This is a genomic window from Streptomyces dangxiongensis, assembly GCF_003675325.1.
GTDB lineage: Bacteria > Actinomycetota > Actinomycetes > Streptomycetales > Streptomycetaceae > Streptomyces > Streptomyces dangxiongensis.
Genome location: NZ_CP033073.1, coordinates 2,237,137 through 2,352,479, shown reverse-complemented (window position 1 = coordinate 2,352,479; position 115,343 = coordinate 2,237,137). Strand labels below are relative to the sequence as shown.

The 115,343-nt window shown below is 72.0% G+C and carries 100 protein-coding genes, 5 tRNA genes and 7 pseudogenes (2 of these 112 only partly in view); 77 read left to right on the top strand and 35 right to left on the bottom strand.

The annotated features are described in order from the left end of the window. A protein-coding gene (locus D9753_RS10370) for a hypothetical protein (RefSeq protein ID WP_121786734.1) crosses the window boundary here: on the top strand, positions 1–754 show its 3' portion. It extends 635 nt beyond the left edge of the window; the window shows 754 of its 1,389 coding nt (coding positions 636–1,389); its start codon lies off the left edge, out of view; the stop codon is at positions 752–754. A 210-nt stretch (positions 755–964) separates the two neighbouring features. Here D9753_RS10370 and D9753_RS10360 read toward each other — a convergent pair whose 3' ends face one another. After that, positions 965–1,210, bottom strand: a complete 246-nt coding sequence (locus tag D9753_RS10360) for a DUF397 domain-containing protein (RefSeq protein ID WP_121786733.1) — start codon at positions 1,208–1,210, stop codon at positions 965–967. Then, positions 1,207–2,013 carry a helix-turn-helix domain-containing protein gene (locus D9753_RS10355; RefSeq protein ID WP_121786732.1) on the bottom strand — a complete coding sequence of 269 codons (807 nt, stop codon included), beginning with the start codon at positions 2,011–2,013 and terminating at the stop codon, positions 1,207–1,209. Before D9753_RS10355 ends, D9753_RS10360 begins: the two co-directional genes overlap by 4 nt. A 112-nt stretch (positions 2,014–2,125) precedes the next feature. Between D9753_RS10355 and D9753_RS10350 the strand changes: the two genes are divergently transcribed. The 5 genes from D9753_RS10350 (at position 2,126) to D9753_RS10330 (ending at position 7,489) form a co-directional block, all read left to right on the top strand. Further along, positions 2,126–2,536 (top strand): ATP-binding protein, encoded by a 411-nt coding sequence (locus tag D9753_RS10350; RefSeq protein WP_121786731.1) that lies wholly within the window; start codon positions 2,126–2,128, stop codon positions 2,534–2,536. A gap of 119 nt (positions 2,537–2,655) precedes the next feature. Continuing rightward, entirely contained in the window at positions 2,656–3,153 is a 498-nt protein-coding gene (locus tag D9753_RS10345) for a hypothetical protein (RefSeq protein ID WP_121786730.1), read from the top strand. 30 nt (positions 3,154–3,183) lie between these two features. After that, complete coding sequence (locus D9753_RS10340; RefSeq protein WP_121786729.1) at positions 3,184–5,490, top strand: polysaccharide lyase 8 family protein; 2,307 nt, start codon at positions 3,184–3,186, stop codon at positions 5,488–5,490. A gap of 154 nt (positions 5,491–5,644) precedes the next feature. Continuing rightward, positions 5,645–7,240 carry an acyl-CoA carboxylase subunit beta gene (locus D9753_RS10335; RefSeq protein ID WP_121786728.1) on the top strand — a complete coding sequence of 532 codons (1,596 nt, stop codon included), beginning with the start codon at positions 5,645–5,647 and terminating at the stop codon, positions 7,238–7,240. Between the two features lie 57 nt (positions 7,241–7,297). Then, positions 7,298–7,489, top strand: coding sequence for an acyl-CoA carboxylase subunit epsilon (locus D9753_RS10330; protein WP_121786727.1), 192 nt, complete (start codon positions 7,298–7,300; stop codon positions 7,487–7,489). A 140-nt stretch (positions 7,490–7,629) separates the two neighbouring features. Here the strand turns inward: D9753_RS10330 and D9753_RS10325 are convergent, their stop codons facing one another. The 8 genes from D9753_RS10325 to D9753_RS10290 form a co-directional block, all read right to left on the bottom strand. After that, positions 7,630–8,211 carry a GTP-binding protein gene (locus D9753_RS10325; RefSeq protein ID WP_029183992.1) on the bottom strand — a complete coding sequence of 194 codons (582 nt, stop codon included), beginning with the start codon at positions 8,209–8,211 and terminating at the stop codon, positions 7,630–7,632. Next, the gene (locus D9753_RS10320; RefSeq protein WP_121786726.1) at positions 8,192–8,755 is read right to left on the bottom strand and encodes a DUF742 domain-containing protein; all 564 of its coding nucleotides are present in this window, start codon (positions 8,753–8,755) and stop codon (positions 8,192–8,194) included. Before D9753_RS10320 ends, D9753_RS10325 begins: the two co-directional genes overlap by 20 nt. A 97-nt stretch (positions 8,756–8,852) precedes the next feature. After that, positions 8,853–9,266, bottom strand: a complete 414-nt coding sequence (locus D9753_RS10315) for a roadblock/LC7 domain-containing protein (RefSeq protein WP_030948713.1) — start codon at positions 9,264–9,266, stop codon at positions 8,853–8,855. 10 nt (positions 9,267–9,276) lie between these two features. Then, a complete protein-coding gene (locus D9753_RS10310) occupies positions 9,277–12,600 on the bottom strand; it encodes a sensor histidine kinase (protein ID WP_205614109.1) in 3,324 nt (1,107 codons plus the stop codon). Positions 12,601–12,988: 388 nt separating this feature from the next. Further along, positions 12,989–13,564 carry a GTP-binding protein gene (locus tag D9753_RS10305; protein WP_121786724.1) on the bottom strand — a complete coding sequence of 192 codons (576 nt, stop codon included), beginning with the start codon at positions 13,562–13,564 and terminating at the stop codon, positions 12,989–12,991. Next, positions 13,545–13,943 (bottom strand): DUF742 domain-containing protein, encoded by a 399-nt coding sequence (locus D9753_RS10300; RefSeq protein WP_009190816.1) that lies wholly within the window; start codon positions 13,941–13,943, stop codon positions 13,545–13,547. The genes D9753_RS10305 and D9753_RS10300 overlap by 20 nt, the downstream gene beginning before the upstream one ends. 111 nt (positions 13,944–14,054) lie before the next feature. Continuing rightward, a complete protein-coding gene (locus tag D9753_RS10295) occupies positions 14,055–14,468 on the bottom strand; it encodes a roadblock/LC7 domain-containing protein (protein WP_023546525.1) in 414 nt (137 codons plus the stop codon). A 9-nt stretch (positions 14,469–14,477) separates the two neighbouring features. After that, positions 14,478–18,302: a sensor histidine kinase gene (locus D9753_RS10290; RefSeq protein ID WP_205614108.1), complete on the bottom strand. Its 3,825-nt coding sequence runs from the start codon at positions 18,300–18,302 to the stop codon at positions 14,478–14,480. 558 nt (positions 18,303–18,860) lie between these two features. Between D9753_RS10290 and D9753_RS10285 the strand changes: the two genes are divergently transcribed. The 9 genes and pseudogenes from D9753_RS10285 (at position 18,861) to D9753_RS10250 (ending at position 22,230) form a co-directional block, all read left to right on the top strand. Beyond that, positions 18,861–19,055, top strand: a complete 195-nt coding sequence (locus D9753_RS10285; RefSeq protein ID WP_121791002.1) for a hypothetical protein — start codon at positions 18,861–18,863, stop codon at positions 19,053–19,055. 141 nt (positions 19,056–19,196) lie between these two features. Next, positions 19,197–19,982, top strand: a complete 786-nt coding sequence (locus D9753_RS10280; protein ID WP_121786723.1) for a fumarylacetoacetate hydrolase family protein — start codon at positions 19,197–19,199, stop codon at positions 19,980–19,982. Continuing rightward, the gene (gene gltX, locus D9753_RS10275) at positions 19,975–21,456 is read left to right on the top strand and encodes a glutamate--tRNA ligase (protein ID WP_121786722.1); all 1,482 of its coding nucleotides are present in this window, start codon (positions 19,975–19,977) and stop codon (positions 21,454–21,456) included. Before D9753_RS10280 ends, gltX begins: the two co-directional genes overlap by 8 nt. Before the next feature lie 96 nt (positions 21,457–21,552). Further along, positions 21,553–21,645: pseudogene (locus D9753_RS39320) on the top strand (HAD family hydrolase); the annotation flags it as partial. Between the two features lie 90 nt (positions 21,646–21,735). After that, a tRNA-Gln gene (locus D9753_RS10270) sits at positions 21,736–21,807 on the top strand. 21 nt (positions 21,808–21,828) lie between these two features. Next, positions 21,829–21,901: transfer RNA gene (locus tag D9753_RS10265), tRNA-Glu, on the top strand. Between the two features lie 61 nt (positions 21,902–21,962). Beyond that, positions 21,963–22,035: transfer RNA gene (locus D9753_RS10260), tRNA-Glu, on the top strand. A 21-nt stretch (positions 22,036–22,056) separates the two neighbouring features. After that, a tRNA-Gln gene (locus D9753_RS10255) sits at positions 22,057–22,128 on the top strand. 29 nt (positions 22,129–22,157) lie between these two features. Next, positions 22,158–22,230 (top strand) — tRNA-Glu (locus D9753_RS10250). A gap of 280 nt (positions 22,231–22,510) precedes the next feature. Here D9753_RS10250 and ndgR read toward each other — a convergent pair. Further along, positions 22,511–23,227: an IclR family transcriptional regulator NdgR gene (gene ndgR / locus D9753_RS10245; RefSeq protein ID WP_121786721.1), complete on the bottom strand. Its 717-nt coding sequence runs from the start codon at positions 23,225–23,227 to the stop codon at positions 22,511–22,513. Positions 23,228–23,433: 206 nt separating this feature from the next. Here ndgR and leuC point away from each other — a divergent pair, with 206 nt between their 5' ends. The 4 genes from leuC (at position 23,434) to D9753_RS10225 (ending at position 26,759) form a co-directional block, all read left to right on the top strand. After that, on the top strand, positions 23,434–24,861 hold the full coding sequence (gene leuC, locus D9753_RS10240; RefSeq protein WP_121786720.1) for a 3-isopropylmalate dehydratase large subunit: 1,428 nt from the start codon (positions 23,434–23,436) through the stop codon (positions 24,859–24,861). Between the two features lie 2 nt (positions 24,862–24,863). Continuing rightward, a complete protein-coding gene (gene leuD, locus D9753_RS10235) occupies positions 24,864–25,457 on the top strand; it encodes a 3-isopropylmalate dehydratase small subunit (protein WP_121786719.1) in 594 nt (197 codons plus the stop codon). Positions 25,458–25,729: 272 nt separating this feature from the next. Next, on the top strand, positions 25,730–25,960 hold the full coding sequence (locus D9753_RS10230) for an SCO5555 family protein (RefSeq protein ID WP_121786718.1): 231 nt from the start codon (positions 25,730–25,732) through the stop codon (positions 25,958–25,960). A gap of 136 nt (positions 25,961–26,096) precedes the next feature. Further along, positions 26,097–26,759, top strand: a complete 663-nt coding sequence (locus D9753_RS10225; protein ID WP_121786717.1) for an HU family DNA-binding protein — start codon at positions 26,097–26,099, stop codon at positions 26,757–26,759. A gap of 70 nt (positions 26,760–26,829) precedes the next feature. Here D9753_RS10225 and D9753_RS37090 read toward each other — a convergent pair whose 3' ends face one another. Together D9753_RS37090 and cofC are read right to left on the bottom strand one after the other, a co-directional pair. Next, the gene (locus tag D9753_RS37090) at positions 26,830–27,033 is read right to left on the bottom strand and encodes a hypothetical protein (protein ID WP_205614107.1); all 204 of its coding nucleotides are present in this window, start codon (positions 27,031–27,033) and stop codon (positions 26,830–26,832) included. A gap of 103 nt (positions 27,034–27,136) precedes the next feature. Beyond that, a complete protein-coding gene (gene cofC / locus D9753_RS10220) occupies positions 27,137–27,775 on the bottom strand; it encodes a 2-phospho-L-lactate guanylyltransferase (protein ID WP_205614106.1) in 639 nt (212 codons plus the stop codon). Between the two features lie 154 nt (positions 27,776–27,929). On the opposite strand from cofC, the gene D9753_RS10215 reads away from it, so the two are divergent. The 3 genes from D9753_RS10215 to D9753_RS10205 all read left to right on the top strand — a co-directional run bounded on the left by D9753_RS10215 (position 27,930) and on the right by D9753_RS10205 (position 31,063). After that, the gene (locus tag D9753_RS10215; protein WP_121786716.1) at positions 27,930–28,772 is read left to right on the top strand and encodes a lysophospholipid acyltransferase family protein; all 843 of its coding nucleotides are present in this window, start codon (positions 27,930–27,932) and stop codon (positions 28,770–28,772) included. Continuing rightward, the gene (locus tag D9753_RS10210; protein ID WP_121786715.1) at positions 28,769–29,779 is read left to right on the top strand and encodes an NAD(P)H-dependent glycerol-3-phosphate dehydrogenase; all 1,011 of its coding nucleotides are present in this window, start codon (positions 28,769–28,771) and stop codon (positions 29,777–29,779) included. The genes D9753_RS10215 and D9753_RS10210 overlap by 4 nt, the downstream gene beginning before the upstream one ends. A gap of 126 nt (positions 29,780–29,905) precedes the next feature. Next, entirely contained in the window at positions 29,906–31,063 is a 1,158-nt protein-coding gene (locus D9753_RS10205) for a D-alanine--D-alanine ligase family protein (RefSeq protein WP_121786714.1), read from the top strand. A gap of 13 nt (positions 31,064–31,076) precedes the next feature. Here D9753_RS10205 and D9753_RS10200 read toward each other — a convergent pair whose 3' ends face one another. Then, entirely contained in the window at positions 31,077–31,598 is a 522-nt protein-coding gene (locus tag D9753_RS10200) for a DUF3515 domain-containing protein (RefSeq protein WP_121786713.1), read from the bottom strand. Between the two features lie 20 nt (positions 31,599–31,618). After that, a complete protein-coding gene (locus tag D9753_RS10195; RefSeq protein WP_121786712.1) occupies positions 31,619–31,852 on the bottom strand; it encodes an Lrp/AsnC family transcriptional regulator in 234 nt (77 codons plus the stop codon). Positions 31,853–32,123: 271 nt separating this feature from the next. Between D9753_RS10195 and D9753_RS10190 the strand changes: the two genes are divergently transcribed. Both D9753_RS10190 and thiD read left to right on the top strand, forming a co-directional pair. Beyond that, positions 32,124–33,089: a thiamine-phosphate kinase gene (locus D9753_RS10190; RefSeq protein WP_121786711.1), complete on the top strand. Its 966-nt coding sequence runs from the start codon at positions 32,124–32,126 to the stop codon at positions 33,087–33,089. Continuing rightward, entirely contained in the window at positions 33,086–33,886 is an 801-nt protein-coding gene (gene thiD, locus D9753_RS10185; RefSeq protein WP_121786710.1) for a bifunctional hydroxymethylpyrimidine kinase/phosphomethylpyrimidine kinase, read from the top strand. Before D9753_RS10190 ends, thiD begins: the two co-directional genes overlap by 4 nt. Before the next feature lie 133 nt (positions 33,887–34,019). Here the strand turns inward: thiD and rpmB are convergent, their stop codons facing one another. After that, on the bottom strand, positions 34,020–34,205 hold the full coding sequence (rpmB, locus tag D9753_RS10180; RefSeq protein ID WP_004924906.1) for a 50S ribosomal protein L28: 186 nt from the start codon (positions 34,203–34,205) through the stop codon (positions 34,020–34,022). Positions 34,206–34,462: 257 nt separating this feature from the next. Between rpmB and D9753_RS10175 the strand changes: the two genes are divergently transcribed. Continuing rightward, positions 34,463–36,220 (top strand): DAK2 domain-containing protein, encoded by a 1,758-nt coding sequence (locus tag D9753_RS10175; protein ID WP_121786709.1) that lies wholly within the window; start codon positions 34,463–34,465, stop codon positions 36,218–36,220. Positions 36,221–36,295: 75 nt separating this feature from the next. Here the strand turns inward: D9753_RS10175 and D9753_RS10170 are convergent, their stop codons facing one another. Both D9753_RS10170 and D9753_RS10165 read right to left on the bottom strand, forming a co-directional pair. Further along, entirely contained in the window at positions 36,296–39,340 is a 3,045-nt protein-coding gene (locus D9753_RS10170; RefSeq protein ID WP_121786708.1) for a tetratricopeptide repeat protein, read from the bottom strand. Continuing rightward, the gene (locus D9753_RS10165; protein WP_121786707.1) at positions 39,337–41,175 is read right to left on the bottom strand and encodes an HSP90 family protein; all 1,839 of its coding nucleotides are present in this window, start codon (positions 41,173–41,175) and stop codon (positions 39,337–39,339) included. The genes D9753_RS10170 and D9753_RS10165 overlap by 4 nt, the downstream gene beginning before the upstream one ends. A gap of 199 nt (positions 41,176–41,374) precedes the next feature. Between D9753_RS10165 and recG the strand changes: the two genes are divergently transcribed. The 8 genes from recG to mutM all read left to right on the top strand — a co-directional run bounded on the left by recG (position 41,375) and on the right by mutM (position 48,769). Continuing rightward, a complete protein-coding gene (recG, locus tag D9753_RS10160) occupies positions 41,375–43,612 on the top strand; it encodes an ATP-dependent DNA helicase RecG (RefSeq protein ID WP_121786706.1) in 2,238 nt (745 codons plus the stop codon). Positions 43,613–43,740: 128 nt separating this feature from the next. Next, positions 43,741–44,328, top strand: a complete 588-nt coding sequence (gene rsmD / locus D9753_RS10155; protein ID WP_121786705.1) for a 16S rRNA (guanine(966)-N(2))-methyltransferase RsmD — start codon at positions 43,741–43,743, stop codon at positions 44,326–44,328. 26 nt (positions 44,329–44,354) lie between these two features. After that, on the top strand, positions 44,355–44,834 hold the full coding sequence (gene coaD, locus D9753_RS10150; RefSeq protein WP_240468443.1) for a pantetheine-phosphate adenylyltransferase: 480 nt from the start codon (positions 44,355–44,357) through the stop codon (positions 44,832–44,834). 57 nt (positions 44,835–44,891) lie between these two features. Beyond that, positions 44,892–45,995, top strand: coding sequence for an ATP synthase F0 subunit B (locus D9753_RS10145; protein WP_121786703.1), 1,104 nt, complete (start codon positions 44,892–44,894; stop codon positions 45,993–45,995). Between the two features lie 129 nt (positions 45,996–46,124). Beyond that, entirely contained in the window at positions 46,125–46,778 is a 654-nt protein-coding gene (locus D9753_RS10140; protein ID WP_121786702.1) for a YceD family protein, read from the top strand. 2 nt (positions 46,779–46,780) lie between these two features. Further along, positions 46,781–46,954, top strand: coding sequence for a 50S ribosomal protein L32 (gene rpmF, locus D9753_RS10135; protein WP_003951102.1), 174 nt, complete (start codon positions 46,781–46,783; stop codon positions 46,952–46,954). Positions 46,955–46,962: 8 nt separating this feature from the next. Next, on the top strand, positions 46,963–47,796 hold the full coding sequence (gene rnc / locus D9753_RS10130; protein ID WP_205614105.1) for a ribonuclease III: 834 nt from the start codon (positions 46,963–46,965) through the stop codon (positions 47,794–47,796). Between the two features lie 100 nt (positions 47,797–47,896). Further along, positions 47,897–48,769, top strand: coding sequence for a bifunctional DNA-formamidopyrimidine glycosylase/DNA-(apurinic or apyrimidinic site) lyase (mutM, locus tag D9753_RS10125; protein ID WP_121786700.1), 873 nt, complete (start codon positions 47,897–47,899; stop codon positions 48,767–48,769). A gap of 64 nt (positions 48,770–48,833) precedes the next feature. Here the strand turns inward: mutM and D9753_RS10120 are convergent, their stop codons facing one another. Next, positions 48,834–49,247 (bottom strand): winged helix-turn-helix transcriptional regulator, encoded by a 414-nt coding sequence (locus tag D9753_RS10120; RefSeq protein ID WP_163010665.1) that lies wholly within the window; start codon positions 49,245–49,247, stop codon positions 48,834–48,836. A gap of 76 nt (positions 49,248–49,323) precedes the next feature. Next, positions 49,324–50,556 carry a CAP domain-containing protein gene (locus D9753_RS10115; protein ID WP_121791001.1) on the bottom strand — a complete coding sequence of 411 codons (1,233 nt, stop codon included), beginning with the start codon at positions 50,554–50,556 and terminating at the stop codon, positions 49,324–49,326. A 211-nt stretch (positions 50,557–50,767) separates the two neighbouring features. On the opposite strand from D9753_RS10115, the gene D9753_RS10110 reads away from it, so the two are divergent. From D9753_RS10110 to D9753_RS10090, 4 genes are all read left to right on the top strand, one after another. Continuing rightward, a complete protein-coding gene (locus D9753_RS10110; RefSeq protein WP_121786698.1) occupies positions 50,768–51,049 on the top strand; it encodes an acylphosphatase in 282 nt (93 codons plus the stop codon). Between the two features lie 369 nt (positions 51,050–51,418). Further along, on the top strand, positions 51,419–51,622 hold the full coding sequence (locus D9753_RS10105) for a hypothetical protein (RefSeq protein ID WP_031167290.1): 204 nt from the start codon (positions 51,419–51,421) through the stop codon (positions 51,620–51,622). 243 nt (positions 51,623–51,865) lie between these two features. Then, the gene (locus D9753_RS10095) at positions 51,866–55,687 is read left to right on the top strand and encodes an AAA family ATPase (RefSeq protein ID WP_121786696.1); all 3,822 of its coding nucleotides are present in this window, start codon (positions 51,866–51,868) and stop codon (positions 55,685–55,687) included. Between the two features lie 228 nt (positions 55,688–55,915). Then, a complete protein-coding gene (locus D9753_RS10090; protein WP_121786695.1) occupies positions 55,916–57,334 on the top strand; it encodes a sugar porter family MFS transporter in 1,419 nt (472 codons plus the stop codon). 603 nt (positions 57,335–57,937) lie between these two features. Here the strand turns inward: D9753_RS10090 and D9753_RS10085 are convergent. Further along, positions 57,938–59,387 (bottom strand): annotated as a pseudogene (locus D9753_RS10085) (cytosine permease). Positions 59,388–59,557: 170 nt separating this feature from the next. On the opposite strand from D9753_RS10085, the gene ftsY reads away from it, so the two are divergent. Further along, complete coding sequence (gene ftsY, locus D9753_RS10080; protein WP_121786694.1) at positions 59,558–60,763, top strand: signal recognition particle-docking protein FtsY; 1,206 nt, start codon at positions 59,558–59,560, stop codon at positions 60,761–60,763. Between the two features lie 144 nt (positions 60,764–60,907). Here ftsY and D9753_RS10075 read toward each other — a convergent pair whose 3' ends face one another. Further along, positions 60,908–61,564, bottom strand: a complete 657-nt coding sequence (locus D9753_RS10075) for a bifunctional DNA primase/polymerase (RefSeq protein ID WP_121786693.1) — start codon at positions 61,562–61,564, stop codon at positions 60,908–60,910. A 457-nt stretch (positions 61,565–62,021) separates the two neighbouring features. Between D9753_RS10075 and nsdA the strand changes: the two genes are divergently transcribed. From nsdA to D9753_RS10045, 6 genes and pseudogenes are all read left to right on the top strand, one after another. Next, positions 62,022–63,500, top strand: coding sequence for a transcriptional repressor NsdA (nsdA, locus tag D9753_RS10070; protein WP_121786692.1), 1,479 nt, complete (start codon positions 62,022–62,024; stop codon positions 63,498–63,500). 330 nt (positions 63,501–63,830) lie between these two features. Continuing rightward, positions 63,831–65,168, top strand: a complete 1,338-nt coding sequence (locus D9753_RS10065) for an ammonium transporter (protein ID WP_121786691.1) — start codon at positions 63,831–63,833, stop codon at positions 65,166–65,168. Continuing rightward, positions 65,165–65,503, top strand: coding sequence for a P-II family nitrogen regulator (locus D9753_RS10060; protein ID WP_121786690.1), 339 nt, complete (start codon positions 65,165–65,167; stop codon positions 65,501–65,503). Before D9753_RS10065 ends, D9753_RS10060 begins: the two co-directional genes overlap by 4 nt. Before the next feature lie 35 nt (positions 65,504–65,538). After that, positions 65,539–68,041: pseudogene (locus D9753_RS10055) on the top strand ([protein-PII] uridylyltransferase). A gap of 85 nt (positions 68,042–68,126) precedes the next feature. After that, positions 68,127–69,680: a signal recognition particle protein gene (ffh, locus tag D9753_RS10050; RefSeq protein WP_121786689.1), complete on the top strand. Its 1,554-nt coding sequence runs from the start codon at positions 68,127–68,129 to the stop codon at positions 69,678–69,680. A gap of 277 nt (positions 69,681–69,957) precedes the next feature. Beyond that, positions 69,958–70,167, top strand: a pseudogene (locus D9753_RS10045) (hypothetical protein); the annotation flags it as partial. On the opposite strand, the gene D9753_RS10040 reads toward D9753_RS10045, so the two are convergent. Continuing rightward, positions 70,143–71,021, bottom strand: coding sequence for an MDR/zinc-dependent alcohol dehydrogenase-like family protein (locus D9753_RS10040; protein ID WP_121786687.1), 879 nt, complete (start codon positions 71,019–71,021; stop codon positions 70,143–70,145). The pseudogene D9753_RS10045 and the gene D9753_RS10040 sit on opposite strands and share 25 nt — an antisense overlap. A gap of 525 nt (positions 71,022–71,546) precedes the next feature. On the opposite strand from D9753_RS10040, the gene D9753_RS10035 reads away from it, so the two are divergent. The 17 genes and pseudogenes from D9753_RS10035 (at position 71,547) to D9753_RS09955 (ending at position 84,652) form a co-directional block, all read left to right on the top strand. Then, the gene (locus D9753_RS10035; RefSeq protein ID WP_121786686.1) at positions 71,547–72,143 is read left to right on the top strand and encodes a hypothetical protein; all 597 of its coding nucleotides are present in this window, start codon (positions 71,547–71,549) and stop codon (positions 72,141–72,143) included. A gap of 386 nt (positions 72,144–72,529) precedes the next feature. After that, a complete protein-coding gene (rpsP, locus tag D9753_RS10030; protein WP_121786685.1) occupies positions 72,530–72,952 on the top strand; it encodes a 30S ribosomal protein S16 in 423 nt (140 codons plus the stop codon). A gap of 5 nt (positions 72,953–72,957) precedes the next feature. Continuing rightward, positions 72,958–73,197, top strand: coding sequence for an RNA-binding protein (locus D9753_RS10025; RefSeq protein ID WP_005479813.1), 240 nt, complete (start codon positions 72,958–72,960; stop codon positions 73,195–73,197). Positions 73,198–73,291: 94 nt separating this feature from the next. Beyond that, positions 73,292–73,837: a ribosome maturation factor RimM gene (gene rimM / locus D9753_RS10020; RefSeq protein ID WP_121786684.1), complete on the top strand. Its 546-nt coding sequence runs from the start codon at positions 73,292–73,294 to the stop codon at positions 73,835–73,837. Next, a complete protein-coding gene (trmD, locus tag D9753_RS10015; RefSeq protein ID WP_121786683.1) occupies positions 73,834–74,667 on the top strand; it encodes a tRNA (guanosine(37)-N1)-methyltransferase TrmD in 834 nt (277 codons plus the stop codon). Before rimM ends, trmD begins: the two co-directional genes overlap by 4 nt. A gap of 133 nt (positions 74,668–74,800) precedes the next feature. Beyond that, positions 74,801–75,151: a 50S ribosomal protein L19 gene (gene rplS / locus D9753_RS10010; RefSeq protein ID WP_121786682.1), complete on the top strand. Its 351-nt coding sequence runs from the start codon at positions 74,801–74,803 to the stop codon at positions 75,149–75,151. A 45-nt stretch (positions 75,152–75,196) separates the two neighbouring features. Further along, positions 75,197–75,892 carry a signal peptidase I gene (gene lepB / locus D9753_RS10005; RefSeq protein ID WP_121786681.1) on the top strand — a complete coding sequence of 232 codons (696 nt, stop codon included), beginning with the start codon at positions 75,197–75,199 and terminating at the stop codon, positions 75,890–75,892. Continuing rightward, positions 75,885–77,015: a signal peptidase I gene (lepB, locus tag D9753_RS10000; protein ID WP_240468104.1), complete on the top strand. Its 1,131-nt coding sequence runs from the start codon at positions 75,885–75,887 to the stop codon at positions 77,013–77,015. Before lepB (D9753_RS10005) ends, lepB (D9753_RS10000) begins: the two co-directional genes overlap by 8 nt. Continuing rightward, complete coding sequence (lepB, locus tag D9753_RS09995; protein ID WP_240468103.1) at positions 76,963–77,880, top strand: signal peptidase I; 918 nt, start codon at positions 76,963–76,965, stop codon at positions 77,878–77,880. The genes lepB (D9753_RS10000) and lepB (D9753_RS09995) overlap by 53 nt, the downstream gene beginning before the upstream one ends. 58 nt (positions 77,881–77,938) lie before the next feature. Further along, positions 77,939–78,724, top strand: a complete 786-nt coding sequence (gene lepB, locus D9753_RS09990; RefSeq protein ID WP_121786679.1) for a signal peptidase I — start codon at positions 77,939–77,941, stop codon at positions 78,722–78,724. After that, the gene (locus D9753_RS09985) at positions 78,714–79,232 is read left to right on the top strand and encodes an NUDIX hydrolase (protein WP_121786678.1); all 519 of its coding nucleotides are present in this window, start codon (positions 78,714–78,716) and stop codon (positions 79,230–79,232) included. Before lepB (D9753_RS09990) ends, D9753_RS09985 begins: the two co-directional genes overlap by 11 nt. A 57-nt stretch (positions 79,233–79,289) precedes the next feature. Further along, on the top strand, positions 79,290–79,598 hold the full coding sequence (locus D9753_RS09980) for a DUF2469 domain-containing protein (protein WP_003993268.1): 309 nt from the start codon (positions 79,290–79,292) through the stop codon (positions 79,596–79,598). 96 nt (positions 79,599–79,694) lie between these two features. Then, on the top strand, positions 79,695–80,087 hold the full coding sequence (locus tag D9753_RS09975; protein ID WP_121786677.1) for a YraN family protein: 393 nt from the start codon (positions 79,695–79,697) through the stop codon (positions 80,085–80,087). Further along, positions 80,088–81,715 (top strand): annotated as a pseudogene (locus D9753_RS09970) (YifB family Mg chelatase-like AAA ATPase). Next, positions 81,712–82,873 (top strand): annotated as a pseudogene (gene dprA / locus D9753_RS09965) (DNA-processing protein DprA). Before D9753_RS09970 ends, dprA begins: the two co-directional pseudogenes overlap by 4 nt. Positions 82,874–83,186: 313 nt before the next feature. Continuing rightward, positions 83,187–84,029, top strand: a complete 843-nt coding sequence (whiG, locus tag D9753_RS09960; RefSeq protein WP_121786676.1) for an RNA polymerase sigma factor WhiG — start codon at positions 83,187–83,189, stop codon at positions 84,027–84,029. Between the two features lie 65 nt (positions 84,030–84,094). Further along, the gene (locus tag D9753_RS09955) at positions 84,095–84,652 is read left to right on the top strand and encodes a TetR/AcrR family transcriptional regulator (RefSeq protein WP_121786675.1); all 558 of its coding nucleotides are present in this window, start codon (positions 84,095–84,097) and stop codon (positions 84,650–84,652) included. Positions 84,653–84,921: 269 nt separating this feature from the next. On the opposite strand, the gene D9753_RS09945 is transcribed toward D9753_RS09955, so the two are convergent. Continuing rightward, positions 84,922–85,482 carry a peptidoglycan DD-metalloendopeptidase family protein gene (locus D9753_RS09945; protein WP_205614377.1) on the bottom strand — a complete coding sequence of 187 codons (561 nt, stop codon included), beginning with the start codon at positions 85,480–85,482 and terminating at the stop codon, positions 84,922–84,924. A 285-nt stretch (positions 85,483–85,767) separates the two neighbouring features. Between D9753_RS09945 and rpsB the strand changes: the two genes are divergently transcribed. The 10 genes from rpsB to D9753_RS09895 all read left to right on the top strand — a co-directional run bounded on the left by rpsB (position 85,768) and on the right by D9753_RS09895 (position 97,581). Next, positions 85,768–86,697 (top strand): 30S ribosomal protein S2, encoded by a 930-nt coding sequence (gene rpsB, locus D9753_RS09940; RefSeq protein WP_121786673.1) that lies wholly within the window; start codon positions 85,768–85,770, stop codon positions 86,695–86,697. Between the two features lie 190 nt (positions 86,698–86,887). Further along, positions 86,888–87,724 (top strand): translation elongation factor Ts, encoded by an 837-nt coding sequence (gene tsf / locus D9753_RS09935; RefSeq protein ID WP_121786672.1) that lies wholly within the window; start codon positions 86,888–86,890, stop codon positions 87,722–87,724. Between the two features lie 228 nt (positions 87,725–87,952). Next, positions 87,953–88,711: a UMP kinase gene (pyrH, locus tag D9753_RS09930; protein WP_121786671.1), complete on the top strand. Its 759-nt coding sequence runs from the start codon at positions 87,953–87,955 to the stop codon at positions 88,709–88,711. A 184-nt stretch (positions 88,712–88,895) separates the two neighbouring features. After that, entirely contained in the window at positions 88,896–89,453 is a 558-nt protein-coding gene (frr, locus tag D9753_RS09925) for a ribosome recycling factor (RefSeq protein WP_121791000.1), read from the top strand. After that, a complete protein-coding gene (locus tag D9753_RS09920; protein WP_121786670.1) occupies positions 89,453–90,688 on the top strand; it encodes a phosphatidate cytidylyltransferase in 1,236 nt (411 codons plus the stop codon). The genes frr and D9753_RS09920 overlap by 1 nt, the downstream gene beginning before the upstream one ends. Positions 90,689–90,913: 225 nt before the next feature. Next, a complete protein-coding gene (locus D9753_RS09915) occupies positions 90,914–92,152 on the top strand; it encodes a cytochrome P450 (RefSeq protein WP_121786669.1) in 1,239 nt (412 codons plus the stop codon). A gap of 333 nt (positions 92,153–92,485) precedes the next feature. Next, positions 92,486–93,592: a 23S rRNA (adenine(2503)-C(2))-methyltransferase RlmN gene (gene rlmN / locus D9753_RS09910; protein ID WP_121786668.1), complete on the top strand. Its 1,107-nt coding sequence runs from the start codon at positions 92,486–92,488 to the stop codon at positions 93,590–93,592. 211 nt (positions 93,593–93,803) lie between these two features. Next, positions 93,804–94,886 carry a thiamine ABC transporter substrate-binding protein gene (locus D9753_RS09905; RefSeq protein WP_121786667.1) on the top strand — a complete coding sequence of 361 codons (1,083 nt, stop codon included), beginning with the start codon at positions 93,804–93,806 and terminating at the stop codon, positions 94,884–94,886. A 38-nt stretch (positions 94,887–94,924) separates the two neighbouring features. After that, entirely contained in the window at positions 94,925–96,562 is a 1,638-nt protein-coding gene (locus D9753_RS09900) for an ABC transporter permease (protein WP_121786666.1), read from the top strand. Then, the gene (locus tag D9753_RS09895) at positions 96,562–97,581 is read left to right on the top strand and encodes an ABC transporter ATP-binding protein (protein WP_121786665.1); all 1,020 of its coding nucleotides are present in this window, start codon (positions 96,562–96,564) and stop codon (positions 97,579–97,581) included. Before D9753_RS09900 ends, D9753_RS09895 begins: the two co-directional genes overlap by 1 nt. 204 nt (positions 97,582–97,785) lie before the next feature. On the opposite strand, the gene D9753_RS09890 is transcribed toward D9753_RS09895, so the two are convergent. The 7 genes from D9753_RS09890 to D9753_RS09860 form a co-directional block, all read right to left on the bottom strand. Next, positions 97,786–98,511 (bottom strand): LAETG motif-containing sortase-dependent surface protein, encoded by a 726-nt coding sequence (locus tag D9753_RS09890; protein ID WP_240468102.1) that lies wholly within the window; start codon positions 98,509–98,511, stop codon positions 97,786–97,788. Between the two features lie 163 nt (positions 98,512–98,674). Then, complete coding sequence (locus tag D9753_RS09885; protein WP_121786663.1) at positions 98,675–99,799, bottom strand: LOG family protein; 1,125 nt, start codon at positions 99,797–99,799, stop codon at positions 98,675–98,677. Between the two features lie 37 nt (positions 99,800–99,836). Then, on the bottom strand, positions 99,837–100,244 hold the full coding sequence (locus D9753_RS09880) for a VOC family protein (RefSeq protein WP_121786662.1): 408 nt from the start codon (positions 100,242–100,244) through the stop codon (positions 99,837–99,839). A 108-nt stretch (positions 100,245–100,352) separates the two neighbouring features. After that, positions 100,353–101,759, bottom strand: a complete 1,407-nt coding sequence (locus tag D9753_RS09875; RefSeq protein WP_121786661.1) for a hypothetical protein — start codon at positions 101,757–101,759, stop codon at positions 100,353–100,355. Beyond that, positions 101,741–102,481 carry an ABC transporter ATP-binding protein gene (locus D9753_RS09870; protein ID WP_121786660.1) on the bottom strand — a complete coding sequence of 247 codons (741 nt, stop codon included), beginning with the start codon at positions 102,479–102,481 and terminating at the stop codon, positions 101,741–101,743. Before D9753_RS09870 ends, D9753_RS09875 begins: the two co-directional genes overlap by 19 nt. A gap of 195 nt (positions 102,482–102,676) precedes the next feature. Then, positions 102,677–104,041, bottom strand: coding sequence for an aspartate aminotransferase family protein (locus D9753_RS09865; protein ID WP_121786659.1), 1,365 nt, complete (start codon positions 104,039–104,041; stop codon positions 102,677–102,679). A gap of 19 nt (positions 104,042–104,060) precedes the next feature. Further along, a complete protein-coding gene (locus D9753_RS09860) occupies positions 104,061–104,579 on the bottom strand; it encodes an Lrp/AsnC family transcriptional regulator (protein ID WP_121786658.1) in 519 nt (172 codons plus the stop codon). A gap of 170 nt (positions 104,580–104,749) precedes the next feature. Between D9753_RS09860 and D9753_RS09855 the strand changes: the two are divergent. The 3 genes and pseudogenes from D9753_RS09855 to D9753_RS09845 all read left to right on the top strand — a co-directional run bounded on the left by D9753_RS09855 (position 104,750) and on the right by D9753_RS09845 (position 108,277). After that, a pseudogene (locus tag D9753_RS09855) lies at positions 104,750–106,188 on the top strand (gamma-aminobutyraldehyde dehydrogenase). Between the two features lie 286 nt (positions 106,189–106,474). After that, entirely contained in the window at positions 106,475–107,668 is a 1,194-nt protein-coding gene (locus D9753_RS09850) for a polyamine ABC transporter substrate-binding protein (RefSeq protein WP_121786657.1), read from the top strand. A 78-nt stretch (positions 107,669–107,746) separates the two neighbouring features. After that, positions 107,747–108,277: a hypothetical protein gene (locus tag D9753_RS09845; protein ID WP_121786656.1), complete on the top strand. Its 531-nt coding sequence runs from the start codon at positions 107,747–107,749 to the stop codon at positions 108,275–108,277. 15 nt (positions 108,278–108,292) lie between these two features. Here the strand turns inward: D9753_RS09845 and D9753_RS09840 are convergent, their stop codons facing one another. From D9753_RS09840 to D9753_RS09830, 3 genes are all read right to left on the bottom strand, one after another. Next, on the bottom strand, positions 108,293–109,429 hold the full coding sequence (locus tag D9753_RS09840) for a serine hydrolase domain-containing protein (RefSeq protein WP_121786655.1): 1,137 nt from the start codon (positions 109,427–109,429) through the stop codon (positions 108,293–108,295). Positions 109,430–109,613: 184 nt separating this feature from the next. After that, the gene (locus D9753_RS09835; protein ID WP_121786654.1) at positions 109,614–110,300 is read right to left on the bottom strand and encodes a glycerophosphodiester phosphodiesterase; all 687 of its coding nucleotides are present in this window, start codon (positions 110,298–110,300) and stop codon (positions 109,614–109,616) included. A 19-nt stretch (positions 110,301–110,319) separates the two neighbouring features. Further along, positions 110,320–111,453: an adenosine deaminase gene (locus D9753_RS09830; protein WP_394346804.1), complete on the bottom strand. Its 1,134-nt coding sequence runs from the start codon at positions 111,451–111,453 to the stop codon at positions 110,320–110,322. Between the two features lie 90 nt (positions 111,454–111,543). On the opposite strand from D9753_RS09830, the gene D9753_RS37810 reads away from it, so the two are divergent. Beyond that, positions 111,544–112,542, top strand: coding sequence for a DUF4190 domain-containing protein (locus tag D9753_RS37810; RefSeq protein ID WP_240468101.1), 999 nt, complete (start codon positions 111,544–111,546; stop codon positions 112,540–112,542). A gap of 262 nt (positions 112,543–112,804) precedes the next feature. On the opposite strand, the gene D9753_RS09820 is transcribed toward D9753_RS37810, so the two are convergent. Beyond that, positions 112,805–113,368, bottom strand: coding sequence for an NADAR family protein (locus D9753_RS09820; RefSeq protein ID WP_121786653.1), 564 nt, complete (start codon positions 113,366–113,368; stop codon positions 112,805–112,807). A gap of 209 nt (positions 113,369–113,577) precedes the next feature. On the opposite strand from D9753_RS09820, the gene D9753_RS09815 reads away from it, so the two are divergent. Next, a complete protein-coding gene (locus D9753_RS09815; protein ID WP_121786652.1) occupies positions 113,578–115,131 on the top strand; it encodes a gamma-aminobutyraldehyde dehydrogenase in 1,554 nt (517 codons plus the stop codon). A 51-nt stretch (positions 115,132–115,182) separates the two neighbouring features. Further along, on the top strand, positions 115,183–115,343 hold the 5' end (the start) of the coding sequence (locus D9753_RS09810; RefSeq protein ID WP_121786651.1) for a polyamine ABC transporter substrate-binding protein. 1,087 nt of this gene lie beyond the right edge of the window; the window shows 161 of its 1,248 coding nt (coding positions 1–161); the start codon lies at positions 115,183–115,185; the stop codon falls past the right edge of the window.

Below are 115,343 nucleotides of genomic sequence, written 5' to 3'. Positions count from 1 at the left end.
CCGGGTCGTCGTGGACGAGGACATCACCGCCTTCGGCGAGGAACTGGACCGCCTGGACTTCCAGCCCTCCGAACCGGGCGCCGACGACGCGATGCGCGCCGACTACGCGAGCGCCCTGGACGCCTACGAGAACGCGAAACAGCGCATGGCCGCGGCCCGGCGCCCGGAGGACGTCCGGACGGTGACCGAGGCCCTGGAGGACGGCCGCTTCTCCCTCGCCCGGCTGGCCGCCCGCCGCGAGGGCCGCCCGCTGCCGGAACGCCGGCCGCCGTGCTTCTTCGACCCCCGCCACGGCCCCTCGGTCACCGACGCCACCTGGACCCCGTCCGCGGGCGCCCCGCGCCAGGTCCCGGTGTGCGCGGCCGACGCCGCCCGGCTGGCCGACGGCCGCGACCCCGCCATCCGCGAGGTCGACACCGAGTACGGCCGCCGCCCCTACTGGGACGCGGGCCCGGCCTACGGCCCGTGGGCGGGCGGCTACTTCGGCGGCGGCCTGCTGCCCGGCCTCCTCGTCGGCACCGTGCTGGGCAGCATGATGGCCGGGCCCGCGTACGCCGCCGACTACGGCAGCGGGTACGGCGACTTCGGCGGCGGCGGCTTCGACGGCGGCTCCCAGGGCGGCGACGTCTCCGGCACGGACTTCGACCCCGGGGACTTCGGCGGCGGCTTCGGCGACGGTGGCGGCTTCGACGGCGGCGGAGGCGGGGACTTCGGTGGCGGCGGCGGGGGAGGGGACTTCGGCGGCGGCTTCTAGGGGAGGAAGAACCGAGGGCTTCGCCGCTGTGCTGACCGCAGACGAGATGGAGACGGGTCCGGTCGGCCATCCCCGTCCGTGACGCGCGCGTGGAGCTGTACCGGTCCGAGGCGGCCACCCTCGACGCCATGGTGCTGATCCATCCGAACCGCGGACGGAGAGCCCGCCGGGCTGCTGAAGGCCGGCCGGGCGCTCGTCCTGAACACCGTGTCAGCGGGCGATGCCGTCCAGGAACTCGCTCCAGGTGGCGGGGGAGAGGGTGAGGATCGGACCGGCAGTGGCCTTGGAATCGCGGATGTGGATGGCGGCGGGGTGGGCGGCCACCTCGACGCAGTCGCCGCCCTCGTTGCTGCTGTGGCTGGACTTGCGCCAGGCGTAGGAAAGTTCGACGCAGTTGCCGCCTTCGTTACTGCTGTAGCTCGACTTGAACCATGCGAGTGCTGCTGCGGTGTTCATGACTCTCCTAGCAGTCCGTTCAGCAGGCGCACGCTCTCGTCGGGTGAGAGGGCCTGTGACCGCAGCATTCCATACTTCAGGTGATAATCGCTGACCTCGTCGGGGTCCTCGACGAGGAAGCTGGCACGCTGTACCTCCAGGTACGCCAGACGCTCGTATTCAGGGGTTTCCAGCAGGGTCATGGGGCCCGCTAGCCCGGCGTGCGGCATACGGTCTATCGGCATGATCTGCACGCTCATGTGAATCGGAGCGGTGTACTCGAGGATCTGCCGGATCTGCGCGCGCATGACCTCCGGCCCCCCGACCTCCCGCCGCAAGAGGCTCTCCTCCAGCACGAAGTGACCCACGGGCGGCCGGTCCCGCTGCCAGATCAACTGCCGGTCCATGCGGGCGTTCACCCACTGCTCGGCGGTCTCGCTGCCGAGAGCGGGATAGCGAGAGTCGAAGGCGGCCAGACAGTACTCCCGGGTCTGGAGCAGCCCCGGCACCATCTGCGTCTGGTACGACAGGATGCTCACCGCCTCCTGCTCGTGATCCACCAGCCCCTGCGCGAACTGCACGATCCGGTCTCGGACGGGCAGCTTCTCCAGGAGGACCGTCAGCGCCCCGCCCGTCTCCAGCACCTCGTCGAACTGCTCGGCGCGGTACGGCTGGAGGGCCAGCCGTCCCTGCTCGATGGAGGCCACGGTGTCGACGTGGAGGTGTACGTACTCGGCTAACGCCTCCTGCGAGAGGTGCGCCTTCTTCCGGTAGTGCGCGACCAACGCGCCGACCGCCTGCCAGGTACTGACTTTCTTGGGCATGCGTGTGCCATTCCCCCGTGCCCTACGGACGTCCTCGTAGTGGAGCCGTACAACCCGTCTCTACGACCTCACCCAGTGGCCCACTGTAATCACGCACCGTGACCCTCGTCACATGAACCAGGAAACCCAACCCCTCGAAACACGCGTGGCGTTCTTCCGGAAGGACCGCAGGTCGGTCGGGTCGGCACGGCAGTTCACCCGGGCGGTGCTGACCGACTGGCGGTTGCGGCGGCGGACGGAGGACGTGCTGCTGTGCGTGAGCGAGCTGGCGACCAACGCGCTGCTGCACGGAGTGCCGCCCGGCCGGGGTTTCTCCGTCCGGTTCGACCTCGCGCGCGGTGAGGACCGGCTGCGGATGGAGGTGCACGACAGCGGCCCCGGTACCGTCCGGCTCCGCGAGACGGATCCGGAGGCGGAGGGCGGCCGGGGACTGCTGCTCGTGTCGGCGCTGGCGGACAAATGGGGGGTGGGGGAGCGCAACCCGGGCAAGGTCGTCTGGTGCGAGTTCGAGGCTCCGGGGTGAGGGAGCACCTCCGGACCGTCGGCCCTCTGGCGCCCGCCCTCGCACTCGGGCACCATCTGCCTGCACCACCTGCACAGCCGCCCCCCACGACACACGGCCCATCGCAGGAAGGCACCCCCATGAAGGTCCGCTCGGCCCTGACCGCGCTCGCCCTCGTCGTCGCCCCCGGAGTCGCCGTCATCGGCACCGCGGGCGACGCGTTCGCCGTCACGAAGATCAGCCACGCGACCGCCACCCAGCTGTTCCGCAACGCCGGCATCACCTGGTCGTCCTCCGGCAACTGCTCCGACCGCAACAACGCCACCTGTACGTCCTTCGACCAGCTCAACCTGGCCACCGCCCAGGGCGCCCAGACCCTCAAGGGGGCCAGCGGCTGCGCCCTGAACATCACCGGCGGCACCGAGACCGGCCACGCCTCCGGCACCTACTCGCACTGGAACGGCTACAAGCTCGACTACGGCAAGAACACGTGCGTCACGTCGTACGTCAAGAACACCTTCACCTACATCGGCCTGCGCGGCGACGGCGCTCCGCAGTACAAGTCCGGCTCCGGCAACATCTACGCCGACGAGGGCAGCCACTGGGACGTCCTGTACTACAACTGCGGCGGCTGCTGAGCCGGCGCAAGGGAGGGCGGTGACCGGCCCATGGGCCTGACCCGACGCGCACTGCTGCTGGCCGCCGCCCTCGCCGCCGCCCCCGCGCCCGGCGCCCGGGCGGCGGACGGCGACCCGTACGACGCCCTGCGCCGCCGCTGGCTCGGCATCGCGCTCGGCACGGGATACGACCCGGGCGCCGAGCCGTACGCCTCCCGGCTCGCGGAACTCGGCGGGCGGGCACGGGACTTCCGGGCCACCATGGCCCCCGCCCCGGACTCCCTGTGGCCCGGCCACCCCTTCGACCCGCCGTCCGGCATCACCTTCTCCTACGGCCGCCTGTGGACCATGGCCCAGGCCAACGCGCAGGAGGGCACCGGCTCCACCGGCGACCCCGGCCTCCTCGCCGACGTGCTCCGCGGCCTCGACCACCTCTCCGCCACCGTCTACCACCCCGGCACCACCCCCTACGGCAACTGGTGGGAGTGGCGGATCGGCAGCCCCCGCCTGCTGATGGACATCACGGCCGCCCTGTACGAGGGGCTCGGCCCGGACCGGATCGCGGCGGCCTGCGCGGCCGTCGACCACTTCGTCCCCGACGCGATGCTCACCGACTACTCCGGCACCTCCACCGGTGCCAACCGCGTCGACCTGTGCCGTTCGGTCGCCCTGCGAGGTGTCCTCGGCCGGGACGGCGGCCGGATCTCCCTCGCCCGGGACGCGCTCTCGCCGGTCTTCCCGTACGTCACCGGCGGCGACGGCCTCTATGCCGACGGCTCCTTCGTCCAGCACACCTCGGTCGCCTACACCGGCACCTACGGGCAGGTCCTGCTCGACGGCCTCGGCCGGCTGTTCGCGCTGCTCGCCGGCTCGGAGTGGGAGGTGACGGACCCCGCCCGGCGACACGTCCTGGACAGTGTCGAACACGCCTTCGCGCCCCTGCTCCACGACGGGCTGGTGATGGACTGCGTCAACGGCCGCGCCCTCAGCCGCGGCCGGTTGCGGGGCGACGACCTGGGGATCATGCGCAGCGACCACTACCACGGACACGCCCTGATCGCCGCCGTCGCCCTCCTCGCGGGCGGTGCCGGCGAGGCGGAGCGAGAGCGCTGGCACGGCCTCGTCCGGGGCTGGATCCAGCGGGACACCGTCACACCGGTGCTGACGTCACCCCAGTTCGGGGTGGCCGACCTCGCGCGGCTGCACGCCATCGCCCGGGCGCCCGGCCCCGCCACCCCCGAACCCCCCGGCCACCGCCTCTTCCCGGCCATGGACCGCGCCGTCCACCGCGCCCCCCGCTTCACCGCCGCCCTCGCCATGGCCAGCGACCGCATCGCCCACTACGAGTGCGGCAACGGCGAGAACCCGCGCGGCTGGCACACCGGCTCCGGCATGCTCTCCTGGTGGCCGAGGGGCGGCGGCGACCAGTACACGGACTGGTACTGGCCCACCGTCGACTGGTACCGGCTGCCCGGCACCACCGTGTCGACCCGGCGGCTCGCCGACCGCGCCGGCGGCGAGTGGGGTGCCCCCCGACCGGACGTCCGCTGGGTCGGCGGCACCACCGACGGCACGCACGCGGCGGTCGGACAGCACCTCAAGGGCCTCGGCTCCACCCTGGAGGCCCGCAACTCCTGGTTCTTCCTGCCCGACGGCGTCGTCTGCCTCGGCGCCGGGATCGGCTGCGCCGACGGCGTCCCGGTCGAGACGATCGTGGACAACCGCAATCTGGGCGAGAACGGCACCCAGAGCTTCGTGCGCGGCCGGAACTGGGCGCACCTGGAGGGCCACGGCGGCTGGGTCCTGCTCGACGGGCCGGACCTGCGCACCCTGCGCGAGGACCGCACCGGCGCCTGGTCCGACATCAACACCACCAGCGACGACGAGCGGCGCACCCGGCGCTGGCAGACCCTGTGGCTCGACCACGGCACCGACCCGGCCCGCGCCCGCCACGCCTACGTCGTCCTGCCCGGCGCCTCCCGCGCCGAGACCGCCGCCCGGGCCGCCGACCCGCGCCGGCTGTCCGTCCTCGCCAACGACACCGCCCGCCAGGCCGTCGCCGTACCCCGGCTGGGGCTGACCGCGGCCACCTTCTGGCGGGCCGGTACCGTGGGGGAGCTGACCGTCTCCGCCGGCGCGAGCGTCCTCGTCGTCCGCCGGGGCCGGACGGCCACCCTCCACGTCAGCGAGCCGCCCCGCACCGGCGTCCCGCTGGAACTGGTCTGGGACCGTCCGGTGCGTGCCGTCGTACGGGCCGGCGACGGTGTCGAGGTCCTTTCGGCCGACGGCCGTCTGAGGCTCCGTGTCACTCCGGGGATGGCATGTTCCACCCACGAATGTGAGGTGGCTCTCAGGTGACGTCTTTGTGGCACACCTACAACCGACCGGCCTCCTGAGCAGTCGGAACGGCTGCATGCGGGGATGGTTCTGTTCACTCGTACCAGGAAAACGGGCCGGAGACTGTACAGAGTCAACGGCTCGCTTTCCTCGGTCTCCTTCGTATGGTCACTACATGACCGTTTTGGAAGAGACGACGGGTGAGCCGACCGGCGAGCCGACGGACGCGCGCGGACGGGTCGCCGAGCTGCACGAGATTCGTGCCCAGGCCGTCGCCGGCCCCAGCGAGAAGGCGACCGAGGCGCAGCACGCCAAGGGCAAGCTGACGGCGCGGGAGCGGATCGAGCTGCTCCTGGACCCCGGGTCCTTCCAGGAGGTCGAGCAGCTACGCCGGCACCGGGCGACCGGCTTCGGCCTGGAGGCCAAGAAGCCGTACAGCGACGGTGTCATCACCGGCTGGGGCACGGTGGAGGGCCGTACGGTCTTCGTCTACGCCCACGACTTCCGGATCTTCGGCGGCGCGCTCGGCGAGGCCCACGCCACCAAGATCCACAAGATCATGGACATGGCCATCGCGGCCGGTGCCCCGCTGGTCTCCCTGAACGACGGCGCGGGCGCCCGCATCCAGGAGGGCGTCAGCGCGCTCGCCGGCTACGGCGGCATCTTCCAGCGCAACACCAAGGCGTCCGGTGTCATCCCGCAGATCTCCGTGATGCTCGGCCCGTGCGCCGGCGGCGCGGCCTACAGCCCCGCCCTGACGGACTTCGTCTTCATGGTCCGCGAGACCTCCCAGATGTTCATCACCGGCCCGGACGTGGTCAAGGCGGTGACGGGCGAGGAGATCACCCAGAACGGCCTGGGCGGTGCCGACGTCCACGCGGAGACCTCCGGCGTCTGCCACTTCGCGTACGACGACGAGGAGACCTGCATCGCCGAGGTGCGCTACCTCCTCACGCTCCTCCCGCAGAACAACCGCGAGAACCCGCCCCGGGTGGACTCCTCCGACCCGCTGGACCGCCGCGGCGACGTCCTGCTCGACCTGGTCCCGGCCGACGGCAACCGGCCGTACGACATGGCCAAGGTCATCGAGGAGATCGTCGACGACGGCGAGTACCTGGAGGTCCACGAGCGCTGGGCCCGCAACATCATCTGCGCCCTCGCCCGCCTCGGCGGCCAGGTCGTCGGCATCATCGCCAACCAGCCCCAGGTCCTGGCGGGTGTCCTGGACATCGAGGCGAGTGAAAAAGCTGCGCGCTTCGTCCAGATGTGTGACGCTTTCAATATCCCGATCGTCACGTTCCTGGACGTCCCCGGGTTCCTCCCCGGTGTCGACCAGGAGCACGGCGGAATCATCCGCCACGGCGCGAAGCTGCTGTACGCCTACTGCAACGCGACCGTGCCGAGGATCTCGCTCATCCTGCGCAAGGCGTACGGAGGTGCCTACATCGTCATGGACTCCCAGTCGATCGGCGCCGACCTCACCTACGCCTGGCCGACGAACGAGATCGCCGTGATGGGCGCGGAAGGCGCGGCCAACGTCATCTTCCGCCGGCAGATCGCCGAGGCCGAGGACCCCGAGGCCATGCGTCAGAAGATGGTCAAGGAGTACAAGGCCGAGCTGATGCACCCCTACTACGCGGCCGAGCGCGGCCTGGTCGACGACGTCATCGACCCCGCGGAGACCCGCGAGGTCCTGATCAGGTCCCTGGCGATGCTGCACACCAAGCACGCCGACCTGCCCTCGCGCAAGCACGGCAACCCCCCGCAGTAACCGAGCGGACCCGCCGCGGCAACCCCGCGGACCTCTCTCTGACGGAGACTGACATCCATGAGCACTCCTGACATCCGCGTCGAGAAGGGCCACGCCGAGCCCGAGGAGGTCGCCGCCATCACGGCCGTCCTCATGGCCCGCGCGGTCGCCCTCCCGGCGCCCTCGGCCACGCACCGGGCCCGCGCCAAGGCGGGCTGGCGCCGCCTGGAACGCGAACCCGGCTTCCACGCCCCGCATAGCTGGCACTGAGCCCGTACGTCCCTGAAGGGGGCCCACCCACCCGGGTGGGCCCCCTTCGGCGTGCGGGCACGACAGCGAAAAAAGGGGGGTGCTCTCTCCGATCCGGAGAGGGCACCCCCCTTTGTCTGTTCGTCTACCGCGCGGCAGCGCTACCGCAGGCGCGCCATGAGGGCGTGCTCGACGAGGGTGATCAGCGCCGACTTGGCGTCCGCGCGGTGGCGGGCGTCCGTCGTGATGATCGGGGTGTCGGGGCCGATCTGGAGGGCCTCGCGCACCTCGTCCGGCGAGTACGGCTGGTTGCCGTCGAAGCCGTTGAGGGCGATGACGAAGGGCAGGCCGCTGTTCTCGAAGTAGTCGACCGCGGGGAAGCAGTCGGCCAGACGCCGGGTGTCCACCAGGACGATCGCGCCGATCGCGCCGCGCACCAGGTCGTCCCACATGAACCAGAAGCGGTCCTGGCCGGGGGTGCCGAACAGGTACAGGATCAGGTCCTGGTCCAGGGTGATACGGCCGAAGTCCATGGCCACCGTGGTGGTGGTCTTGTCCCCGGTGTGGGTGAGGTCGTCGATGCCGGCCGAAGCGGACGTCATGACGGCCTCTGTGCGCAGCGGGTTGATCTCCGAGACGGCGCCGACGAACGTGGTCTTGCCCACGCCGAAGCCGCCCGCCACCACGATCTTCGCGGAGGTGGTGGAGCGGGAAGGACCGCCGCTAGAGCTTGCGAAGTCCACTGAGCACCCTTTCGAGCAGTGTCACGTCTGGCTGGCCACCGGCGTTCTCGTCGCCGCCGGGCTGATGGATGGCGACCAGGCCCGCCTCCGCCAAGTCGGCGACGAGAATCCTGGCCACGCCGAGGGGGATCGTCAGCAGGGCCGAGACCTCGGCCACCGACTTGATCTCCCGGCACAGGTTGCAGATCCGCTGATGCTCGGGCAACTGGCCCTGCATCTGGTGCGGAGCAGCGGTGGTGTGCACCAGTGCCTCGATGGCGAGCTGGTAGCGCGGGCGGGTCCGGCCGCCGGTCATGGCGTACGGACGCACCAGGGGGTTGTTCGCCGCCGGGGCCGGCTCGGGGCGGCGCTGCGGCTGCACCGGCTGGATGCGCGGGGCCGGGGGCTGGTCGTACGGGGACGGGCCCGGGCCCTGGGGGGTGTACGGCTGCCGGTGGCTGGGAGCGGAGGGGAAGTTGTACCGGTTCGCCGAGCCGTCGCCCTGACCCTGGGCAGGGCCGTACGACCAGTTGCCCGAAGACGAACTGCCTGGGGGTGTTGCCACTTTCTCCTCCTCCGAACTGCGCCGGGCGCCCGAAAATCTGTGGAGCCGCGTCCCGAAACCTTACGGCCCCGGGACACGCATACGCACCGTTCGATTACTAGTTGAGAAGGCTTCCCTGGAGCTCCGCGCGGAGATCCGGGGTCAGGACCGTGCCCGCGCGGTCCACCAGCAGGGCCATCTCGTACCCGATGAGGCCGATGTCCGCTTCCGGATGGGCCAGGACCGCGAGCGACGAACCGTCGGAGATGGACATGAGGAACAGGAATCCCCGCTCCATCTCCACAACCGTCTGGTTCACGCTGCCGCCCTCGAAGATGCGCGAGGCACCGGCGGTCAGCGAGGTCAGACCGGAGGCGACGGCGGCGAGCTGGTCGGCGCGGTCACGGGGGAAGCCTTCGGACATCGCCAGAAGGAGTCCGTCGGCGGAGACCACCACCGTGTGGGACACCCCCGGGGTGTTGTCCACGAAGTTGGTGATCAACCAGTTCAGGTTCTGTGCCGCCTGGCTCATCGGGCTCACACTAACGCTCCTGGTTGTAGGTGCTGTCAGGGCCACCGTGCTGATCGGTGGTTGCCTGGCCGTTCGTTTCACTGCCTGCGCTGCGTCCGCGCTGGACGCCCCGGCGCAGGTTGCTCAGCCGGCCCCGGACGTCCTCCGGAGCGCGGGAGACCTGCGGGCCTCCCTGGGGGGTGTTCTCGGCGGCGCCCTCGACCAGGTTGGCCTTGGGTACCCGCCGCGGCAGACCGGAGGCGGTGACCCCGCCTGCCTTGGGCTTGCGGAGCTGGGCGGCCTGCTGCCAGCGCTCGTCGTTCGCCGAGCGCCAGTCGCCGGCACCGCCCGCCGCCGGTGCACCCGGAGCGTCACCCTGTGCGGGAGCCGGCGTCTCCTGCCGTACCCGCGCCATGCCGTTCGCGGGGCCGGCACCCTGGGCACCGCCCGCGGGTGAACCGCCGCGGCGGGGCAGCCCGGCGTCGGTCAGCCGGGGTGCGGTGGCGGAAGCCGGGTCCGGACGGTCGAAGCCTACGCGGTTCCGCTCACTCGCGTCAGCGGCCTGCGGGGCTTCCGTTTCCGGAGCGTACTGGGCCGGATAGCCGTTCTGGTAGCCGTCCTGCTGGGGCCAGTCGTCCTGGTAGGACGGGGCCTGGGCCGGTTCCGCATAGGCGGACGCGGACTCCCCGTAGCCACCGTTCGCCGAGAAGCCGTCGTTCTGCTGCCGCTCGGCGTCCGGTGCGTAGTACTGCTCGTCGTACGGCTTCTCGTACGACCCCGAGTACGTCTCCTGGTACGGCTGTTCCGGGTACGACTGCTGGTCCTGGTACGGCTGCCGGTCCTGGTACGGCTGCTCCGGGTAGGAGGCCTGCTGCCGCTCCTCGTACGCGGACTCCTCGTACGGCGACTGCTGCGACTGCTCCTGGTAGGACTGCTGCTGCTGCCCCTCGAAACGCGGGTCCCCGTAACCGGCCGCGTCCTGCTGCGGTTCGGCGGGGTCGTCGTGGGACTGGGTCTCCAGGGCGGCGCGGCGCCCCTCCCGCATCAGGGAGCGGCCGACGGGGTCCAGGTCACGGAGGTCGTCGGGGACCTCGGTGTACCGGCTGTCGTCGAAGCCGAGTTCGGCGGCGGTCCGCAGCGGCGGCTGCTGTTGCTGCTGCTGGCCGAAACCCTCACCCTGGAACTGCTGCTCCGGGATGATCTGCGAGACGGTGAACTCCTCGCGGTCCAGCGGGACCTCGCCGCCACCGCCGTGCGTGATCGCGTCCGGCAGCATGACCAGGGAGGTCGTACCGGCCTGCTCGCCGGAGGGACGCAGTTGGACCCGGATGCCGTGCCGGTCGGACAGCCGGCCGACCACGAACAGGCCCATGCGCTGGGAGATCGCGGCATCCACGGTCGGCGGGTTGGCCAGCTTGTGGTTGATGTCCGCGAAGTCCTCGGCCGTCAGACCGATGCCCTTGTCGTGGATCTCGATCATGACGCGGCCGTCGGGCAGCCGGGTCGCCGTGACGCGGACCTTGGTCTGCGGGGAGGAGAACGTGGTGGCGTTCTCCAGCAGCTCGGCCAGCAGGTGCACGAGGTCGGTGACCGCGCGGCCGTGGATCTCGGCCTCCGGCACGCCCGACAGCTCGACGCGCTCGTACTGCTCCACCTCGGAGGAGGCGGCACGCAGCACGTCGACCAGCGGGACCGGCTGGTCCCAGCGGCGGCCGGGCTCCTCACCGGCGAGGACCAGGAGGTTCTCGCCGTTGCGGCGCATACGGGTCGCGAGGTGGTCCAGCCGGAAGAGGTTCTCTAGCTGGTCCGGGTCGGCCTCGTTGTTCTCCAGGTCGGTGATCAGGGTCAACTGGCCCTCGATCAGCGACTGGTTGCGGCGCGACAGGTTGGTGAAGATCGCGTTGATGTTGCCCCGCAGCAGCGCCTGCTCGGAGGCGAGCCGCACCGCCTCGCGGTGGACCTGGTCGAAGGCGCGGGCGACCTCGCCGATCTCGTCCTTGGTCGTGATGGGGATCGGCGCCACCCGGGTGTCGACCCGGCCGGGATCGGTGCGGGAAAGCTGGTCGACCAGCATCGGCAGACGCTGCTCGGCGATGCCGAAGGCGGCGTTGCGTAGCTGGCGCATGGCGCGGCTCATCTGGCGGGCCACCAGGCCGGCCAGGATGAACGCGGCCAGCAGGGCGATGACGACCACGCCACCCGTGATGAACGCCGAGGTCTTGGCGTCGTCGGCGATGCCCGACGCCTCGTTCACGGCCCGGTCGGCCATGGCGGACTCGATCTGGCGGTAGGCCTTGTACTTCAGCGTGTTCAGCGCCCACCAGTTCTCGGCGGTGATACCGCTCTGGGCGAGACCCTGGCGGGTGACCGCGCTGGTGTCCTTCATCGTGGCCAGCGCGCCGACGAACTTGGACGGGTCGGACGGCGGGGCGACGTACCGCGGGTTGCGCGCCTTGGCCTCCTCGGCCAGGGCGGCGCCGTCAGACTTGATCTTCGCCTCGGCGTCGGTCAGCCGCTGCGCGTCGGCCTCGGTGCCACCACCGATGTACTCCTCCCGGGCGATGCGCTCCAGGTAGGTGTACGAGGACAGGGAGACCCGCTGGGTCGCCAGGTTCGGCGCGTCGGGACCGGGGTTGACCAGCAGGTGCGTGCCGATCGACCGCTCCAGCGACAGGGCCGCCTTGGTCAGCGACATGGCGTAGACGGTGCGGCCGTAGGAGGTGATGTTTCCGGTGCCCAGACCGAGTTCGTTGGCGAACTCCATCAGGGGGTGCGCGAGGGTGACGTACCCCTCCTCCGTCTCCACACCGTGGGTCCTGGAGGTGTACGCGGCCTGGCGCAGCGTGACCAGCTTGGGCTCGGCCTCACCGAACAGCTTCAGCCGGCGCACCAGGCCCGGCGTGCGCGGCATGCTCTTGGTCGCCTCGGCGAACGTTCCGGCGGCCTGGTCCGTGGCCTTGCGGGCCGCTTCGACGGTCTGCTTGTCGGCGGCGTCCTTCTTGTTCCGGAGCAGGGGCGCCGCGGTGACGTCACGCTCGTTCTCGAGGGCGTCGGCGTAGCCGAGGGCGGCCCGCACCAGACGGGCGGTGCTCTCGGCGTCGCGGGCCTGCTGCCAGGTGTCGATGGAGTTCTTCACCTGGAAGCCGCCCATGACGAGGCCGACCATCACGGGTATGAGCAGAATGGCGTTCAGACGGGTGGGTACGCGCCAGTTGCGCGGGGAGAAACGGCCGCCGCTGGACACGGGAGTGGCCGCCGGCTCCGCTCCGGGCGCGATGGTGGGCGCCGCAGCGCGCGGCGGCGGGGTGAAGTTGCCCCGCGCCGACGGCTCGGGACCGTTCTTGCTTCGCCTCACTCGACCAACAACCTCTCGGCGGTCGGCACCTTCGTCGTGCCGCAGTCTCTCAGAGCCCGGTTCGTCATCGACCACTCAGTACGCACTCAGTACGTCTTTGACCATTGGGCAGTTCAGGCATTCCAGCACGTGGAGCAGTGCACATCCAAACAGTGCAAAGCCGGGGATGGTGCAGTTGTAAACGCCAGATAAAACGGTCATAAAGAGCGAGCCCCGCCAAAAGGCGGGGCGTTCATGAGCACAGCGGCACCACGCGACCGCATCGCGTGGTGAAACCGGAAGATTCCTCTGCCGAACTGTTATGAACGCCGGAGCCGACCGTGTCTAAGGCCACAGCCGGCTCCGGAACCTTCACGACAACTGCCCTGTCGCCCGTCGTGTACGAGTGCTATCGCAGGCGCGCCATGAGGGCGTGCTCGACGAGGGTGATCAGCGCCGACTTGGCGTCCGCGCGGTGGCGGGCGTCCGTCGTGATGATCGGGGTGTCGGGGCCGATCTGGAGGGCCTCGCGCACCTCGTCGGGGCTGTACGGCTGGCTGCCGTCGAAGCCGTTGAGGGCGATGACGAAGGGCAGGCCGCTGTTCTCGAAGTAGTCGACCGCGGGGAAGCAGTCGGCCAGACGCCGGGTGTCCACCAGGACGATCGCGCCGATCGCGCCGCGCACCAGGTCGTCCCACATGAACCAGAAGCGGTCCTGGCCGGGGGTGCCGAACAGGTACAGGATCAGGTCCTGGTCCAGGGTGATACGGCCGAAGTCCATGGCCACCGTGGTGGTGGTCTTGTCCCCGGTGTGGGTGAGGTCGTCGATGCCGGCCGAAGCGGACGTCATGACGGCCTCTGTGCGCAGCGGGTTGATCTCCGAGACGGCGCCCACGAACGTGGTCTTGCCCACGCCGAAGCCGCCCGCCACCACGATCTTCGCGGAGGTGGTGGCCCGACCCGTGTCAGAGCTTGCGAAGTCCACTGAGCACCCTTTCGAGCAGCGTCACGTCCGGAGCGCCGCCGTTGTTCTCGTCGCCACCCGGTTGGTGGATGGCGACCAGGCCGGCCTCGGCGAGGTCGGCGACCAGGATCCGGGCCACTCCGAGCGGCATGGCCAGCAGCGCGGAGACCTCCGCGACCGACTTGACCTCGCGGCACAGATGGCAGATGCGCTGGTGCTCAGGGAGCAGTCCCATGAGCGCTGCCGGATCGGCCGTGGTGCTGATCAGCGCCTCGATGGCGAGCTGATACCGCGGCCGGGTCCGGCCGCCGGTCATCGCGTACGGCCGTACCAGCGGCTGGTCGCCCTCGTCCCCGTACGGCTCCGCGTACGGATCATGATGAGCGGTGGGCGGGGTCATGAATCCTCCGGGCGGGACAGCAAGTCGGTCAGTCAAGCCGTCTGACGGGGCCGGTGGGGGGATTGTGGCGGCCGGACGGTGTTTTCGTGAGGTGGGTGGTGCCGGGGGCGGTCAGTGAAGCAGACTGCCCTGGAGTTCGGCGCGCAGGTCCGGGGTGAGGACCGCACCCGCGCGGTCGACGAGCAGTGCCATCTCGTAGCCGACGAGGCCGATGTCGCACTCGGGGTGGGCCAGAACCGCGAGGGACGACCCGTCCGAGACGGACATCAGGAAGAGGAACCCGCGTTCCATCTCGACGACCGTCTGTGCGACCGTGCCGCCCTCGAAGATCCGGGACGCCCCGGCCGTCAGCGAGGTCAGCCCGGACGCGACGGCGGCGAGCTGGTCGGCGCGGTCACGGGGGAAGCCTTCGGACATCGCCAGCAGAAGGCCGTCGGCGGAGACCACCACTGTGTGGGACACCCCAGGGGTGTTGTCCACGAAGTTGGTGATCAACCAGTTCAGGTTCTGTGCCGCCTGGCTCATCGGACTCAACTAACGCTCCTGCTGGTGAGTGGGGCTCGGGAAGCTGCCGGTCTGGCCGCTGCCGGCCTGACGGCCCTGAGCGATGCCCCGACGAAGATTGGTCAGCCGTCCGCGTACGTCGTCAGGCGCACGCGAGACCTGCGGACCGGCTTGGTGCTGTTGCTGCTGAGCGGTCCCCGGGACCAGGTTCGCCCGGGGCACGCGGCGCGGCAGGCCGGAGGTGGTGATCCCACCCGCGGCGGGCTGCCGTACGCGCTCGGCCTGCCGGACGAGTTCGTCGTTCGGCGAGGTGCGCCAGGAACCGGTGTTCGAGGCGGACTGCTGGGGAGCCGGGGCGGGTGCCTGCGGCTGCTGCGGCGCGGGTGCGTTCTCCTGCTGCTGCATGCCGTGGAACCAGTTGGTCTCCAGCGTGTCGTACAGCGGGGTACGGCCGTCACCCGGGCCGCTGGCCGGCGGCAGCGCCTCCGGCTCGGGCCGGACCGGACGCTGCTGCGGCTCCTGGCGGACCGGACGCTGCTGCGGGGCCGGCGGGCGCGGGGCGCCGACGTCTTCCCGGCCGGCCGGCTGCGGGCGCCCGAACTGCCCGGTCTGCGCGGGGTTCTGGCGACCCGGCAGGGCGTGCTGCCCGGTGGAGCCGCCGTCGAATCCCTGCGGTGCCTGGGGGGTCTGCGGCGCCTGGGGCGCCTGCGGGGCCGGGAACTGGCCCGTGTGCCGGTCGCCGTCGTCCTGCCGCGCGGGCGCCGCCGACGTGCCGAACACGTCGGAGCGGACGAACGGGTCGGTGCCCTGCTGGCTGCCGGGGCCGTCGAAGCGGCCCGGCTGCCGGCCGGCGTCGGGATGTGCGAACCGGCCCGGCTGCTGCCCGGCGTCCGGGCGGGCGAACTGGCCCGTGTGCGTGGCGGAACCGGGGACGTCGGGCAGCTCCGGACGCGGGTACTCGCCCGTGCCGGACGGACCCTGCGCGTCGGCCCGCGGCATCCCGGTGACCGAGCCCGGACCCTGCCGGTCGTCCACGCGCGGCATGGGCGCGGTCTGCGCCGGGTCCTGCTCGTCGTGACCGCGCGGGGTGTCCAGCGAGGCACGCGACAGCGGGGCCTGGGAGTTGCCCCAGTCGGACGTGCGGGGCTGCGGAGCACCGCCGGGCAGCTCGGCCCGCGGACCACCGCGCGGCGGCAACTGGGGCTGGCGGCCCTGGTCGGAGCCGGCGGACCGCTGCGTGTCACGGCCGCCGAAGGCACCCTGCTGCGGTCCGCCCGGGTTCGCGGCCTGGAGGCCCTGCGGGGCGCCCGGCGTCTGACCGCCGAAGGCACCCGCACCGGGACCGGCGGCGGGGGGCGGGCCCTGCTCGAACGCGGACGGGTTCCTGGGGGACTGCCGGCCCTGCTGCGGGGCACCGCCCTGCGGGCCGCGCGCTCCGCCCGGCGCGCCGGGACGGCCGCCCTGGCCCGTGCCGGGCAGCGCGGCCCGGGAACCGTGGGCGGAACCGACCTGGCCGCGCGGGCCGGGACCGGAACCGAGCAGACCGCCACCGCCCGGGGCGCCGCCGCCGTTGTTGCCGTTCGCACGCCGGGCCGCGGCCGCGCCGGCGGCTGCCTGCGCGGCGGCCGGACCACCGGACGACACGGGCGCGCCGGACTTGCCGCCGACGGGCTTCTTGCCGCCCTGGGCGACGTCCACGGGCAGCATGACCAGCGCGGTCGTACCACCGGAGTCGGAGGGGCGTAGCTGGATGCGGATGCCGTGGCGCTGCGACAGACGGCCGACCACGAACAGACCCATGCGGCGGGAGACGGAGACGTCCACGGTGGGCGGCGCGGCGAGACGCTCGTTGATCGCCGCGAGGTCCTCGGGGGAGAGGCCGATACCGGTGTCGTGGATCTCGATCAGCACCCGGCCGTCGGGCAGCGCGTGACCGGTGACCTTGACCTTGGTCTGCGGCGAGGAGAAGGACGTCGCGTTCTCCAGCAGCTCGGCGAGCAGGTGCACGAGGTCGTTGACCACGCGGCCGGCCACTTCGGTGGTCGGCACGGAGGCCAGCTCGATGCGCTCGTACTGCTCCACCTCGGACGCGGCGGCACGCAGCACGTCGACCAGCGGCACCGGACGCGTCCAGCGGCGGCCGGGCTCCTCACCCGCGAGGACGAGGAGGTTCTCACCGTTACGGCGCATACGGGTGGCGAGGTGGTCCAGCTTGAACAGCGAGGAAAGCTGGTCCGGATCGGCCTCGCGGGACTCCAGCTCGGAGATGAGCGAGAGCTGACGCTGGATCAGACCCTGGGAGCGGCGCGAGAGGTTGGTGAACATCGCGTTGACGTTGCCCCGCAGCAGGGCCTGCTCGGCGGCGAGGCGGACCGCCTCGCGGTGCACGTCGTCGAAGGCCGCGGCCACCTGGCCGATCTCGTCCCCGGAGTGCACACCGACCGACTCCACGGAGGTGTCGACGTCCTGCGGGTCCGACTCCGAAAGCTGCTTGACCAGCTCGGGCAGCCGGTCCTGGGCGACCCTCGTCGCGGTCTCCTGGAGCCGGCGCAGCGACCGGATCATGGAGCGGGCCACGACGAACGCGCCGACCAGCGACACGCCGAGCACGAGCAGGATCAGCGCACCGGAGATGATGGCGTCACGCTGGGTGGCGCTCTTCAGCTCGCGGGCCTTCTGCTCCATCTCCTCGAGCAGCGTGTGCTCGATCTTCTTCATCTGCTCGAGCTTGGTCGAGCTGGCGTCCACCCAGTCGCGGTAGGAACGCGCCGGTAGCTGCTGGAGGCCGTCGGGGGACTCGAAGGAGCGCTTGGCGTAGGTGTCGGCCGTCTTGATCGTCGCGTTGCCGTCGTCGATCGGCTGGAGGAGCAGCTCGGCGTCCTGGTTGGCGTAGATCTTCCGGAAGATCGCCAGCTCGGAGCCTTCGCTCTCGTACGCCGACTGGCCGTAGAGGCGGTCGTTCTCGGAGAGGTCGCCCTTGGTGGCGGTGGTCGCGGGCAGCGCGGCGGCGATCATGGCGCGCTGCACGGACGCGTACTCCTTGGCGGTGGAGAAGGCCGCCAGGGCGCGGGTGCGCGAGATCATCTCCGGGTTGCTGGACGCCTCGGCCATGTCCTGCGAGAGGCCGATCAACTGGGTGATGAGCCGGTGGTAGGACTCGACCGTCTGGGTCGCGTTGTCCTTGGACGTGTACGCCTTGTCGCGGATCTTGGCGAGGTCGTCAAGCTGGTTGGCGAGACCGACGAGCGCGTCACGCACGCCCTGGAGGTTGCCGTCCTTGCTGGCCGCGTCGATCTGCTCGGAGGCGTCCAGGAAGTTGTCGCGGGCCCGGTTGGTCTTCTGCTGGTAGGCCTTGACCTGGTAGTCGTTCGTCTTCAGGCCGCCGTGCGACAGGGGGCCGGCGGACTGGTCGCGCTCGTCCTGGAGCGCATGGGCCAGCTCGGTCGCCTGCTTGGTCATGTCCGTCAGCAGCTTCATGTTGTCGAGCTGCTGGATGTCGTTCATGTTCTGGTCGATGCGCAGCGCGCCCAGCGACGTCGCCGCGACCACGGGCAGCGCGAGCAGCGACACCAGGCGCGTGGAGATGCGCCAGTTGCGCAGGGCCAGGCGCGAACCGGCGGTCGGGAGCTGCGTGGCCTTCGCCGCCGGCGTGGGGCTGCCCGCGGACGCCGCCGTGGTGGGGCCCGACGAGGCCGGCGCGCCGGGGCGCCCGCCGCGCTCACCGCCGTCCCCGGACGGGCCCGGACCCTGGCTGTGGGCGTGCTGGGGCGAGGAGCTGCCCTTCTTGGGGCCAGTCCCGTCGTGCGACTCCGGCTCCGCCGAAGCGCTGCCATCCCTCTTGAAACGTCCCTGCACTAGCGTCGCAACCTCTGGACCAGGCGCCCCTCCGCTTGAACGGAGGGACACGGTGTCGGCGTCGTGGAGAGCGCCCTGAATACGCCCCCCGGGTGGTCTTGAGTGACCGGCGCTGGTTCCCCCCTTGTCCCACCGCCGCTCGGCGCTGTGTAGCGCCCCCTGCACCGGCTCGATCCCGCGGCGGTCCGTGGAATTCCAGCACAGTGCAGGATCTCCAACAAGGGCAGTGGGCCGAGCTGTGACCTACGTGACGGGTTGTGAGGGGTGGGTTACCAGCCGTGGGGTCGATCTCGGTGCAAACGGGGCGTACCGCTGCGAGTCGGCGCTGGGTGCGAGGTGTCCCAGTCGCCATGATCAGGAGCGGAATGGTGGGTTCAGGGGGTCAATGTCCGTTTCTCCGAGGCGGGTTGGCGGCCGGAATTGACCGGTTTGCCCGTGAGTTCGTGAGCAAACTCACAGGCATCTCGTGCGCGGTCGGCACCTTCGGCGGGGAATCGGATGTTTAGCCTGACGCTTTACAAGAGCGGCCACTCCGACCAGAGGCACAGGACGACAACGGTGAAGACGACGATGATGTTCCGCCCGATTGCCAACCCGCGGCGCACGACCCTGGCGCACCTCGAGGACAGCGGCGACCTGGCCACGCCCGAGCTGCCGGAGCACACGATCGACCTCCCCGCCCAGACGGCCAACCCCCGGCGCACGATCCTCATGGAGGTCCCGGCCGGCGCCGGAGCCCCGGCCGGCGCGTAGCCGACAGCACCGCCGGGCGCGGCCGGAGAGATCGCACGACGATCCCCCGGCCGCGCCCGTCCCTTTCCCGGCGGACCCCCTTCACACCGGTTAACCTGGGGCGTCAGTACGCCGGTTCTCAGTGAGGGGCGCAAGGATCCCGTGCGCATCGCCAGGTTCTCCATCGACGGGAACGTCGCCTTCGGCGCGGTCGAGGGCGACAAGCAGGACGAACTCGTCCTCGACATCATCAAGGGCATCCCGTTCGCGGACTACGAGCTGTCCGGGACGAAGGTGCCGCTCGCCAAGGTCAGACTGCTCCCGCCGGTCCTGCCCAACAAGGTCGTGGCGTTCGGCCGCAACTACGCCGACCACGCGCGTGAACTGGGCAACGAGGTGCCCGAGGCGCCGTTCGCCTTCTTCAAGCCCTCCACCTCGGTGATCGGCTCCGGCGACGACATCCAGTACCCGTCGTTCACCGAGGAGCTCCACCACGAGGCCGAGCTGGCCGTCGTCATCGGCCGCATGTGCCGCGAGGTGCCGCGCGACCGCGTCAAGGACGTGATCTTCGGCTACACCTGCGCCAACGACGTCACCGCCCGGGACGTCCAGCGCCGCGAGAAGCAGTGGGCCCGCGCCAAGGGCTTCGACACCTCCTGCCCGCTCGGCCCGTGGGTCGAGACGGACCTGGACCTGGAGCGCGCGAACGACCTGACGATCCAGCTCACGGTCGGCGGCGAACAGCGCCAGCTCGGCCGTACGAGCGAGATGCTCCACTCCATCGAGGACCTGGTCGTCAACATCTCCGAGGCGATGACGCTGCTCCCCGGCGACGTCATCCTCACCGGCACCCCGGCGGGGGTCGGCCCCCTCCACGTCGGCGACGAGGTCGCCGTCACCATCGAAGGCATCGGCACTCTCACCAACAAGGTTGTCAAGCGTGGCTAGCGCACCCGGCTCCCCCGTACGCGTCCGTTTCTGTCCCTCGCCCACCGGTAACCCCCACGTGGGCCTGATCCGGACCGCCCTGTTCAACTGGGCGTTCGCGCGGCACCACCAGGGCACCCTCGTCTTCCGCATCGAGGACACCGACGCGGCCCGCGACTCGGAGGAGTCCTACCAGCAGCTCCTCGACGCGATGCGCTGGCTCGGCTTCGACTGGGACGAGGGCCCCGAGATCGGCGGTCCCCACGCGCCCTACCGCCAGTCGCAGCGCATGGACATCTACCGGGACGTCGCCCGCAAGCTGCTGGACGCCGGCCACGCGTACCACTGCTACTGCTCCCAGGAGGAGCTGGACACCCGCCGCGAGGCCGCCCGCGCCGCCGGCAGGCCCTCCGGCTACGACGGCCACTGCCGCGACCTGAGCGCCGGGCAGGTCGAGGAGTACGAGGCCCAGGGCCGCACCCCGATCGTCCGCTTCCGGATGCCCGACGAGACGATCACCTTCACCGACCTGGTCCGCGGCGAGCTGACCTTCACCCCGGAGAACGTGCCGGACTACGGCATCGTCCGCGCGAACGGCGCCCCGCTGTACACGCTGGTCAACCCGGTCGACGACGCCCTGATGGAGATCACCCACGTCCTGCGCGGCGAGGACCTGCTCTCCTCCACCCCGCGCCAGATCGCCCTGTACAAGGCGCTGACCGAGCTGGGCATCGCCAAGCGGACCCCCGCCTTCGGCCACCTGCCGTACGTGATGGGCGAGGGCAACAAGAAGCTCTCCAAGCGCGACCCGCAGGCCTCCCTGAACCTTTACCGGGAGCAGGGCTTCCTGCCCGAGGGCCTGCTCAACTACCTGTCGCTGCTGGGCTGGTCGCTCTCCGCGGACCAGGACATCTTCACGATCGACGAGATGGTCGCCGCCTTCGACATCGCCGACGTGAACCCCAACCCGGCGCGCTTCGACCTGAAGAAGTGCGAGGCGATCAACGGCGACCACATCCGCATGCTGGAGGTGAAGGAGTTCACCGAGCGCTGCCGCCCGTGGCTGAGGGCGCCGTTCGCCCCGTGGGCGCCGGCGGACTTCGACGAGGCCAAGTGGCAGGCGATCGCCCCGCACGCCCAGAGCCGGCTGAAGGTCCTCTCCGAGATCACCGCCAACGTCGACTTCCTCTTCCTCCCGGAGCCGGTCTTCGACGAGGCGTCGTGGACCAAGGCGATGAAGGAGGGCTCGGACGCGCTCCTGCGTACGGCCCGCGAGAAGCTGGAGTCCGCCGACTGGACCTCCGCGGAGTCCCTCAAGGAGGCCGTCCTGGCCGCCGGTGAGGCCCACGGGCTCAAGCTCGGCAAGGCCCAGGCGCCGGTCCGTGTGGCCGTCACCGGTCGCACCGTCGGCCTGCCGCTCTTCGAGTCCCTTCAGATCCTGGGCAGGGAGCGGACGCTGGCCCGTATCGACGCGGCGCTGGCCGAGCTGGCGTAACCGGGCGGACCACGGCAGGGGCGGCATCCGGGGTTCCGGGTGCCGCCCCTTCGCCGTCGGCGGGGCCGTCCGGTGCCGGGCTGCGCAGCCCGTCGGCAAGGCCCCCGCGGACCGCGTCCCGGCCCCGTCGAACTCCCGGCGCTCCGCCGCGCGGATACCCGTTTTGGAGCCCCGTCCACCTTCGGGTAATGTTCTTCCTGCGCCGAGGGGAGCGGGCCGGAAGGCCGGAACCTCACGGAGCACGCTAGAACGAGAACCCCGCAGGGGCTTGAGTTCCAGTGGCCTATGGTGTAATTGGCAGCACGACTGATTCTGGTTCAGTTAGTCTTGGTTCGAGTCCAGGTAGGCCAGCTCGCAGAGCTTATCTGCAAAGCCCCCGTTGTGTAGCGGCCTAGCACGCTGCCCTCTCAAGGCAGTAGCGCCGGTTCGAATCCGGTCGGGGGTACAGATCCTTCCCGCGAGGACAGCCGGGTCGCACCCGCTGACCTCGACGCAGGATCGCTAGGGCCCCCGTTGTGTAGCGGCCTAGCACGCCGCCCTCTCAAGGCGGTAGCGCCGGTTCGAATCCGGTCGGGGGTACTGACTGGTCTAAACCATCATTGGTCTATGGTGTAATTGGCAGCACGGCTGATTCTGGTTCAGTTAGTCTTGGTTCGAGTCCAGGTAGACCAGCTCAGGATCTGCGGAAACGCAAGATCCAGGCCCCCGTTGTGTAGCGGCCTAGCACGCCGCCCTCTCAAGGCGGTAGCGCCGGTTCGAATCCGGTCGGGGGTACGTACAGGGAAGGCCCTCCACCTCGGTGGAGGGCCTTCGCCGTGTGTGCCGCCGCGGGCGGAAGCGCCGGATCACCGACCGGAGCGGGAAAACGCCCGCTGCGCGGGGGAGCGGTGTGCCCCGCCCGACGACGTACGGCAGACCTTGGACGATGCCCTGACGAAGGCGCGCGCACGGTCGGGCCGGCCGGGGCGGACCGCCGGTCCGTCCACTCCCGCCGGAGAAGGGCGGCCGCGGCGTCGGGGCCGCCCTTTCCGGGCGAGGAGGGGACCGGCGGCGCTCAGCCCGTGCGGCGCAGGGCCTCGGACAGGCGGCCGGCCGCGTCGATGACCGCCTGGGCGTGCATCCGGCCCGGGTGGCGCGTCAGGCGCTCGATGGGGCCGGAGACGGACACGGCCGCCACCACCCGGTTGGAGGGCCCGCGCACCGGCGCGGAGACGGACGCGACGCCCGGCTCGCGCTCGCCGATCGACTGGGCCCAGCCCCGCCGCCGTACGCCCGACAGGGCCGTCGCCGTGAAGCGGGCGCCCTGGAGGCCGCGGTGCAGGCGCTCCGGCTCCTCCCACGCCATCAGGATCTGCGCCGAGGAGCCCGCCTTCATCGTGAGCGTGGAGCCGACCGGGACGGTGTCCCGCAGGCCGGACAGCCGCTCCGCCGCGGCCACGCAGATCCGCATCTCGCCCTGGCGCCGGTAGAGCTGCGCGCTCTCGCCGGTGACGTCGCGTAGGTGGGTGAGCACGGGGCCCGCCGTCGCCAGCAGGCGGTCCTCGCCCGCCGCCGCCGCGAGTTCCGCGAGGCGCGGGCCGAGGATGAACCGGCCCTGCATGTCGCGTGCCACCATGCGGTGGTGTTCCAGGGCCACGGCCAGGCGGTGGGCCGTGGGTCGTGCCAGTCCGGTGGCCCCGACCAGACCCGCGAGGGTGGCCGGACCGGACTCCAGAGCGCTCAGGACGAGGGCCGCCTTGTCCAGAACGCCGACGCCGCTACTGTTGTCCATGCAACGATACTCACGTCTCACTCTGTGAAACGCAAGTTCAATTTTCCGTGGAACGCGCCACCCTGGAATCACACAGCGGCCCGCAGACCAACGGGCCCGGCGGTGCACGCCCGGAATCACGACTTCAGGGGCCCCGAGAAGGGCAGTCGCCGCTCCTCAAGATCTCTAGTTGGGCCGGTGGACGTTCGCCGGCCGGAGGGAAAGCGATGGGTAGGACACTCGCGGAGAAGGTCTGGGACGACCACGTCGTCCGGCGCGCCGAGGGCGAGCCCGACCTCCTCTACATCGATCTGCACCTGCTGCACGAGGTGACCAGCCCGCAGGCCTTCGACGGGCTCCGCAAGAGTGGCCGCCGGGTCCGCCGCCTCGACCTCACCATCGCGACCGAGGACCACAACACCCCGACCCTCGACATCGACAAGCCCATCGCCGACCCGGTCTCCCGGGCCCAGCTCGAGACGCTGCGCAAGAACTGCGCCGAGTTCGGGGTGCGCCTGCACCCGCTGGGCGACGTCGAGCAGGGCGTCGTCCACGTCGTCGGCCCGCAACTGGGCCTCACCCAGCCCGGCACCACCGTGGTCTGCGGCGACTCGCACACCTCCACGCACGGCGCCTTCGGCGCGCTGGCGTTCGGCATCGGCACCTCGCAGGTCGAGCACGTGCTGGCCACCCAGACGCTGCCGCTGGCCCGCCCGAAAACCATGGCCATCACGGTCGACGGCGAACTGCCCGACAGCGTCACCGCCAAGGACCTGATCCTGGCGATCATCGCGAGGATCGGCACCGGCGGCGGCCAGGGCTACATCCTGGAGTACCGCGGCTCCGCCATCGAGAAGCTCTCGATGGAGGCCCGGATGACCATCTGCAACATGTCGATCGAGGCCGGTGCCCGCGCGGGCATGATCGCCCCCGACGAGACGACGTTCGCCTACCTCCAGGGCCGCCCGCACGCCCCCGAGGGCGCCGACTGGGACGAGGCCGTCGCCTACTGGAAGACCCTCCGCACGGACGACGACGCGGTCTTCGACGCGGAGGTGGTCATCCGCGCCGACGAGCTGTCGCCGTTCGTCACCTGGGGCACCAACCCCGGCCAGGGCGCGCCGCTTTCGGCGGACGTCCCCGACCCGGCTTCGTACGAAGACGCTTCGGAGCGCCTCGCCGCCGAAAAGGCCCTGGAGTACATGGGGTTGGCGGCCGGACAGCCGCTGCGGAGCATCTCCGTGGACACCGTCTTCGTAGGCTCCTGCACCAACGGCCGCATCGAGGACCTGCGCGCCGCCGCGGACATCCTGCGGGACCGCAAAGTCGCCGACGGTGTACGGATGCTGGTCGTGCCGGGCTCCGCGCGCGTGGGTCTCCAGGCCGTCTCCGAGGGCCTGGACGTGGTCTTCAAGGAGGCCGGCGCCGAGTGGCGGCACGCGGGCTGCTCGATGTGCCTCGGCATGAACCCCGACCAGCTCGCCCCGGGCGAACGCTCCGCCTCCACCTCCAACCGCAACTTCGAGGGCCGGCAGGGCAAGGGCGGCCGTACCCACCTGGTGTCGCCGCAGGTCGCGGCGGCCACCGCCGTCCTGGGCCACCTCGCCTCCCCGGCCGACCTGACCGACGACCGTACGCCCGCTGGAGTCCGATAACCATGGAAGCCTTCACCACCCACACCGGCCGGGCCGTGCCGCTGCGCCGCAGCAACGTCGACACCGACCAGATCATCCCCGCTCACTGGCTCAAGAAGGTCACCCGGGACGGCTTCGAGGACGGGCTGTTCGAGGCCTGGCGCAAGGACCCGGAGTTCATCCTCAACCACCCAGAGCGGCGGGGCGCCACGGTCCTGGTCGCCGGCCCCGACTTCGGCACCGGCTCCTCCCGTGAGCACGCCGTCTGGGCGCTGCAGAACTACGGCTTCAAGGCCGTGATCTCCTCCCGCTTCGCGGACATCTTCCGGGGCAACTCGCTGAAGAACGGCCTGCTCACGGTGGTCCTGGACCAGAAGACCGTGGACGCGCTGTCGGAGCTGACCGAGGCCGACCCCACGGTCGAGGTCACGGTGGACCTCGAGGCCCGTGAGGTGCGCGCCCCCGGCATCACCGCCCCCTTCGAGCTGGACGAGAACTCCCGCTGGCGGCTGCTGAACGGCCTGGACGACATCTCGATCACGCTCCGGGACGAGAGCGACATCGCCACCTACGAGGCGGGGCGGCCCGCCCACAAGCCGCGGACGCTCCCGGTCTGATCCGGCGCGCCCGGACCCCGAGCGGGTCGGGTTTCGGCCACCCCAACACCCCTCCTGTACCCCCGATCGCCACGATTGGGGGTACAGCCATGTCCGCACCCGAACGGCCCCGCGCCTTCCCCCTGGTCCACCCAACCTCCCACGTTACAAAGGAAGTTGGCCGGGTAGGTGAGTGCCGTGTTCACGTCCTCCGCAAGTGCCTGGAAGGCCAATTGCGGCGGCAGTTGCCCCCTGCGCAGGCGACAACTCGCCCCAGATGGCACAATCTGTGCATGGAACACGACGGCCAACTCCAGCTCTATGCGGCGGTCGCGAACCAGCTCAAAGAAGCGCACACGAAGGTGCGCGCACTGCAAGTCCCGGAGGGCGTACGGATGGCGCTGACCCGGAAGCTGCTGGTCATTACGGCCGCGGCCAAGCACGATCTCGCCGACGCGGCAAGGCGGCTCGATCGGTTCACGGCGGACCTCGACGCGGGTCGGATCCCCGAAGAGGACCGCTGAACCGTCCGGGACGGCCGAGTCCGTTGCGGCACAAGGGTGATAAGCCCGTTTCGTGTTTGATTTGCGGTATATATCTGCCTAACGTGCGAAAAAGCTTGAACACTTTCGTTCTGGCGATGTCTCCGAAGGGGAAGACGTGAACAAGGCGCAGCTCGTAGAAGCGATTGCCGACAAGTTGGGCGGCCGCCAGCAGGCCGCCGACGCCGTCGATCATGTCCTGGACGCCATCGTCCGCGCGGTGGTCGCGGGCGAGCGGGTCTCGGTCACCGGCTTCGGCTCCTTCGAGAAGGTGGACCGCCCCGCCCGGTACGCCCGTAACCCGCAGACGGGCGAGCGGGTTCGGGTCAAGAAGACCTCCGTGCCGCGCTTCCGCGCCGGTCAGGGCTTCAAGGACCTGGTCAGCGGCTCGAAGAAGCTCCCCCGCGGCGGAGAGGTGGCCGTCAAGAAGGCGCCCAAGGGCAGCCTGTCCGGCCCGCCGCCCACCATCGCCAAGGCCGTCGGCAAGAAGGCCGCCGCCAAGAAGACCGCCGGTGCGAAGAAGACCGCGGGCGCCGCCAAGAAGACGACGGGTGCGGCGAAGAAGACCACGGCCACCGCCAAGAAGGCCCCGGCGAAGCAGGCGCCCGCCAAGAAGACCGCGGCGACCGCCAAGACCACCGCGTCGAAGACCACCGCCAAGAAGGCCACGGCGAAGAGCGCTCCGGCGAAGAAGGTCACCGCCAAGAAGGCCCCGGCCAAGAAGTCGACGGCCCGCAAGACCACCGCGAAGAAGGCCACCGCCCGCAAGGCGACGTCGTAAGGCCGCCGGGGCATCACGCGCCGGGCCGGGCTCCCCGCGGGAGCCCGGCCCGCGGCGTGTACGGGGGCAGTTACAGGGTGTGAAGGGTCACGAGGGTGATCCGCGCGGCGTCGCCCTCGCCCTCCGTCTCGACCCGCACCCGCTGTCCGGGCCGCAGCAGCCGCAGGCCGCCCCGGTCGAACGCCGCCGCGTCGAAGGGCACGGGCGTGCCGTCGTCGAGGAGCACCTGCCCGCTGCGGGTGCCGGGGTCGTACGTGTACGCGGTCGCCTGCATGACGGCCAGCGTAGTGCCTGCGGTGGCGCACCGCCGGGCCGAGGGGCCGCCCGCCGGCCCCTCGTGGCCGCTCACGCGGATTCCCGCGCCCCGACGGGATTTGTCAGCACTCCGGGATCAGCAGTCCCGCCGACACCGCCGCCGTATACGGGCCCACCCCCAGCGCCAGCGCCGCGCGCAGATCCGCGCCGGTGTCCACGTCCTGCCGTACCGAATCGACTCCCGTCAGCACGAGTTCCGTCGCACCCGAGGCCCGGTGCCGGGAACGGGAATCGACGCCGAACGCCGGCCGCAATTCCCGGCCCGGCGCCGCCGCCAGCAGGGTCGTACCGAGTGCCGCCGCATCCGCGAGAAAAGCGCGCGGGAATTCCGCGGCCGACTCCAGTACCCGGGACAGTTCCGGCGGGCGCAGCGTCGGCAGATCGGCGTTGAGGGCCGCCACGGCGGTGCCGGGGAGCCCTTCCCGGACGACGGCCGCGCCGTGCGCCAGAGCGGCGTTCAGGCCGCTGTCCGGCGCGTCCGGGACGATCCGCGCGCCCAGCGCCGCCAGCTCCCGGCCGGCCAGCGCGTCGTCCGTGACGACCGCCACATCCGCGACCGCCGGGCAGGCCAGCGCCGCGGCCACCGTGTCCTGCGCGAACGCCAGGGCCAGACCCGGACGGACGCCGTCGTCGGCGGTGTCCGCGAGCCTGCTCTTGGCCCGCGTGAGGGGCTTCAGGGGGATGACCAAGGTCCACTGCACCGGCGTACCGTCCCTCTCTTGTCGCGCTCATTGTCACCCGGGGGCCTCGGGAGGCCCGCGTACCGGGGCGTACGGTGTTCTCGACAGACCGGCGGCCCGGGGCCACACTTGTGCGGCCCCCGCCGGGATGGCAGCCCTAGAGGAAGGTGTCCTTGTGCCCCGCCGCAGAATCGGCTTCTGGTACCGCTTCGCCGCGGTGCTCTGCAAACCGCCGCTGGTGGTTCTGTTCAAGCGGGACTGGCGTGGATTGGAGCACATTCCGGCCGAGGGCGGATTTATCACCGTGGTGAACCACAATTCCCACGCGGACCCCTTCGCGTACGCGCACTATCAGTACAACACCGGGCGGGTTCCGCGATTCCTGGCGAAGAGCGGGCTTTTCAACAAGGGATTCGTCGGCGCCGCCATGCGCGGCACCGGGCAGATCCCCGTCTACCGCGAGAGCACGGACGCGCTCAGCGCCTTCCGGGCCGCGATCGCCGCCGTCGAACGCGGCGAGTGCGTGGCCTTCTACCCCGAGGGCACCCTCACCCGCGACCCGGACGGCTGGCCCATGACGGGCAAGACCGGAGCCGCCCGCGTGGCGCTGGAGACCAGGTGCCCGGTCATCCCGGTCGCCCAGTGGGGCGCCAACGAGCTGCTCCCGCCGTACGCCAGGAAGCCGAACCTCTTCCCGCGCAAGACCCACCGCGTGCTGGCGGGCCCGGCCGTCGACCTGTCCCGCTTCTACGACAGGGAGATGACTCCGGACGTGCTGAAGGAGGCCACCGAGGTCATCATGGCGGCCATCACCCGGCAGCTCGAGCAGATCCGCGGCGAGAAGGCGCCCGAGACGCCGTACGACCCGCGTCGTGAGCGGATCGAGCAGCGCCGCCGCACCCAGGCGCAGGCCCGGGCCCGGGCCCGGGCCCGGGCCCGGGCGGAGGCGCGGGCGCAGGCAGACGCGCAGACGCATACGCAGACGCAGGGCAAGCAAGCGGAAGGGCAGAGCACGTGAGCAAGCCTGTGCGGGCGGCCGTCATGGGCACCGGATCGTGGGGGACCGCCTTCGGCATGGTCCTCGCCGACGCCGGCTGCGAGGTGACCCTGTGGGCCCGCCGCCCGGAGCTGGCCGAGGCGGTCAACTCCACGCGGACCAACCCCGACTACCTGCCCGGCGTGGAACTGCCGGAGAACCTGCGCGCCACCTCCGACGCGGTCCGGGCCCTCGGGGACGCGGACTTCACCGTCCTCGCCGTCCCCTCCCAGACCCTGCGCGCCAACCTCGCCGAGTGGACCCCGCTGCTCGCGCCGGACACCGTCCTCGTCTCCCTGATGAAGGGCGTCGAACTCGGCTCCACCATGCGGATGAGCGAGGTCGTCGAGGACGTCGCCAAGGTCGGCGCCGACCGGATCGCGGTCGTCACCGGACCCAACCTGGCCCGCGAGATCGCCGCCCGGATGCCCGCCCTGGCCGTCGTGGCGTGCACCGACGAGCAGGTCGCCCAGCGGCTCCAGGCCGCCTGCCACACCCCGTACTTCCGGCCGTACACCAACACCGACGTGGTCGGCTGCGAACTCGCCGGCGCCGTCAAGAACGTCATCGGGCTCGCGGTCGGCATCGCCGACGGCATGGGACTCGGCGACAACGCCAAGGGTTCGCTCATCACGCGCGGCCTCGCCGAGACCACCCGGCTCGGCCTCGCCATGGGCGCCGACCCGCTGACCTTCTCCGGACTCGCGGGCCTGGGCGACCTGGTGGCCACCTGTTCCTCGCCGCTGTCCCGCAACCACACCTTCGGCACCAACCTCGGCAAGGGCATGACCCTTCAGGAGACCATCGCGGTCACCCGGCAGACCGCCGAGGGCGTCAAGTCCTGCGAGTCCGTGCTGGATCTGGCCCACCGGCACGACGTCGACATGCCCATCACCGAGACGGTCGTCAGCATCGTGCACGAGGGCAAGCCGCCGGTCGTCGCCCTCAAGGAGCTGATGGCCCGCAGCGCCAAGCCCGAACGGCGCTGAACCGCCCCCTAGCACGGCCCCCGGGGGCCTCCCGCGCGACGCTGCGCGACCGTCCGTGCGACGCTGAGCGACGGCCCGGAGGCGCGCGCTGACGTCGCCCCCGCCTCCGGGTACTCTCAACCCGATATGAGCACCGAGAACCTTCCCCAGAGCCCTGAGCAGCCGTCGCGCAAGCCGCGCGTGGCGGTCGTGTTCGGCGGGCGCAGTTCCGAACACGGAATCTCCGTGGTCACCGCCGGCGCCGTCCTCAAGGCCATCGACCGGACGAAGTACGACGTCCTGCCGATCGGCATCACCTCGGACGGCCGTTGGGCCCTGACGGCCGACGAGCCGGAGCGGATGGCCATCACCGACCGCCGCACCCCCACCGTGGACGAGCTGGCGGAGTCGCACGAGGGCGGCGTGGTGCTCCCCGTCGACCCGGCGAACCGCGAGGTCGTCTACAGCGAGCCGGGCTCCGTGCCCAAGGCGCTCGGCGAGGTCGACGTGGTCTTCCCGGTGCTCCACGGCCCCTACGGCGAGGACGGCACCCTTCAGGGACTGCTGGAGCTGTCCGGGGTGCCGTACGTGGGAGCGGGCGTGCTCGCCTCGGCCGTGGGCCAGGACAAGGAGTACATGAAGCGGGTGTTCACCTCCTTCGGGCTCGCGGTGGGCCCGTACGTGGTGATCCGGCCCCGCGAGTGGGCGCAGGACGAGTCCGCCGCCCGCAAGAAGATCGTCGACTTCGCCGGCGAGCACGGCTGGCCGTTGTTCGTGAAGCCCGCGCGCGCGGGTTCGTCCATCGGCATCACCAAGGTCGACGACCTCTCTGGCCTGGACGAGGCCATCGCCGAGGCGCAGGCGCACGACCCGAAGATCCTGGTCGAGGCCGCGCTGCGCGGGCGCGAGATCGAGTGCGGCGTCCTGGAGTTCGAGGACGGCCCGCGGGCCTCCGTCCCGGCCGAGATCCCGCCGCCGGACGCGCACGCGTACTACGACTTCGAGGCGAAGTACATCGACTCCACGCCCGGCATCGTCCCGGCCCCGCTCACCGAGGAGCAGACCGCCGAGGTGCGCCGGCTCGCGGTCGAGGCGTTCGAGGCGGCCTCCTGCGAGGGCCTGGTGCGCGCGGACTTCTTCCTCACCGAGGACGGCGAGTTCGTGATCAACGAGATCAACACCATGCCCGGCTTCACGCCGATCTCGATGTACCCGCAGATGTGGCAGGCCACCGGAGTCGGCTACCCGGAGCTGATCGACCGGCTGGTGCGGGCCGCGCTGCGCCGCCCGACCGGTCTGCGCTGACCCCCGGGCCGGCTCAGCCCCGCATGGAGGCGATCCCCTCCGGGATCGCCTTCTTCACCGCCGGCGCCAGATCCATGAGCACCTGTGCACTGTCGTCGGGCCCGGACCACTTCCTCGGCAGCGTCACCTGCACGTAGGCCCGGCGCTCGGACGTGGTGAACCGCCAGGTGCCGTCGCTCTCCTTCTCCATCAGCCAGTCGACGCCGTTGACCCCGCCGCCCATCGCGTCCGGGTCGTCGCCCAGCGCCACCTTCGGGTCGACCATCTTCGGCGGCCGGACGATGCCGCAGCGCAGTATGATCGCCGGGCTTCCCCAGCCCGCCGTGTAGACGGACCGGGGCTGGGGATCGGCGCGGGTCTGCCCGTTCACCTTTCGCGGCAGCACCCGGTCCAGGTCTCGGCACGCCGGCGCGGTCCTCGCGTCGGGGGTGGGAACCGCGACCGTGGCGCTGTCGTCCGCCGGGGAACAGCCCGCGGCCGCGATCAGCAGGGCGGGCGCGAGCAGAGCGACGGGCCGGTGACGGAAGATGTTCACCGGCCAAGCGTAGACGGGGGCTACAGATGCACGACCGGACAGGTCAGGGTGCGCGTGATGCCGTCCACCTGCTGGATCTTCGCGACCACCATGCGGCCGAGGTCGTCGACCGTCTCGGACCGGGCGCGCACGATGACGTCGTACGGTCCTGTCACGTCCTCGGCCTGGATCACTCCGGGGATCTTGCTGATCGTCTCGGCGACGGTCGACGCCTTGCCGACCTCCGTCTGGATCAGGATGTACGCCTGTACCACGGAACCTCCAGGGCGGCCACGAGGATCATGTGGGGAAAAGGAACGCCACGGTATCGCGTTGCCGCTCCCCGCGGGGAGACCCGCGGGAACCGGGCTTGCGCGCCAGGGTGCAGGCACGGCGGACGTTGACGGTCACCCGGACCGCGGACCGACGGTCACCACGGCCGTTCCGGGCGGCCGTGCCGACCGCGACGGCGGTCACCTCGACCGTATCGGGGACACTGATGACGCGCGACCGGGCACGGCAAGGGAGAGAAGGGGAGCAAGGGACATGAAGGGCACTGTTGGTGAGCTCGGGGAGTTCGGGCTCATCAGGGAGCTCACCTCCCGTCTCACCACCACTCCGGCGGTCCGGGTCGGCCCCGGCGACGACGCCGCGGTGGTCGCCGCACCCGACCGCCGGGTCGTGGCGAGCACCGACATCCTGCTGGAGGGGCGGCACTTCCGCCGCGACTGGTCCACGGCCTACGACGTCGGCCGCAAGGCCGCCGCGCAGAACCTCGCGGACATCGCCGCGATGGGCGCCGTACCGACCGCGCTGCTCCTCGGCCTGGTCGTCCCGGCCGAACTGCCGGTCGCCTGGCCCAGCGAGCTGATGGACGGCCTGCGCGACGAGTGCCAGGTCGCGGGTGCCGCCGTGGTCGGCGGGGACGTCGTACGCGGCGACACGATCACGGTGGCGATCACCGCGCTCGGTGATCTGCGCAACCACGAGCCGGTCACGCGCGCGGGTGCCCAGCCCGGCGACCTCGTGGCCGTCACGGGCTGGCTGGGCTGGTCCGCGGCCGGCTACGCGGTGCTCTCCCGCGGCTTCCGCTCGCCGCGCGCCTTCGTGGAGGCCCACCGGCGCCCGGAGCCGCCGTACCACGCGGGCCCGGCCGCCGCCGCGCTCGGCGCCACCGCGATGTGCGACGTCAGCGACGGCCTGATCGCCGACCTCGGGCACATCGCCGAGGCCAGCAAGGTCCGGATCGACATCCGGTCCGGCGCCATCGACATCCCGACGCAGATGAACGACATCGGGCAGGCCGTCGGTGTCGACCCGCTCCAGTGGGTGCTGAGCGGGGGAGAGGATCACGCGATCGTGGCGACCTTCCCGGCGGACACCAAGCTCCCGGCCCGCTGGAAGGTCATCGGCGAGGTCCTCAACCCGTCCGCGCTGCCCCAGGTGACCGTCGACGGGGCGCCCTGGACCAGCAAGGGCGGCTGGGACCACTTCGGGGACATCGAGTCATGATCCCCCGCGTTCTGACGGTGGCGGGGTCGGACTCCGGCGGCGGTGCGGGCATCCAGGCCGACCTGAAGACGATGCTGGCGCTCGGCGTGCACGGGATGAGCGTGCTCACCGCGGTGACCGCGCAGAACTCCCTGGGCGTGCAGGGCGCCTGGGAGCTGCCCGTGGCGGCGGTACGGGCCCAGTACCGCAGTGTCGTGGACGACATCGGCGTCCAGGCCGTCAAGACCGGCATGCTGTCCTCGGCGGAACTGGTCGAGGCGGTCGCCGAGTTGATCACCGGTACGGACGCGCCGGCCGTGGTGGACCCGGTCGGCGTCTCCAAGCACGGCGACCCGCTGCTGGCCGCGTCCGCGCTGGACGCCGTCCGGACGAAGCTGCTGCCGGCGGCGACCGTGGCCACCCCGAACCTGGACGAGGTGACGCAGCTCACCGGCGTGCGGGTCCGGTCGGAGGCCGACCTGCGGCGGGCGGCGGCGGCCGTACTGGAGTACGGCCCCCGGTGGGTGCTGATCAAGGGCGGCCATCTGACGGACGCGGACCAGGCGGTGGACCTGCTGACCGACGGCTGTGCCGAACACGTGCTGCGGGCACCGCGCCTCGACAACCGGCACACCCACGGCACCGGCTGCACCCTCGCCTCCGCGATCGCGTGCGGCCTGGCGAAGGGGCGGTCCGTGCCGGAGGCGGTCACGGCGGCCAAGGAGTACGTCACCGGGGCGATCGCCGCCGGGTTCGCCCTCGGCGCCGGGATCGGGCCCGTGGACCACGGGTGGGCCCTCGGGCGGGCAACTACCTGAGACCGGGCGGGCGGCACCGTCCCCCGCGGGCGGCGGCGCACCGGCCCGCGGAGACGGCAAAAAGCCGGCCCACCCGGAGGTGGACCGGCTCAGTGCACGAACCAGGCAGTGGCCGCGCGCTCAGGCTGTAGCGTCAGCGCGAGACCTTGCCGGCCTTGATGCACGAGGTGCAAGCGTTCACGCGCTTCGGCGTCCCGCCGACCACAGTACGCACGCGCTGGATGTTCGGGTTCCAGCGACGGGGCGTACGGCGGTGAGAATGCGAGATGTTGTTGCCGAAGCCCGGGCCCTTGCCGCAGACGTCGCAGTTGGCAGCCACGGGTCACTCCAAAGACTTCAGATGCACTTACGGTTGATCCCGGCATGCCGGGATCGAGATCGTACGACCTTAGATCTGAGTGGCGGTGCCAGGGGGAATGGCCCGATCGGATCGGGCAACCGGAGCAGCATACAACGACTGCGTCCGTACAGCGAAACTACCATGACAGCTCAGGGCCCCGCTCCCGGCCTCCCGCCGGAGGCCGCCGCCGCGGGGTCTACGCTGCCTCCACGTCCAGCCAGCTCAGGGAGGCGCAGGTGGCGCAGGTGCCGCAGACGTTCCTCGATGCTCCCGCGGTGCGCACCTGGTGCGGCCTGGCGCTGCGCGCGCTCGGGCGGGCCCGCGAGGAGATCGACGCGATCAACGTCTATCCGGTGGCCGACGGCGACACCGGGACCAACCTGTATCTGACGCTGGAGTCGGCGGCGACGGCCGTGGAGGCCGTGTTCGCCGGGTACGCGACCGGCTCCGGGAAGCCCTCGCTGGCCGACGCCGTCCGCGCGATGGCCCACGGGGCGCTCATCGGGGCCCGCGGCAACTCCGGGACGATCGTCGCGCAGCTACTGCGGGGCATGGCGCAGGTACTCGCCGGGAGCGGCGACGCGTCCCAGGGCGACGGCACGGGGCTGCGGCTCGCCCTGCGCCGGGCCGCCGACTCCGCCCGGCAGGCGGTGGCGCACCCCGTGGAGGGCACGGTGCTGACCGTCGCCTCGGCCGCCGCCGACGCCGCGGAGGGTGCCGAGGGCGACTGCGGGAGCGTCGCGCGCGCCGCCTACGAGGGCGCGCGGGCGGCCCTGGCGGCCACTCCGGGCCAGCTTGCCGTACTGGCACGGGCCGGCGTCGTCGACGCGGGCGGGCGGGGCCTCGTGGCGCTGCTGGGAGCGCTGGTGGAGGCGTGCACCGGGGAGCCGGTACGAGAGACCCCCAGGCGGCCCGAAGTCACCCCCCACGCGCGCGTGGAGGGCGGTTCCGGTTCCGGTACTGACCCGTGCCCGGGCCCGGAAGGCGGCGGAGCCGGTGCCCACGCGCGAGCGGACGGTGTCTCCGGGGCCGGGCTGTGCGCCGACGCGGTGGAGGGCGGCGGGCCGGGGGCCGGGCCCGCGTTCGAGGTGATCTACCTGCTGGAGGCCGGCGACGCGGCCGTGGCCCGGCTGCGCGCGCGGCTCGACGCCCTCGGGGACTCTCTGGTGGTGGTCGGCGGCGACGGGCTGTGGAACGTCCATGTGCACGTGGACGACGCGGGCGCCGCCGTGGAGGCGGGCGTGGAGGCCGGGCGGCCGTACCGGATCCGGATCACCCACTTCGGGGCCGGCGACGTGCACACCGGCGGCGGACGCCCGCCGCGTGAGCGCGCCCAGCGGGCCGTCGTCGCCGTCGTACCGGGCGAGGGACTGGCCGGGCTGTACGCCGAGGCCGGCGCGACCACCGTCCTCGCGCGCCCCGGGGAGCCGCCCGCCAGCGGCGAGCTGGTGCAGGCGGTGCGGCGGGCCCACGCGCGCGAGGTGGTGCTGCTGCCCAACGACGCCGAGCTGCGCCACACGGCAGCCGCGGCGGCCGAACAGGCCCGCACCGAGGGCATCCGGGTGGCCCTGATCCCGACCCGCTCGGCGGTCCAGGGCATCGCCGCGCTCGCGGTGCACGAGCCGGAGCGCCGCTTCGACGAGGACGTGGTCCAGATGACCTCCGCGGCGGGCGCCACCCGGTACGCCGAGGTCGTCGTCGCCGAACACCGGTCGTGGACGACGGCCGGCATCTGCCAGGCCGGCGACGTGCTGGGCCTGATAGACGGCGACGTGGCGGTGATCGGCGCGGACGTCACGGCCACCGCCGGGACCGTCCTGGACCGCATGCTCCAGGCCGGCGGCGAGCTGGTCACCCTGGTCGTCGGCGACGATGCGTCCGAGACCGTCGCCGCCCACCTGGAGGCCCGGGTACGGGACTCCTACCTGGCCGTGGACACGGTGGTGTACCGGGGCGGCCGGCAGGGCGCGCTGCTGCTCATCGGCGTGGAGTGACCCAGCCCGGCGGCCCGGCCGGTGTGTCCGTCTGCGTCTCGTCCGGTTCGTGTGGGGTGACTCGGTCGGGGTGACTCAGTCCCGCGGTCCGGCCGGTGCGTTCGTCCGCTCCTCGCCCCCCTCGTCCCGGGCCGCCTCCAGCATCTGAGCCGCCTCGGCCCGCCGTGCCCGGACGGTCTCGTCGGCGTCGTCGGCGCCCTCGTACGCCGCGAGCACGGCACGCGCGTGTGCCGCCGCCCGCGCCGGACGGTTGAGGTCCGCCTCCAGCCAGCCCGCGCCCAGTTCCGCGCCGGTACGGCTGTGCAGCCCGGCCGCGCCGAGCGCGCCGAACACCGCCGCGGCCCGGGTCATCTGCTCCAGCGCCGCCTCGAAGGCCGCCCGGATCGCCGGATCCTCGGCCTCCTCGGACGCCGAGCCGGCCAGCAGCTCCGCGAACTGCCGGTGCGTCCCGCCGAGTTCGTCGATCAGTTCCGCCCGTTCCGGCGGGCCCGCAGCCGCCAGCGCCCTCTCGCACTCCCGCACCGCCTGCGCCATCAGCGCGCGGGCGCCCCGCGCACCGGACTCGCCGCGCAGCGCCAGCCAGGCGCGGGCCCGCAGCGCGCGGACCAGGAACGGCGCGTTGCCGAGCGCCCGCCACAGGTCGCCCGCGCGCACGTAGGCCCGGTCCGCCTCGTCCGCCAGGCCGGCGTGGCCCAGCGACTCGGCGGCGAGGTGGGCGAGCGTGGCGTGGTCCTGCTGCTCGGGCCAGTGCCGGGCGATGTCGGCGGCCTTCAGCCGGTGTTCGGCCGCGGCCCGGTGCTCGCCCAGCTCACCCAGGCAGTCCCCGAGCCACCACCGGGTCTGGACGACCGCCCCGTCGCCGTGCGTCTCGGTGCTGAGATCGGCCAGCGCGGACTCCAGCACCTCGGCGGCCTCCGCGTACCGGGCCTCGCGCAGCAGGAAGCCGCCCAGTTGCTGCCGCGCCCAGGCGCCCAGCGTGCCGCTCTCGCCGGCCTCGTCGGCCCAGTGCGCGGCCTCCAGGGCGTGCTCGGCCGCCTCACCGGCCGCGTCCCGGCCGCCGAGCACCTCGGCGAGCTGGAGGTGAAGCTGGGCCCGTCCGACCGGCTCCACGTACGGCCCGCCGTGCTCCAGGGCCGCCCGCAGCGCACGTTCGGCCCCGGCCAGGTCACCGGCCTGGTGGGCCAGCGCGGCGACCTGCACCTCGTACTCCACCGCGAACCACGGGAGCCCGGCGGCCACGTACGCGCCGGCGGCCCGCCGGAACAGCTCCGCCGACCGCCCGGCGTCCCCGCGGAAGCCGGCCAGTTCGGCGAGCATCGCCCGCGCCTCGGCGGCCCGCGCGGCCGGCCGCACGTCGTCGCCGCCGTGCCCCTCGACGAGCGCCAGGACCTCCCCCGCCGCCGCCTCGGCGTCCGCGACGACGTCCTCGCCGGTGTCCGCGCCACCCCGGCCGGCGCTCTCGTGCACCCGCCGCATCAGGATCCGCGCCCGGCTCATCACCACGGACGCGGTCTGCCGTACGCCGGTGCCCTCGTCGGCGTACAGCGCGAGCACCTCGTCGTACAGGCCCGTGACCGTGGCCAGGGCCGCGTCCACCTCGCCCGCCAGCGCGCGGACGTACGCCCCCCGCGCGCGTGCCGCCAGCGCCTCGCCGGGGTCGCCCGCCTCGGCGTACAGCTCCGCCGCCTGCTCGAACAGGGCGGTCCCCTCGGCGCCGAGGCCCATCGCCTCGTGGTCGGCGATCTCCGCGCGGTCGCGCGGTCCCAGCGCGGCGCCGTCCCCCGCGGCCCGTGCCACCGCCGCCCACGCCTGGAGGGCGTGCGGCCGCAGGGTGTCCGACAGCCGCCGCGCCTCGGCGAGCAGCACGGGCAGCCCGGCTGCGGCGGTCTGCTCGTCGGTCTCTTCGGCGGTCTCCCCTGTGATCTCCTGCTCGGACTCCCGCGTGGTCTCCCGCGTGCTCTCTCCGGGAAGCGGGGGAGGGGCGGTCACCGGCGCCGTCGCGGTCCGCGCCGCACGTACCCCCAGCGGCAGCCGCTCCACCAGCGGACGCTGCGCCATCCGCGCGCGGATCCGGTCACCGACGGACGAGGTGCCGTTGCGCCGGTCGAACCGGCCGGCCAGCTCCGTCGCCTCCACGCGCGCGTGCCCCGCGAGTTCCCGCGCGGTCCACGTCCGCCCGGCCGGCCCCGGCACCTGCCGCTCGCCGAGCCCCAGCCCGGTCAGCCGGTCCATCAGCACCGTCACCACGGCCAGGAAGTCCAGCCGGCTGCGCGGATGCCCGGTGTCCGTGAAGTACGCCGGCCGCTCGGCCAGCAGCTCCAGACCGCGGGCCTCGTTGCCGGTCAGCGCGCAGAACTCCACGTGGTCGGCGTACGCAACGCGCATGCTCTCCATGGACCGCACCAGCCGGAAGCCGCGCAGATGGTGCGCGCGGGCCTCCTCGACGCGCCCGAGACGCAACAGCGGGGCCAGCGAGGCGGCGAGCACGGTGTGCGGTTCGTGCGCACAGGAGAACTCGCCGTCCAGCACCGGCCGCCACAGCTCCAGCGCCCGCGCGTCCCGGCCGCACCGCACCTGCCAGGCACCCTGCCCGTGCAGCTCGCAGGCGTGGCAGTCGGCCATCCCGTCCCGGTCGGCGGCCAGCCACGCGGCGTACGCCCGCTCCGCGCGCGCGAGGTCCCCGACGTGCGCGGCCACGCTGAACTCGGCGCTGCGCACGGCCCGCTCGGAGTGCCCGGCGAGCCGGTAGCGGTGCTCCATCTCGCCGAGCCACTTCTCGACCGAGGCGAGCGGGATGTGCGGCTGGTCCAGCATGCCCGCCGACATCCACTTGAAGAACCAGTGCAGCGAGTGCGTCTCGTCCTCGTCGAAGTCCCCGGGCCGCTCGTCCCACATGCGCAGCAGCCGCGCGAACGGGACGAACATCCGGTCCTTCTCGGAGCTGTAGTGGTAGACCCTCAACAGGTGCCCGAGCGCCTCGATCACGGCGAGCGGGACGTCCAGCCGCTCGGCCTCGGCGAGCAGCCGCTCCGCGCGCGCGTTGCGGGCCGGTCCCTCCGGCTGCCCGGAGTTCTCCGCCAGCGCCCGGCGCAGCGCGTCGAGATCCGTGACACCGCTCATCGTCCGTCACCCTCCCCATGGGTCGCCCACGCGAGCAGCCCGATGAACGCCCGGTTGAGCAGCGCCGAGTCCGCCGGCCGCAGCGGACGCTGCGCCATCAGCAGCGCCTGCCCGTACAGCGACTCGGTCGCGGTGCCGATCAGTTCCCGGTCCCCGAGCGCGGCGATCCGCCGGACCAGCGGGTTGAGATGGTTGAGCACCAGACGCGCGCGCGGGGCGCTGCCGCGCAGCGAGCCCAGGATGCCCGCCCACAGGTCGTCGGCCCGGTCCTCGGCCGCCGCGCGGGCCTGCTCGTGCCGGGCGTCCCGGTCGTCCAGGTGCAGCGCGGGCACGGACAGCGGATGGAACGACCTCAGTACGACGTCACAGCCCAGCGGGTCCAGCGTGGCCCGCGCGGCGGCCAGGAACCCGGACAGCGCCAGCTCCTCACCCGGGTCGACCGCGTCCAGGTGCGCGGTCACGGTCTCCGCGTCCAGTTCGGCGACCACCGCCCCCGGCAGCACCAGCGGCAACGCCCGCACCAGCTCACCGTCGTAGGTGTAGCCGCCGTTGACGACCCCGATGCCCTGCGCCGAGGCGATCGGCGCGACCTGCCGGAACTCCTCCACCGTCCGCGTGAGGTGCACCACCGGGTGCCGTCGCGCGAACTCCGCCAGGGAAAGCTGCCCGTCGGTCGTCTCGAACGGCAGCCACGGCAGCATCGTGCGCAGCATGTCCCGGTCGTGCCGGGCCAGGGACTTCACGCCCAGGTGGTGCACGGCCAGGAACGCCGCCAGCCGCTCCGGATCACCGGCGGCGAGCCCGGTCAGCCAGGACCGGATCCGCTCACCGAGCGCCTCGCGCACGGCGGCGAGGGTCTCGTCCTCGTACAGCGACTCGCGCGAGGCGGTGGGCCGCAGGCTGTCGGTGTCCAGCACACAGCGCACGAAGAACGCCCAGTCCGGCAGAAGCTGTTCGGCACGCTCGGTGAGCAGCATCCCCTTCAGGTGCACGCGGTGCGTCGCCCGCTGGGCCGGGCTGACCGCGGCCGGCAGCACGTACGCCACCCCGCGGATCCCGGCCAGCGGCACGTCCAGGTCGATCGAGTCCAGCGGGGTGAAACCGAACAGCTCGCGGCAGTGCCGGGCCAGCGCCGCCCTGCGGCCGGCGGGACTCCGGTAGCCGCGGTCCCAGGGTGCGGGCAGCTCCGTGACCGGCTCGTCGCCGACCCGGACGTCGTACGGCAGCAGCGCGCCGAAGTCCCGGGCCAGGGCGCGGACCCGCTCGGGCGCCAGCCACTCGGCCGCCCCGGCCCGCGCCGTCAGGTACACGGTCGTGCCCGGCTCGGGCCGCTCGGCCCCGGGCAGGGTGCGCACGGTGTACGAGCCGTCGTCGCTCGCCGTCCACTCCACCGGCGGCGCCTGCGGCGTGCGGGCGCTGCGGCTGACCACCCGGATCCGGTCGGCGACCAGGAAGCAGGCCAGCAGACCGATGCCGAACTGGCCGAGGAACTCCGACCGGACCTCCTGGAGGCCCTCGCCCCGTTTGGAGCTGCGGCCGATGGTCGCCAGCAGGCTGTGCACGTCCGACTCGGTGAGCCCCACGCCGCTGTCCTCCACCCGCAGCGCGCCGTCCGCCGCGTACAGCCGGACCCGCGCCGGGGCGTCCGGTTCCGCGGCCCGCCGGGCGGTGATGGCGTCCACGGCGTTCTGGAGCAGCTCGCGCAAGTAGACCTTCGGACCGGAGTACAGGTGATGGGAGAGCAGGTCCACCAGGCCACGCAGGTCGACCTGGAAGGTGTGAGGTGGGTGAGAAGACCGGGGTGCCTGGGAGGGCTGCGAGGTGTGGGAGTCCATCGTCACTGCGCCGGAGGGGGAGTGCGTGCGGCGCGGGGTCGGGCGGTCCCGGACGGGGCGGTGACCGCGAAGGATGGCCGGAGCGCGCCATCCTAGAGCCGAAACAGCCCACCTGACCAGGGGTTTCCCGGACGAGTCCGACGTGTCGGGAGGAATTCGCGGGGCAGCGTCTACGGCATTGTCAGTGCCGTGGTGTGCAATGGATCTCGTGCCCGCACTGGAAGAACCACTGAAGCAGCCCCTGAAGTCAGTGCTCGGCCCCGCCACCGCGAAGGTGATGGCCGAGCACCTCGGCCTGCACACCGTCGGCGACCTCCTCCACCACTACCCGCGCAGATACGAGGAGCGCGGTCAGCTCACGCACCTCGCCGACCTCCCCATGGACGAGCACGTCACGGTGGTCGCCCAGGTCGCCGACGCCCGCCTGCACTCGTTCGCCTCCGCCAGGGCGCCCCGCGGCAAGGGCCAGCGCCTGGAGGTCACGATCACCGACGGCAGCGGCCGGCTCCAGCTTGTCTTCTTCGGCAACGGCGTCCACAAGCCCCACAAGGAGCTGCTGCCGGGCACCCGCGCGCTGTTCGCCGGCAAGGTCTCCGTCTTCAACCACCGCCTCCAGCTCGCCCACCCCGCCTACGAGCTGCTCCGGGGCGACGGCGAGGAGGGCGAGGAGAAGGTCGAGACCTGGGCCGGCGCCCTCATCCCCCTGTATCCGGCCACCGCCAAACTGGAGTCCTGGAAGATCGGCAAGGCGGTGCAGACGGTCCTGCCCAGCGCCCAGGAGGCCCTCGACCCCCTCCCGGACACCCTGCGCGCCGGCCGCGGCCTGCTGCCCCTCCCCGAGGCCCTGCTCAAGATCCACCGCCCGCACACCCGGGCCGACATCGCCGACGCCCGCGCCCGCCTGAAATGGGACGAGGCCTTCGTCCTCCAGGTCGCCCTGGCCCGCCGCCGCCACGCCGACAGCCAGCTCGCCGCCGTGCCCCGCGTCCCCCGGCCGGCCGGCATCCTCGCCGCCTTCGACGACCGCCTCCCCTTCACCCTCACCGAGGGCCAGTCGAAGGTCTCCCAGGAGATCTTCGCCGACCTGGCCACCGACCACCCGATGCACCGGCTGCTGCAGGGCGAGGTCGGCAGCGGGAAGACGATGGTCGCCCTGCGCGCCATGCTCGCCGTGGTCGACGCCGGCGGCCAGGCGGCCCTGCTGGCGCCCACCGAGGTCCTCGCCCAGCAGCACCACCGCTCGATCACCGAGATGATGGGCGAGCTGGCCGAGGGCGGCATGCTGAGCGGCGCCGACCACGCCACCAAGGTGGTCGTGCTCACCGGCTCCATGAGCACGGCGGCCCGCCGCCGGGCCCTGCTCGACCTGGCCACCGGCGAGGCCGGCATCGTCATCGGCACGCACGCCCTCATCGAGGACCGGGTCCGGTTCCACGACCTCGGCCTGGTCGTGGTGGACGAACAGCACCGCTTCGGCGTGGAACAGCGTGACGCCCTGCGCGGCAAGGGCAAGCAGCCCCCGCACCTCCTCGTCATGACGGCCACACCCATCCCGCGCACGGTCGCCATGACCGTCTTCGGCGACCTGGAGACCTCGGTCCTCGACCAGCTCCCGGCCGGCCGTTCCCCGATCGCCACCCATGTCGTCCCCGCCGCCGACAAGCCCCACTTCCTGGCCCGCGCCTGGGAACGGGTCCGCGAGGAGGTGGCGGGCGGCCACCAGGCGTACGTCGTCTGCCCCCGCATCGGCGACGACGCCGAGGAGGCGGCCGGCTCCGGGAAGGGCGGCGGGAAGAAGTCCCCCGAGGACGAGGCCGACAAGCGCCCGCCGCTCGCCGTCCTGGACGTGGCCGGCGAGCTGGCCCGCGGCCCCCTCCAGGGCCTCACCGTGGAGGTCCTCCACGGCCGTATGCACCCGGACGACAAGGATGCCGTGATGCGCCGCTTCGCCGCCGGCGAGACGGACGTCCTGGTCGCCACCACCGTCATCGAGGTCGGTGTCAACGTCCCCAACGCCACGGCCATGGTCATCATGGACGCCGACCGCTTCGGCGTCTCCCAGCTCCACCAGTTGCGCGGCCGGGTCGGCCGCGGCTCCGCCCCCGGCCTGTGCCTCCTGGTCACCGAGATGCCCGAGGCCGCCGCCGCCCGCCAGCGCCTGAACGCGGTCGCCTCCACCCTCGACGGCTTCGAACTCTCCCGCATCGACCTCGAACAGCGCCGGGAGGGCGACGTCCTCGGCCAGGCCCAGTCCGGTGTCCGCTCCAGCCTCCGGGTCCTGGCGGTCATCGAGGACGAGGAGGTCATCGCCCAGGCGCGGCAGGAGGCCACGACGCTCGTGGCGGCCGATCCCGGCCTGGAGCGGCTGCCCGGCCTCCGCACGGCCCTGGACGCCCTCCTGGACGAGGAGCGGGAGCAGTACCTGGAAAAGGGCTAGGCGTATCGGCCCGCAGTGCTGCCGACGGTGCCGCGGTCCCACGGCGGTGCCGACGGTGGCGATCGGCGTTCGCACGCGGGGCCTGCGAGACTGATCCCGAAAGCCGCCGACGAAGAAGGACTCCCGACATGACCCGCGTGATCGCCGGTGCGGCCGGCGGCCGTCGCCTCTCGGTACCGCCCGGCACCGGAACCCGGCCGACCTCGGACCGCGCACGCGAGGGCCTCTTCTCCACCTGGCAGTCCCTCCTCGGCGGCCCCCTGGACGGCGAACGCGTCCTCGACCTCTACGCCGGCTCGGGCGCCGTGGGCCTGGAGGCCCTCTCCCGGGGCGCCGGTCACACCCTCCTGGTCGAGGCGGACGCCCGCGCCGTGAGAACGGTCCGCGAGAACGTGCGGAACCTGGGACTCCCCGGCGCCGAGGTGCGCGCGGGCAAAGCCGAACAGGTCGTCCGGACCGCGCCCCCCGCCGAGCCGTACGACCTGGTCTTCCTCGACCCCCCGTACGCCGTCACGGACGACGATCTTCGCGAGATCCTGCTCACACTCCGCTCGGAGGGCTGGCTCGCCGCCGAAGCCCTCGTCACCGTGGAGCGCAGCACCAGAGGCGGCGGATTCCACTGGCCGGACGGCTTCGAGGCGCTCCGGTCCCGTCGTTACGGCGAGGGAACGTTTTGGTACGGTCGCGCCGCCTCTACGTGCGAAGACGCACGATGACCGGACCGGAGAGCGAGGGATCACAAGTGCGCCGCGCCGTCTGTCCCGGGTCGTTCGACCCGATCACCAACGGACACCTCGACATCATCGCCCGAGCCTCCCGTCTCTACGACGAGGTCTACGTCGCGGTGATGATCAACAAGTCGAAGAAGGGCCTCTTCGAGATCGAGGAGCGGATCGAGCTGATCCGCGAGGTCACCTCCGAGTACGCCAACGTCCGCGTGGAGGCCTTCCACGGCCTCCTCGTCGACTTCTGCAAGCAGCGCGACATCCCCGCCATCGTCAAGGGCCTGCGCGCCGTCAGCGACTTCGACTACGAACTCCAGATGGCCCAGATGAACATCGGCCTCACCGGCGTAGAAACGCTGTTCGTGCCCACCAACCCCACGTACAGCTTCCTCTCCTCCTCCCTCGTCAAGGAGGTCGCGGCCTGGGGCGGCGACGTCTCCCACCTGGTGCCGGTCCCGGTCCTGGCGGCCCTGAACGAGCGCCTCGCCAAGGGCTGATGGGGCTACAGTCGTCCCGTCCGTCTCCAACCCGGCTGTAGAGAGTGGCGAGCACAGGTGGACGTGCAGAAGAAGCTCGACGAGATCGTCTCCACGGTCTCCGGCGCCCGGGGCATGCCCATGTCGGCGTCCTGCGTGGTCAACCGCGCCGAACTGCTCGCGCTGCTCGAAGAGGTGCGCCAGGCGCTGCCCGGTTCCCTCGCGCAGGCACGGGAACTGATCGGTGACCGCGAGCAGATGGTCGAGCAGGCCCGGCTGGAGGCCGAGCGGATCATCGGGGACGCGCACGCCGAGCGCGGCTCGCTGATCTCCGACACCGAGATCGCCCGCCGCTCCCAGGCCGAGGCCGACCGGATCCTCGCCGAGGCCCGCCAGGAGGCCGAGGAGATCCGCGCCGAGGCCGACGACTACGTCGACTCCAAGCTCGCCAACTTCGAGGTCGTCCTCACCAAGACCCTCGGCTCGGTCGGCCGGGGCCGCGAGAAGCTGCTCGGCACCGGGCCCGGCCTGGACGAGAACGGCTACGAGGACGAGGACGCCCCCGAGCGCAGCCAGGACCCGCAGACCCTGCGCCACAACGCCGACGCGTACGTCGACGCCAAGCTGGGCGCCTTCGAGGCGGTCCTCGCCAAGACGCTGGAGGCCGTCGGCCGCGGCCGGCAGAAGCTGCACGGCCGGATCGCCACCGATGACCTCGGTGCCCTCGCCGACGACACCACGACCTTCCAGCACTCCAGCGACGCGGACTACCTCGCCGACCTCGCTGCCCTTGCGGACAGCGACCGCGCGGCCCAGCGGCAGCGCGAGCCGTCGTACGAGCAGCAGCCCGCCTACCCCATGTCCCCCGGCTACGCGCCCGCGGCGGCGGCCCGGGCCGAGCAGGGGCAGGACCCGTACGCCGGGTTCGCGCAGCAGCCGGACTACGCGCCGCAGCCCGACCCCTACGGCTACCAGCAGGCCGACCCGTACGCCTACCAGGGCTCCTACGATCCCCAGCAGGCCGCCTACGACCCGCAACAGCCCCAGCAGACCCAGCAACCCCAGCAACCCCAGCAGCAAGAGCCCCAGCAGGGCTACGCGCTCGACGAGACCAGCCTCTTCGACACCGGCATGATCAGCGCCGAGCAGCTCAGGGCGTACGAGCAGCGCCGGGGCCTGTAGCCGGACCGGATTGGGTCCTCAGCGAAAGGTCCAGTATCCTGGCTCTTCGGTCGTGTGTATGTCCGCGATCAGCGCTGCCCGCCACACCTACGGGCGGCGTCCCTCCGAGTTCACAGATCGAAAGCAGGAATGGCTCCTAACGCCCGCCTCGACCACCGCAACCCCCTCGTGATCGACACGCACGAGCTGGGCCGGCGTCCTGGTGCGCTCAAGCGCCTCACCCGCCAGGTCGACGCCCCCAGGGATCTCGGTATCCAGGGGGTCATCGGAGTGCCGCAGGGCGCCCCGCTGGAACTCGAACTCCGGCTCGAGTCGGTCATGGAAGGTGTGCTTGTCACAGGCACCGCCCGTGCGACCGCCGAGGGGGAGTGCGTAAGGTGTCTGGAGCCGGTCGAGCTGGAGCTCGAAGCGGACTTCCAGGAGATGTTCTCGTACCCTGACGCCGACGACCGGGGCCGCGTGATCGCGGAACCGGGCGACGACGCCGAGGACGACGAGGACACGCTCTACATCGAGGACGGTCTTATCGACCTCGAATCCGTGCTGCGCGATGCGGTGGTGCTCGCACTGCCCATGCAGCCGGTGTGCCAGGACGACTGCCCGGGCCTGTGCTCCGAGTGCGGAGTGCGGCTCGCGGACGACCCGGACCACCACCATGACGCCGTCGACATCCGTTGGGCGGCTTTGCAGGGACTCGCCGGTTCGACCACGGACGGCGAGAAGGACGAGATGAGCGGCGACGCGACTCGATCAGCGCGCGTCGACGAGAAGCAGGAGAAGTAGCCGTGGCTGTTCCGAAGCGGAAGATGTCGCGCAGCAACACGCGCCACCGCCGGTCGCAGTGGAAGGCTGCGGTCCCCACCCTGGTTGCGTGCGAGCGCTGCCACGAGCCCAAGCAGCAGCACATCGCGTGCCCGTCTTGCGGCACCTACAACAAGCGCCAGGTCCTCGAAGTCTGAGCGGGCTGGTGAGAGGCACTGTGTCCAGTCCGAAGAAGGACGTCAAGGCGGACGGTTCCGCCAAGAAAAAAGTGGACAACCAGGCCTCGTCCCACGCGCTTCTGGAAGGGCGGCTCGGCTACCGGCTCGAGACCGCCCTTCTGGTGCGTGCGCTGACCCACCGTTCCTATGCGTACGAGAACGGCGGTCTGCCGACGAACGAGCGGCTGGAGTTCCTGGGGGACTCCGTGCTCGGCCTCGTCGTCACGGACACGCTGTACCGCATCCACCCCGACCTGCCCGAAGGCCAGTTGGCCAAGTTGCGGGCCGCGGTGGTCAACTCTCGTGCGCTGGCGGAGGTGGGGCGCGGCCTCGACCTGGGCGCCTTCATCCGGCTCGGCCGTGGTGAAGAGGGCACGGGCGGCCGGGACAAGGCGTCCATCCTCGCCGACACCCTGGAAGCGGTGATCGGCGCGGTCTATCTCGATCAGGGACTCGACGCGGCGTCCGAGCTGGTGCACCGGCTCTTCGACCCGCTGATCGAGAAGTCGTCCAATCTCGGCGCAGGCCTGGACTGGAAGACGTCCCTGCAGGAGCTGACCGCGATCGAGGGGCTCGGCGTGCCCGAGTACCTGGTCACGGAGACCGGCCCCGACCACGAGAAGATCTTCACTGCTGCTGCCCGCGTCGGAGGCGTCTCGTACGGCACCGGCACCGGCCGCAGCAAGAAGGAGGCGGAACAGCAGGCCGCCGAGTCCGCCTGGCGGTCCATCCGGGCCGCGGCGGACGAGCGCGCCAAGGCGGCCGAGGAGGCCGCCGGGAACGCTGTCAAGGACGGCGACACGTCGTCCGCCACCGCCTGACAGAGCACCACCCGAGCGCCCGTCCCGTCTGCACGGGGCGGGCGCTCGGTCCGTCCACGGCGTCACGCTGCCGCTGCCCGCAGATCTGACGAGGAACCCCGTGCCCGAGCTGCCCGAAGTAGAGGTCGTCCGGCGTGGCCTGGAACGCTGGGTCGCCCACCGCACCGTCGCCGAGACCGAGGTGCTGCACCCGCGTGCCGTCCGCCGGCACCTGGCCGGCCCCGATGATTTCGCGCACCGGCTGCGGGGCCACCACATCGGCGTCCCGCGCCGGCGCGGCAAGTACCTGTGGCTGCCGCTGGAGGAGACGCACCAGTCGGTCCTCGCACACCTGGGCATGAGCGGCCAACTGCTGGTCCAGCCGCACACCGCGCCCGACGAGAAGCACCTGCGCGTCCGCGTCCGCTTCGCCGACTCCCTCGGCACCGAACTCCGCTTCGTCGACCAGCGCACCTTCGGGGGGCTGTCGTTGCACGACAACACTCCCGACGGCCTGCCCGACGTCATCGCGCACATCGCCCGCGACCCCCTGGACCCGCTCTTCGACGACGAGGCCTTCCACCAGGCGCTGCGCCGCAAGCGGACCACCATCAAGCGGGCCCTGCTGGACCAGTCGCTGATCAGCGGCGTCGGCAACATCTACGCGGACGAGGCGCTGTGGCGTGCCCGCATCCACTACGAACGCCCGACGGCCCGCCTCACCCGCCCCGTCACCGCCGAACTGCTCGGCCACGTGCGGGACGTGATGAACGCGGCCCTGGCGGTCGGCGGCACCAGCTTCGACAGCCTGTACGTCAACGTCAACGGCGAGTCCGGCTACTTCGACCGCTCCCTGGACGCGTACGGCCGCGAGGGCGAGCCCTGCCGCCGCTGCGGCACCCCCATCCGCCGCCGCCCCTGGATGAACCGCTCCAGCTACTTCTGCCCGGCCTGCCAGCGGGCCCCCCGCACCGACGCGCCCGGCCGGAGCTGAGCGGCCCGGACAGGACGCGCGGCTTCGGCGGGGAGTGACTTCGACGGGGAGTGAGGTCGCCAGGCTACGCCGGCCGCCGGGCGTCGTACGCCGAGCGCGCCGCCAGTACGTCGTCCATGGCGCCCTCCACGCAGTGGATGAGCGCGAGCAGCCGCTCGGCGACCCGGCGGCCCAGAGGGGTCAGTTCGTAGTCCACGCGGGGCGGGTTGGTCGGCTGGGCCTCGCGGTGCACCAGGCCGTCGCGCTCCAGCGCGTGCAGCGTCTGGGACAGCATCTTCTCGCTCACCCCGTCGACGCGGCGGCGCAGCTCGTTGAAGCGCAGCGAGCCCTCGTACAGCGCGCCGAGCGTCAGTCCGCCCCAGCGGCCCGTGACGTGCTCCAGCGTCCCGCGCGACGGGCAGGCCCTGGCGAAGACGTCGAAGGCGAGGTCCTCGTGGTCCGCAGTGGCTTCCCCGGTGGTGGCGCTCGTACCGCTCATCCCACCAGCGTACGCCAGCACAGCGCTCACCAGCAGGTTGCGCTGACTGAAGGTTAGCGACTGTAGGGGCCGCGGCTCAGTAGCCGAAGTCCTGTGTCCACCACGGGCCGCCCGGGCCGAAGTGGACGCCGACGCCGAGGGTCTTGAAGTCGGGGTTCAGTATGTTGGCGCGGTGGCCGGGACTGTCCATCCACGCCCGCACCACGGCCGCCGCGTCCGTCTGGCCGCGGGCTATGTTCTCGCCGCCGAGGTCGGTGATGCCGGCCCGCGCGGCCCGGTCCCCCGGTGTGCGGCCGTCCGGGTCGGTGTGGTCGAAGAATCCGCGCGCGGCCATGTCGTCGCTGAACACCCCGGCCAGTGAGGTCAGCGAGGAGTTCGCCGACAGCGGGCTGCAACCGGCCTTCGCCCGCTCGTCGTTGACCAGCTTCAGCACCTGGGCCGCGGCGGCGGCCTCCGTCGACACCGTCACCGGCGGGGAGGCCGGCGTCGGGGCCTCGGTGACCTTGTGCGACGGGGTGCCGCTGGGCTCGGCCGACGTGGACGGCGTCGCCTTGGGCGTCGTGCGCGGGGCCGGCTTCCTGGCGGCCGTCTTCGAGGGGGCCGGCGTCTGGGAGGCCGCCGGCTCGGAGGGGGCCGGCGTGCGGGAGGCCGCCGGCTTCGACGGAGAGGCGGAGGCGGAGGCGGGTGTGGAGGCGGAGGCGGAGGGGATCGGCGACGGGGTGTGCCCGGTGCCCCGGTGAGCCGTGCCGCCGTCCCGGCTCTCGGCGGTGCCAGAGGTGCCGCCCTGCTCGCTGGCCGTGTTGCTGGGCGTGCCGACGGCCTGCACTTGTTCCCCGCCGGTGGTGTGGGTGCCGCCGCCGAGCTGGTAGTGCTCCAGACCCGGCATCACACCCGTGGCCACCGCGACCGTGCCGAGGGCGACGGCCGCGGACACCCCGAGCAGGCCCGCGCGCACCGGCCGCGCGGCCTTCTTGCCGCGCCGCCGGCCGTGGGAAGGCCCGCCGGGCGGCGTCGACCCGCCGAGGGGATGACCGGACGGGAACGCCGACGTGGACGGCGTGGGGTCGTACTCCGGCGCGGCCGGTGCGGAGCCGTCGTCGGTCGAGTACAGGTAGGCCTGGGCCCTCGCGGTGGCCTCGGCGTAGGCCTCCGGGTTCAGATAGGGAGCGATGCCCATGGGTACCGGACGCCGCCCCGCGGACGGGTGACGGTCGTCGCCGCTCCCGGTGCCGGACGGCTGCGTGCGGTCGTCCCCCGTGGCGCGGCCCGTGGCGGCGCGGCCGGCGGCTGAGCGTCGGTGGCGTCCCATGTCCTTGCCCTCTTCCTCGTGCTCGCGGTCGGACCGGTGCCCGCACGGCGCGTGCCTGTCCGGCCGCCGATCCGTGGCGAGTGACTCCCGCTGGCCCACCCGACTCACTCGATCGAGTGAGTTTCATATGCGATTCATTGGGTCGGGACGGTACCCCATGCCGCTGGGGGACGACGTGTCCCGCACGACCTCGGCCCGTTAGGTTGCAGCCATGAGTGAGGAAGTACGACTGGTCGCCTGGGTCCGTGGACACGTGCAGGGCGTGGGTTTCCGCTGGTTCACGCGTGCCAGGGCGCTGGAGATCGGCGGCCTGAGTGGTTTTGCTCTCAATCTGGCCGACGGCCGGGTCCAGGTGGTCGCCGAGGGGGCCCGGGAGCGCTGCGAGGGACTGCTGGACTGGCTCCAGGGAGCCGACACGCCCGGACGCGTGGACGGTGTCACCGAGATCTGGGACACACCGCGGGGTGGTTACGAGGGGTTCGCGATCCGCTGAGCCCGTTGCGCACGGACCCGCGGCCCGCCTCCGCGGGTGCCCACGGGAAGCGGAAACCGCCTGGTGGTTGCCAATATCGGCCCGGCATGGCAGGCTCCGCAGGTACTGCTGGTCGCCACGCCCTGAGGGCCCGGAGGAGTCGCAGCGCCGCCGGATCGCCGGTCGCGCGCCCCGGTTCGCCCGCCGATACAGGGCGTGATCGTGTTGACCGTCAAACTTTTTGGTGAGACGCTGAAAGCCCCGCGCACCTTAGCTGTTTGGCATGGAGCAACACCAGGGCAACACTCGGATGTGCCAAGCACCGCGGGTGCGAATCCCTCACGACCCACACCGCATCGGTCGGTCACTCATTGTGGAGGACCATCCATCATGGCAAAGGCGCTTCTCGGTTACGTCGGCGGCTCCGACCCTCGACTCCTCGCCGAGATGCGACGGTTGCAGCAGCGCGTCCAGGACCTGGAGTCCGAGCTGGTACGGATCCAGGCCGAGAACGAAGCGCTGTCGGCTGCCGCCTCTCAGGACAGGATCATGGAGAGCATCGACGCACACCAGGCGGAGCCTGCGCTCACCTGATAGCTGCATCGCTCCAGAACAGCGGTGACAGCGAACGAGCTGCCCGTATCAACCGCTCAGTTGGTCGGACGGCTGCGACCCAGCCGTCGGAACTGCAAGGGACGCCTCGGCGTCCCTTCTTTCTTTCCCCACGCATCGTTTCACCCTCTTAACGTCTGGTGTGCCCTGCCCGTTCAATGGCGAAACCGTGGGGTTGCGAGTGTCCGTGGAGTGAGATAGCGGCGGCGGGTAAAGTCCAGCGGCGTGCACCTCAAGGCCCTGACCCTCCGCGGGTTCAAGTCGTTCGCCTCCGCCACCACGCTCCGGTTCGAACCCGGGATCACGTGCGTCGTCGGTCCGAACGGCTCGGGCAAGTCCAACGTCGTGGACGCGCTGAGCTGGGTCATGGGCGAGCAGGGCGCGAAGTCGCTGCGCGGCGGCAAGATGGAGGACGTCATCTTCGCCGGCACCACCGGGCGCCCGCCGCTCGGCCGCGCCGAGGTGTCCCTGACCATCGACAACTCCGACGGCGCGCTGCCCATCGAGTACGCCGAGGTCACCATCACGCGGATCATGTTCCGCAACGGTGGCAGCGAGTACCAGCTCAACGGCGACACCTGCCGTCTCCTGGACATCCAGGAACTCCTTTCCGACTCCGGTATCGGCCGCGAGATGCACGTCATCGTCGGCCAGGGCCAGCTCGACTCCGTCCTGCACGCCGATCCGACGGGCCGCCGCGCCTTCATCGAGGAGGCGGCCGGCGTCCTCAAGCACCGCAAGCGCAAGGAGAAGGCGCTCCGCAAGCTCGACGCGATGCGGCCCAACCTCGCGCGCGTGCAGGACCTGACGGACGAGCTGCGCCGCCAGCTCAAGCCCCTGGGCCGCCAGGCGGCGGTCGCGCGCCGGGCCGCCGTCATCCAGGCCGACCTCCGGGACGCGCGCCTGCGCCTGCTCGCCGACGACCTCGTCCGACTTCGCGAGGCCCTTCGGGCCGAGATCGCCGACGAGGCGGCCCTGAAGGAACGCAAGGAGACCGCCGAGCAGGAGCTGAGCGAGGCCCTGCGCCGCGAGGCGCTGCTGGAGGACGAGGTACGGCGGCTCACCCCCCGCCTCAAGCGGGCCCAGCAGACCTGGTACGAGCTGTCCCAGCTTGCCGAACGTGTACGCGGCACCATCTCGCTGGCCGACGCCCGCGTGCACAGCGCCACCTCCGCGCCCCCCGAGGAACGGCGCGGCCGGGATCCCGAGGACCTGGAACGCGAGGCCGCCCGCATCCGCGAGCAGGAGGCCGAGCTGGAGGCGGCCCTGGAGGCGGCGCAGCGGGCCCTGGACGACACGGTCGCCCACCGTGCCGAACTGGAGCGCGAGCTTGCTGTGGAGGAGCGCCGGCTGAAGGACGTGGCCCGCGCCATCGCCGACCGCCGCGAGGGCCTGGCCCAACTGTCCGGGCAGGTCAACGCCGCCCGCTCCCGCGCCGCCTCCGCGCAGGCCGAGATCGACCGGCTGGCCACCGCCCGCGACGAGGCGCGGGAGCGCGCGGTCCGGGCGCAGGAGGAGTACGAGGCCCTGAAGGCCGAGGTCGACGGCCTCGACGCCGGCGACGCGGACCTCGCCGAGCAGCACGAGGCGGCCAGAGGGCGGCTCGCGGAGGCGGAGACCGCCCTCGCCGCTGCCCGCGAGGCTGTCACCACGGCCGAACGCCGGCGCGCCGCGACCCAGGCCCGCCACGAGGCGCTGGCGCTCGGCCTCAGGCGCAAGGACGGCACCGGCATACTGCTCGGGGCCCGGGACCTGCTGACCGGAGTGCTGGGTCCGGCTGCGGAACTGCTGACGGTGACCCCCGGCCACGAGGCCGCCCTCGCCGCAGCCTTCGGCGTGGCGGCGGACGCGATCGCCGTGACCTCCCCGGCGTCGGCGGCCGAGGCGCTCCGCCTGCTGCGCAAGCAGGACGGCGGCCGCGCGGCACTCCTGCTGGCCGGCCCCCCGGAGCAGCCACCCACCCCGCCGGCCGACCACACCCCCCGGGCCACCCCACCCACGTCCCACACCCCCGGTGCGGAGTCGATCGCCCCTGCCGTCCCCGGTGCCGAGTCCGCCGACCGTGCCACGCTAGGTGTCCAGCCCGCCGACCGTGCCGCCTCCGGCGACCGTGGCACCCCCCGCGTGGAGTCGGCCGGCCCTGCCGTCCCCGGTGCGGAGTCCGCTGACGGTGGCATCCCTCGCACCGAGTCCGCCGGCCCCGCTGTCCACAGGGTTCCCGTTCGGTCCGGTGGGCGGTCCGGTGCGTTGCTCCATGCCGCCGATCTCGTCCGTGGTCCCGGTGAACTCATGCCCGCCGTACGCCGGCTGCTGCGGGGGATCGTCGTCGTGGACGGCCTGGAGGACGCCGAGGCACTGGTGCACGCCTGCCCGGAGCTGACCGCCGTCACCGCCGAGGGCGATCTGCTCGGGGCCCACTTCGCGCACGGCGGTTCGGCCGGGGCGCCCAGTCTGCTGGAGGTGCAGGCCTCCGTGGACGAGGCCGCCGCCGAGCTGGCGGAACTGGCGGTGCGCTGCGCGGCGCTGGCCGAGGAGCAGCGGGTCGCGGCCGAGCGGCGTACGGCGGCGGCGGCCCTCGTCGAGGAGCTGGGGGAGCGGCGCCGGGCCGCCGACCGGGAGAAGTCCGGGGTCGCCCAGCAGTTGGGCCGGCTCGCCGGGCAGGCGCGCGGCGCCGCAGGGGAGGCGGAGCGGTCCGCCGCGGCGGCGGCACGCGCGCAGGAGGCGTCGGAGAGGGCCGTGCAGGAGGCCGAGGAGCTGGCCGAACGGCTGGCGGTGGCCGAGGAGATGCCGGTCGAGGAGGAGCCGGACACCGCCGTGCGGGACCGGCTCGCCGCCGACGGCGCCAACGCGCGGCAGACGGAGATGGAGGCCCGGCTCCAGGTCCGTACGCACGAGGAGCGGGTCAAGGGGCTCGCCGGGCGGGCCGACGCGCTGGACCGGGCGGCCCGGGCGGAACGCGAGGCACGCGCGCGTGCCGAGCAGCGCCGGGCCCGGTTGCGGCACGAGGCGGCCGTCGCGGGAGCGGTCGCCTCCGGGGCCCGCTGCCTGCTCGCGCACGTCGAGGTCTCCCTGTCCCGCGCCGAGCAGGAGCGCGCCGCGGCCGAGACCGCCAGGGCACGGCGTGAGGAGGAGCTGACCGCCGCCCGGACCGCGGGACGCGACCTGAAGGCCGAACTCGACAAGCTGACGGACTCGGTCCACCGCGGCGAGGTGCTCGGAGCCGAGAAGCGGCTGCGTATCGAGCAGTTGGAGAGCCGGGCGCTGGAGGAGCTGGGGGTGGAGCCGGAGGGGCTGGTGACGGAGTACGGGCCGCACCAGCTCGTGCCGCCCTCGCCCCCCGCCGACGGCGAGACGCTGCCGGACGACCCCGAGCATCCCCGGAACCAGCCGCGCCCCTTCGCGCGCGCCGAGCAGGAGAAGCGGCTGAAGGCGGCCGAGCGGGCGTACCAGCAGTTGGGCAAGGTCAACCCGCTGGCGCTGGAGGAGTTCGCGGCGCTGGAGGAGCGGCACAAGTTCCTCAGCGAGCAACTGGAGGACCTGAAGAAGACCCGCGCCGACCTGCTGCAGGTGGTCAAGGAGGTCGACGAGCGCGTCGAGCAGGTCTTCACCGAGGCCTACCGGGACACCGCCCGCGAGTTCGAGGGCGTCTTCGGCCGGCTGTTCCCCGGCGGTGAGGGCCGCCTGGTGCTGACCGACCCCGGCAACATGCTCAGCACGGGCGTGGACGTCGAGGCGCGTCCGCCGGGCAAGAAGGTCAAGCGGCTGTCCCTGCTGTCGGGCGGCGAACGGTCGCTGACGGCCGTCGCGCTGCTCGTGTCGATCTTCAAGGCCCGGCCGAGTCCGTTCTACGTCATGGACGAGGTCGAGGCCGCGCTGGACGACACCAACCTCCAGCGGCTGATCGGGATCATGCGGGAGCTGCAGGAGGCCTCGCAGCTCATCGTGATCACGCACCAGAAGCGCACGATGGAGGTCGCCGACGCGCTGTACGGCGTGTCCATGCAGGGCGACGGTGTGTCGAAGGTCATTTCCCAGCGCCTTCGGTAGCCCTCTTTCCAAGATCAACTGACTGAGAGTTCACTTCTTGAATACAGAGCGCCTACTTGTATCTCAAAGCTCACAGTCATCGGCCTATTGACTTCGGAACTTGAAGGCATAGTCTCTGCAACGTTGCTTTTACCTTCAGGTGTGAGTGGTGTGAACATGTGCCCCACTGGATACCTGGAAGGGATCTACCCCACCCCGGCAGCGTTGCCGCGGCCCGAGGAGTTTTCCGTGACCAGCACAGCGCAGGCACCTCAGTCAGGAGCCAGGACGGCTCATCCCGATCATCTCGGTCATGTCATCTTCATCGCGGCGGCGGCTGCCATGGGCGGTTTCCTGTTCGGTTACGACAGCTCCGTCATCAACGGTGCCGTCGAGGCCATCCGCAGCCGCTACGACGTCGGTTCGGCGGCCCTCGCCCAGGTCATCGCGATCGCCCTGATCGGCTGCGCCATCGGTGCCGCCACCGCCGGCCGCATAGCCGACCGGATCGGCCGCATCCGGTGCATGCAGATCGCCGCCGTCCTCTTCACCATCAGCGCCGTCGGCTCCGCGCTGCCCTTCGCGCTGTGGGACCTCGCCTTCTGGCGCGTCATCGGCGGTTTCGCCATCGGCATGGCCTCCGTCATCGGCCCCGCCTACATCGCCGAGGTCGCCCCGCCCGCCTACCGCGGCCGGCTCGGCTCCTTCCAGCAGGCCGCGATCGTCATCGGCATCGCCATCTCCCAGCTCGTCAACTGGGGCCTGCTGAACGCCGCCGGCGGCGACCAGCGCGGCAAGCTGATGGGCCTGGAGGCCTGGCAGGTCATGCTCGGCGTGATGGTCGTCCCGGCCGTCCTGTACGGCCTGCTCTCCTTCGCGATTCCCGAGTCCCCCCGCTTCCTGCTCTCCGTCGGCAAGCGTGAGCGCGCCCGCGCGATCCTCGCCGAGGTCGAGGGCAAGGACGTCGACCTGAACGCCCGCGTCGCCGAGATCGAGCACGCGATGAAGAGCGAGCACAAGTCCACGTTCAAGGACCTGCTCGGCGGCGGCTTCTTCTTCAAGCCGATCGTCTGGATCGGTATCGGCCTGTCGGTCTTCCAGCAGTTCGTCGGCATCAACGTCGCGTTCTACTACTCCTCGACGCTGTGGCAGTCGGTCGGCGTCGACCCGTCGGACTCGTTCCTCTACTCGTTCACGACGTCGATCATCAACATCGTCGGCACCGTGATCGCGATGATCTTCGTCGACCGCGTCGGCCGCAAGCCGCTCGCCCTCATCGGTTCGGTCGGCATGGTCGTGGGCCTCGCACTGGAGGCCTGGGCGTTCTCCTACGACCTCGTCGGCGGCAAGCTGCCCGCCACGCAGGGCTGGGTCGCCCTGATCGCCGCCCACGTGTTCGTCCTCTTCTTCGCCCTCTCCTGGGGCGTGGTGGTCTGGGTCTTCCTCGGTGAGATGTTCCCGAACCGGATCCGCGCCGCCGCCCTCGGTGTGGCCGCCGCCGCGCAGTGGATCGCCAACTGGGCCATCACCGCGAGCTTCCCGTCCCTGGCCGACTGGAACCTCTCGGGCACGTACGTGATCTACACGGTCTTCGCCGCGCTCTCCATCCCGTTCGTCCTCAAGTTCGTCAAGGAGACGAAGGGCAAGACCCTGGAGGAGATGGGCTGAGCCTCGCGACGAGGCACCCCCGAACTCGGGGAGAAGGGCCAAGTCCCCGCTGCCCCTCTCCCCGTACCGTCCGCCGCCCCCGGCCCGGCCACCGCCCGGACCGGGGGCGGCGGTGCGCTGTCCGGCCCACCGCAGCGGGAACCGGAGCCGGAACCGCACGGGCCGCGGGAACCGGAGCCGCCGAAGCTGTCGGAGCCGCCGGAGCCGCCGGAACCGGAGCCGCTGAAGCCGCCGAACCGAAAGCGGCAGGAGCCGGAGTCCCTGGTGTCGGTCTCCCGGGGGCGGCGCGGAGGCACGGTCCGTCGGTCGGCAGGGTCAGCCTGCCGGGCGAGGACGGCAGCCACTCCGCGGTCAACGGCGGACCCCGGCCACCACCCGTCCACCCCTCCCGCGCCGGTATCGGTCCGGGTGCCCGGCGCCGCCGTACCCGAGGGTGCGCGCTCGGCGGCAACGGCGGTCCGGGATCGGGGCGTACGACCGCGGGGCGTGCGACCGCGCCGACCACCGCGGCGGGCATGCGAAGTCCCCCTCCGGTACGGCTCGGTGGAGGGGGACGACGGGCAGTGCGGCGCCGGCCGGCCGGCCAGGGTCAGCCGGTCGGGGTCAGACGGTCAGGGTCTCGGGCTGCGGCGCGGGCGTGCTGTCCGCCGGGCGCTCGACCGCCGGCTTCGGCAGCACCAGGTACAGCACACCGGAGATCACGATCGTCGCCACCCAGCCGAGGCCGTACTCGCCGATCACGTTGTTCCTCGCGAGCGGGCCGGTGAACCAGTCGGACGTGGTGAACATCAGCCCCGACAGCAGACCGATCGCCCACGCCGCCACGGCCGCGGGGGGAGAAGCCGCCCCGGTACCAGTAGGCGCTGGTGCGCGTGGTGTCGGTCATGGCCCGGCCGTCGTACTCCGTGCGGCGCAGCATGTCCGCGCCGAAGACGCCGACCCAGGCGGAGAAGGCGACCGCGAGCAGGGACAGGAAGGCGATGAAGGAGCCCATGAAGCTCGTCGCCACCAGCATCAGCACGCCGCCGAAGATCAGCGAGATCACGGCGTTGACCGAGACGGCCCAGTGCCGCGGCACCTTGAAGCCGAGGGTCTGCGCGGTGAAGCCCGCCGAGTACATCGACATCGAGTTGATCAGCAGCATGCCGATCAGCGCGATGACCAGGTACGGCACCGCGATCCATGTCGGCAGGATCTCGCCGAGGAAGGACACGGGGTCGGTCGCCGAGGCCAGGTCGGGCGTGGACACCGCCATGACCGCGCCCATCAGGACCATGGGCAGGACGACGACACCGGCGCCGCCCACCGCCGTACCCACGATCGCCTTCGAGGACGCCGTGCGCGGCAGATAGCGGGTGAAGTCCGGCGCGGACGGGATCCAGCTCACGCCGCCCGCCGCGATCATGCCGACGCCGGTGATCACCGAGGCCGTGGAGCCGGCACCGTGGTGCATCACCCTCGACCAGTCGGTGTTCGCCACCAGGTAGCCGAGGACCAGGACGGAGAAGACACCGAAGAGGTAGGTCGCGTACTTGTTGCACTTCTGCACGGCGTTGATGCCGAGCCCGGAGATCACGAAGGTCGCGACGACGAACGCCAGCAGCATCACCATGTCGAGCACGCTGTTGGCCCTGATGCCGAACAGGATGTCCAGGATGGTCAGCATCGCGTAGGCGCCGGTCACCGCGTTGATCGTCTCCCAGCCCCAGCGCGCGACCCAGATCAGCGAACCGGGCAGCAGGTTGCCGCGCTGTCCGAAGACCGCGCGCGACAGTGCCATGCCGGGTGCGCCGCCGCGCTTGCCCGCGATGCCGATCAGCCCGACGAGGCCGTACGACACGACCGGCGCGGCCACGGCGACGACCAGCGCCTGCCAGATGTTCAGGTGGTAGGCCACGACCAGGCTGGCGCCCATGGTCAGCAGCAGCACGCTGATGTTCGCGCCGACCCAGGTGGGGAACAGCTCGCGGGTCCTCGCCGTGCGCTCGTGGTCGGGGACCTGCTCGATGCCGCGGGTCTCGAGAGCGCCTTCGGTCTCGACGGTTTTGCTCATGAAAGAGGTGCCAGACATGGGGGGACAGGGGGACGAGGGGACTCTACGCGCGTGGACAGCGCTCTCACCATCGTACTTTGCTCCGAGTCCTTGCGTTAAGTGGCGTTTGTCTCTCAGAGGAAGCCACAAACAGGGCCCCCGCGCTGCCCATGGCCGATACTGGTCGGGTTATGGAAACCGTCATCCTTGCTGTAGTCATCGCCGTGGTCGTGCTCGGCGCGCTCGGCGGGCTGATCGTGGGCAGCCGGCGCCACAAGCCGCTGCCTCCGCCGCCCCCGAAGACGCCCGACATCACCGCGCCACCGGCCGAGCCGCACGTCGGCGACGAGGCCGAGACGCCGCGCGACGAACCGCGCCGGACGATCGAGGAGGTGGATCTCCCGGGCGGCCCCGCACCGGTCGCCGTCGAGGAACCCCCCGTAGTCGAGGCTCCTGTCGGGATCGAGATCCCGGAGCCCACCGCAGGCCGGCTGATCCGGCTGCGCGCCCGCCTGTCCCGCTCGCAGAACGCCCTCGGCAAGGGTCTGCTCACGCTGCTCTCGCGCGAGCACCTCGACGAGGACACCTGGGAGGAGATCGAGGACACGCTGCTCACCGCCGACGTCGGTGTGCAGCCCACCCAGGAACTGGTCGAGCGGCTGCGCGAACGCGTGCGGGTGCTCGGCACCCGCACCCCCGTGGAGTTGCGCGGCCTGCTGCGCGAGGAGCTGCTCAACCTGGTCGGCACCGACGTCGACCGGGCGGTCAGGACCGAACCCGAGGGCCGCAGGCCGGGCATCGTGATGGTCGTCGGTGTCAACGGCACCGGAAAGACCACCACCACCGGCAAGCTCGCCCGGGTGCTGGTCGCCGACGGCCGCACCGTCGTACTGGGTGCCGCCGACACCTTCCGGGCCGCCGCCGCCGACCAGCTCCAGACCTGGGGCGAGCGCGTCGGCGCCCACACCGTGCGCGGCCCCGAGGCCGGCGACCCCGCCTCCGTGGCCTTCGACGCGGTCAAGGAGGGCAAGGAGATGGGGGTCGACGTCGTCCTCATCGACACCGCCGGCCGCCTGCACACCAAGACCGGCCTCATGGACGAGCTGGGCAAGGTCAAGCGCGTGGTGGAGAAGCACGCGCCGCTGGACGAGGTGCTGCTCGTCCTGGACGCCACCACCGGCCAGAACGGCCTGGTGCAGGCCCGCGTGTTCGCCGAGGTCGTCAACATCACCGGCATCGTGCTGACCAAGCTGGACGGCACGGCCAAGGGCGGCATCGTCGTCGCGGTCCAGCGCGAGCTGGGCGTGCCCGTGAAGCTGATCGGACTCGGCGAGGGCGCGGACGATCTCGCGCCGTTCGAGCCGGAGGCGTTCGTGGACGCGCTCATCGGCGACTAGGGCAGGACCGAGGCGGGGGATCGTCCTCCGCCGCGGAAGAAATGAGAAGCGCCCGCCCCCGAGGTGCAGTCGGGGACGGGCGCTTCGCCTTGTGCGCCCGCCGGTCGGGCCCGGAAGCGGTGCGTCGGGCCCGGGAGCGGTGCGTCAGGCCCGGGACCGGTGCGCCACGTACGCCAGCGCGCCCAGCAGCAGCCGCGCCGCCGGCGGGCGCGTCGCCGCGTCCAGCGCGGGCGGGCGCAGCCATCGCACCGGGCCCAGGCCGCCCCGGTCGGACGGCGGCGCGGTGATGTGCGCCCCCGGGCCGAGCCCGCGCAGGTCCAGCGCGGCGGGGTTGTCCCAGCCCATGCGGTACAGCAGCCGGGGGAGGTCCGCGGCGGAGCCGGGTGCCACGAAGAAGTGGGCGCGGCCGTCCGGGGTGGCGGTGACCGGACCGAGCGGGAGTCCCATGCGCTCCAGGCGGACCAGGGCGCGGCGGCCGGCCGCCTCGGAGACTTCCAGGACGTCGAACGCCCGGCCCACCGGCAGCATCACCGAGGCGCCCGGGTACTCGGCCCAGGCCTTGCCGACCTCGTCCAGCGTGGCCCCGGCCGGCACCGGCGGCGCGAAGCCCAGCGGGTGGGCGCCCGGCGCCGGGCAGTCGGGCCGTCCGCACGAACAGGCACCCGCCGCGGCCCGCGCCCCCGGCACCACGTCCCAGCCCCACAGTCCGGTGAACTCGGCGACGGCGGTGCACTCCGCGGAACGGCCGCGCCGGCGCCCGCCGGAACGGATCTCACGGATGCCGCCGATCGTGAAGCCCATGCCCCCTCCAACGGGTGGTGCGCGCCGATGGTCACGCCACGGAACGAGACGGAAGCGGAACGTAACGTTACGGCTCGCCCCTCCCCGACGCTCCGGGGGCAAGGCGGCGCTCGGAAGCGCACCGGGTGGCACATCGCGGAGAACGCGCCCCCGCGTGCATCACTTCGCCCGCTTCCCTTCGTCCTGTGTCAAGTCAATCGCGCCAAGGCGACCGTGAGTTCATGCGAAGGGGTGGCGAATGGTGGCGTTTCCGGGATTCCCGTGGCTGGGCGCGTGATCGGGGGATTACTGTGAGTGTGCGAGTCCTGAGGGCGCATGTACCCGTGGGTATGCCGGAGGCAAGTCGTCGGCTCGTTCGAAGGGTGAGAAGCGGCGGACGGGAGGTCGTCCTCACCGGCATTCTGATAGGGCTTGGCGCACTCGGCGACAAGTGGTCTCAGGGAGTGGGGGCGTTCCAGTGGGCGGCAACGGCGGTAGCGGGACGAACGCTGACAAGCGCCCCAACGAGCTGCTCGGCTCGTGGTTCGTGCGCAGCGGTTGGTCCAAGGGTGAGCTGGCCCGCCAAGTGAACCGCCGGGCGCGCCAGTTGGGTGCCAACCACATCTCCACCGACACCTCGCGCGTACGGCGCTGGCTGGACGGGGAGAACCCGCGCGAACCGATCCCGCGCATCCTCTCCGAGCTGTTCTCCGAGCGCTTCGGCTGCGTGGTCTCCATCGAGGACCTCGGCCTGCGCGCCGCCCGCCAGTCACCCGCCGCCTCCGGTGTCGACCTGCCCTGGACGGGCCCGCAGGCGGTCGCCCTGCTCAGCGAGTTCTCCCGCAGCGACCTGATGCTCGCCCGGCGTGGCTTCCTCGGCACCTCCCTCGCGCTGTCCGCGGGCCCCTCCCTCATCGAGCCCATGCAGCGCTGGCTCGTGCCGGTCCCGGGCGCCACGGGCCCGTCCGAACCGCGGTCCGCCCTCGACTCCCGCAGGCCGGGCCGGCTCTCCCGGCCCGAGCTGGACCTGCTGGAGTCCACCACGCGCATGTTCCGCCAGTGGGACGCCCAGTGCGGCGGCGGCCTGCGCCGCAAGGCGGTCGTCGGCCAGCTCCACGAGGTCACCGACCTGCTCCAGGAACCCCAGCCCGAGGCAACCACCCGCAAGCTGTTCCAGGTCGCCGCCGAACTGGCCGAACTGGCCGGCTGGATGTCGTACGACGTCGGCCTCCAGCCCACCGCGCAGAAGTACTTCGTCCTCGCGCTGCACGCCGCGAAGGAGGCCGGGGACAAGCAGCTCGGCTCGTACATCCTCTCCAGCATGAGCCGCCAGATGATCCATCTCGGCCGGCCCGAGGACGCCCTTGAGCTGATCCACCTCGCCCAGTACGGCAGCCGCGACTGCGCGAGCCCGCGCACCCAGTCCATGCTGTATGCGATGGAGGCCCGCGCCTACGCCAACATGGGCCAGCCCGGCAGGACCAAGCGCGCGGTCCGCATGGCCGAGGACACCTTCGCCGAGGCCGACGAGTGGGACGAGCCGGACCCCGACTGGATCCGCTTCTTCTCCGAGGCCGAGCTGTACGCCGAGAACTCCCACTCCTACCGCGACCTCGCCTATGTCGCCGGCCGCAGCCCCACCTACGCCTCCCTCGCCGAGCCGCTCATGCGGCGGGCGGTGGAGCTGTTCGCCGAGGACTCCGAGCACCAGCGGTCCTACGCGCTCAACCTCATCGGCGTGGCCACCGTGCACCTGCTCCAGCGAGAGCCCGAGGAGAGCACGCTCTACGCCGCACGGGCCATGGACATCGCCAAGAAGGTCCGCTCCGAGCGTGTGAACACTCGTATCCGAAAGACGGTCGACACGGCCGTGCGCGACTTCGGCGACCTGGGCGCCGTGGTCGACCTCGCCGGCAAGCTCGCCGTCGATCTTCCCGAGAGCGCCGAGGCGGGCTGACCCGGAGAGAACACATGCCCCGGCCGCGGCCGGTCCTCCCGAACTGCCCGACTCGGCTCCCCCATGCCAGGTCATCGAGAGGCCGGCCGCGGCCGGTTTCTTCTCCGCCCGGAGAAGGTCGCGCCACGATGACGATCCCGCGGCCGGGCATCCCGCACTTCACCGACGCGTAACACGCACGGCGTCTTCGTCACCCCGGCGAAACAACGAGGGGCTTCCACGGAAACCGCGCTGCGCCAGTCTCAGGGCGCATAACCGGCCACCCCTCAACCGACCGGACCGCTCAGGCACCGCCCGCACGGGGCCGTACCAACCGACGAGGAGACGCCGATGGCACCAGCCATCATGCTTGCGGCGGACGCACCCAGACTGTCGTCCGCCAACACCGGCTTCATGCTCATCTGTTCCGCCCTGGTGATGCTCATGACGCCGGGCCTGGCCTTCTTCTACGGAGGCATGGTCCGCGTCAAGAGCACCCTGAACATGCTGATGATGAGCTTCATCAGCCTCGGGATCGTCACCATTCTCTGGGTGCTCTACGGCTTCTCCCTCGCCTTCGGCACGGGCAACAAGCTGATCGGCTGGAACACCGACTGGTTCGGGCTCAGCAACATCGGGCTGACGGAACTCTGGGACGGCTACACCATCCCGGTCTACGTCTTCATGGTCTTCCAGCTAATGTTCGCGATCATCACGCCGGCCCTGATCAGCGGCGCCCTCGCCGACCGCGTCAAGTTCTCCGCCTGGGCGCTCTTCATCACCCTGTGGGTCACGGTCGTCTACGTGCCGGTCGCCCACTGGGTCTGGGGCGCCGACGGCTGGGCCTACAAGCTGGGCGTGATCGACTTCGCGGGCGGTACGGCGGTCCACATCAACGCCGGTGCGGCGGCCCTCGGTGTCATCCTCGTCATCGGCAGGCGCGTCGGCTTCAAGCGGGACCCGATGCGCCCGCACAGCCTCCCGCTGGTCATGCTCGGCGCCGGTCTCCTCTGGTTCGGCTGGTTCGGCTTCAACGCCGGCTCCTGGCTCGGCAACGACGACGGCGTCGGCGCGCTGATGTTCGTCAACACGCAGGTCGCCACCGCCGCCGCCATGCTGGCCTGGCTCGCCTACGAGAAGATCCGCCACGGCGCCTTCACCACGCTCGGCGCCGCCTCCGGCGCGGTCGCCGGTCTCGTCGCCATCACGCCCTCCGGCGGCGCTGTCTCCCCGCTTGGCGCGATCGCCGTCGGCGCCATCGCCGGTGTCGCCTGCGCCGCGGCCGTCGGCCTGAAGTTCCGGTTCGGCTTCGACGACTCCCTCGACGTCGTCGGCGTCCACATGGTCGGCGGCATCATCGGCTCGCTGCTCATCGGTTTCTTCGCCACCGGCAAGGGCCAGTCCGCCGCCACGGGCGTCTTCTACGGCGACCACACCTTCACCCAGCTCTGGAAGCAGTGCGCCGGCGTCTTCGCGGTCCTCGCCTACTCGCTGATCGTCTCCGCCGTCCTCGCCTTCCTCCTCGACCGGACCCTCGGCATGCGGGTCACCGAGGACGAGGAGGTCTCCGGCATCGACCAGGCGGAGCACGCCGAGACCGCATACGACTTCAGCGGCGCCGGTGGCGGGGTCACCGCGACCGCCGCCCCGGCCCAGGCCGCCGCGCAGACCAGGAAGGTGGACGCATGAAGCTCATCACGGCCGTCGTCAAGCCCCACCGGCTCGACGAGATCAAGGAGGCCCTACAGGCATTCGGCGTCCACGGACTGACGGTGACCGAGGCCAGCGGCTACGGTCGGCAGCGGGGCCACACCGAGGTCTACCGCGGCGCCGAGTACACCGTCGACCTCGTCCCCAAGATCCGCATCGAGGTCCTCGCCGAGGACGACGACGCCGAGGAGCTGATCGAGGTCGTCGTCAAGGCCGCCCGTACGGGCAAGATCGGTGACGGCAAGGTGTGGTCGCTGCCGGTCGAGACGGCCGTACGGGTCCGCACGGGCGAGCGCGGGCCGGACGCGCTCTGACACGGACGCACACGACGGAAGAACGGAGTCGCCGGGTGACGGGTACGGATGTGCGCGACGAAGCGGAAGACTCGGGACCCAGCGGTTACGCGGCGGCCCGGCTGCGCCTCCTCGGTGAGGGGGCGCGGTCCGGGCCGCCGCGCCGCAGCGCCCTCGCGGAACTGACCGACGACTGGCTCGCCGGGCTGTTCGGCGCGGCGGCCGGCGGCCTCGGCGGCGTCGCGCTCGTCGCCGTCGGCGGCTACGGCCGCGGGGAACTCTCCCCGCGCAGCGACCTCGACCTCCTGCTGCTGCACGACGGCTCCGACCCCGGCGCGGTCGCCGCCCTCGCCGACCGGCTCTGGTACCCGGTGTGGGACCTCGGCATCGCCCTGGACCACTCGGTGCGCACCCCGGCCGAGGCCCGCAGGACGGCCGGCGAGGACCTGAAGGTCCACCTCGGCCTCCTGGACGCCCGCCACCTCGCCGGCGACCTCGGCGTCACCTCCGGCCTGCGCACCGCCGTCCTCACCGAGTGGCGCAACCAGGCCCCCAAGCGCCTGCCCGAACTCCGGGAGCTGTGCGCCGAGCGCGCCGAACGGCAGGGCGAGCTGCGCTACCTGCTGGAACCCGACCTCAAGGAGGCCCGCGGCGGCCTCCGCGACGCCACCGCCCTGCGTGCCGTCGCCGCGTCCTGGCTGGCCGACGCCCCGCGCGAGGGTCTGGCCGACGCCCGCCGCCGCCTCCTCGACGTCCGCGACGCCCTGCACCTGTCCACCGGCCGCGCCACCGACCGGCTCGCCCTCCAGGAGCAGGACCAGGTGGCCGCCGCACTGGGGCTGCTCGACGCCGACGCCCTCCTGCGGCAGGTCTACGAGGCGGCCCGCGTGATCGCGTACGCCAGCGACGTCACCTGGCGCGAAGTGGGACGCGTGCTGCGCGCACGCGCCGTCCGGCCGCGCCTGCGGAAACTGGCGAAGGACCGCGGCGACTTCCTCCGCAGAGCGGTGACCGGGCGACGGCGGCAAGCCCGTCACCGAGCGCTCCCCGCTCGCCGAGGGCGTCGTCGAACAGGACGGCGAGGTGGTGCTCGCCCGCACCGCACGCCCCGAACGCGACCCCGTGCTCCCGCTGCGCGCCGCGGCCGCCGCCGCGCAGGCCGGCCTCCCGCTCTCCCCGCACGCCGTACGGCGCATGGCCGCCACCGCCCGCCCCCTGCCCGCGCCCTGGCCCGCCGAGGCCCGCGAGGCCCGCGAGCAACTGGTCACCCTCCTCGGCTCCGGCCGCCCCACGGTAGACGTCTGGGAAGCCCTGGAGGCCGACGGCCTGATCACCCTCCTGCTCCCCGACTGGGAACGGGTCCGCTGCCGCCCCCAGCGCAACGCCGTGCACGTCTGGACCGTCGACCGGCACCTGATCGAGACCGCCGTCCGCGCCGGCGAACTCACCCGCCGCGTCAGCCGCCCCGACCTGCTGCTCGTCGCCGCCCTGCTGCACGACATCGGCAAGGGCTGGCCCGGTGACCACTCGGTGGCCGGCGAGATCATCGCCAGGGACGTCGCCACGCGGATCGGCTTCGACCGCGCGGACGTGGCGGCCCTGTCCACGCTCGTCCGGCACCATCTCCTGCTGGTCGAGACGGCCACCCGCCGCGACCTGGACGATCCGGCCACGCTCCGTTCGGTCGCCGAGGCGGTCGGCAGCCAGAGCACCCTGGAGCTGCTGCACGCCCTCACCGAGGCGGACGCCCTCGCGACCGGCCCGGCCGCCTGGTCCTCCTGGCGCGGCTCCCTCGTCGCCGACCTGGTCCGCCGGGTCCGCGCCGTCCTCGCCGGGGACGCCCCCGAGGAGCCCGAGCCGGCCGCGCCCACCGCCGAGCAGGAACGCCTCGGCATGGAGGCATTCCGCACCGGCGGCCCGGTCCTCGCCCTGCGCGCCCAGACCGAACCCGTCCCCGAGGAGGAGCCGTCCGGCGATCCGGAACCCCTGGGCGTCGAACTCGTCATCGCCGTACCCGACCAGCCCGGCGTGCTGCCCGCGGTGGCCGGCGTCCTCGCCGTCCACCGCCTGACCGTCCGCACCGCCGAGTTGCGGGCCCTCCGCCTGCCCGACGACGTGGACGACCACGGCTCCGTCCTCCTCCTGAACTGGCGGGTCGCCGCCGAGTACGGCTCCCTGCCGCAGGCGACCCGCCTGCGCGCCGATCTCGTCCGCGCCCTGGACGGTACCCTGGACATCGCCGGCCGCCTCGCCGAACGCGACGCGGCCTACCCCCGCCGCCGCGGCTGGACCGCCCCGCCGCCCCGGGTGACCGTGGCCCCGGCCGCCTCCCACCACGCCACGGTGATCGAGGTCCGCGCCCAGGACGCGCCGGGCCTGCTGTACCGCATCGGCATGGCCCTGGAGAAGGCGGGCGTACGGGTGCGGAGCATGCACGTGAGCACGCTGGGCTCCAACGCGGTGGACGCGTTCTACGTCACCACGGGCACCGGCGCGCCCCTGCCCGCCGAGGACGCCACGTCGACGGCCGGGGCACTGGAGGAGACGCTGCGCGGATGAGCTTGCCCCGGTGCCCCCGGTGCCGGGATACCCTGGAGGGCGATTCCCTTCAAGACCGTCACCGACCCCGAGGACCGCGAGCGCCGTGTTCGACACTCTCTCCGATCGCCTGTCAGCGACTTTCAAGAACCTGCGCGGCAAGGGACGGCTCTCCGAGGCGGACATCGACGCCACGGCACGTGAGATCCGTATCGCGCTCCTCGAAGCGGACGTGGCGCTGCCCGTCGTGCGGTCGTTCATCAAGAACCTCAAGGAGCGCGCGCTCGGTGCCGAGGTCTCCCGGGCGCTGAACCCCGCCCAGCAGGTCCTCAAGATCGTCAACGAGGAACTGGTCACCATCCTCGGTGGCGAGACCCGCCGCCTGCGCTTCGCCAAGCAGCCGCCCACCGTGATCATGCTGGCCGGCCTCCAGGGTGCCGGTAAGACCACCCTCGCGGGCAAGCTCGGCCGGTGGCTGAAGGAGCAGGGCCATTCCCCGCTGCTGGTCGCCTGTGACCTCCAGCGCCCCAACGCCGTCAACCAGCTCAGCGTCGTCGCCGAGCGCGCCGGCGTCGCGGTGTACGCCCCCGAGCCGGGCAACGGCGTCGGTGACCCGGTGAAGGTCGCCAAGGACTCCATCGAGTTCGCGAAGTCCAAGGTCCACGACATCGTGATCGTCGACACCGCCGGCCGCCTCGGCATCGACGCCGACATGATGCAGCAGGCCGCGGACATCCGGGACGCGGTCTCCCCGGACGAGATCCTGTTCGTGGTCGACGCCATGATCGGTCAGGACGCCGTCAACACCGCCGAGGCCTTCCGCGACGGCGTCGGCTTCGACGGTGTGGTCCTCTCCAAGCTCGACGGCGACGCCCGCGGTGGCGCGGCCCTGTCGATCCGGCAGATCACCGGCAAGCCGATCATGTTCGCGTCGAACGGCGAGAAGCTCGACGAGTTCGACGCGTTCCACCCGGACCGGATGGCCTCCCGCATCCTCGACATGGGTGACCTGCTCACCCTGATCGAGCAGGCGGAGAAGACGTTCAGCCAGGAAGAGGCCGAGAAGATGGCCTCGAAGCTGGCGTCCAGGAAGGGCCAGGACTTCACCCTGGACGACTTCCTGTCCCAGATGGAGCAGGTCAGGAAGATGGGCAGCATCAGCAAGCTGCTCGGCATGCTCCCCGGCATGGGCCAGATCAAGGACCAGATCAACAACCTGGACGAGCGGGACGTCGACCGCACCGCCGCGATCATCAAGTCGATGACCCCGGCCGAGCGCCAGGAGCCGACCATCATCAACGGCTCCCGCCGCGCCCGTATCGCCAAGGGTTCGGGCGTCGAGGTCAGCGCGGTGAAGAACCTGGTCGAGCGGTTCTTCGAGGCCCGCAAGATGATGTCCCGCATGGCCCAGGGCGGCGGCATGCCGGGCATGCCGGGGATCCCGGGCATGGGCGGCGGCCCCGGCCGGCAGAAGAAGCAGCAGAAGAAGACCAAGGGCAAGCAGCGCTCCGGCAACCCGATGAAGCGCAAGCAGCAGGAGCTGGAGGCGGCCCAGCGCCGCGAGGCCGCCGCGCAGAACGGGGGCGCGCTCGGGCTGCCGGGCCAGGAGGCCCCCCAGGACTTCGAGCTGCCGGACGAGTTCAAGAAGTTCATGGGCTGACCGAGTCCATGGACCCGCCGGGTCCGTACGTCGCCGGGGGCGCCCCTCTCAGCCGGGGGCGCCCTCAGCGCATGCCGGTCAAGGGCCGGTGTCGTGCCGTCCCGATATGACCGACCCCGTCCCGCCGCGCGAGTTGCCGGACCAGCCCCGGCGCACCGAGGGCGTGTACCTGATCGCCGATCTGGTGCCGTCCTCCGGGCGAACCTGACCCGCCACGGGGTCACCGTCACGGCCGAGCCGGTCGTCCGGCACCGCAGCTTTCTCGCCAACCTGCTGAGACGTCATCGGCAGCGAGATGCGCCGGATCGTGGACGAGTGCTGTGAGGAGGCCCGCCGCCGGCTCCGCGAGCAGCGGGACCGGCTGGACGCCCTCGCGCAGTCCCCGCTGGAGAACGAGACGCTCGACGGGGCGGACGCCTGCCGGACCGCCGACATCACGCGTCTCACCGAGGACGGCCCCGGTCAGGGCACGCGGGCGACCAGGTAGCGGAAGACGTTCGGCATCCACACGGTGCCGTCCGGGCGGCGGTGCGGATCCAGGGCCTCCGTCAGCCCCTTGTCCACCCGCCTGGCGTCGGTGGCCGCGATCGCCGCGTCGAACAGGCCGGTCGAGAGCAGCCCGCGGACGGCGCTGTCGAGATCGGCGTACCCGAACGGGCAGGCGACCCGTCCCGAGCCGTCCGGCCGCAGCCCGGCCCGCTGGGCGACCTCCTCCAGGTCGTCCCGCCGGGCCGGCCGCCAGCGGCCGGGACCGCGCGGCGGACCGGCCGGCTCCGCGGCCACCCGCAGCACCGAGGAGGTGGCGCAGCGCTCCGGCGGACCCCAGCCGGCCAGCACCACGGCGGCCCCGTGCCCGGCCAGCGGCACCGCCGCGGCCAGGAGGTCGCCGAGCCCCTCGGCGTCGCCCGCGAGGCCGCCGGTCGGCTCCAGGACGGTGACCACGGTGTACCCGTCCGCCCCGGCGCCTGCCGCGTCCCGGGGCGGGCCGTCCAGGAGGCGCGCGGCCGTACGCGCGCGCGTCCCGGGCGGGCCGCTCCGTCTGCCGGGCGGGAGGGCCGGCAGCAGACGCTCACGTGCCAGGGCGAGCCGTTCGGGGGACGCGGAGTCGACGCCGGTGACGGCGGCCCCCCTGGAGGCCGCCATCAACAGGGCCAGTCCGGCCCCGCAGCGCAGGCCCAGCAGCCGGGTGGCGGGGCCCACGTCGAGTCGGTCGTACACGGTTTCGTACAGGGGTACGAGCATCCGTTCCTGGATCTCGGACCAGTCACGCGCGCGTGCGCTCCGGTCCACGCGCGGTGCGACCGCGTGAGACACGTGCTGCCGCACGAGCGTAGGTGTCATAGGTAAGCGCCCCAATCCGCCGACAGTCCGCCGCCGCGCCCGGTCGCATGGCCCCCGTGTGCCGTGCGCGCGCCCTTCCCACGTATGCCAGGTAACTCCCGGCTCGCGGTGCCGTCCAGGGGTCGAGGACCCCGGCTTGGTGCCGGGACGCAGGTGTGGCGAGAATTCACGTCCCGGCAACGCGGCCGGCCGTACGGTGTCCGTTCCCGGGCGGCGGGCCGGTGCCGGGGGGCCGGGCGGCTCGGGGTAACGTCACGAGCGCCGTGGACGCTGACCGAGGAGAGACCGAGCGTCGGAAGCGGCCGAAACACCTCTTGCGGATCCGCCGCCCATGGTTGTGTCAGGCCCTACGGGCGCGGGCGTAGCGCGGACTACGCACCAGCTTGGTAGGAGCTGCGTGGCTTATCCGCAGATCAGCGCACCCGCCCTCGTCTCCACGCATCAGCGGCAACTGACTGGTACGTGCAAATTATTTGGGATGCCCCGGAATAGGAACACAGCGGCACCCCCGCTCGTTGTCATTACGTGAGCACGACACAGACACCACCTGTTCTCGCCGCGGAACTGGCGCAGGCGTGGGCCGACATTCAGCGGTACCACCCCGAGCTGCCGGATCTCGCCGCGCCGGAATCCCTGATCGGAGAGTCGTCGTCCGCGTGCGGACACGCACTCTCCTTCGAACGACTGCTCCATGAGGCAGTCCACGGCATCGCCGCCGCCCGGGGGGTCCGCGACACATCCCGGGCCGGCCGCTACCACAACCGCCGTTTCCTCGCGATCGCCGAGGAACTGGGCCTGGACCACTCCGAGGAGCCGCACCCGAGCAGCGGTTTCTCGCTGGTCACGCTCAACCCCGAGGCGAAGCGGCGCTACCGCCCGACCATCGAGCGGCTCCAGCGCGCGCTGAAGGCCCACACGGCGGCCACCTCGGCCGACACCTCCCGGACCTTCCGCGGCCCGGCCGCCCGGCACGGCTCCTCCGGCGGCGGCGTCCGGGTCAAGGCGGTGTGCGACTGCGGCCGCAACGTCCGGGTCGTCCCCTCGGTCCTGGCCCAGGCCCCCATCGTCTGCGGCGGCTGCGGCAAGCCGTTCCGGATCCCGGAGGTCGTGGGGGCGGCGTAGTCACGAACCGCGGTCACCGGCATCTCGTGGGTGCCGGACGAGGGCTCGCGCCCCGCGGACACATCGTGCCTCCCCCCGGCTCCCCGAGCCGGGGGGACTCCCCGCGGCACGGGCGGGCGCGGACGCCGCCCGCACGCCGCCGGGCGGCGCACCCGCCGCAGGGTGTCCACGCCGGGTGCCACGCAGGCCTGCCCTGCCTGCCCCGGCTCACGCACCCTCCGCCGAGAGCGACCCGCCGGGTATGGCACAATGGCTAGCTGTACTCGACAGCCGCACAGGACCCCTCTCTCCTCCGGCTGACGCGTCCGTCGGGCACTCGGGTACCGCAACCCCACGCGGCGTCTTGCCGTGCCCAACTCACGTCAAATCCAGGAGAACCCACTCCCGTGGCAGTCAAGATCAAGCTGAAGCGTCTGGGCAAGATCCGTTCGCCTCACTACCGCATCGTCGTCGCCGACTCCCGTACCCGCCGTGACGGCCGGGCCATCGAGGAGATCGGCAAGTACCACCCGACCTACCACCCGTCGATCATCGAGGTGGACGCCGACCGCGTGGCGTACTGGCTCGGTGTCGGCGCCCAGCCGACCGAGCCCGTTCTCGCCATCCTGAAGAAGACCGGCGACTGGCAGAAGTTCAAGGGCGAGCCGGCTCCCGCGCCGCTCCTCGTGGCCGAGCCCAAGGCCGCGCGTCCGACGTTCGAGGCTCTCGGCGGCGACGACGAGGGCAAGGGTGAGGCCATCACCCAGAAGAAGAAGGCTGAGAAGAAGGACGAGGCCGCTGCCGAGTCCTCCGAGTCGACCGAGGCCTGAGCAGCATGCTCGAAGAGGCGCTTGAGCACCTCGTGAAGGGCATCGTCGACAACCCTGACGATGTGCAGGTCGCCTCGCGTGACCTGCGTCGCGGTCGTGTGCTCGAGGTCCGGGTCCACCCGGACGACCTCGGCAAGGTCATCGGCCGCAACGGCCGTACCGCCCGTGCCCTGCGCACCGTCGTGGGCGCCATCGGCGGTCGCGGTGTCCGCGTCGACCTCGTCGACGTGGACCACGTCCGCTGACGCATCATCGCATCCGGCTCGGGCCGGGGAGGGCCACTGGGCCGTCCCCGGCCCGCAGTCGTGTGAGGCAGAAGATGACAGGAGAATTGGACACGTGCAGTTGGTAGTCGGACGGATCGGCCGTGCCCACGGCATCAGGGGCGAGGTCACCGTCGAGGTACGTACCGACGAGCCCGAACTGCGGCTCGCCCCGGGCGCCGTCCTGGCCACCGACCCGGCCTCCGCCGGGCCGCTCACCATCGCCACCGGGCGCGTCCACAGCGGCCGTCTGCTCCTGCGCTTCGAGGGCGTCACCGACCGCGACGGCGCCGAGGCCCTGCGCAACACGCTGCTGATCGCCGAGATCGACCCCGAGGAACTCCCCGAGGGCGAGGACGAGTACTACGATCACCAGTTGATCGACCTCGACGTGGTCACCGAGGACGGCACCGAGGTCGGCCGGATCACCGAGGTCTCGCACCTGCCCTCCCAGGACCTGTTCATCGTGGAACGCCCGGACGGCAGCGAGGTGATGATCCCCTTCGTGGAGGAGATCGTCACCGAGATCGACCTGGAGGAGCAGAAGGCGGTCATCACGCCTCCGCCGGGCCTGATCGACGACCGCGCCGAGATCGCCTCCGCCAGGGAAGAAGAGGCATGAGGCTCGACGTCGTCACGATCTTCCCCGAGTACCTGGAACCGCTGAACGTCTCCCTGGTCGGCAAGGCACGCGCCCGCGGGCAGCTCGGCGTCCACGTGCACGACCTGCGCGCGTGGACGTACGACCGGCACAACACGGTCGACGACACCCCGTACGGTGGCGGCCCCGGCATGGTCATGAAGACCGACCCCTGGGGTGACGCCCTGGACACGGTCCTCGCCGACGGCTACGAGACGGGCGCCCGGTCGCCCGCGCTCATCGTGCCCACCCCCAGTGGCCGGCCCTTCACCCAGGAACTGGCCGTCGAGCTGTCCGAGCGGCCCTGGCTGGTCTTCACCCCGGCCCGCTACGAGGGCATCGACCGGCGGGTCATCGACGAGTACGCGACCCGCATGCCGGTCTTCGAGATCTCCATCGGCGACTACGTGCTCGCCGGCGGCGAGGCGGCCGTCCTCGTCATCACGGAGGCCGTGGCCCGGCTGCTGCCCGGCGTCCTGGGCAACGCCGAGTCCCACCGCGACGACTCCTTCGCGCCCGGCGCGATGGCGAACCTCCTCGAAGGCCCCGTCCACACCAAGCCGCCCGTCTGGCGCGGCCGGGACATCCCCGAGGTGCTGCTCAGCGGCCACCACGGCCGGATCGCCCGCTGGCGCCGCGACGAGGCTCTGCGGCGCACGACGGCGAACCGGCCGGACCTGATCGAGCGCTGCGCTCCCGAGGCCTTCGACAAGAAGGACCGCGAAATGCTCTCCGTCCTCGGCTGGGAACCGGACCCGGAGGGCGGCCCGTACGGCCGATTTTGGCGGCGGGCGAAGGACATGGAAGAATAGACCGCTGTTGTGCGTCCGTCCGGCGCGCGCCCCTGCCACAGGGGGACACGACGCCCGCCCGACCGCACGGCAGACCTCGTGTACACCTATCTCCCGTTGATGACCTGTGGCATCAGCGAAGAAAGCAGACGAAATGTCTCACCTGCTCGACACCGTCGACGGCGCGTCGCTGCGCACCGACATCCCGGCCTTCCGCCCGGGTGACACCGTCAACGTGCACGTCCGCGTCATCGAGGGCAACCGCTCCCGTGTGCAGCAGTTCAAGGGCGTGGTGATCCGTCGCCAGGGCTCCGGCGTCCGCGAGACCTTCACGGTCCGCAAGGTCTCGTTCTCCGTCGGCGTCGAGCGCACCTTCCCGGTGCACACCCCGATCGTCGAGAAGATCGAGCTGGTCACCCGTGGTGACGTGCGCCGCGCCAAGCTGTACTACCTCCGTGAGCTGCGCGGCAAGGCCGCGAAGATCAAGGAGAAGCGCGACAACTGAGCACTTCCCCGGCGTCACAGCGGGGCCGGATAGCATCTGGCCCCGATGGACACCGAAGCTCAGCCGACAGAACGCGACCGTCCCTCCCACCCGGAATCCCCGGGGACGGAGGGCCGGTCGCGTTTCGCGTCGGTGGCACGCATCGCCGACCGGGTGCCGGGCGGCCGGATCACCCTCGGCCTCTTCGTCTGCCTGGCCTTCCTGCTGCTCCTCAACGCCTTCGTGATGCAGCCCTTCCAGATCCCGAGCGGATCCATGGAGCAGGGGTTGAGGATCGGGGACCGCGTTCTCGTAAACAAGTTGGCGTACCGTTTCGGTGCCCAGCCGCGCCGCGGCGACGTGATCGTGTTCGACGGGACCGGGTATTTCGGGGACGCCGACTACGTCAAACGCGTGGTCGGGGTCGGCGGGGACCACGTGGTCTGCTGCGACCAGAAGGGAAGGCTCGAGGTGAACGGCCGGCCGGTCGACGAGACGGCGATCCTCTATCCCGGGGACGCCCCCTCCGACGTACCCTTCGACGTCGCCGTGCCCCCCGGACGCCTGTTCGTCCTCGGCGACCACCGCGGCGACTCCAGTGACTCCCGCGACCATCTCGGCTCCCCCGGCGGCGGCATGATCCCCGTGGACGACGTCATCGGCCGGGCCGACTGGATCGTGTGGCCCTACCGCCACTGGACGCATCTGACCCGGCCGTCCGCCTACGCGCGCGTGTCCGCCGCGGCAGGCGCCCATGGGTAACCGCGGCAAACCGCGCGGCGTGCCCGGCACGCCCGCCGACGACTTGCTGCCCACCGGCGCCCGCCGCACCTCCGCGTCCGGCGGCGGCGGCCGCACGCGCGCGGAGCGGCGCAAACTGCAGCGCAAGGTCAAGCGCAAGCGCAGGCGTTCGGCAGTCCGGGAGATCCCCCTGCTGGTCGGCGTCGCCGTCCTCATAGCGCTCGTCCTGAAGACGTTCCTGGTGCAGGCGTTCGTGATCCCCTCCGGGTCAATGGAGGAGACCATCCGGATCGGCGACCGGGTCCTGGTCGACAAGTTCACCCCGTGGTTCGGCTCCAGACCCGAGCGCGGCGACGTCGTCGTCTTCCACGACCCGGGCGGCTGGCTCCAGGACGAGCAGACCGCCAAGAAGAACGACCCGGTCGTCGTCAAGCAGCTCAAGGAAGGCCTCGCGTTCATCGGCCTGCTGCCCTCCGACAACGAGAAGGACCTGATCAAACGGGTCATCGGAGTCGGCGGCGACCACGTCAAGTGCTGCGACGCACAGGGCCGCGTCACCGTCAACGGCGTACCGCTCACCGAGGGCGGCTACGTGTACCCGGGGGACGCGCCCTCCGCCACGCCCTTCGACATCACCGTCCCCGAGGGCCGCCTGTGGGTGATGGGAGACCACCGGGGCAACTCCGCGGACTCCCGCTTCCACCAGAACACGCCGTACGGCGGCACGGTGTCCGAGGACTCGGTGGTCGGCCGGGCCATGGTCATCGGCTGGCCGCTCGGCCACTGGACGCGCCTGGAGGAACCTAAAACCTTTGCAAGTGTCACCGACTCCGCGTCGGGGACGGCCGCCGCTGACCGGCCGTCGCATAGGGTTGCCCAGGAAAATCCGAACGGAACGACCCGGCTCCCGACCCCTGCGGAACTCCCGCTCGTTATGGGAGTGGTGGGCCTGCGGCGTATGCGGGGCAGGCGGCGGCAGAGAGTGAGGAGTTGGCGTGGGGGATGTGGCGGTTGGCGCACGGTCGGGACACGACGGCGAGGAGAACCGCGGGCGTCCCGTGGCACCGGACGGCCTCGGCCGGGACGGCGCCATGACCTCCGGGGACGAGGCGACGACCGGCGGCGAGGGCACCCCGGAGGGTGAGCGGCCGGGTGGCGCCGGGGATGCGGGCACGGACGGGACGGGTCGCCGGCCGGCGAAGCCGCGCTCGTTCTGGAAGGAACTCCCGCTCCTGATCGGCATCGCGCTCGTCCTGGCGCTGCTGATCAAGACCTTCCTGGTGCAGGCGTTCTCGATCCCGTCGGACTCGATGCAGAACACCCTCCAGCAGGGTGACCGCGTCCTCGTCGACAAGCTCACCCCGTGGTTCGGCTCCGAACCCGAGCGCGGCGAGGTCGTCGTCTTCCACGACCCGGACAACTGGCTGGCGGGCGAGCCGACACCGAACCCGAACCCGGTGCAGAAGGTCCTGAGCTGGATCGGCCTGATGCCGTCGGCGGAGGAGAAGGACCTCATCAAGCGCGTGATCGGGGTCGGCGGCGACACCGTCGAGTGCAAGGGCAGCGGCCCGCTGAAGGTCAACGGCAAGGCGCTGATCGAGCCCTACGTCTACCCGGGCAACACCCCGTGCACCGTGGACGACCTGGGCGGCCAGTTCAAGGTGAAGGTCCCCGAGGGCCACATCTGGGTGATGGGCGACCACCGCCAGAACTCCCGCGACTCGCGCTACAACCAGTCCGACAAGAACCACGGCATGGTCCCCGTCGACAAGGCCGTCGGCCGCGCCATCGTCAAGGCCTGGCCGATCAACCGCTGGGGCACCCTGCCCGTCCCGGACACCTTCGACCAGCCCGGTCTGGACCGGCAGTCCTCCGCCGCCGCGTCCCTGACGGTGGCCCCGCAGGGCGCGGCCGTCGCCGCGGTGCTGCCGGTGGCCGTGTGGCGGCGCCGGCGCGCGAACCGGCCGGAGACCCTGACCACGCGGAAGGCCTCCTCCGGGCGGCGCTGACCCCGGCCGGGAAACAGGGGCTGCCCCCGTTCGGTACCGCCGGGTAGGGTGCGGGTCCATGGGTGGCGAGAGCATGACGCGTACGGCCCCGCAGCGCGGTGGCACCGGTACGGCACGGGCCGGCGGCGGCCGGGTCGGGCAGCGGTTGTCCGGGCTGGCCGTGGCGCTGGGCGTGGTGCTGTTCCTCGGCGGTTTCGCGTGGGGCGCGGTGGTCTACCGGCCCTACACCGTGCCCACCAGCTCCATGACCCCCACCATCGACGCCGGTGACCGGGTCATGGCCCAGCGCGTCGACGGGGACGAGGTGCGGCGCGGTGACGTCGTCGTCTTCGAGGACAAGAGCTGGGTCGACAACGCCAAGGTGGTCAAGCGCGTGGTCGCCGTCGGCGGCGACACCGTCTCCTGCTGCACCGACGGCAAGCTGACGGTCAACGGCAAGCAGATCGACGAGCCCTACCTGCCCAAGGGCAGTCTGGCCGAGAGCAAGGACGTTCCCGAGGTGACCGTGCCCCGGGGCCGGCTGTTCCTCCTCGGCGACGAACGCCAGGGCTCACTGGACTCCACCGCCCACCTCACGGACACGGCCCGGGGCACCGTCTCCCGTGACGCCGTGTCGGCCCGCGTGGACGCCGTCGTCTGGCCCTGGAAGGGCATGCTCGCCCGCCCCACCGGCTTCGAACCGCTCGGCCCGCTGTCCCGGCCCGGGCCGCTGCGCACGATCGCGCTGATGATCGTCGCCGGGGCCGTCCTGATCCTCGGGGGCGGCGCCTACGGCCCGGTAGCGGGCCGCCTGGGCCGCTCCCGCGCCCGTACGGCCCGCGCGGGGACGACCGGTGCCGGCTGAGAGCGTGGAGCCGGCCGAGGGTGAGCGCGGGGTGCGCAAGGTGGCCCGGGTGGTGCTGCTCGACCCGCGGGACCGCATCCTGCTCCTGCACGGCCACGAGCCGGACGATCCGGCCGACGACTGGTGGTTCACGCCCGGCGGCGGCCTGGAGGGGGCCGAGACACGCGAGGAGGCCGCGCTGCGGGAACTCGCCGAGGAGACCGGCATCACCGATGTCGACCTCGGCCCCGTGCTCTGGCGGCGCCGCTGCTCGTTCCCGTTCGCGGGCCGCCGCTGGGACCAGGACGAGTGGTACTACCTGGCCCGTACGGCACGGACGGCCGTCGCGGCGACGGGGCTGACGGAGCTGGAACGGCGCACTGTCGCCGGAGCGCGCTGGTGGACGTGCCAGGAACTGACCCGGGCACATGAGACGGTGTATCCGACCAGACTCGCCGAGCTGCTGCGCACGCTGCTCGTCGAAGGTCCCCCGGCCAGGCCCGTGACCCTCGACACGGAAATCGTCTGAGGGAATGCCGGACTGGCGCACAATGGGTGGGATCGCACGGCTGAAGGGGAACATGCCATGAGCGCCGAGGACCTCGAGAAGTACGAGACCGAGATGGAGCTGAAGCTCTACCGGGAGTACCGAGATGTCGTCGGTCTGTTCAAATACGTGATCGAGACCGAGCGGCGCTTCTATCTCACCAACGACTACGAGATGCAGGTGCACTCGGTCCAGGGTGAGGTGTTCTTCGAGGTGAGCATGGCCGATGCCTGGGTCTGGGACATGTACCGACCGGCACGCTTCGTCAAGCAGGTTCGCGTCCTGACGTTCAAGGACGTGAACATCGAAGAGCTGAACAAGAGCGACCTGGAACTCCCGAGCGGCTGATGACCTGGGGGTTCCCCGTCCGCCGCCCGTTCGGGTGAGGGAGTTCTCCACAACCGCCGATCCGTCCACCAAGATCAACACGGATCGGCGGAACGCGTGACGGTTGGCGCCGGAGGTGGTGCCGACATGAACGCACGAGAAGCGATCGGCAAGTACGGCGAGGACCTGGCCGCCCGGCGGCTCGCCGAGACCGGCATGACGATCCTGGAGCGCAACTGGCGCTGCGGACGGTCCGGCGAGATCGACATCGTGGCGCGGGACGGCGACGCGCTGGTGGTCTGCGAGGTGAAGACCCGCAGGGGCGGTGACTACGAGCATCCGATGGCCGCCGTCACCCCCGAGAAGGCCGCCAGGCTGCGCCGGCTCGCCGAACACTGGATCCAGGCCCACGGCGGGGCACCGCCGGGCGGGGTCCGCATCGACCTGATCGGCGTGCTGCTGCCCCGCCGCGGCGCCCCGTCCGTCGAGCACGCGCGGGGGGTGGCCTGAATGGCGTTCGCCCGTACGTGCTCGGTGGCCCTGGTCGGCGTCGAGGGCGTGGCCGTCGAGGTCCAGGCCGACCTCGAACCCGGCGTCGCCGCGTTCACCCTGGTGGGCCTCCCGGACAAGAGCCTGACGGAAAGCCGCGACCGGGTCCGGGCGGCGGTGGTGAACTCGGGGGGTGAGTGGCCGCAGAAGAAGCTGACCGTCGGACTCAGTCCGGCCTCGGTGCCCAAGGCCGGCTCCGGCTTCGACCTGGCCGTCGCATGCGCGGTGCTCGGTGCCGCCGAGCGCATCGATCCGCGGGTACTCGCCGACATCGTCATGATCGGAGAACTGGGCCTGGACGGCCGGGTCCGGCCGGTACGGGGCATCCTGCCCGCCGTGCTGGCCGCGGCCGACGCAGGGTACGAGCAGGTGGTCGTGCCCGAGTGCGCGGCTGCCGAGGCCTCGCTCGTCCCGGGTGTGTCCGTGCTCGGCGTGCGCAGTCTGCGGCAGCTCATCGCGGTTCTGACCGACGAACCCGTCCCCGACGAAGCTCCGGACGATCATGGTCGCCCCGACCCGCTCCTGGCGGGACTGCGGGTACCGGGCACGGGCGCCGCGACCGGCATGCACAGCAACGGCGCCGCACAGCACGACCAGGATCACGATCTGGCGGACGTCGTGGGGCAGATCTCCGCCCGTACCGCCGTGGAGGTGGCCGCCGCCGGAGGCCACCACCTGTTCCTCGAGGGGCCGCCCGGCGCGGGCAAGACCATGCTCGCCGAGCGCCTGCCCGCCGTCCTTCCCCGGCTCACCCGGGAGGAGTCGCTGGAGGTGACGGCGGTGCACTCGGTCGCGGGACTGCTGCCACCGGGCAAGCCGCTCATCGATGTCGCGCCCTACTGCGCACCGCATCACTCGGCCACGATGCAGTCACTCGTCGGCGGCGGACCGGGCTTCGCCCGCCCGGGAGCGGTGTCCCTGGCCCATCGGGGGATCTTGTTCCTGGACGAGGCGCCCGAGTTCCGCAGCCAGACCCTGGACGCGCTGCGCCAGCCACTGGAGTCGGGGCACGTCGTCATCGCGCGCAGCGCCGGCGTGGTCCGGTTCCCGGCGAGATTCCTCATGGTCCTGGCGGCCAACCCCTGTCCCTGCGGGCGGTTCTCGGTGCGCGACTCGCTGTGCGAGTGCCCCCCGTCGGTGATCCGCCGTTACCAGTCCCGGCTGTCCGGGCCGCTGCTCGACAGGGTGGACCTGCGCGTCGAGGTCGATCCGGTCACCCGGTCCCAGCTCACCGAGCCCGGCGCTCGGGGTGAAGCGACGGCGACCGTGGCGCACCGGGTGCGGCAGGCCCGGGAACGGGCGGCCGCCCGCTTCGCCGGCACCCCGTGGCACACCAACAGCGAGGTGCCCGGCCGGGAACTGCGCAGCCGGTACCAGGCCGTCACCGGGGCGATGGACGAGGCCGAACGCAACCTGGAGCGGGGCGTGCTCACCGCCCGTGGCATCGACCGGGTCCTGCGCGTCGCCTGGACGGTGGCAGACCTCGTCGGGCACGACCGGCCGGACGCGACCGACGTGGCCCTGGCCCTGCAACTGCGCACCGGCGTCCCCCGCGAGGGGTGCCGATGGCGATCGGAGCGCTGACATGACCGCGGCCGGGGATCCCGGCGACGAACGGCTCGGCCGGGTTCTCCTGGCGCGGGTGGTCGAGCCGGGGGACGAGGTCGGTGGGCGGTGGGTGCGGGAGTTCGGCGTGGGGGAGGTGGTGCGGCGGCTGCGGTGCGGCGGGGAGCCGCTGCCGGGGGTGGGCGGGACCCGGTGGGCGGGGCTCCTCGCCCGGGCCGGGCGGGCCGAGCCGGAGCGGGACCTCGACCTGGCGCGGGCCGCGGGAGGGCGGTTCCTGTGCCCGGGGGGACACCGAGTGGCCACGTCAGCTCGACGATCTCGGGGACGCCCGGCCGGTCGGCCTGTGGGTGCGGGGCCGGCCGAGCCTGCGGATGTGGGCGTTGCGGTCCGTCGCCGTGGTGGGGGCCCGCGCGTGCACCGAGTACGGCATCCACGTGGCGGCCACCCTCGCCTCGGACCTCGCCGAGCGCGGCTGGGTGGTGGTGTCGGGCGGCGCGTACGGCATCGACGGCGCCGCCCACCGCGGCGCACTCGCCGCCCGCGGTGCCACCGTCGCCGTCCTGGCCTGCGGGGTCGACCGGCCCTACCCGCGCGGCCACGCCGCGTTGCTCGACCGGATCGCGGAACAGGGTCTGCTGGTGGGCGAGTTGCCGCCCGGGGACCATCCGACCCAGAGCCGGTTCATCCTGCGCAACCGGGTGATCGCCGCCCTGACCCGGGGCACCGTCGTCGTGGAGGCCGCCCGCCGCAGCGGCTCACTGGCCACCGCGCGGGCCGCTGAGCGCCTCGGCCGGTTCACCATGGGCGTGCCCGGCCCGGTCACCAGCGCCCTCTCCGCCGGCGTGCACGAGCTGCTGCGCGACGAGGCGACCCTGGTCACCGACGCCGCGGACGTCGTGGAACTCGTGGGCGACATGGGTGACCTGGCGCCGGCCCGGCGCGGCCCTGTCCTCCCGCGCGACCTGCTGGAGCCGGCCGCCCGGACCGTCCTCGCCGCCCTGCCCGGCGACCGCGCCGCCCCCACCAGGGAGATCGCGCTCGGCGCCGGTACGACACAGGATGAGGCGATCGCGAGACTGTACGAACTCCGAGCACTTGGTTACGTCGAACGACACGGCGATGGCTGGAAGTTGACACGCCAGGCGATGATCTCGGTCCGGGGTGGTCACCGTCCGTGCTGACCGGGTGTGTTCGGCCGTCCGGGGGAATCGCCGACGGCCTTGGAGTTTCCCGGAGTTGGCCCCTGCCGTCGGTCACCCACAGCGAGCCGCGGACCGCGGTCCCCCGCCGGGCGGGAGCGCCCCGCGCACGGGTGGTGCCGCACTGTTCGCACACCGCGACTCCTCAGTCACGCTACGCTCACGAAGGTGGTGGTGCAGACCGCGCCAACCCGGCACCAGACCGACACCTCACCCAGTCAGCCCACTTCGGCCCACCCGCTCCCACCTCGCAGTAAGTCACGGCACTTCACGGCAGAACGGCACAAGGCGACGAATGCCCCAGCACACCTCCGGGTCCGACCGGGCGGCGATCCCCCCAGCCGCCCGCGACGGTGGCAACGTGCGGCCGCCCGCTCCCTCGACGCTCGACGAGCTGTGGCGGTCGTACAAGGCGACGGGGGACGACCGGCTGCGGGAGCAGTTGATCCTGCACTACTCGCCGCTCGTGAAATACGTCGCGGGCCGGGTCAGCGTCGGCCTGCCGCCCAACGTGGAGCAGGCGGACTTCGTCTCCTCCGGCGTCTTCGGGCTGATCGACGCGATCGAGAAGTTCGACATCGACCGGGAGATCAAGTTCGAGACGTACGCGATCACCAGGATCCGCGGCGCGATGATCGACGAGCTGCGGGCGCTCGACTGGATCCCCCGCTCGGTCCGGCAGAAGGCGCGCAACGTCGAGCGCGCCTACGCCACCCTGGAGGCGCGGCTGCGGCGGACGCCGTCGGAGAGCGAGGTCGCCGTCGAACTGGGTATGGAGGTCGAGGAACTCCACGCCGTTTTCAGCCAGTTGTCGCTGGCCAACGTCGTCGCCCTGGAGGAGCTGCTGCACGTCGGCGGCGAGGGCGGGGACCGGCTCAGCCTCATGGACACGCTGGAGGACACCGCCGCCGACAACCCGGTGGAGGTGGCCGAGGACCGGGAGCTGCGGCGGTTTCTCGCGCGGGCCATCAACACGCTGCCGGAGCGGGAGAAGACCGTGGTCACGCTGTACTACTACGAGGGGCTCACCCTCGCCGAGATCGGCAACGTGCTCGGCGTCACCGAGAGCCGGGTCAGTCAGATCCACACCAAGTCGGTGCTCCAGCTACGGGCGAAGCTGGCGAGCTTCGGGCGCTGAGTCGCTCCCGTTGGCCCGGGCGCGTCCGTAAAGTGGTCGACGTGCCAAGGATTCGAGCGGCCTCCGTGGCCGAGCACCGGTCGATGCAGCGAGCCGCCCTGCTGGACGCGGCCCGGTCCCTGCTGTCCGAGGGCGGGACGGAGGCGCTGACCTTTCCCGCGCTCGCCGAGCGGACGGGGCTCGCGCGGTCGTCGGTGTACGAGTACTTCCGGTCCCGGGCCGCCGTGGTCGAGGAGCTGTGCGAGGCCGACTTCCCGGTGTGGGCGGCGGAGGTCGCGGCGGCGATGGAGCGCGCCGAGTCACCCGAGGGCAAGGTCGAGGCCTATGTCCGGCAGCAGCTTGCCCTGGTCGGGGACCGGCGGCACCGGGCGGTCGTGGCCATCTCCGCCAGTGAGCTGGACGCCGGGGCGCGGGAGAAGATCCGGGCGGCCCACGGGGGACTGGTCGCGATGATCGTCGAGGCGCTGGGGGAGCTGGGGCACGGCCAGCCCCGGCTGGCGGCGATGCTGTTGCAGGGGGTCGTGGACGCGGCGGTCCGGCGGATCGAGCTGGGAGCGGCCGAGGACCCCTTCGTGGTGACGGACGCCGCGGTGACCATGGCCCTGCGCGGCATCCAAGGCTGACCCCACCGCCCCCACCGCCCCCGCCGCCCCGCCGTCCGGCCGCCCCGCCGCCCCGCCGCCCCGCCGTCCGGCCGTCCGGTTGTCCCGGCCGTCCGGGACAGCCCCGGTCGTCCGGCTGTCTCCGCCGCCACCGCCGCCACCGCCGCCACCGCCGCCACCGCCGTCCCCGCGGTCCCGCCGCCCCCCGCTTCCGTGGGTCCGGACGGTCGCCGGTTTCGCGCGGGTGGGTGTCGGCTGTGCCCCGTCTCCCGGGCCTGCCCGATCGCTGGTCACGGCAGCGGTACGCCCAGTACCGGCAGGAGTCTCGACGGGCCTCGCCGCAGCAGCCACGGGGGCAGCAGGGACAGGGGGTCCACGTACGTCCCGCCTCTCAGCGCGCCCCAGTGCACGCACGCCGTCCTCGCGCAGTGCGAGCCCGTCGGCTCCACCACCCCCACCACCCCGCCCGCCTCCACCTCGGCGCCCTCGCTCACGGAAGGGCTCACCGGCTCGTAGGTGGTCCGGAGATCCGTTCCCGTCAGCTCCACCGACACCACGCCCCGCCCGGCCACCCGGCCCGCGAAGGACACCCGACCGGGGGCCACCGCGCGTACCGGGGCGCCGGCCGGCGTGGCCAGATCCACCCCCCGGTGCCCGGCGCCGTACACCGTGGCCGGCGGTTTCCAGCCTCGCACCACCGTCGGCCGGACACCCACCGGCCAGACGCGGCCCACCGCCGGGACCGGAGCCCCGGGCACCTGAGGCGGCGGGTCGTCCGCCCAGGCCGGCACGGACAGCGCGGCCGTCACCGCCCCGCACAGCACAACCGCCCACAACGCTACGTATCGCATCACTCGTCGCATGCGAGAACGCTCCCGCATCCGCCGCGGTCCCCGCCGGACCCTGTGGACCACTCCCCGGTTGTGGACAGCGGCGTCACCCGGTACCCCGCCGGTCCCGTACACTTCTCATGGCGATCCGGGTCACCGGGTCGACTTCGCACGCCCCGGTACGGCACCCGTCAAGGGTTCGTACCAAGCGCCCCTCGGTCCTTCGCGGCACGGCGCATCGCGGGCGTCAGGCGCGACCGCCGTCCGGCGGACGCGGCACAACCGAGAACACCAAGGAGAACGGCCATGGCCGTCGTCACGATGCGGGAGCTGCTGGAGAGCGGCGTCCACTTCGGTCACCAGACCCGTCGCTGGAACCCGAAGATGAAGCGCTTCATCTTCACCGAGCGCAACGGCATCTACATCATCGACCTGCTCCAGTCGCTGTCGTACATCGACCGCGCCTACGAGTTCGTCAAGGAGACCGTCGCCCATGGCGGCACGGTCATGTTCGTCGGCACGAAGAAGCAGGCGCAGGAGGCCATCGCCGAGCAGGCGACCCGCGTCGGCATGCCCTACGTCAACCAGCGCTGGCTGGGCGGCATGCTCACCAACTTCTCGACCGTCTACAAGCGTCTTCAGCGCCTGAAGGAACTCGAGCAGATCGACTTCGAGGACGTCGCGGCCTCCGGTCTGACCAAGAAGGAGCTGCTGGTCCTCTCGCGCGAGAAGGCCAAGCTGGAGAAGACCCTCGGCGGTATCCGCGAGATGTCCAAGGTGCCCAGCGCCGTCTGGATCGTGGACACCAAGAAGGAGCACATCGCCGTCGGTGAGGCCCGGAAGCTGAACATTCCGGTCGTCGCGATCCTCGACACCAACTGCGACCCCGACGAGGTCGACTACAAGATCCCGGGCAACGACGACGCGATCCGCTCCGTCACCCTGCTCACCCGCGTCATCGCCGACGCCGTCGCCGAGGGCCTCATCTCCCGTTCCGGCGTCGCCACCGGCGACAAGGGTGAGAAGGCCGCGGGCGAGCCGCTCGCCGAGTGGGAGCGCGACCTGCTCGAGGGTGAGAAGAAGGACGAGGCTCCGGCCGCAGAGTCCGCGGAGGCCGCCCCGGCCGCCGAGGCCGAGGCCGAGGCTCCGGCCGCAGAGTCCGCCGAGGCCGCTCCGGCTGCCGAGGCCGAGGCTCCGGCCGAGGGCGAGCAGGCCGCCGAGGGCGAGCAGGCCTGACGCCGGTCCGTCAGCGTTCGGCAGCGGGGGCGGTACGGCATCACACAGCGCCTTCGGCGCGATGAAGTCCGCCCCCGCTGTTCACCCGTAGGTCGGCACGATGTACGCGGCCCGCGTTCACCTGTGGATGTGGACCGCAGACCGTGCGGATCTGAAGATCTTCCAGACTTCGAGAAAGACTCACAGACTCATGGCGAACTACACCGCCGCCGACGTCAAGAAGCTCCGTGAGCTCACCGGCGCCGGCATGATGGACTGCAAGAAGGCGCTGGACGAGGCCGAGGGCAGCGTCGACAAGGCCGTCGAGGCGCTGCGCATCAAGGGCCAGAAGGGCGTCGCCAAGCGCGAGGGCCGCTCCGCCGAGAACGGCGCCGTGGTCTCCATCATCGCCGGCGACAACTCCTCCGGTGTCCTGGTCGAGCTGAAGTGCGAGACGGACTTCGTCGCCAAGGGCGAGAAGTTCCAGGCCGTGGCCAACGCCATCGCCGAGCATGTCGCCAAGACGAACCCGGCCGACCTCGAGGCCCTGCTCTCCTCCGAGATCGAAGCCGGCAAGACCGTCCAGGCGTTCGTGGACGAGGCCAACGCCAACCTCGGCGAGAAGATCGTCCTGGACCGCTTCGCGCAGTTCACCGACGGCTACGTCACCGCCTACATGCACCGCACCATGCCCGACCTGCCCCCGCAGATCGGTGTCCTGGTCGAGCTGGACAAGCCGAACGCCGAGGTCGCCAAGGGCGTCGCCCAGCACATCGCCGCCTTCGCGCCGAAGTACCTCTCCAAGGACGAGATCCCGGCCGAGGTCGTCGAGTCCGAGCGTCGCATCGCCGAGGAGACCACCCGCGCCGAGGGCAAGCCCGAGGCCGCGATCGCCAAGATCGTCGAAGGTCGTCTGAACGGCTTCTTCAAGGACGCCACGCTGCTCGGCCAGCCGTACGCGCTCGACAACAAGAAGTCGGTCCAGAAGGTACTGGACGAGGCCGGTGTCACCCTGAAGCGCTTCTCGCGCATCAAGGTCGGCATCTGAGTCCGGACCACGAGCGACACCCGGCCCGCGGGGAAAACCCCGGGGAAATTCCCGGAGAGATCCCGATAGGGTCGACCGCAGTCGTCCGCGCACACCGCCACACCCGGGCGTGAGGCGGACGGCAGCAGATCTGACGAGGAGGCCATTGCCGCGTATGGGAGCGAAAAGCACCCCCATCGGCAATGGCCTTCTTCGTATGTGCACCACGTGAAAGAGGCGGGATCCCCCATGACCACCAAGGCCCAGAAGAGCGACGACGGCAAAGTACACGGCCGGTTTCTGCTGAAGCTGTCCGGAGAGGCCTTCTCCGGTGGCGGGGGCCTGGGCGTCGACCCCGACGTGGTGCACAAGATCGCCCGCGAGATCGCCGCCGTCGTGCGCGACGGAGCGCAGGTCGCGGTCGTCATCGGCGGTGGCAACTTCTTCCGCGGCGCCGAACTCCAGCAGCGCGGCATGGACCGTGCCCGGTCCGACTACATGGGCATGCTCGGCACCGTGATGAACTGCCTCGCCCTCCAGGACTTCCTGGAGAAGGAAGGCATCCAGTCCCGCGTGCAGACCGCCATCACGATGGGCCAGGTCGCCGAGCCGTACATCCCGCTGCGTGCCGTGCGCCATCTGGAGAAGGGCCGCGTGGTCATCTTCGGCGCCGGCATGGGCATGCCGTACTTCTCCACCGACACCACCGCCGCCCAGCGCGCCCTGGAGATCGACGCCGAGGCGCTGCTCATGGGCAAGAACGGCGTGGACGGGGTGTACGACTCCGACCCCAAGACCAACCCCGACGCCGTCAAGTTCGACGCCCTCGGCTACGGCGAGGTCATCACCCGGGACCTCAAGGTCGCCGACGCCACCGCCGTCACCCTGTGCCGCGACAACAAGCTGCCGATCCTCGTCTTCGAGCTTCTCGCCGAGGGCAATATCGCTCGCGCCGTCAAGGGTGAGAAGATCGGCACGCTGGTGGGCGAGCAGGGCAACCGGGACTGACCGGCACACCCCCGCCGCCCGGGGCGTGCCACCTGTCCGGGGGACGGACGGGACGCACCCCGGCCGGGGGATGGACAATGTCCTGCCGGTCGGGAACCGTGCAGGAAGAAGACGCGACGCAGCCGGCCGCCGCCTCGACGAGGAACCGCAGCCGGGCCTTACTCAAGACACGCAGGAGCAAGTGGTGATCGAAGAGACCCTCCTCGAGGCCGAGGAAAAGATGGAGAAGGCCGTCGTGGTCGCCAAGGAGGACTTCGCCGCGATCCGCACCGGCCGAGCGCACCCGGCGATGTTCAACAAGATCGTGGCCGACTACTACGGGGCCCTGACGCCGATCAACCAGTTGGCCTCGTTCTCCGTGCCGGAGCCGCGCATGGCGGTCGTGACGCCGTTCGACAAGAGCGCGCTGCGCAACATCGAGCAGGCCATCCGCGACTCGGACCTGGGCGTCAACCCCAGCAACGACGGCAACATCATCCGGGTGGTGTTCCCGGAGCTGACCGAGGAGCGCCGCCGCGACTACATCAAGGTCGCCCGCAGCAAGGCCGAGGATTCGAAGATCTCGATCCGCTCCGTGCGCCGCAAGGCCAAGGAGGCCCTCGACAAGCTCGTCAAGGACGGCGAGGTCGGCGAGGACGAGGGCCGCCGCGCGGAGAAGGAGCTCGACGACACCACGCACAAGTACGTCGCCCAGGTGGACGAGCTCCTCAAGCACAAGGAAGCGGAGCTGCTCGAAGTCTGATGAACGACTCTTCCTGGGGGGCGCCGCCGTCGGCGGGGCAGGCCGGGTACTGGGGGCCCGCGGAGGGCGCACCCGCCCAGCCTGCCCCGGGGGCCGTCCCGGCGGGTCCCGCGTACGATGCGCCTGAGGCGCAGCAGACTCGCCCCATGCCCATCGTGCCCGACGTACCCGCGTACGGCCGGGACCAGGACGACGACCGGGGGGCCGCTGGGCTGAGCGGCCCCTTGTTCCCGAGCGAGCCGTTCCAGAGCGAGCCGTTCCCGAGCGAGGGCCGCCACAACGGCACGTTCCGGAACGACACCTTCCAGAGCGAGACGTTCCAGACCGGGACGTCCCCGACCGGGGGACTCCCGGCCGAGACCCAGAACCCGGAGCCCATGCCCGACGCCCCGCAGCCCCCGCCGCCGGCGCCGCAGAAGAAGAGCGCGGGCCGTGACCTGAGCGCGGCCATAGGGGTCGGGGTCGGGCTCGGTGTGGTGATCATCGCCTCGCTGTTCATCGTCAAGGCCGTGTTCATCGGCGTCATAGCGGTCGCCGTCGTCGTCGGTCTGTGGGAACTGACGAGCAGGCTCCAGGAGCGCAAGGGCATCAAGGCGCCGCTCGTGCCGCTGGCGGTCGGCGGCGCGGCCATGGTCGTCGCCGGGTACGTGCGCGGCGCCGAGGGCGCGTGGGTCGCCATGGCCCTGACCGCCCTGGCCGTACTGGTCTGGCGCATGACGGAACCACCGGAGGGCTACCTCAGGGACGTCACGGCCGGCGTCTTCGCGGCATTCTACGTGCCCTTCCTGGCCACGTTCGTCGCGATGATGCTCACCGCCGGCGACGGACCCTGGCGTGTCCTCACCTTCCTGCTGCTGACGGTCGTCAGCGACACCGGCGCGTACGCGGTCGGCTGGCGCTTCGGCAAGAACCGGCTCGCCCCGCGCATCAGCCCCGGCAAGACCCGCGAGGGCCTGCTGGGCGCGGTGCTGTTCGCGATGGTCGCGGGCGCGCTGTGCATGCACTTCCTGATCGACGACGGCGCCTGGTGGCAGGGCCTGCTGCTGGGCCTCGCGGTCGCGGCCAGCGCCACGCTGGGGGACCTCGGCGAGTCGATGATCAAGCGGGACCTGGGCATCAAGGACATGGGCACCCTGCTCCCCGGGCACGGCGGCATCATGGACCGGCTGGACTCCCTGCTGCCCACGGCTCCCGTGGTCTGGCTGCTGATGGTGATCTTCGTCGGCGGCGGCTGAGCCGACCGAGCCGGGCATCGTACGACTTCCGGGCCCCCGTCCGAACACAGGACGGGGGCCCGTCGTCATGCCTCGCAGCGGACCGGTGTCCCGGAGGTGACCGGTCCGGAGGAGTGCCGCACCCGGATGCCGCAGTACGAGTCGGCGGCCGGGCTCCGTGCGCGGCAGACTCCTCACAGGACGGCGTTCCCCCGCCGCCCGGCCGCGCAGCAGGGAGTGTGTCCGATGCCCCTCGACCCAGCCCCCGTCCCGCCCTCCGCCCCGTCTCCGCCGCAGGTGAGGTTCTGGCCCGTCGACGACCTGCCCGCACTCGACCCGGACCCGTTCCTGGACGAGGTGCTGCGCGAGGAGCCGGTGACCCGGATCAAGCTGCCGTACGGGGAGGGCCACGCCTGGCTGGTCACCCGGTACGAGGACATCCGCTTCGTCGTCTCCGACCCGCGCTTCTCCCGGGAACAGGTCGTCGGCCGCGACGTCACCAGCATGCGCCCGGCGCCGGTGGCCTCGCAGACGGCGGGCCTGCAGTACATCGACCCGCCCCGGCACAACCGGCTGCGCCGGGTCGTCGCCCGCGCGTTCACCGGTGGAAGCATGCGGCGGCTGCGCCCGCTGGCCGAGCGCCGGGCCGCCGAACTGCTCGACGGGATGGAACGCGCCGGCGCGCCGGCCGACCTCATGGAACACCTGCACGGCCCCTTCCCGATCGCCGTGATCCGCGATTTCCTCGGCGTGGACGAGAAGGACTGGCACCGCTGGGCGGAGACGGGCGAGGCCCTGCTGTCCGCGGGCGCCGAGTCCGAGAAGCGCGCCGCACAGGTGGCCCGGGCCAACCGCGCCCGCATCGCCGAACTGCTCCAGCGCCGCCGCGAGGAGCCCCGCGACGACCTGGCCGGGGTACTGGCCCAGGCCGTCGGGACGGGCGAGATCACCGACGACGAGGCGATCTCCCTCGCCACCGCGGTCCAGGTCAGCGGTGGCCACGCCGTCCGCAACAACAGCGGCTCGATGATGTACGCGCTGCTCACCCACCCCGGGCACATGGACCGGCTGCGCCGCGAGCCCGAGCTGCTGCCCCGGGCCGTGGACGAGCTGTTCCGCTACGTCCCGCACCGCAACGGCGTCGGCATCCCCCGGGTCGCCGTCGAGGACGTCACCGTCGGCGGCCGGCTGATCCGGGCCGGTGAGGTCGTCTACAACGCGTACGTCGCCGCCAACCGCGATCCCGAGGTCTTCCCCGACCCGGACGCCCTGGACTTCGACCGCGAGAACCGGGCCCACCTGGCCTTCGGGCACGGCCCGCACCACTGCCTGGCCGCCATCATGGCCCGCATGGAGGCCGAGGTGGTGATCGGCACGGTCCTCACCCGCTTCCCCGGCATCCGGCTGGCCGTGCCCCCGGAGGAGGTCGAATTCCAGCGCCAGGGCCTGATCCGCGGCCCGAGGACCCTGCCCGTGACCTGGTGAAACCTGTACGCCGCGACCACGGACGACCCAGTCGGGCCGGGGGGGGCACCAGAGTCTCGTGACCGCGTGTGAGTGCGCTTACGGGACTCGTCATCGACCGCATCCGGGAGCCATGAAACACCAGGTCGGGAAAGCCCCGGCTACGAGGTGACGGCCGGGGCCGCGCCTGTTGCCGGTGAAGCGATCCGGAATCATCCGGGGGTTGCCCGCACCTGCGTTCATTCGGTCCAGGTAGTGGTAGAACCAGAGGCCGACATTGCGGTAATCGACGGCCCAGTCGTCCGGAGCGACAGCCCCAGGTCACCCGATTGGATCTGCGACACTGGTAGGGCCATGCCTAAGCCCGGAGAACTCACCTTTGTCGCGCCGCGCGGAGCCAAGAAGCCGCCGCGGCATCTCGCCGACCTCACGCCCGCCGAGCGCAAGGACGCGGTGGCCGAGATCGGTGAGAAGCCGTTCCGTGCCAAGCAGCTCGCGCAGCACTACTTCGCGCGGTACGCGCACGACCCCGAGCAGTGGACCGACATCCCCGCCGGGTCGCGCGGCAGGCTGCGCGAAGCGCTGTTGCCGGAGCTGATGACGGTCGTCCGGCATCTGTCGACCGACCAGGGGACCACGCGCAAGACGCTGTGGCGGCTGTTCGACGGCACGCTGGTCGAGTCCGTGCTGATGCGGTACCCGGACCGGGTCACCATGTGCATCAGCTCGCAGGCCGGATGCGGGATGAACTGCCCGTTCTGCGCCACCGGGCAGGCCGGCCTGGACCGGAACCTGTCCACCGCCGAGATCGTGCACCAGATCGTGGACGGGATGCGGGCGCTGCGGGACGGGGAGGTGCCGGGCGGACCGGCACGGCTGTCCAACATCGTCTTCATGGGCATGGGCGAGCCCCTCGCCAACTACAAGCGGGTCGTCGGCGCCGTCCGGGCGCTCACCGACCCGGCCCCGGACGGACTGGGCCTGTCCCAGCGCGGGATCACCGTCTCGACCGTCGGGCTGGTGCCGGCCATCCACCGGTTCGCCGACGAGGGTTTCAAGTGCCGGCTCGCGATCTCCCTGCACGCCCCCGACGACGAGCTGCGCGACACCCTCGTCCCCGTGAACACGCGGTGGAAGGTGCGCGAGGTGCTGGACGCCGGCTTCGAGTACACCGAGAGGTCGGGCCGCCGGCTGTCGATCGAGTACGCGCTGATCCGGGACATCAACGACCAGGCCTGGCGCGGTGACCGGCTGGGCCGGCTGCTCCGGGGCAGGCCCGTGCACGTCAACCTCATCCCGCTCAACCCGACCCCGGGCTCGAAGTGGACGGCCTCCCGGCCGGAGGACGAGAAGGCGTTCGTGGAAGCCATCGCCGCGCACGGCGTGCCGGTGACCGTCCGGGACACCCGCGGGCAGGAGATCGACGGGGCCTGCGGTCAGCTCGCGGCCACCGAGCGGTAACCTGACCACGTCCACATATCTTCATATTCCGACAGGGGAGCGCCACAGCGCTGAGAGTGCGGCAACCGGGCCGCAGACCCTCTGAACCTCGCCCAGGTCATTCTGGGTAGGAAGTTCGGTCACCACTCAAGCTGTTGCGCCCTGCCCGGCCTTCCTCGCGGAGGCCCGGGCAGGGCCGCGTCTCTTCCTGGCCCACCCAGGAGGACATCCAGTGCACAACAAGACCCTCGTGGCCGTGGCGGCGGGGCTCGGTCTCCTCGCCCTGCCCGCACTGACCGGGTGCGGGTCGTCGGACACCGGGAAGTCCACGGACTCCAGGACCGTCACCCTCGTCAGCCACAACTCCTGGAACGTCTCGAAGAGCGTCCTGAAGGACTTCGAGAAGCGGTCCGGGTACCAGGTCAAGGTCCTGGAGGACGGCGATGCCGGCCAGGCCGTCAACAAGGCGATCCTCACCAAGGACAACCCGCAGGGTGACGTCCTCTTCGGCGTCGACAACACCCTGCTCTCCCGGGCCCTGGACAACGGGCTGTTCCAGCCGTACCGGCCCAAGGGATCCGACACCGTCCTGCCGCGGTACCGGGTCGACGGGGCCCGGCACCGCGTCACGCCCGTCGACACCGGCGACATCTGCGTCAACTACGACAAGGCCTACTTCGACGCGCACCGGCTGACCCCGCCGCGGACCTTCGCCGACCTGGCCGAACCCCGGTACAAGAACCTGCTCGTCACCGAGAACGCGGCCACCTCCTCGCCGGGCCTCGGCTTCCTCCTCGGCAGTGCCGCACAGTTCGGCGACGGGGGCTGGCAGGGCTACTGGAAGAAGCTCCGGGCCAACGGCGTCAAGGTCGTCGACGGCTGGGACCAGGCGTACGACCAGGAGTTCTCCGGCTCCACCCAGGGCAGGAAGGCCGGCGGCGACCGCCCGCTCGTGGTGTCGTACGCCTCCTCCCCGCCCGCCGAGGTGATCTACGCCAAGAAGCGGCCCGCCACCGCCCCGACCGGGGTGGCGAGCGGCACCTGCTTCCGGCAGACCGAGTACGCGGGGCTGCTGAGCAACGCCCGCAACCCCAAGGGCGGCAAGGCGTTCCTCGACTTCCTGCTCAGCAAGGAGTTCCAGGAGGACATGCCGCTGAGCATGTTCGTCTACCCGGTGCGCGAGGCCGCCCAGGTGCCGCCGGACTTCCTGAAGTACGGTCCCCAGGCCGCGGATCCCCGGACCATGGCCCCCGACCGGATCGCCGCCAACCGCGACCAGTGGGTCAAGACGTGGACGTCACTCGTACTGAGGTAGCCAGGGCCCGGCGGGGGAACGCGGCGCGGTTCGGGCTGATGGCCCTGCCCGTCGCGTTCTTCGCGCTGTTCTTCGCCTGGCCCGTGGCCGCGATCGTCGAGCGCGGTCTGAAGGCGGACGGCGGCTGGCGGCTCGGACGGATCGCGGACGTCGTCACCCAGCCCGACATCCGGCACGTGCTGTGGTTCACCACCTGGCAGGCGCTGGCCTCCACCGCGCTCACCCTGCTGCTCGCGCTGCCCGCCGCCTACGTCTTCGCCCGCCTGCGCTTCCCGGGCAAGCAGGTGCTGCGGGCCGTCGTCACCGTCCCGTTCGTGCTCCCGACCGTCGTCGCCGGCAGCGCCTTCCTGGCCCTGCTCGGGCACAACGGGCTGCTCGACCAGCTATGGGGCGTACGGCTGGACACCACGGTGTGGGCGATCCTGCTGGCCCATGTGTTCTTCAACTACGCGGTCGTCGTCCGCACCGTCGGCGGCCTCTGGGCCCAGCTCGACCCACGCCAGGAGGAGGCCGCCCGGATGCTCGGCGCCTCCCCGGCGAAGGCCTGGCGGCAGGTCACCCTGCCCGCGCTCGCGCCCGCCGTGGCCGCCGCCGCGCTGATGGTGTTCCTGTTCACCTTCACCTCCTTCGGCGTGGTGCAGATCCTCGGCGGCCCCACCTTCTCCACCCTGGAGGTGGAGATCTACCGGCAGACCTCCGAGATCTTCGACCTGTCCACGGCCGCCGTCCTCACCCTCGTCCAGTTCGTCGCCGTCGGCGCGATCCTCGTCGTGCACGCCCGGACCGTACGGCGGCGGGAGACGGCCCTGCGCCTGGTCGATCCGAAGGTGACCGCCCGTCGGCCGCGCGGCGGCGGACAGTGGGCGCTGCTCGCCGGGGTCCTCCTGACGATCGCCCTGCTCCTGGTGCTGCCGCTCGCCGTGCTCGTCCGGCGCTCCCTCGACGCACCGGGGTTCGGCTACTACCGGGCGCTGACCGAATCCGACGGCGGTACGTTCCTGGTGGCGCCCGTGCACGCCGTGTGGACCTCGCTGGAGTACGCCGTCGCCGCCACCGCCATCGCCGTCCTGGTCGGCGGTCTCGCCGCTGCAGCGCTGGCCCGGCGGGACGCGGGACACCTGGTACGGGGCTTCGACGCGCTGCTGATGCTGCCGCTCGGCGTCTCCGCCGTGACCGTCGGTTTCGGTTTCCTGATCGCGCTGGACAGGCCGCCGCTGGACCTGCGCCAGTCGTGGCTCCTCGTGCCGCTCGCGCAGGCGCTGGTGGGTGCCCCCTTCGTCGTACGGACCATGCTGCCCGTGCTGCGCGCGGTGGACGGACGTCTGCGGGAGGCGGCGGCCGTGCTCGGGGCCTCGCCGTGGCGGGTGTGGCGGGAGGTGGACCTGCCGCTGGTGCGGCGGGCGCTGCTGGTCGCGGCCGGGTTCGCGTTCGCCGTGTCGCTGGGGGAGTTCGGGGCGACCGTGTTCATCGCCCGCCCCGACAATCCCACGCTTCCGGTCGCCGTGGCCCGCCTGCTGAGCCGTCCCGGCGACCTCAACTACGGCCAGGCCATGGCCCTTTCGACCATTCTCATGGTGGTGTGCGCGGCCGCGTTGCTCATCCTGGAGCGGCTGCTCCCCCAGTCTCGAACAGACTCGACCGGGGGGACCCCCATCGACCGGACAGGGGAGTTCTGATGCTGCTGAGCCTCGACGCCGCGACCGTGCGCCTCGGCGGACGGGCCGTGCTCGACGCCGTCGGCCTCGACGTCGCCGAGCACGAGGTGGTGTGCGTGCTCGGGCCCAGCGGCAGCGGCAAGTCGACCCTGCTCAGGGCGGTGGCGGGACTGCAACCCCTGGACTCCGGGAGGGTCTTGCTCGACGGCCGCGAGCAGACGCACGTCCCCGCGCACAAGCGGGGGATGGGGCTCATGTTCCAGGACCACCAGCTCTTCCCGCAGCGGGACGTCGGCGCGAACGTCGCGTTCGGGCTGCGGATGCACGGCGTCGCCAAGGACGAACGGGACGCCGAGGTCGGGCAGTTGCTGGAGCTGGTCGGGCTGCCCGGTGCCGCCCGGCGGGCCGTGGCCTCCCTGTCCGGCGGCGAACAGCAGCGGGTCGCACTGGCCCGCGCCCTCGCGCCCCGGCCCCAACTGCTCATGCTGGACGAGCCGCTCGGTCAGCTCGACCGCTCGCTGCGGGAACGGCTGGTGGTGGAACTGCGGGAGCTGTTCGGGCGGTTGGGCACCACCGTGCTCGCGGTGACCCACGACCAGGGGGAGGCGTTCGCGCTGGCCGACCGGGTGGTGGTGATGCGCGACGGGCGGATCGCGCAGTCGGGCACGCCGCTGGAGGTCTGGCAGCGGCCCGCCGACGCGTTCGTGGCCCGTTTCCTCGGTTTCGACAACGTGGTCGGGGCGACCGTCACCGGAGCGGTCGCCGACAGCCCCTGGGGCAAGCTGCCGGTGCCCGACGGCTCGGCGCAGGGTGCCCGCACGGTCCTCGTCCGGCCCGCCGGGATCCGGCTGGTGGCCGCCGACCAGGGGCTGCCCTGCACGGTCACCGCCCGTACCTTCCGGGGCACCCACGTGGCCGTCCGTCTCCAGCCGGAGCGGGCCCCGTGGCTGGAGGCGGCGTGCGCGCTGCGGGACGCGCCGGAGCTGGGTGGCGTGGTCGGGGTGGAGTTCGACGTGTCCGAAACCGTCGTGCTCGACTGAGCGACTCCCGCGTGGCCGCCACCGCGACGAGACCGCCGGTCAGGTGGACCGACGGCAGGTGGGCCGGCCAAATGAGCCGGTCGCGGCCGGCGGTGGCCCGTCGTTCGGCCTGTGCTCACCGGCCGTCGCGGTCCGGCCCGTGCTCACCGGCCCGTCCTCCCCCGGTGGGGAGGGCGGGCCGGGTCGGGGTGTGGCGGGGTGGTGTCAGCCGCTGTGCTTCGCCCCGCGGCGGCGCGTACCGACGTAGACCGCGCCGCCACCGACGACCACCAGGGCCGCCGCGAGGCCGGCGATCAGGCCGGTGTGGGAGTCGGCACCGGTCTCGGCGAGGTTGGAGTCACCGACCGCCGGGGACGGCGCGTTGCCCGGCGTGCCGGCCGCGGCGGAGCTGGACCCGGAGGCCGCCGGTGAGGGGGTCGCCGATCCGGCCGGGGTCGACGCGGGCGGGGACGCGGACGCCGAGACCGACGCCGACGCCGACGCCGAGGAGGACGGTGAGGGTGTCGTGGAGGCCGTCGGCTTCGGGGGCCGGCTCTCGGCCTTGCAGGCGGTGGACGGGGTCACCAGGTCGGGCTTGACGTCACGGTCGACATCGGGGGCCTTGACGTGGATCCGGTAGGTGGCGCTCGGCTTCCACTGTTCGGGGAACGTTATCCGGGCGCCCTCCTTCGACCCCTTGACCGGCTGTTCGCCGACCTTCGTCTCGACGCCGCCGTCGCCCTCGAGGAAGACACTGACGGTGGCGTCGGCGGCGGAGGCGTCCGTGTCGGTGACGACGATGACGCCCTCGGCGCCGTCGCACCTGGCTTCGGCGGAGAAGTCTTTGATGTCGCAGGCGAGCGCGGAGCCGGCCAGGCCCAGCATCAGCGCCGCCGACCCGGAGGCGACACCCAGAACGTGCACGGAACGGCGTACGCTACGGCGAGTCATGGACAACGTTTGTCCTTTACAGAGTGCAATCGCGGGGGGTGGACGGGGAGTTGGGGCGGATACGAGGCGAGGCCCCAGCACCCCGGGAGCTCACAGGTTTATAAGCGCTCCGTAAGCAGTGTCAACGCGAGGACTGTCAACGAGCGTTGACTTTGCCCTCTTATTAACCGCCCAGACGTTTGATGGCGTCCGGCGCCTGCTCGATCCGGTCAACGAGGGCGATACGGGACTCCATCGCCCGGCCCCGCGCCAGCGACTGCAGCAACGGCCAGGCCGGCAGGTCCCGGGTCCAGTGCGCGCTGTCCACGAGCACCATCGGGGTCGGTTCCCCACGTGACCCGTAGTAGTTGGGCGTCGCGTTGTCGAAGATCTCCTGTACGGTCCCGGCCGCGCCCGGCAGGAACACCACCCCGGCGGTGGAACGGGCCAGCAGGCCGTCCTCGCGGGTGGCGTTGGCGAAGTACTTGGCGAGGTGCGCGGCGAAGGCGTTCGGCGGTTCGTGGCCGTAGAACCAGGTGGGGATGCCCACCGATGTCCCGCCCCCCGGCCAGCGCTCGCGCACCTCGAAGGCGGCCCGCGCCCAGTCCGTGACCGACGGCCGGAACGAGGGCGCCTTGGCCAGCAGCCGGAGCGCGTCCTCCAGCATGTCGTCGCCGAAGGGCGCGGCGTACGCGCCGAGGTTGGCGGCCTCCATCGCGCCCGGCCCGCCGCCGGTGGCGACCGTGTACCCGGCGCGGGTCAGGGCGCGTCCCAGCCGGGCGGCACCCGCGTAGGCGGTCGTGCCGCGGGCCATCGCGTGGCCGCCCATGACCCCCACCACCCGGGCACCGACGAGGAGTTCGTCCAGGGCGTCGGAGACGGCGTCGTCGTGGATCGCCCGCAGCATCGAGGAGAAGATGTCACCGTCGGCCTTCGTCCGCTGGAACCAGGCGTACGCGCGCGCGTCCGGTGTCGCCTCGTACCCCTGGGCCAGTGCGTCGAACAGCTCGTCCGGCGTGTAGACGAAGCCCCGGTACGGGTCGAAGGGGAGCCCGGGGACCGGCGGGAAGACCAGGGCGCCGGCCGACCGGATGCGGGCGGCGGCCTCGGGATCCATCGGGCAGCCGAGGAAGACGGCGCCGGTGCTGTCGAGACGGAGCAGGGCGTCCGTACGACCGGTCAGGTCCACGGCCTGGACGCGGAACCCGGCGAGTGTGCCGTGCTCGGCGACCACCTCGTCGAACTCGGCGAGGGACTCGATCTCGTGGTCGTGGGCGGGACGGGGCGGCTGGGCGGGTATCGGATGCACCCGCCCATGCTGGCACGGGCGTTCGGCCGGGAGGCGGTCAGCCCTGGATCACGGCCGGATCCATCCACATGACCTCCCAGATGTGGCCGTCGAGGTCCTCGAAGGCGCGGCCGTACATGGAACCGTGGTCCTGGCTCTCGCCGCTCGCCGTGCCGCCGGCCGAGATCGCCCGGTCGACCAGCTCGTCCACCTGCTCACGGCTCTCGGCGCTCAGACAGAGCATCACCTCGCTGGTGGTCGTCGCGTCGGCGATCTCCTTCTTGGTGAAGGTCGCGTAGAACGGCCTCGTCAGCAGCATCGCCACGATGGTGTCGCTGATCACCACGGCAGCGGCCTTCTCGTCGCTGAACTGCGGGTTGATCGTGTAGCCGAGTTCCGTGAAGAACCTCTTCGAGGCGTCGAGGTCGGTCACGGGCAGGTTCACGAAGATCATCTGCTGGTACATGGGGCCTCTTCCGTGGGTGCGGCGCGGTGTGTCGCGTTCCGGTGGGGTGGACCGGCGGCAGGCACAGGACTCATCGCCGGACGGGAATCTTTTTTCGTGCCCGAGCGCTCAGCGGGCCACCGGCAGCGCCGACAGGACGGCGACCGCCAGGGTGAGCGGGGCGAACAGCGCCAGCAACGCGGCGGCCCGCAGGGCGGCGGCAGCGCGCAGCAGCATGGCGGGCGCGCCGAGGCGGAGCAGCGCGGCGACGGTGTCGGCGCGGCACTGGCGGGCCTCCACGGCCGCGGTGAACAGCGTGGCGACCGTGCAGCCCGCGACGACCAGGCCACCGAGGGTGGTGAGCGGGCCGGAGAAGGGGACGGAGTCACCGCCGTACAGGGCGGTCACGGCGCAACCGGCGGACCCCACCGCGCAGACCACGCCCAGCGGACGGCCGACCCGGGCGGCCTCCGCCATGAGGACCCGGCCGGCGAGCAGCCGGAGCACTCCCGGCCGGACGGACTGGAGGAGCCGGCCGCACAGGTGGGTCAGGCCGGGGGAGGCCAGGACGAGACCGCTCGCGGTGAGCACCCAGCCGGGGAGCACCGTGAGGGAGAGGCCGGGCGTGACACGGCCGGCGTAGGCGTGGGCGGCGAGTCCGGCGGCGAGGAGAGCCACGCCCCAGGGGAGACCGGCGGGGGTGGCGGGCGCACCGCCGAGGGACGCGGGCTCCGGCTCGCCTCGTTCGGTGTCCGGCGCGGGCGGTGCCGGGTCGGCCGTCGTGTCCGGTGCCGCCTCGCCGTGCTCCGCACCCGCGGCTGCCGCCACGGCGGCTCGGCCGGCCCCGGCGGCTCGGCCGGCCGCGGTGTCGCGGTCGGGGCGCCCGCCGTTCTCGGTGCCGGCCGCGGGCCGTCGGCCGAACCGCGCCCCGAACCTCCCGTACGCCCCGAAGGTCTCCCGTGCCGCCGCGTCGCCGTACGCCCCGAAGCGGCCGTACCCGCGGGCGGCCGGTGCCGTCGGGCGGGGGTCCCGCGGGCGCAGGGCCAGGGCCACCGCCGCGGCGGCGACGGCGGGGACCAGGGCGAGCAGCGTCAGCGCCGCCGGTAGCGGCAGGGGCTGGTCGGCGGCCAGGAAGTCGGCCGCCGCACCGCCGAACGGCATGCCCGTCAGGTCGCCCCGCAGGCGGAGGAAGAACAGCAGGGCCAGCGCGGAGCCCAGGGCGCAGGCCAGGGCCGTCGACAGGGCGGAGACGGCCATGAGGCGGGCCGGCCCGAGGCCCACGGCGGACAGGCCGGGGCGCGGCCGGGTCGCCGGGTCGGTGCGGGCGACCGCGACCGCGAAGTACACCGTGGCGGCGAGCGGCACCGCGCACCAGGCCAGGCGCATCGCGGCGGGGCCCGCGGCGTCGGGGTGGCCGAGGGCGTAACCGAGGCAGGCGAGCAGCAGGAAAGCGGTGCCCGCCGCGGCCGCGGCCACCAGCAGGCGGCGTAGCTGCACGGCGGGCCGGGCGGCGCGGGTCAGGCGGAGAGCGAGCACGCGGCCCGGCCTTCCGCGTCGGGGGCGTCCGGCAGGTGCACGGTGTGCACGCGCCGCCCGTCCAGCAGGTTCACCGTGCGGTCGGCGAGGGCGGCGGTGTCGGCGTCGTGCGTGGCGAGGACGACCGTGATGCCGTGCGAGCGGGCGGCCGTGGTCAGGGTGCGCAGGACGTGGGTGCGGTCGGCGCGGTGCAGGGTGGCCGTGGGTTCGTCGGCGAAGAGGACCGTCGGGGCGGGGGCGAGCGCGCGGGCGATGGCGACGCGCTGGCGTTCGGCCTGCCGCAGTTCCCGCGGGCGGCTGCGGGCCCTGTCGCCGACGTCGAGCCGCTCCAGCCACTCCAGCGCGGCGGCCTTGGCGCGACGGCGCCCGGTGCCGCGCAGCATCAGCGGGAGGGCCGCGTTCTCCCAGACGTTCAGCTCGGGGATCAGCACCGGTTCGGGGTCGATCCAGCCGAAGCGGTCCCGGCGCAGCCGCTCGCGGGCCACCGGGCCGAGGGTGTGCACGGGGGCGCTGTTGAACCAGACCTCGCCGGTGCCCACCGGTACCTGGCCGGACAGACAGCGCAGCAGGGTCGTCTTGCCGCTGCCGCGTGGGCCGCTGACGGCGAGGATCTCGCCCTCCCGTACGCCGAGCGACACCCCGGCGAGGCCGGGGGAGCCGTCGCGGTGCCTGAAGTGCAGGGAGCGTGCCCAGAGCACGTCGTTGTCCGGCGGGGACTCCATGCGCGTCACCTCGGTTCTGATCCGTATTCCCGTGCCTGATCCCCCATGTGGGCGAACGAAGCCTGGGCCGATCGGTCACTGCACGCTAGGCAGCTCACCGGGGCGGGGGCGGACGGCACACGGCCCCGGGCCGCCGTTCTCACTCGAACGGGCGGCACCGGGGCCGGTGTGATCAACTGAGCGGACGCGTGCGGCTCAGAGCTTGGTCCACGCCTCGCTCAGCGTCGCGCGCAGGATCTGCTCGATCTCGTCGAAGGTCCCCTGGTCGGAGATCAGCGGCGGGGCGAGCTGGACGACCGGGTCGCCGCGGTCGTCGGCACGGCAGTACAGGCCGTTGTCGAACAGCGCCTTGGAGAGGTAGCCGTACAGGACGCGCTCGGTCTCCTCGTCGTTGAAGGACTCCTTGGTGTTCTTGTCCTTCACCAGCTCGATGCCGTAGAAGAAGCCGTTGCCGCGGACGTCGCCGACGATCGGCAGGTCGTGCAGCTTCTGGAGGGTCGACAGGAACGCGCCCTCGTTGTCCAGCACGTGCTGGGTGAGGTTCTCCCGCTCGAACAGGTCGAGGTTGGCCAGACCCACCGCGGCCGACACCGGGTGGCCGCCGAAGGTGTAGCCGTGCAGGAAGGTGTTGTCACCCTTGTAGAACGGCTCGGCGATCCGGTCGGAGACGATGCAGGCGCCGATCGGGGAGTAGCCCGAGGTCATGCCCTTGGCGCAGGTGATCATGTCCGGGACGTAGTCGAACTTGTCGCAGGCGAACATCGTGCCCAGGCGGCCGAAGGCGCAGATGACCTCGTCGGAGACGAGCAGGACGTCGTACTGGTCGCAGATCTCGCGCACGCGCTGGAAGTACCCGGGCGGCGGCGGGAAGCAGCCGCCGGCGTTCTGCACCGGCTCCAGGAAGACGGCCGCGACGGTCTCGGGGCCCTCGAAGAGGATCTCCTGCTCGATCTGGTCGGCGGCCCAGCGGCCGAAGGCCTCGGGGTCGTCACCGAAGATCGGGGCGCGGTAGATGTTGGTGTTCGGGACCTTGTGGGCGCCCGGGACCAGCGGCTCGAAGGGGGCCTTCAGGGCCGGCAGGCCGGTGATGGACAGGGCGCCCTGCGGGGTGCCGTGGTAGGCGACCGCACGCGAGATGACCTTGTACTTGGTCGGCTTGCCCTGGAGCTTGAAGTACTGCTTGGCGAGCTTCCAGGCGGTCTCGACGGCCTCGCCGCCACCGGTGGTGAAGAAGACCTTGTTCAGGTCGCCCGGGGCGTAGTCGGCCAGGCGCTCGGCCAGCTCGACGGCCTTGGGGTGGGCGTAGGACCACACCGGGAAGAAGGCCAGCTCCTGGGCCTGCTTGAACGCGGCCTCGGCGAGTTCCGTACGGCCGTGACCGGCCTGGACCACGAACAGACCCGCGAGACCGTCGAGGTAGCGCTTGCCCTTGTCGTCGTAGATGTAGGTGCCCTCACCCCGGACGATGGTGGGGACGGGGGAGTTCTCGTACGAGGACATGCGGGTGAAGTGCATCCACAGGTGGTCGTACGCGGTGCGGCTGAGGTCCTTGGAGCTCACGGTTATCGGGTCCTCACGGTTATCGGGTTCCCCACATGTAGGTCTGCTTCTTGAGCTTCAGGTAGACGAAGCTCTCGGTGGAGCGCACGCCGGGCAGGGCACGGATGCGTTTGTTGATGACGCCCAGCAGGTGGTCGTCGTCCTCGCAGACGATCTCCGCGAGGATGTCGAACGAGCCCGCGGTCATCACCACGTACTCGACCTCCGACATGTCGGTCAGCGCGTCCGCGATCGACTCGACATCGCCCTCGACGTTGATGCCGACCATCGCCTGCCGGCGGAAGCCCACGGTGAGCGGGTCCGTGACGGCGACGATCTGCATCACGCCCTGGTCCAGCAGCTTCTGCACGCGCTGGCGCACGGCCGCCTCCGACAGGCCCACGGCCTTGCCGATCGCGGCGTACGGCCGGCGGCCGTCCTCCTGGAGCTGCTGGATGATGGCGAGGGAGACGGCATCCAACTGGGGGGTGCCGTTCCTGGACTCGCGGGACGAGTCCCTCTGGTCTGCGCTTCGACTGGCCACGACCTCACTCTGCACGACGTCTCGACAGTTTCGCAAGGTGCGAGCGATGAAATTCGTTGTTTACGAGACCGGACCTTGCGGATTTCGCAGAAGCGGCGGCGGTGGGGGTGTTGAAAACGTGGGTATGGCGACTAGGGTGTGTGTCTCAGCGTTTGGACAGCCAGAACCAGATCAGGAGGCCGGCAGTGAGCACCGAGCTGCGTCGTCTGCGCAACTACATCGGCGGTGAGTTCCGGGACGCCGCCGACGGACGGACCACCGAGGTGGTCAACCCCGCGACGGGCGAGGCCTACGCGACCGCGCCGCTGTCGGGGCAGGCGGACGTGGACGCCGCCATGGAGGCCGCCGCCCGCGCCTTCCCCGCCTGGCGCGACACCACGCCCGCCGAGCGGCAGAAGGCCCTCCTGAAGATCGCGGACGCGTTCGAGGAGCGCGCCGAGGAGCTGATCGCGGCCGAGGTCGAGAACACCGGCAAGCCGGTGGGGCTCACCCGCTCCGAGGAGATCCCGCCGATGGTCGACCAGATCCGCTTCTTCGCGGGCGCGGCGCGGATGCTGGAGGGCCGCTCGGCGGGCGAGTACATGGACGGGATGACCTCGATCGTCCGCCGCGAGCCGGTCGGCGTCTGCGCGCAGGTCGCGCCGTGGAACTACCCGATGATGATGGCCGTGTGGAAGTTCGCCCCGGCCGTCGCGGCCGGCAACACGGTCGTCCTGAAGCCGTCGGACACCACCCCGGCCTCCACCGTCCTGATCGCCGACATCATCGGCTCGATCCTGCCCGAGGGCGTCTTCAACGTCATCTGCGGCGACCGCGACACCGGCCGCCTGATGGTCGAGCACGAGACCCCGGCGATGGCCTCCATCACCGGCTCCGTACGCGCCGGCATGTCCGTCGCCGAGTCCGCGTCCAAGGACCTCAAGCGGGTCCACCTGGAGCTGGGCGGCAAGGCCCCGGTCGTCGTCTTCGAGGACACCGACATCGCCAAGGCCGTCGAGGACATCTCCGTCGCGGGCTTCTTCAACGCCGGCCAGGACTGTACGGCCGCGACCCGCGTGCTCGTCCAGGAGTCCATCCACGACGAGTTCGTGGCGGCTCTCGCCAAGGCCGCGTCCGAGACGAAGACCGGGCAGCCCGACGACGAGGACGTCCTCTTCGGCCCGCTGAACAACCCCAACCAGCTCAAGCAGGTCGCCGGCTTCATCGACCGCCTCCCGGCGCACGCCAAGGTCGAGGCGGGCGGCGAGCGGGTCGGCGACAAGGGCTACTTCTTCGCCCCGACCGTCGTCTCCGGCCTGAAGCAGGATGACGAGATCGTGCAGAACGAGGTCTTCGGCCCGGTCATCACCGTCCAGTCCTTCACGGACGAGGAGCAGGCCCTCGCGTACGCCAACGGCGTCGAGTACGCCCTCGCGTCCTCGGTGTGGACCAAGGACCACGGCCGCGCGATGCGCATGTCCAAGAAGCTGGACTTCGGCTGCGTGTGGATCAACACCCCCACATCCCGCTGGTCGCGGAGATGCCGCACGGCGGCTTCAAGAAGTCCGGCTACGGCAAGGACCTGTCGGGGTACGGGTTCGAGGACTACACCCGGATCAAGCACGTGATGACGTCGCTGGACTGACGGCGGATCAAGCACGTGACGTCGCTGGACCGGCGGCGGATCAAGCACGTCACGGTGTCGCTGAACTGACGGTGTCGCCGGAACAGGGCATCGGCGGCGCCCCGCAGCGCGGCCCGTGGACGGATCACCTCTCCGTCCGCGGGCCGCGCTGTGTCGTGCCGCCGGGTGGCCGACCGGCGGTGGACGCACGCACCGCGCGCTTGATCGACAAGGTGTCGGCCCGGCGCCGTCCCGCTCGACGCAGCGTCGATTGTCCGGCCGCGCGCCGGGACGGCATGCTTCCGGGGTGCCCCAGATTTCTACCCGTACGTCCGCGCCGTCCCGCCGCTCCCTCCTCGCCGCCCTCGGCGGCACCGCCGCGCTCGGTGCCCTGGCCGGCTGCGGGGTACCCGCCGCCTACGTCCGGCCCGGCGACCGGTCCGCGACCGACCGGTCGGCGGCCGACCGGAAGCTGACCTGGGCGAACTGGCCCCTCTACATCGACACCGACGACGACGACCCGAGCCGCCGGCCCACGCTGGAGGCGTTCGGGAGGCGTACCGGGATCTCCGTCGACTACGTGGAGGAGATCAACGACAACGACGAGTTCTTCGGCAAGATCAGCCCGGCGCTGATGAACCACCAGGCCACCGGCCGGGACCTGATCGTCATCAGCGACTGGATGTGCGCCCGCTACGTCCGCCTGGGCTGGGTCCAGGAGATGGACCGCGCCCGCCAGCCGAACGTGGCGAAGAACCTGGACCCGCTGCTCCGCTCACCCGCCTTCGACCCGGGCCGCCGGTTCACCGTGCCCTGGCAGTCGGGCATCACCGGCATCGCCTACGACCACCGCAGGCTCGGCCGCGAGATCCGCCGCGTCTCCGACCTGTGGGCGAAGGACCTCAAGGGCCGGGTCACGCTCCTGTCCGGCCTGGACGAGGCGTTCGCGCTGCTCATGCAGGGCAACGGCGTGGACATCACGCGGTGGACCGCCGACGACTTCCACCGGATGTGCGACCAGGTGGAGCGGGAGGTCCGGCGGGGCCAGATCCGCCGCTTCACCGGCAACGACTACACCAAGGACCTGGTCAGCGGCGATGTGCTGGCCTGCCAGGCGTACTCCGGCGACGTCATCCAGCTCCAGGCCGACAACCCCGACATCCGCTTCGTCGTCCCCGAGGAGGGCGCCGAGCTGTGGTCCGACTCCCTGATGATCCCCGACCGGGCCCGCCACAAGGCCAACGCCGAGCGCCTGATCGACTACTACTACGCCCCCGGGCCCGCCGCGCGGCTCACCGCCTGGGTCAACTACGTGTGCCCGGTCCCGGCCGCCCGCGACGTCCTGGCCGCGTCCCGGGACAAGGACACCGCGGCCCTCGCCGACAACCCGTTGATCTTCCCGGACGCCGGCATGCGCAAGCGTCTCGCGATCGCCCGTGACATCACGTCCACGGAACGCGGGGAGTTCGCCCGGCGCTGGAACCGGATCGCGGGTCTGTGACGACGCGCCCGCGGGGTGGTGGACGGGCAACCGCCGGGCTGTTTTGAACGCGTTCAATTCTGGGCGTAGGGTTCGGGCATGAGCGACAGAGCCGCCCTGCTCAGGGGCATCCGCGTCTGGTTGGTTCTCTTCGTCGTGTGTCTCGTGCTGAGCGGGGCCACCGCGTTCCCGCTGGTGCACGAACTGCGCTGGACCGAGAGCGCGTTGCGCGCGCTGTCCGTGCCCGAGCATCTGCCGGGACTGACGGGCTGGATCTCCCGGGTGCGCGACGGGCTGGACGCCGTCGACGCCGACCACCCCTTCGTCCTCTACGGCACCGACTGGCTGGCCTTCGCGCACCTCGCCATCGCCGTCGCCTTCTACGGCCCGTACCGCGACCCCGTGCGCAACATCTGGGTCGTCGAGTTCGGGATGATCGCCTGCGCCGGGATCGTCCCGCTCGCCCTCGTCTGCGGTCCCGTCCGCGGGATCCCCTTCTGGTGGACCCTGATCGACATGTCGTTCGGCGTCTTCGGAGTGATCCCGCTGTACGTCGTACGGAAGAAGATCAAGCGGCTGGAGGCGCTCGTCGCGCCGCTCGCGCCCGCGGCCGTCGGCGCGGCGGGATGAACCCGGCGCGGTACGTCAGCGGTTGAACGCGGGGAACGCGAAGCGCTGGGCGACGGCGAGACCGTCGCCCTTCGCGTCCGTGGAGTCGACCGAGTAGACCAGGGTGCGGGACAGGTCCCGGGTCGCCGCGATCACCGTCGCGTACCCCGGGCGCGAGCCGGTCTTGCCCCAGATCACCCGGCCGTTCAGTTCGAAGCGCTCCAGCCCCGCCCCGTACCGCGCCCCGGGCACGTCGGGCAGCGTGAACATCTCCGTCCGCTGCGGCTCGGGCACCACCCGGCCGCGGAACAGCCCCACCAGCAGCCGCTCCAGATCGGCGTTCGTCGAGATCAGGTCGCCGGCGGCGAAGCGGTCGGTCATGTTCCAGTCGGTCACGTCGACCAGCTTGCCGTCGATCCAGTCGTAGCCGCGGTTGTGCGGCCCGTGGATGCGGGGATCCGCACCGGCCGGGAAGGAGCTGTGCCGCATACCGAGCGGCCGGAAGATCCGCACCTCGGCCTGGTGCGCGTATGTGTCACCGGTCACCTTCTCGATGAGCATGCCGAGCACGGTGTAGTGGATGTTGCCGTACTCCTGCCGCGCACCCGGCGCGTCCGCGGGACCCTGCGCCACGGAGGCCGCCACCACCTGGCGGGGCGTCAGCGTCTCGAAGCGGTGCGGATAACCGTCCTCGACGGTGTCGCCCAACGACGCCCCCGGGCGCAGACCGCTGGTGTAATCGAGTAGCTGCCGCACGGTGATGGGGGAGAACTCATCGGTGAGCAGGCCCGGCAGGTACCGCTGCACGGTGCCGTCCAGATCGATCCGGCCCTGTGCGGCCAACTGGAGCACGATCGACGCGGTGACCACCTTCGTCACCGACCCGGCCCGGAACCGCCCGTTCTCCAGCGCCGGTGCCCCCGTCCTGACGTCCCGTACGCCGGCCGTCCCGCGCCAGGTCCCGTCGCCGCCGACGCGGAGCAGTGCGGCGGTGGCGTCCTGGTCGGGGAGCCCGGCGATCGCGGCGGCGAGGGCCTCGCCGTCCGGGCCGGCCGTGGCACCGGCGGAAGCCGGCACCGGCGGCGCGGCGGACGCGGGAACGGCCAGCGGGCCGGCGGCCAGCGCGGCGACGAGACCGGTGGCCAGGAGGAGGGAGCGGCTGTTTCGGCGCATGCGGGACTCCTTGAGGAGATCGGGAAGAGGACGCGAGATCATCCTCCGGCGCCGGGGCGGAGGGCGGATCCTCACCGAGGAGGGCATACGACCCCCGCTCTGCCCCGAGCAACGCCCGTCTCCTCAAGGGAATCGCCAGGGATCACCCCTACGGGGGCGCCTGGTCCCCCGGGGGGCGGCGCGGTCACCGGGGGGTGCGCAGGGTGTGCAGGACGTCGATGCGGTTCGTCGTGATCGAGTCCACCCCGAGGTCCAGCAGCCGGCGCATGGCGCGGCGGGTGTCCGGGGTCCACACCGACAGCAGGCAGCCGTCGCGGTGGACCCGCGCGGCCAGCTCCCGGCCGACCAGCGAGAAGCGGTAGTTGAGCCAGCGGGGGCGCACCACCGCCAGCAGCGCGGGCCGCGGCGGCGCCGAGGACGTCCACGTCAGGGCGATCTCGGCGGCCGGGTCCGCGGCGCGGACGGCGAGCATCGCCTCGGCGCCCGCGCAGTAGTACACCCGGTCCCGGGCCCCGCTCTGCCGTACGGCGTCCAGGACCCGCTCGACCGTCCGGCGGTCGACCCGTCCGCACAGGTCCACCAGCACCCGGCTGTCACCGGTCGCGGCCAGAGCCTCCGCCAGCGTCGGCACCCCGCCCGCCGTGAGACCGCGCACCTCCTCGGCGGACAGCGAGCGCAGTGGCCGTTCCACCCCCCACAGCCGCTGGAGCGTGTCGTCGTGCAGCAGCACGGGGACGCCGTCACGGGTGAGCCGTACGTCGATCTCGACGGCGTCCGCGCCCAGGTCGAGCGCGGAACGCAGCGAGTCGGTCGTGTTCTCGCGGAAACGGTAGGGGTCGCCGCGGTGGGCCACGGCGGTCACGGTCTGCATGACCCCATTGTGGTGGGCGTCAGGAGGCGAGCCGCCCGGTGGTGTACGTGTCGATCTCCGCGATGATCCGCGCCTTGCCCTCCGCGTCCAGGAACGAGGCCTCGACGGCGTTCTTCGCGAGGTCGGCGAGACCGCGCTCGTCCAGACCGAGGAGACGGGCGGCCACCGCGTACTCGTTGTTGAGGTCGGTGCCGAACATCGGCGGGTCGTCCGAGTTGATCGTGACCAGCACCCCGGCGCGCGCGAACTCCTTGAGCGGGTGCTCGTCCAGGGTGCGGACCGCGCGGGTGGCGATGTTGGAGGTCGGGCACACCTCCAGCGGGATGCGGTGCTCGGCGAGATGGGCGAGCAGCCGGGGATCCCGCGCCGAGCTGGTGCCGTGCCCGATCCGCTCGGCGCGCAGCTCGGTCAGCGCGTCCCACACCGTCTGCGGGCCGGTCGTCTCACCGGCGTGCGGAACGGAGTGCAGACCGGCCGCGAGCGCCCGGTCGAAGTACGGCTTGAACTGCGGCCGGGGCACGCCGATCTCGGGCCCGCCGAGCCCGAACGACACCAGGCCCTCCGGACGGACCCGGTCGTCGGTGGCCAGCCGCGTGGTCTCCTCGGCCGCCTCGAGACCGGCCTCGCCGGGTATGTCGAAGCACCAGCGCAGTACGGTCCCGAACTCGGCCTCGGCCGCCTTGCGGGCGTCCTCGATCGCGGCCATGAAGGACTGCTCCTCGATCCCGCGGCGGGTGGAGGAGAAGGGGGTGATGGTCAGCTCGGCGTACCGCACCTGCTGCCGGGCCAGGTCCCGGGCCACCTCGTAGGTGAGCAGCCGGACGTCCTCCGGGGTGCGGATGAGGTCCACGACCGACAGGTACACCTCGATGAAGTGCGCGAAGTCCGTGAAGGTGAAGTAGTCGGCCAGGGCCTCGGGGTCGGTGGGGACCTTGGAGTCGGGGTGGCGGGCGGCCAGTTCCGCGACGATCCGGGGGGAGGCGGAGCCGACGTGGTGCACGTGCAGTTCGGCCTTGGGCAGCCCGGCGATGAAGGCGTGCAGATCGCCGCCGGTGGCGCGGGCGGCGGGTACGGAGCTGTCGGTCAAGGGGTCCTCCCCGGGACGGGCGCCCGTGGAACGGCGTCGGTCGTCCGGGCGCGGTGATCGGCTGATCGGTGACGCGGGATCATCGTAGGCCCCGGGCCGCGGGGTCCCGGCCTGCCCGTAGCATGACGGAACGTCCAGCAGAGGGGTCCTTCCGCCATGTCCGACGAGGTGCCGCAGTCCATGCCGGGGGAGCAGGCCGCCGGGGGCGGGTCCGGGGCGCCCCGGGTCTCCCTGGACAAGGACGCGGCGCAGGCGGCGCCGGCCGCGAAGGAAGCACCGGTGCGGGACGCGGCCCCGGCCCCCGGCCCTGTCCCCGGCCCTGTCCCCGGTCCCGGCGCGGGTACCGTCCACGACCAGCGGACGCTGACCTCGTTCCCGGCGGCCCCGGAGGCATCCGCCCCCACGCCATGGGCGAGCCCGGCCGCCGGTTCGGCCCCCACGCCCCCGGCCCGGCAGCCGAACCCGTACGCACCGCCGACCTCGGCCACGCAGGGCAACCCGTTCGCACCGCCGTCGTCCCCCTCGTCCCCCCAGCCGAACGCGTACGCGCCCCCGCCTGCGGCGCCGACCCCGCAGGCGAACCCGTACGCGCCGCCGACTGCGGCCCCCCAGCCGAACCCGTTCGCGCCGCCGACTGCGGCGCCGGCCCCCCAGGGGAACCCGTTCGCGCCGCCGGCCGGCGCCCCGCAGCCGCATCCCTACGCTCCGCCCGTGCCTCCCGCCGCCCGGCAGGGGGCGGCGGAACCGGTGCCGCCACCCCCCATCGCCCCCGGCGGTCCGGGCCAGGTGCCGTACGGCTACCCGGGGACGGCTCCGGCGTACGGCTACCCGGGTCCCTCGCACGCCCCGTACGGCGGCGGCCCCTACCCCGGCGGCACCGGCTACGCCTGGCCCGGACCGCAGCCGGCTCCGAGCAACGGCATGGGGACGGCCTCGCTGGTGCTGGGCATCATCGCGGCGGCCGGCTTCCTGCTGTGGCCGGTGGCCCTGGTGCTCGGCGTCCTGGCGGTGATCTTCGGCGCGGTGGGCAGGTCCAAGGCCCGCCGCGGTGAGGCGACCAACCCGGGTGTGGCCCTGGCCGGCCTCATCTGCGGCGCCGCGGGGATCGTCCTCGTGGCGGCCCTCTTCGCCTTCGCCATCGCGATGAACACCTGAGAGAGCCCGCCCCCGACAGCCGTCCGCCCCCGCTCGGTGATCCCGCTCGGGTCCCGGCCCCACCTGGGGTCCCCGCTCCCGCTCGGTCCCCGCGCCTGCCGGGTCCCGTCCTCCCGCTTGTTGCGGTCCCGTCCCACCTGGGGTCCCCGCTCGCGCCGGGTCCCGTCCCCCCGCCTCCTGCGGTCCCGCCCGGCCTCGGGCCCCCGCCCCCGCTCAGGTCACGTCCCGGCTCGGCCGCCCACCGCCCGGCCCCCCGCCGCCGTCAGGCGCCCGCGCCTGCCAATCTCTCGCGGGCCTCCATCAGGGCGAAGCCCAGCAGGTTCTGGCCCTGCCAGCGCTCCGGGTCGCCGGCCGCGTCGTCGTCCGCCGCCAGGCCGATGCCCCACACCCGGTCGACGGGGCTGGCCTCGACCAGGACCCGGTCGCCGGTGCCGAGCAGGTACTGCAGCAGGTTCGCGTCGGCCGCGAACTTGTGCAGGCTGCCCTCGACCACGATCCGGAAGCGTTCCCGCTCCCATGCCGCGTCATCGAAGCCGCGGACCAGCCGGCCCGCCTTCTTCGCCTCGGCGGGATGCTCCGCGGCCAGCACCCGCTGTTCCGCCTCCGCGTCCGCGAACAGCCGGGCCTTGCCGGCCATCATCCAGTGCTCGGCCGTCGCGTACTCCACCCCGTCGACCACGAAGGGTGACGGCCACCACTGGCTGAGACAGCTCGCGCCGATCCGGCCGTCGCGCAGCGGCCGGTGCCCCCAGAAGTGGAGGTACTTGATCCGGGACCCTGCCCGGCCCTCTCTGATCAGGGCTTCCAACCCGTCGATCTTCCCCATGCACGCGAGTGTGGCACGCACCACTGACACTCCGTCCGTCCTTTTGTCCCTCGACTCGACACCTGGTCGACAGATTCCGTCGCGTAACCAAAAGGCAACAACGGAATCACTTGTTGACGACCACTCCCTCTGTCAGGATCGGCACTCAAATCGAGCTGGAGCTACGCCACCCGCCCACCGGGACGGGGCGAACGGCGGAGGAGAGCGACATGCACAACCCGGGCACCGCCACCCCGGAACGATTCACCGCAGAGGAACGATTCGCCGCGCAGGACCGCTTCGCGGCCGGCGCGCAGTTCATCGCCGGCCGGCTGACCCGGGGCACCTCGGGCCGCACCCACACCGTGGTCGACCCCGCCGACGGCGAGGGGGTGTACACGTACGAACTGGCCGGCGCCGACGACGTCGACGCGGCCGTGGCCGCCGCGCGCGCCGCCTTCCCGGACTGGTCCGCCGCGACCCCGGGCGAGCGCTCGGACGCCCTGCACCGGTTCGCCGCCGTGCTCGCCGACCGCGCCGAGGACCTCGCCCGCGCCGAGTCCCTCCAGTGCGGCAAGCCGCTCAAACTCACCCGCGAGTTCGACGTGCCGGGCACCATCGACAACACCGCGTTCTTCGCGGGCGCCGCCCGGCATCTCCAGGGGCAGTCCGCCGGTGAGTACTCCGGCGACCACACCTCGTACGTCCGGCGGGAGCCCATCGGGGTCGTCGGGTCGATCGCGCCCTGGAACTACCCGCTCCAGATGGCCGCCTGGAAGATCCTCCCGGCGATCGCCGCGGGCAACACCATCGTGCTGAAGCCCGCCGAGCTGACCCCGCTGACCTCGCTGCTGTTCGCCCAAGCCGCCAAAGACGCGGGGATCCCGGACGGGGTGGTCAACATCGTCACCGGGACCGGGCGGGAGGCCGGGGAGCACCTGGTCGGCCACCCGGACGTGGCCATGACCTCCTTCACCGGCTCCACCGGCGTCGGCAAGCGGGTCGCCGAGGTCGCCACCGCCACCGTCAAGCGGCTGCATCTGGAGCTGGGCGGCAAGGCGCCCTTCGTCGTCTTCGACGACGCCGACCTGGACGCCGCCGTCCACGGCGCGGTCGCGGGCGCGCTCATCAACACCGGCCAGGACTGCACGGCCGCCACGCGCGCGTACGTGCAGCGACCGCTGTACGAGGCGTTCGTCGAGCGGACGGCCGCGCTGATGGAGACCGTGCGGCTCGGGGACCCGTTCGCACCCGGTACCGACCTCGGGCCGCTGATCTCGCACGTCCAGCGCGACCGGGTCGCCGGCTTCGTGGACCGTGCGCGTGCCTACGCGCGCGTGGTGACCGGTGGCGAGGCTCCCGGGGGAGACCTCGCGAAGGGCGCCTACTACCGGCCCACGCTGATCGCCGGCGCCCCGCAGGACAGCGAGGTCGTCCGATCGGAGATTTTCGGCCCCGTACTGGTCGTGCTTCCGTTCGACGGTGATGATGAGGGCATCCGGCTGGCCAACGACACGCCGTACGGCCTCGCCGCCTCCGCGTGGAGCCGCGACGTCTACCGCGCGAACCGTGCCACCCGCGAGATCAAGGCGGGATGCGTGTGGATCAACGACCACATTCCGATCATCAGCGAGATGCCGCACGGCGGCTACAAGGCCTCCGGCTTCGGCAAGGACATGTCGGTGTACTCGTTCGAGGAGTACACGCAGGTCAAACACGTCATGTTCGACAACACGGCGGTGGCGCGGAAGGACTGGCACCGCACGATCTTCGGGGACCGCTAGCGACGACAGGCCAGTGACCAGGCCGATCCCTCCCGAAAGGGCACCACGCGCATGGAGCAGTACGAGCCCGACCGCCTGACCCCGCCGCAAGTCGCGGCCATGCGGCGCAGCCTCCGCAACGGCAGGGCCGGCCTGACCCGCCGGTCGCTGCTGCGGGCGTCCGCGGGCGGCGCGCTCGCGGCCGGCGGCCTCGGGGCGCTGAGCGCCTGCGG

Excerpts from the sequence above, each read along its gene's own strand:
- lepB (WP_121786681.1), top strand. The coding sequence starts at position 75,197 with ATGGACACCGAAGCTCAGCCGACAGAACGCGACCGTCCCTCCCACCCG.
- lepB (WP_240468104.1), top strand. The coding sequence starts at position 75,885 with ATGGGTAACCGCGGCAAACCGCGCGGCGTGCCCGGCACGCCCGCCGAC.
- D9753_RS09815 (WP_121786652.1), top strand. The coding sequence starts at position 113,578 with ATGCACAACCCGGGCACCGCCACCCCGGAACGATTCACCGCAGAGGAA.
- D9753_RS10205 (WP_121786714.1), top strand. The coding sequence starts at position 29,906 with ATGAGCACCGAGAACCTTCCCCAGAGCCCTGAGCAGCCGTCGCGCAAG.
- rplS (WP_121786682.1), top strand. The coding sequence starts at position 74,801 with ATGTCTCACCTGCTCGACACCGTCGACGGCGCGTCGCTGCGCACCGAC.
- D9753_RS10360 (WP_121786733.1), bottom strand. The coding sequence starts at position 1,210 with ATGAACACCGCAGCAGCACTCGCATGGTTCAAGTCGAGCTACAGCAGT.
- D9753_RS09915 (WP_121786669.1), top strand. The coding sequence starts at position 90,914 with ATGCCCCTCGACCCAGCCCCCGTCCCGCCCTCCGCCCCGTCTCCGCCG.
- D9753_RS37810 (WP_240468101.1), top strand. The coding sequence starts at position 111,544 with ATGTCCGACGAGGTGCCGCAGTCCATGCCGGGGGAGCAGGCCGCCGGG.
- D9753_RS10140 (WP_121786702.1), top strand. The coding sequence starts at position 46,125 with ATGGCTCCTAACGCCCGCCTCGACCACCGCAACCCCCTCGTGATCGAC.
- pyrH (WP_121786671.1), top strand. The coding sequence starts at position 87,953 with ATGACCACCAAGGCCCAGAAGAGCGACGACGGCAAAGTACACGGCCGG.
- D9753_RS09900 (WP_121786666.1), top strand. The coding sequence starts at position 94,925 with ATGGCCCTGCCCGTCGCGTTCTTCGCGCTGTTCTTCGCCTGGCCCGTG.
- D9753_RS09870 (WP_121786660.1), bottom strand. The coding sequence starts at position 102,481 with ATGGAGTCCCCGCCGGACAACGACGTGCTCTGGGCACGCTCCCTGCAC.
- D9753_RS09840 (WP_121786655.1), bottom strand. The coding sequence starts at position 109,429 with ATGCGCCGAAACAGCCGCTCCCTCCTCCTGGCCACCGGTCTCGTCGCC.
- D9753_RS10315 (WP_030948713.1), bottom strand. The coding sequence starts at position 9,266 with ATGAGCCAGGCGGCACAGAACCTGAACTGGTTGATCACCAACTTCGTG.
- trmD (WP_121786683.1), top strand. The coding sequence starts at position 73,834 with ATGAGGCTCGACGTCGTCACGATCTTCCCCGAGTACCTGGAACCGCTG.
- D9753_RS09945 (WP_205614377.1), bottom strand. The coding sequence starts at position 85,482 with ATGCGATACGTAGCGTTGTGGGCGGTTGTGCTGTGCGGGGCGGTGACG.
- rlmN (WP_121786668.1), top strand. The coding sequence starts at position 92,486 with ATGCCTAAGCCCGGAGAACTCACCTTTGTCGCGCCGCGCGGAGCCAAG.
- D9753_RS10025 (WP_005479813.1), top strand. The coding sequence starts at position 72,958 with ATGCTCGAAGAGGCGCTTGAGCACCTCGTGAAGGGCATCGTCGACAAC.
- D9753_RS10330 (WP_121786727.1), top strand. The coding sequence starts at position 7,298 with ATGAGCACTCCTGACATCCGCGTCGAGAAGGGCCACGCCGAGCCCGAG.
- D9753_RS10065 (WP_121786691.1), top strand. The coding sequence starts at position 63,831 with ATGGCACCAGCCATCATGCTTGCGGCGGACGCACCCAGACTGTCGTCC.
- ftsY (WP_121786694.1), top strand. The coding sequence starts at position 59,558 with ATGGAAACCGTCATCCTTGCTGTAGTCATCGCCGTGGTCGTGCTCGGC.
- D9753_RS10040 (WP_121786687.1), bottom strand. The coding sequence starts at position 71,021 with ATGACACCTACGCTCGTGCGGCAGCACGTGTCTCACGCGGTCGCACCG.
- D9753_RS09835 (WP_121786654.1), bottom strand. The coding sequence starts at position 110,300 with ATGCAGACCGTGACCGCCGTGGCCCACCGCGGCGACCCCTACCGTTTC.
- lepB (WP_121786679.1), top strand. The coding sequence starts at position 77,939 with ATGGGTGGCGAGAGCATGACGCGTACGGCCCCGCAGCGCGGTGGCACC.
- D9753_RS10190 (WP_121786711.1), top strand. The coding sequence starts at position 32,124 with ATGAAGGGCACTGTTGGTGAGCTCGGGGAGTTCGGGCTCATCAGGGAG.
- D9753_RS10350 (WP_121786731.1), top strand. The coding sequence starts at position 2,126 with ATGAACCAGGAAACCCAACCCCTCGAAACACGCGTGGCGTTCTTCCGG.
- D9753_RS09820 (WP_121786653.1), bottom strand. The coding sequence starts at position 113,368 with ATGGGGAAGATCGACGGGTTGGAAGCCCTGATCAGAGAGGGCCGGGCA.
- D9753_RS09880 (WP_121786662.1), bottom strand. The coding sequence starts at position 100,244 with ATGTACCAGCAGATGATCTTCGTGAACCTGCCCGTGACCGACCTCGAC.
- D9753_RS10115 (WP_121791001.1), bottom strand. The coding sequence starts at position 50,556 with ATGGGACGCCACCGACGCTCAGCCGCCGGCCGCGCCGCCACGGGCCGC.
- recG (WP_121786706.1), top strand. The coding sequence starts at position 41,375 with ATGGATCTCGTGCCCGCACTGGAAGAACCACTGAAGCAGCCCCTGAAG.
- tsf (WP_121786672.1), top strand. The coding sequence starts at position 86,888 with ATGGCGAACTACACCGCCGCCGACGTCAAGAAGCTCCGTGAGCTCACC.
- D9753_RS09980 (WP_003993268.1), top strand. The coding sequence starts at position 79,290 with ATGAGCGCCGAGGACCTCGAGAAGTACGAGACCGAGATGGAGCTGAAG.
- D9753_RS10355 (WP_121786732.1), bottom strand. The coding sequence starts at position 2,013 with ATGCCCAAGAAAGTCAGTACCTGGCAGGCGGTCGGCGCGTTGGTCGCG.
- D9753_RS10345 (WP_121786730.1), top strand. The coding sequence starts at position 2,656 with ATGAAGGTCCGCTCGGCCCTGACCGCGCTCGCCCTCGTCGTCGCCCCC.
- thiD (WP_121786710.1), top strand. The coding sequence starts at position 33,086 with ATGATCCCCCGCGTTCTGACGGTGGCGGGGTCGGACTCCGGCGGCGGT.
- D9753_RS10165 (WP_121786707.1), bottom strand. The coding sequence starts at position 41,175 with ATGGACTCCCACACCTCGCAGCCCTCCCAGGCACCCCGGTCTTCTCAC.
- D9753_RS10300 (WP_009190816.1), bottom strand. The coding sequence starts at position 13,943 with ATGACCCCGCCCACCGCTCATCATGATCCGTACGCGGAGCCGTACGGG.
- D9753_RS10105 (WP_031167290.1), top strand. The coding sequence starts at position 51,419 with ATGGCAAAGGCGCTTCTCGGTTACGTCGGCGGCTCCGACCCTCGACTC.
- ndgR (WP_121786721.1), bottom strand. The coding sequence starts at position 23,227 with ATGGACAACAGTAGCGGCGTCGGCGTTCTGGACAAGGCGGCCCTCGTC.
- D9753_RS09895 (WP_121786665.1), top strand. The coding sequence starts at position 96,562 with ATGCTGCTGAGCCTCGACGCCGCGACCGTGCGCCTCGGCGGACGGGCC.
- D9753_RS09845 (WP_121786656.1), top strand. The coding sequence starts at position 107,747 with ATGAGCGACAGAGCCGCCCTGCTCAGGGGCATCCGCGTCTGGTTGGTT.
- D9753_RS09920 (WP_121786670.1), top strand. The coding sequence starts at position 89,453 with ATGAACGACTCTTCCTGGGGGGCGCCGCCGTCGGCGGGGCAGGCCGGG.
- D9753_RS10340 (WP_121786729.1), top strand. The coding sequence starts at position 3,184 with ATGGGCCTGACCCGACGCGCACTGCTGCTGGCCGCCGCCCTCGCCGCC.
- D9753_RS10335 (WP_121786728.1), top strand. The coding sequence starts at position 5,645 with ATGACCGTTTTGGAAGAGACGACGGGTGAGCCGACCGGCGAGCCGACG.
- D9753_RS10295 (WP_023546525.1), bottom strand. The coding sequence starts at position 14,468 with ATGAGCCAGGCGGCACAGAACCTGAACTGGTTGATCACCAACTTCGTG.
- leuC (WP_121786720.1), top strand. The coding sequence starts at position 23,434 with ATGGGTAGGACACTCGCGGAGAAGGTCTGGGACGACCACGTCGTCCGG.
- D9753_RS10120 (WP_163010665.1), bottom strand. The coding sequence starts at position 49,247 with ATGAGCGGTACGAGCGCCACCACCGGGGAAGCCACTGCGGACCACGAG.
- D9753_RS37090 (WP_205614107.1), bottom strand. The coding sequence starts at position 27,033 with ATGCAGGCGACCGCGTACACGTACGACCCCGGCACCCGCAGCGGGCAG.
- rpsB (WP_121786673.1), top strand. The coding sequence starts at position 85,768 with ATGGCCGTCGTCACGATGCGGGAGCTGCTGGAGAGCGGCGTCCACTTC.
- D9753_RS10230 (WP_121786718.1), top strand. The coding sequence starts at position 25,730 with ATGGAACACGACGGCCAACTCCAGCTCTATGCGGCGGTCGCGAACCAG.
- rsmD (WP_121786705.1), top strand. The coding sequence starts at position 43,741 with ATGACCCGCGTGATCGCCGGTGCGGCCGGCGGCCGTCGCCTCTCGGTA.
- D9753_RS10075 (WP_121786693.1), bottom strand. The coding sequence starts at position 61,564 with ATGGGCTTCACGATCGGCGGCATCCGTGAGATCCGTTCCGGCGGGCGC.
- lepB (WP_240468103.1), top strand. The coding sequence starts at position 76,963 with ATGACCTCCGGGGACGAGGCGACGACCGGCGGCGAGGGCACCCCGGAG.
- leuD (WP_121786719.1), top strand. The coding sequence starts at position 24,864 with ATGGAAGCCTTCACCACCCACACCGGCCGGGCCGTGCCGCTGCGCCGC.
- D9753_RS10060 (WP_121786690.1), top strand. The coding sequence starts at position 65,165 with ATGAAGCTCATCACGGCCGTCGTCAAGCCCCACCGGCTCGACGAGATC.
- whiG (WP_121786676.1), top strand. The coding sequence starts at position 83,187 with ATGCCCCAGCACACCTCCGGGTCCGACCGGGCGGCGATCCCCCCAGCC.
- D9753_RS09890 (WP_240468102.1), bottom strand. The coding sequence starts at position 98,511 with ATGACTCGCCGTAGCGTACGCCGTTCCGTGCACGTTCTGGGTGTCGCC.
- D9753_RS10110 (WP_121786698.1), top strand. The coding sequence starts at position 50,768 with ATGAGTGAGGAAGTACGACTGGTCGCCTGGGTCCGTGGACACGTGCAG.
- D9753_RS10170 (WP_121786708.1), bottom strand. The coding sequence starts at position 39,340 with ATGAGCGGTGTCACGGATCTCGACGCGCTGCGCCGGGCGCTGGCGGAG.